Source organism: Phytohabitans rumicis (genome assembly GCF_011764445.1).
Lineage (GTDB): Bacteria > Actinomycetota > Actinomycetes > Mycobacteriales > Micromonosporaceae > Phytohabitans > Phytohabitans rumicis.
Genome location: NZ_BLPG01000001.1, coordinates 3838082 through 3953424, shown reverse-complemented (window position 1 = coordinate 3953424; position 115343 = coordinate 3838082). Strand labels below are relative to the sequence as shown.

Here is a 115343-nt window from a genome sequence, read left to right as displayed (position 1 = left end):
CTCACCGTCGAAAGCCGTCGAAAGGAAGTGGCGACGAGTGTCGACATCAACGGTCACCGGACCGCTACGCCGGGTTCCGGTCCAGGGACGCAGCGTGGCGCGCGTCCAACGGATGCTCGACGCCTGCGCCGAGCTCGTCGACGAGGTGGGCTACGAGGGTCTCACCACGACCCTGCTCGCCGAGCGCGCCGAGGTCGCCATCGGCTCGGTCTACCAGTTCTTCCCGGACAAGCGCGCCATCGTGCAGGCGCTCACCCTGCGCAACATGGAGGCGTACCTGGAGCGGCTCGCCACGAGCTGGTCCAGCGGCTCGTTCGCGTACTGGTGGGACGGCGTCGACGCGGCCATCGACGAGTACATCGCGATGCACCGCTCGGTCCCCGGCTTCCGCACCCTGCACTTCGGTGACGTCGTGGACCTGCACCTGCTGGACGAGCACAGCGACAACAACGCGGTGATCGCCGGGAAGGTCGCGCAGGTGCTGGTCGAGCAGTTCGGGGTGGCCGACACGCGCCAGTTCAAGTTCGCCCTGGAGATCGCCGTGGAGGCGGCCGACGCACTCATCAAGCTCGCGTTCCGGCGCGACCCGGACGGCGACGACACCGTGCTGAGCGAGGCCAAGGCCCTGATCCGCGAATACCTCCACCGTCACGTGGACGCCTAGCGGGCTCCGCCCGCTTTGCCGGTGCCGCGGATGCGGCGCCGGCCCGCGGCCCGAGGCCCGCGCGCCGCGTCGATCAAGGACTTCTGCGTCGATCAAGGGCAAACGGCCGTGGATTGGAGATCAAAGCGCGACCGTTTGCCCTTGATCGACGGGCAAGCCCTTGATCGACGCGGCGGACGCGCGAGGCGCGGCGGGCGCGGCCCGGGCGCGCGTGGAGCGCTAGAGGAAGGCGTGGCCCTCGCCGCGGTACGTCGGGACGGTGTCGACTACGCGGTCGCCGTCGACCAGGTGGAGTTCGTTGACGTGTTCGCACAGTTCGCCGGCCTTGGCGTGGCGGAACCAGACCCGGTCGCCGACCCGCAGGACAGCCGCCCCCGGCCCGCGTACGGGGGTTTGCACCTCGCCCGCGCCCTCGGCTCGCACGAGTCGCAGCCCTTCGGGGAGCCACGGGACCGGCTGGCGGTTGTTCACCGATTGGCCGGAGGCGATCCACCCGCCGCCCGAGACGGTGGCGAGACTCGCGGTCGGCCGGCGTACGACCGCGAGCGCGAAGAACGCCGCCGGCGCCGGGTGCCACGACCGGTACTCGTCGAAGAGGGCCGGGCCGTACAGGCCGGAGCCGGCAGTGACCTCGGTCACGGCGGGGTCCGCCACGGTGGCCGCCACGCTGCCCGTACCGCCGCTGTTGAAGAACTCCACGTCGGCGTGTTCGCGTACGGCGGCGAGCGCCTGGCCGCGGCGGCTCAGCAGGTCGAGGTACGACCGGCGTTGCATCGCGCGGATGGCCGCCCCCCGGAGCGCCTGGCGCGGCGGCGCGTCGCCCAGCCCGGCGATCTGCGCGTCGTACGCCATGAGCCCGACCAGGCGAAACCCGCGGCGGCCGGCGATGGTCGCGGCCAGGGCGCCCACGGCGGCCGGCGAGTGCAGCGGCGAGCGGCGCACTCCGATGTGCACGCCGAACGGCCGCCACGATCCGTCGAGTTCCAGGCAGAGGCGGAGCTCGGCGCGGTGGTCGGGCGGGGCCGCGGAGTCGATCAGGTCGAGCTGGGCCGGCGCGTCCACCATCAGGGTGATGGCCGCGGCGAGGTCGGCGTCGGCGGCCAGCTCGCGCAGCGCGCCCCGGTCCGCGGTCGGGTACGCGACCAGCGCGTCCGTGGTCACGCCGGACCGCATCAGCCAGATGGCCTCGGCCAGGGTGAACGACATGACGCCGTGCCAGCCGGGTGTGGCGAGCGCGCGGGTCACCAGCGCCCGGCAGCGCACCGACTTGCTGGCGACGCGTACGGGCTTGCCGGCGGCGCGCCGGACGATCGAGGCCGCGTTCGCGTCGAAGGCGGCGACGTCCACGACCGCGAATGGCGGGTCGAAGTCCGCGGTGGCCTTGTCGAGTCGCTCGCGGAGGGCGTCGCGTTCGGTCGTCACGTGAGCACGCTAACCGCTCCCGGGTTGAATGCGAAACTCCTTCGCGTCCGCGTACTCCCGTGGCGGGACCAGGGAGGTCATACCGCGCGTTTAGAGTGTGATCGGTAAGCCCGCAGGCGGAGGGACAACGGTCATCGACGCGAATCCCCGCGACGAAGGCGCCGACGGACGCAAAGGGACGTCGTCGGCGAGTTCGTCGTCCGCCCAGGTCGATCTGTCCGGCTTCAAGGCGCTCCGATCCGTTCTACGGATCCGGCCGTTTCGCCGGTTGTGGGTCGTCACGGGCGTCGCGTCCCTCGGTGACTGGCTCGGCCTGCTGGCCACCGCCACGTTCGCGTCCGCGCAGGTCAGTGGCGACGCGGCGAAGGGTCTCGCCTTCGGCTCGGTAATCGCCGTACGGCTGCTGCCCGCGCTCATTCTCGGCCCGTTCGCCGGCGTGATGGCCGATCGGTTCGACCGGCGCCTCACGATGGTCATCTGCGACCTGTTGCGTTTCGTGCTCTTCGCCTCGATCCCGATCGTCGCGCTCTTCTCGGAAAATGCGGGAATTACGGTCGGCTGGGCCGCCATCGCCACATTCTTCATCGAGACCGTCACGTTGATGTGGATACCGGCCAAAGAGGCCGCGGTCCCCAACCTCATTCCCAAGTCCCGGCTGGAGATCGCCAACCAGCTCACCCTGATCACCACGTACGGCCTCACGCCGGTCCTCGCCGGTCTCGGCATCGCCGCGCTGGACCGGATCCTGCGCACGGCCAACACGACGCCACCGGAGTGGGCCGAGGCGGCCAACCTGGCGCTCTACTTCAACGCGCTGTCGCGGCTCGCCATGGCCCTGGTCGTGTACTTCGGCATCAAGGAGATCAGCGGCCGGCAAGGCCAGCACAAGGACGTCCAGCAGAGCATGATGCGGCAGTTCCTCGACGGCTGGAAGTACGTCGGGAAGACCCCGCTCGTCCGCGGGCTGGTGCTGGGCATCCTGGGCGCGTTCGCGGGCGGCGGCATCGTCATCGGCACCGCGCAGTTCTTCGCCCGCTCGCTCAACGCCGGTGACGCCGCGTTCTACCTGCTCTTCGGCACGCTCTTCGTCGGGTTGGGCGTCGGTATCGGGCTGGGCCCGACGGTGGTGCGCGACCTGTCCCGGCGGCGCTGGTTCGGCATGAGCATCGTGCTCGCCGGCTCCTCGGTGCTCGTCCTGGCGGCCTCGATCCACCTGACCATGGCGGTCCTCGGTGCGCTGCTGGTCGGCGCCGGCGCCGGGATGGCGTTCCTGTCCGGGGTCACCCTGCTCGGCGGCGAGGTCGGTGACGACGTGCGCGGCCGGGTGTTCGCGTTCGTGCAGACCGCGGTGCGGGTCGTGCTGATGCTGGCCATCGCGCTCTCGTCCAGCCTGGTCGGCCTCGGTGGCTCGCGCGAGCTCAACATCGCCGACCTCGGCATCTCCATCTCCTCGACGCGGCTGCTGCTGCTCGCCGCCGGCCTGTTCGGCATCTTCACCGGGATCAGCGCGTTCCGGCAGATGGACGACAAGCCGGGCGTGCCGGTGCTGCCCGACCTGTGGGGGTCCATCCGCGGCCGGCCGCTGTCGGCGGGCGAGCGGTTCGTCGGGCGGGGCACGTTCGTGGTCTTCGAGGGCGGCGAGGGGGCCGGCAAGTCCACCCAGGTCACCGCGCTCGCCGACGCGTTGCGGGCGCAGGGGCGCGACGTGGTGGTCACCCGGGAGCCGGGCGCCACCGAGGTCGGCAAGCGCATCCGCAGTCTCGTGCTGGGCCACCAGGGCGGCCTCTCGGCGCGCGCCGAGGCGCTGCTCTACGCCGCCGACCGGGCCGACCACGTGGCCTCCGTCGTACGGCCGGCGCTGGCCCGGGGGCGGTGGTCATCAGCGACCGGTACGTCGACTCGTCCCTGGCGTACCAGGGTGCCGGCCGGACCCTCCCGGTCGAGGAGGTCTCCTGGCTGTCGTCGTGGGCGACCGGCGGGCTCAAGCCCGACCTGGTCGTGCTGCTCGACATCACGCCGGACGTCGGGCTGGGCCGGGTGGTCAGCCGCGGCGCGGGCACCGATCGGCTGGAGAGCGAGTCGGTGCCCTTCCACGAGCGGGTGCGGTGGGCCTTCCTCGACCTGGCCGGCGCCGACCCGAAGCGCTACCTGGTGCTCGACGCGACCCGTCCGGCCGACGAGATCACCACCGCCGTGGTGGAGCGGGTGTCCGGGCTGCTGCCGGACACCGACGAGCAGCCCATGGGCGAGTTATCCGAGGTGCGGGCATGACCGACGTCTTCGCCGACCTGGTCGGCCAGGAGGATGCCGTCCATACGCTGCGCCGGGCCGCGGCGGCCGGCGCGGCCGTCCTGGCGGGCGGGCCGGGCGGCGCCGGGATGACCCACGCGTGGATCTTCACGGGCCCGCCGGGCTCGGGCCGGTCGGTCGCCGCCCGCGCGTTCGCGGCGGCCCTCCAGTGCGTGCACGGCACCGGCTGCGGGGAGTGTCCCGGCTGCCACACCACGTCGACGGGCACGCACGCGGACGTGCGCTTCGTCGTGCCGGAAGGGCTGTCGATCGGCGTCGGCGAGATGCGCGCGCTGGTGCTGCGCGCCGCGAGCACCCCGTCCGGCGGGCGCTGGCAGGTGCTGGTGATCGAAGACGCCGACCGGCTCACCGAGGCCGCCGGCAACGCGCTGCTCAAGGCCATCGAAGAGCCGCCGCCGCGCACGGTCTTCCTGCTGTGTACGCCGTCGACGCACCCCGACGACATCTCCGTCACCATCCGGTCGCGCTGCCGCGTCGTACCCCTGGTGCAGCCCAAGGCAGCCGCGGTCGCCGAGGTGCTGGCCGCCCGCGACGGGGTGGCGGCCGACGTGGCCGCATGGGCCGCCGCGGCCGCCCAGGGCCACGTGGGCCGCGCCAAGCGGTTGGCCCGCGACCCGGAGGCGCGCAAGCGGCGCGAGGCCGTCCTCGCCGTTCCCCGCCGGCTGACCGGCGTCGGCGCGTGCTTCGACGCGGCGTCCGCGCTGATCGAGGCGGCCGAGGCGGAGGCGGAGGCCGCGGTGGCCGAGACCGACGCCGCCGAGCGGTCCGCGCTGGAGACCGCGCTGGGCGCCGGGGGCACCGGCCGGGGCGCGGCCGGCGCCATCCGGGGCGCGGCGGGCCAGCTCAAAGACCTCGAACGCCGGCAGAAGTCGCGCGCCACCCGGGCCCAGCGGGACGCGCTCGACCGCGCGCTGGTCGACCTCGCCGGGTTCTACCGCGACGTGCTGACCGTCAAGCTGGACGCCCCGGTCGCGCCGGTGCACACGGACACGGCGCCGCTGGCGAGCGCCGCGGCCGAGAAGTGGACCGCGGAGAGCACGCTGCGCCGGCTGGAATCCATCCTGGAGTGCCGCGACGCCATCGAGGCCAACGTCAAGCCGCGCATCGCGGTGGAAGCCATGATGCTCGCCCTCTGGCGCGGCTGAACGGGACAGCGCGGTGACCACCGCGTCGGTACCGTCGAACGGTGGCGCGGGAGATAGACGAAGCCTGGGTTGAAGAGGCCATCGAGCGGTACCGGCGGATTTCGGCGCTCCAGGACGAGTTCACCAAGGCGCTGAGCGGGCTGTCGGTGACGGTCCAGTCGCCGGATGGGCTCGTCGAGGTCGACGTCGCCGCGTCCGGGGCGATCACCTCCGTCCGGGTCGTCGGGTCGCTCACCGGACGGTCCAATGTAGAGCTTTCCGGCTCGATCCAGGCGGCCGTGACCGCCGCGGCCGACGCGGCCAGCTGGGCCCGCGACAAGCTGCACGCCGAGATGTTCGGCGACTACCGGCCGCTGCGGGAGGTGTGAGGTGGACTCGCTGCGGCAGCTCGCCGCCCGGTTCGACGGCGCGGCCACCACGCTCACCGGCGCCAGCCACCGGCTCGCCGGCCTGGAGCCGCCGAGTCCCGCGTTCGGGGACGGGGCGCCGGGCCGCCTCGGCGAGCTGGGCCGGGTGCTGCACGGGCAGTGGCTCGGCGCGTTCGGCGCGCGGGCCCGCGAGGCCGCCGCGACCGGCGCGCGGCTGTCCGACGCCGCGAGCGCGCTGCGCGCCGTCGCCGCCGAGTACTCCGATGTGGACGAAGCCGCCCGGCGCCGGCCCGAGGAGGCATGATGGACGCGTTGGACCAGCTCGCGGCCGCCTCCGCCGGGCTGCTCGACCGGGTCGACGGCATCCTGACCGAGGCCGGCGCCCCCGCCGACCACCGGATCTGGGCGCTGCTGCGCCGCCTCGGCGCAATGCCCGCGGACGCGGTCGGCACGGTCGTCGCGCTGCGTCCCGCGCCGCTGGCCGCTGCCGGGCCGCCGCTGCGCACGCTCATCCAGGAGTACGACGAAGCGCGCGCCGCCATCGCGGACGGCGGCTCGTGGGAGGGGGCGGGCGCGGAGGTGTTCGCCGTCCATCGCTCCGCTCTGTCCACCCATCTGGGCGGGCTCACCGCGCGGCTGGCGGCGACGCAGGCGTACACGGAGGCGGTCGCCGACTGGGCCACCCAGAGCCGCCGGTCGCTCGCCCGCGAGCTGGCGGCCGTGCTCGGGTCGACGGAGGCGGTCACGGTCACCACCGAGCCGGTCGGTCCGGCCGCGGCGGTGGCCGCCGCGGAGATCGGCGCGCGGCTGCTCGGGGCGGTCGACGCGGCGTACGAGCGGGTCGAGGCCCTGCTGAGCGGTTGGGCGACCGAGCTGGGCGAGCTGTCCTACCAGGCCCCGGACGCCGGCCCGACGCCGTTCGACCTCACCACCAGGATCGGCCACTGACCGGCCGTACACATGCCAACGGCGTCGCGCTCGTAGGAGCTGCGACGCCGTGGGCCCTTTCCTGCACCCCCGCAGGTCTGTGGACACTCCACTCAACGCTCACCGCGGAAGTTTGTCGTGGGGAACTTCCATGATTCATCCGTAAGGGCGATCGTGAATGGACCGAGTGGCCCACACGAATAGCCCGCCGAGAATGAGTAGCAGCCCGCCCACGCCCGCCGCGAGGAGCACGTTCGCGCCGGTCACGGGCAGTCCGCCGGGATCGCCGGCCGGCGGTTGGGGCGCGTTCGGCCGGTCGATGGGCCGGGGCGCCAACACCATGGCGTCGAGCATGCCGATGGCGAGGTCCACGACGGCCTGCTCACCGTCGCCGTCGGTCGGCCGGGTGACTACCTGTACGCGTAGCGTGGTCGCCTCGGCGCGTACCTCGTCGTCGCGGACCGTCGTATCGACCTCGCCCACGGTCAGCCGGACCAGCGACCCCGCCCCGCCGACCTTGGGCAGCGCCCCGGTGAGCGGTCCGGCCGGGAGTGGCAGGCCGGGCAGGGCCAGCGGGCCGGCCTCCGCCGTCGCGGTCGCGCCGCGCAGCCGTTCCGGCTCCAGGACACCGAGGAGGTCGGCGAGCCCGCCCAGCGGTACGTCGACCGTCTGGCCGGGCGTGTCCAGCCGGCGCTTGCCGATGCCCGGCCTCCAGACCTGCAGGATCGGCGCGGAGTAGGTGACCTTCCTGGCCACGGTCAGCGTCGCCGACCGCAGCACCTTCACGGTGATCTCGCCCGGCGTGCCGGCCAGGATCCGCACCTCGGTGAGCCCGGCCGACGCGGTGGCCTCCGGACCGTTGGTGGCGGTGTGCGTTCGCAGGTTCTCCGGCAGCCGTACCAGGGCGGTGCCGGCCGGGCCCGGCAACACCGAGGCGTCGGCGAGCGCCGCGCTTGTCCGGGTCGCGCCGCAGGTGGCGTGCGCGGACAGGTCACCGGTACCGACCGACGCCACCCCGAGATGCTTGTGCACGGCGCGGGCGGTGACCGGTTTCGTGTTGCGTGGTGGCGCGGCCTGGTAGACCGACGCCGATAACGGGCCCGCCGGCAGCGGCACGCCCAGCACCTTGGCGTCCAGGTAGCGGGCGGCCGCGGCGGCGTTGATCGGGCTCTGCTGGCCGGCGCTCGCTCCGCTCGCGCGGGCTCCTGGGCCTTGGAGGCGTCGCCTTCCCTCGTCGCTTCCCTCGTCGCTTCGCTCCTCAGTCCAGACGACGCCGGCCCAGGAGCCGGGCACCACGGCCGACCGGGTGGAGCCGATCCGTACGTCGGCGACCGGCCCCACCGGTACGCCCAGCGGGTGCAGGTCCAGCAGGGCGAGCCGGACGAGTTCGGCGCCGGCGCCGGCGGCGTACCCGATGGGGTTTGTGCAGGGCTCGACCGCGACGGCGGGTGCGGGTCCGGCGGTGAGCACGCCGGCGATCGCGGCGGCGGCGATCCTGAATAGCGGCATGGCGGGCCCAACGAGAGGCTTGGGGGCCGGTTGTGGCGTACGGATAAGTCCCATTCGTACGGACAAGGCGAATTGGGCCTTCAGGCTGACCGGCACTGCGCCGTAGGGTGGGTGCCATGGGGATGCTCTGCGCGGTGAGCTTCAACCGGTACGGCCGGCTCTACTACCTCGATCCCGGTGAGCTGCGGCCCGAGGTTGGCGACCGGGTGCTCGTGCCGACCGACGACGGCACCGAGGTCGCCGAGTGCGTGTGGGCACCGCAGTGGGTCAGCGAGGACACCGACGGCTTTCCCAAGCTGGCCGGCATCGCCACCGATCGCGACCTGCGCCGGGACGAGACGCAGCGCAAGCGCAAGGCCGAGGCGAAGGTGGCCGCCAAGAAGCTCATCCGCGAGCACGGCCTGCCGATGAAGGTGGTCGCGGTCGACCACGTACAAGAGGCCGGCGCGGGGACCAACGGCGCGCGCACGACGATCTACTTCACCGCGCCGCACCGGGTGGACTTCCGATCCCTGGTACGCGACCTCGGGGCCACCCTGCGCTGCCGGGTCGAGCTGCGCCAGCTGTCCGCCCGCGACTCCGCCCGGGTGCAGGGTGGCATCGGTTCGTGCGGGCGTGACCTGTGCTGCGCGACGTTCCTGACGGACTTCGAGCCGGTGACCATCCGGATGGCCAAGGACCAGGATCTCCCGCTCAACCCGCTGCGCATCTCGGGCGCGTGCGGGCGGCTAATGTGCTGTTTGAAGTATGAGCACCCTTTGTACCAAAAATTCCAGGCGTCCGCGCCCGCGGTCGGCACGCGGGTGTCCACGGCGGAGGGTGAGGGCCGCGTGGTCGGCCACAGCGTGCCCCGCGACTCCGTCGTCGTACGGATGGACGCCGACGGGTCGCGGTGCATGTGCAGCCGGGCCTCGGTGTGCGGGCCGCGCAAGGCCCACGACGAGGCGTACGGCGCTTAGCCGGCTTTAGCGGATCTCGATCGGATCCTCGGCGAGGTGGGGGCGTAGCGGCTGCATCGGCTCCACCCAGGGCGCGCCGGGGGCGCCATCCGGGTTGGCCCGCCAGTCGTGGCAGACCCGGTCCACCGCGACCGGGTACAGCGTGAGCGTGCCGTCCGCCGTGATGTGGATGCGCAGGAAGCTCTTCGCGTCCTCGATGCCCTGACCGGCGAAGAGCTCGTTGACGTTGACCCCCATCGAGCCGGCCACGAACAGGTACGCCGCGATGAGCTGGCAGGCGACGAAGCCCGACACCGGGCCGTACAGCACCGCGGCGGCCACCGCCGGCCACGGCCACTCCCAGTCCACGAACGGCAGCTGCAGCCACGCCCAAGTGCCGGCAACGCCCAGCCCGATGTGCGCCAAGCCGTGGGTCACGCCGAGGATCCAGTGCTTGGCGTGCCGCTTGGCACCCGCGCTCGGCGGCTTCGCGAAGAGCACCGCGCCGACCATGATGAACAGCAACATGATCACGAGCGGGATGCTGAAGAGGCGCTGCTCCGTCGCGTCGCTGGTGCGGTGCGCCACCCCGGTCATCGCGAGCATCAGCAGCGTGTGGACGATGCCGAGCATGGTCGCGAACCCGGGGTTGCGGCGCGGCAGGCGACCGAAGATGCCCCGCCCGAACCGGCGGGACTGCTCCGGCTCTGGGTAGCACCCCGCCAACTCGTACGGCTGGCTGCGGCTGGCCCGCCGGGCAAGCGTGTCCGGCGGCGGCACGTTGATCCCGGTGGGCAGCTTGTGCGTCGGGAAGAGGTACGCCCCGCCCCCGCCGCACGTGACGAGCTGCCGCTCGTCGCTCGCGTACCGGGCGTAGTGATGCAGGTCACCCGAGACCATCAGGGGCACCCGGGCACCCGTCGGGGCGATCACCGTGCGGACGAAGTAGTCGACCCCGTCGTACTCGTCGGGGTCCTCGACGGCCTTGACCCACGTCGGCGCCGGCACCACCAGGATCACCTTGTGCTCCGGGCCCAGCCGGCGGGCCGCTTCCTCGAAGTAGATCAGCTGCGGGTCGTCGAGATAGGACCCGGACTGCTGGTCGATGCCGAAGAGCCACCACTTGCCCGGCAGCTCGGTGGCGAAGTAGGACCGGTTCTGCTCGGTGCGCCAGCCGCCGATCGAGCCGTCCTTGCGCCGGGCGAACAGGCGCAGGAACGCGGTCAGCCCGTCGTACCAGTCGTGGTTGCCGGCGATCGCGAAGAGCGTCGGCTGCGGGCCCGCCGCCGGCGAGCTGGGCAGCGCCGCCTGGTAGGGACCCTTGCAGCGGTCTTCGTAGGCCATCCCACTCGCCGTCGGATAGACCTGGTCGCCACCCATGACCAGGACCTGGCCGCGGGGCAGTCGCCGCCCGTCGAGGTCCAGCTCCGGCTGCGCCAGCAGGTACGCCATCGAGTACGTCGCGTCGAAGCCGTCCCCGAGGTCGGCCACGTAGTCCAGCCACAGCTCCCCATCGACGCCCGGCTGCTTGTAGATCTTGCCGGGCAGGGCGCTCTGCAGCTCGCGCTTGTCCAGGTACGCGCCGAACAGCAGGGCGAGCAGCGTACGGAGCCCGGTGCTGAGCAGCAGCAGCGGCGCCAGCCACGGCACCGGCCCCCGCGGGGTGAAGCCGAGCTCAAGGGGATCGAGACTGCGTGGACGGGTGGGATGGCCGGGGGTGTCTTCGGTCACGAATCGGGACACTAGTCGCGCCTGGTGGCGATGCGCTGCCCCCGGCGGCGTGCCGTACACTTGACCACCGTTGCCGCCTTAGCTCAGTCGGCAGAGCGGTTCACTCGTAATGAACAGGTCAACGGTTCGATTCCGTTAGGCGGCTCGGCAACGAATGGGGGTCCAGGTCGTCAGCGCGACCTGGGCCCCCTTTCGTGCGTTACGTTTGGTGCAAAGCGCTCCGGGTACTTGGAGAGTCGCCATGCAGACTCGACTCAAGATCTCTGGCCATCCCGTCCACCCGCTGATGATGACGCTGCCTCTCGGACTCTTCGTGTGCGCGGTGCTCTTCGACCTGGGCGGCGTCGCCGGCAGCCTCGACTTTCTGGGGCAAGTCGGGTATTGGACACTCGTCGCCGGGCTCTTCGCGGCGATGCTCGCCGTGGGCGCCGGCATGATCGATCTGTGGGACGTGCCCGGGGGCGCGGGCAAGCGGCGCGCGGTGGCGTACCAGTTCGCCAACCTCGGGATGGTCGCGCTCTTCGCGATCGCCTGCCTAGGGCGGGTGGATGCGCAGACCCACCCGCCCACGACCGGCCTCTTCCTCGTGGAGCTGCTGGCGCTGGCGGCGGGCGGCTTCGGCGCCTGGCTCGGCGCCACGATGGTGCGCCAGTTCCGCATCGGCGCCGAACCCGACGTGGAGTCCACCACCAGGTTCTTCCCCGCAGACGCCCGCCGTCCCCGTCCGCGCCCTGCCCCGGATGCCTAGGGCACCCTAGATCCGGGCCTGCTGGCGGGCCCGCACAGCGCCGGCCGCAACCAGCGCCACCATGCCGGCCAGGTAGCTCCAGAAGCTGGCGTTGATGAGCTCGTCCGTGCGGACCCAGCTGGGCCAGAGGTAGAAGTTCAGCGGGACGAGGACTAGCGGCAGGACCAGGGCGGCGCCGGCGAGCGTGCCCCGGGCGTCGACCGCCACCCACACCAGGAATCCCGCCATCACCGCGAACGTCGCCCACGGTTGCAGCCCGGTCGTCACCGCGTACGCCGTGGGCAGGAGCACCACGGCCGCCGGGACGGCGAGCAACCACGCCAGGGGGCGCCCCGCGGCGGCCACCTTCCACCGCAGGAGCGGCACCGTCAGCAGCGCGGCGACCGGCAGCGACCACGCTTCGGGGAGGATCAGCGACATGGGCAGCCCGTCCACGATCCAGCTCGGTGACCACCGGTTCACCGTGTACGTGAACTCGCCGGCTACGAAGTCGACATCGGTGTTGTAGCTGAGGATCTCGACGCCCAGCACGACGAATGTGGCGCCCGCGGTGGCCAGCAGACCCCACGCGTACCGCCCGCGCGCGACAGCTAGCAGCGCCGCCACGGCGAGCAGCAGCGCCAGCGGTTTGCCCAGGTTGCCGATGAAGCCCAGTTCGCCGTCTGCGATGGTGTCCGTCACGACCGCGCCGGCCCGAGCCAGGGCTGCCGCGGTGGCGTACGTCAGCAGCAGCAGGACGGCCAGCCGCAGTGCGCCGAGCCACGTCTGGGCCTGCGACCGGCGGCGGTTGCCGCCGGCCCGGACCTGCAGGCCGCGCACGATCAGGGCCACCGCCTCGCGGGCGGTCGGGCGCCGCTGGTCGGGGCCGGCGGCCTCCATCAGCGTGCCGATCATCTCGGCGCCGCGCTCGCTCCGGTAGTCGGCCGGGTACGCCCGCAGCAGCCGCCGGTAGCGCGCCTCCAACGCGTGGCTCATGCCGGCCTCACCGCCCGCACGCGGCTCACCGGGCGCTCCGTCACGACGCGCGCGGCCTGCGCCATCCGGTCAGCCTCCGCGCGGAGCGCGGCGACGCCCTCGACGGTCAGCTCGTAGTAGCGCCGGGCCCGCCCGTTCACGATCTCCTCGTCAACGACCCGGATGAGCCCTTCGGCGGCCAGCCGGTCGAGCGCCGCGTACAGGGTGCCGGCGGCCATGCGTACGCGGCCGCCGGAGAGCCCTTCGGCGCGCTTGATGATGGCGTACCCATGCAGGGCACCGTCCATCAGCGCCGCGAGCGTGAAGTAGGTGGGTTCGCGGATAGTCATGCCGGAAGGATATTAAGTTGATCTAGCTATCGCAAGGCTCACTCGAGGCTCGGTGCCAAGACCTGCGCTCATCGCTCAGTGATGGGGCTTGATGCATCGGCCTGTGATGTGTACGGTGATGCACATGAAGAGGACCACGGTCACCCTCGACGGTGAGGCGGAGTGGTTGGTAGAGGCGAGCGGGGCCGAGACCGCGCTGCGGCAGGTCCTGGAGCAGTGGCTGGCCGAGCATGGCGAGTCGCCCGACGTGTTGCGCAGTGAAGGGGGCGGATCCGCGTGTTGATTCAGGTTGCCGGTGAGGTGCTGCAGGAGCGGGCGCTCGACATCGGCTATGCCCGGATGGCGGAGTGGTGGGTCGAGACCGACCACGAGCGCCGCGCGGCGCGCGACCGGTGGGCTCGCCGGGAGGCGCCACGCTGGACGGCTGAGGACACTTCCGCGGATGCCGGGGTGGGGTCGTGACGGAGACGCCGGCGCGGGGGCAGGTCTACTGGGCCGAGGTCGGCGGGATCGGGCGTAAGCCGTGGCTCGTCGTCTCCAACAACCAGCGCAATCGCCATCTGGAGAGCTTTCTGGCGGTGCGGATCACGACGACCGACCGGCATGCCGGCATGCCGACGGTGGTCCGGCTGTCCCAAGACGACCCGCTGGTGGGCTACGTCGTGTGCGACGACCTCGGCCCGGTCTATCGAGACGAGATCGTCAAATCCGCCGGCGCAGTCTCCGGCCGCACGATGCTCGCCGTCAACGACGCGCTCCGGGCGGCGCTGGCCATCTCTACTTGAGCGGGCTCTGCTACTTGAGGACCATCTGGCCGGTGCGCTCGAAGGAGGCGAGGTCGGCGAGCGTCTCAACCACGGTCCGGGAGAGCGGCGTGGGCATCTCGTCGTGGGCGAAGAAGCCCGCGTCGGTTGTCTCGTCGGTCACCCGGGCGAGCTCGCCCGCCCAACGGTCGATCCGAAACGCGACGACGAAGAGCTGGTACGTGTCGGCGTACATGTTGGTGAAGGTGTACCCCGGCCCGGTGTAGAACGCGAAGGGGGTGACCGCAGCAGCCTGCAGGCCGGTCTCCTCGTGGACCTCCCGCACGGCACAGTCGGCGATCGACTCGCCCAGTTCCATGGCGCCGGCCGGCATCGCCCACACCCCGTTGTCGGCCCGCTTGATGAGCAGCACACGACCGCTGTCATCCAGGACGAGGCCGCGGGCGCCCACAAACATCAGGGTGCGGTCGCCGGCAAGAGCGCGCAGCTGGCCAAGATACGAATCCGCCCACGAAATGCTCGCCACCCGCCGATCTTAGATCCTTCCGGAGGTGTGACCTGGGCCACTAGATTCGAGTCATGCGTAGCACGATGATGGACGCCCCGCTGTTGGTGTCGCGGATTCTCGACCATGGCAGCACGGTGCATGGCGCCGCCGACGTGGCCACCTGGACCGGTGAGGGAAGCCGCCGGACGACGTACGCCGAGGTCGGGGTGATGGCCGCGCAACTGGCGCACGCCCTGCGGGACGACCTGGGCGTCACCGGCGACCAGCGCGTGGCCACGTTCATGTGGAACAACGCGGAGCACCTTGCCGCCTACTTCGGGGTGCCGAGCATGGGCGCCGTCCTGCACACGCTGAACCTGCGGCTCTTCCCGGAGCAGCTCATCTACATCGCCAACCACGCCGAAGACAAAGTGGTGATCGTTGACAGCACGCTGATCCCGTTGCTGGCCAAGGTCCTGCCGCAGATGTCCACGGTGGAGCACGTGGTGGTGGTCGGTGGTGGGGACCCCACGCCGCTCGCGGGCGGGCGCGCCGCCGTACACGGGTGGGATGAACTTTTGCGGGACAAGCCGCAGCGCTTCGACTGGCCCGTGCTCGACGAGCGCGTCGCGGCGGCCCTCTGCTACACGTCCGGGACCACCGGCAACCCGAAGGGGTGGCCTACTCGCACCGCTCGATCTGGCTGCACTCCATGCAGGTCTGCGCGCCGGAAGGTTTCGGGCTCAGTCCGGCCGACCGCGAGCTGGCGATCGTGCCGATGTTCCACGCGATGTCGTGGGGGATCCCGTTCGCCGCCTTCATGTCCGGCGCGTCGCTGCTCATGCCGGACCGGTTCCTGCAGGGCGCCCCGATCGCTGCCATGATCGCGGCCGAACGTCCCACCAAGGCCGGCGCGGTGCCCACCATCTGGACCGACCTGCTGTCCCATCTGGACAGTCATGACGTCGATGTCTCCTCGCTCAAAGAGGTCATCGTGGGTGGCTCGGCGTGCCCGCCGGCGCTCATGCACGCCTTCGCCGACCGGTACGGCATCCAGATCATCCACGCGTGGGGCATGACCGAGATGTCGCCTCTTGGCTCTGTCTGCCGCTCGCCTGCGGGCGCGACCGGCGACGACGCCTGGGGATACCGCTACACCCAGGGCCGCGTGCCCGCCGGTGTGGCCGCGCGCATCGTCGGCCCGCTCGGCGAGGAGATGCCCGCCGACGGCAAGTCCGTCGGCGAGCTGGAGGTCCGTGGACCGTGGACCACCGCCCGATACATCGGCGAGGACGTCCCGGACCCGGACAAGTTCCGCGACGGCTGGCTGCGTACGGGCGACGTCGGCACGCTGTCGCCGGACGGCTTCATCACGCTCACCGACCGCGCCAAGGACGTGATCAAGTCGGGCGGGGAGTGGATCTCGTCGGTGGAGCTGGAGAACGCGTTGATGGCCCACCCGGCGGTGCTCGAGGCGTGCGTGGTCGGCGTGCCCGACGAGCGCTGGGACGAGCGCCCGCTGGCGACCGTGGTGCTGCGTGAGGGCGCGGAAGCTTCAGCCGACGAGCTACGCGAGTTCCTGGCCACGAAGGTCGCGAAGTGGCAGTTGCCCGAGCGGTGGGCGTTCATCGACGCGGTGCCGAAGACGAGCGTGGGCAAGTTCGACAAGAAGCGGGTGCGCTCCGAGTACGCCGAGGGCTCCCTCGACGTCACCGAGGTCGAGTAAGGGTCAGGCGGACTTGCGGGCGGTCTTCTTCGCCGGCGCCTTCTTGGCGGTGGTCTTCTTGGCTGCTGTCTTCTTCGCCGGCTCGGCCTTCTTCGCGGCTGCTGTCTTCGTGGCCGGTGCGGCCTTCTTCGCCGCCGGCGCCTTCTTCGCGGGGGCGGCCTTCTTCGCGGAGCGCGCCGACGAGATCGGGGTCGGCTCGCCGGGCTCCTCGCCGCGGGCGGCGCGGGCTCGTTCGACGGACGCCTTCAGGGCGGCCATCAGGTCGACCGCCGCGGCCGGTGCCTCCTCGGGCTCCTCGGGCTGGACGACCTCGCGGCCCTCGACCTTGGCGTCGATGACCTCCTGCAGCGCCTCGCGGTAGTTGTCGGTGTAGTCGGTCGGGTCGAACTCGCCGGCCATCGAGTCGATCAGTGAGCCGGCCATGGCCAGCTCCGGCGGGCGTACCTGGATGTCCTCGTCGAGGAAGCCGAAGTCGGGCTTACGGATCTCGTCGGGCCAGAGCATGGTGTTGAGCAGGAGCACGCCTTCGCGTACGCGCAGGGTGGCGAGCTGCTCGCGCTGGCGCAGGGCCACCTTGACGATCGCGACCCGGTCGGCGTCGGCCAGGGCGTTGCGCAGCAGCACGTACGGCTTGGTGGCCGCGCCCTCGGGCTCCATGAAGTACGCCTTGTTGTAGAGGATCGGGTCGACCTGCTCGGCGGGCACGAACTCCAGCACGTCGATCGCGTGCGAGGTGCTCAGGGGCAGGTCAGCGAAGTCTTCGTCGGTGAGGATGACCATCTCGCCGCCGCCGATGTCGTACCCCTTGGCGATGTCGTCGTAGCCCACCTCCTCGCCGCAGACCGAGCAGGTGCGCTTGTATCGGATGCGGCCGCCGTCTTCCCGGTGGACCTGGTGGAATCGGATGTCTTTCTCCTCGGTCGCCGAATAGAGTTTGACGGCGATCGACACCAGTCCGAACGAAACCGCGCCCTTCCAGATTGCCCGCATGCTCGCTCCCTACCCGTGCTGAGCTGCCCGGAACCCCCGCCGCGCGTCCTGTGCAACAGCCCGGTCACACCAGGATCGCATCGGAATGAACGGGACGCGAGGGCTTCATAGCCGATCTATCGTGGGTTTCGTGCCTGGCGCGCCGCTCAAGCCGATGCTGGCCGTCACCGGGGAGCGGCTTCCAAGCGGCCCCGGCTGGGTTTATGAGTTCAAATGGGACGGCGTACGCGCAATCACCCAAATCGCCCAGGGTAGGGCGCTCATGTGGGCCCGGTCCGGCGCCGAGATCACCGCGGCGTACCCGGAGCTGGCCGCGCTCGGCGGTGCGCTCGACGACGCGGTGCTCGACGGCGAGGTGGTCCTGCTCGACGAGGCCGGCCGGCCGAGTTTCACCGCCCTGGCCGAGCGGATGCACGTGCGCGAGCACGGCCGGGCGGCGCGGCTGGCGGCGAGCATTCCGGTGACGTACATGATCTTTGATCTGCTGCGGCTGCGTGGTGCGGATCTGACCGGTTGGTCCTATGGCGATCGGCGGGCGGCGCTGGAGGCGCTGGGCCTGGCCGGGCCGCGGTGGGCGGTGCCGCCGAGCTTCGCCGACGGGGTGGCGACGTACGCGGCCGCGCAGGAGAACCGGCTGGAGGGCGTGGTCGCGAAGCGGCTCGACTCGATCTACCGGCCCGGCCAGCGGTCGGCCGACTGGATCAAGGTGAAGGCGGACGTCACGGCCGAGTTCGTGGTGGGCGGGTGGCGGCCGGGGGTACGGAAGATCGGCGGGCTGCTGGTGGGGGTGCCGCAGCCGGGTGGGCGGCTGGCGTTTCGGGGACGGGTGGGTGGCGGGATCGGTGCGGCCGCCGAGCGGGCCCTGCTCGCCGAGTTGGAGCCGCGGCGGGACGCGCCGTCGCCGTTCGCCGACGATCTGCCGCGCGAGGATGCCCGTGGCGCGATCTGGGTAAGACCGGAGATCGTGGTGGAGGTGAAGTACGGCCAGCGCACACCGGACGGGCGGCTGCGCTTCCCGAGGTTCTTGCGGCTGCGTCCGGACCTGCGACCGGAGGATGTGACCGATGCCGCGTGAACAGCGTATCCGGGTCGATGTCGACGGCCGTTCCCTCGAACTGTCCAACCTCGACAAGGTGCTCTATCCGGCCGTGGGTTTCACCAAGGCCGAAGTGATCAACTACTACACGCGGGTCGCGCCGGTGTTGTTACCCCATCTGCGCGGCCGTGCCCTGACCCGCAAACGCTATCCCAACGGCGTCGACGGTCAGTCTTTCTTCGAGAAGAACAAACCGCAAGGCACCCCGTCTGGGTGCACGTGGAGACGCTGCCCGTCCCCGGATCCACCATGGACCGGGAGACGATCGACTTCGTCGTCGCCGACGACCTGCCCACGCTGGTGTGGCTGGCCAACCTCGCCGCGCTCGAACTGCACACACCACAGTGGAGGGTAGGTCAGGAACCGGATCTGATGGTGGTCGACCTGGATCCGGGCGCCCCCGCCGGCCTGCGCGAGTGCTGCGCGGTGGCGGTGCAGATGCGCGACCGGCTGGCGCGGGACGGGCTCGCCGCCTATCCGAAGACCTCGGGTAAGAAGGGCATGCAGCTCAGCTGCCCGATCGCGGGGACGCAGCCGGCCGATGACGTGTCGGCGTACGCCAAGCGGATCGCCGAGGAGCTGGAGCGGGCCAGTCCACGGTCGATCACGTCGAAGATGGCCAAGCGCCTGCGGCCGGGAAAAGTGTTCATCGACTGGAGTCAGAACAACGCCGCGAAGACGACGGTTTCGCCGTACTCCCTGCGCGCCCAGCCGCAGCCGACCGTGTCGACGCCGTTGACCTGGGCGGAGGTCGAAGCCGGCGGTGCGCGCGCCTTCACCTCCGACGAGGTGCTCGAACGGATCGACGAGCACGGTGACCTGCTCGAAGACCTGCTGCGGCAAGGCCCCGCGCTCCCGATGAGCACATGACGATTTCGTGGGCGCGGATGGTTGCGCCGCAACAGCATGATGATCATCACCATTGACTGTGGTCCGTTGGCGGGTTTGCCTAGTCCGGCTTGTGAGCAAGTCTCACATTGCGTGTGTGTCCACATCGAACGGATAGGTAAACAATGCGAAAAGCGCGCTCTGGTCGCGTGGGCAGATCGCCCCGCGGCCTAGCGAGGGCCGTGCGGCTGATCGCCCTCGGCACAGCGATTTCCCTGTCAGCCACCTTCCTCGAACCGTCCGCGGCCTCGGCCGCCGTACCAACGAGCCTGCAGGTGGAGCCGCCCAGCACCGAGCGGGCCCGCTTCACCTTCGGGGACGATGAAGGCACCGTCGCGAAGAACACGGCGCCGGACGGTGGTGACGGCACCCTCCAGAATGGAGCGACATTCACCACCGGCTCGCCCTGGCCGAAGCTGAACGTGACCCAGAATGCGTTGCGCCTCGACGGCGTCGACGACGTCATGACGACTCCGGTCGTACTGGCCACGAACCAGTCGTTCACGGTCGCGACGTGGGTCAAGGTGGACAATCCCAAGCGCGCGCAGAGCGTGCTTTCGCAGAGCGGGCCCGGGTCTCCGCGTACGCGTTGAAGACCAACGCCAGCGGGCAGTGGGTCTTCGCGATGCCACGGTCGGACGTGGACGCGCCGACCTGGGACACCGTCACCGGCCCGGCGGCGGTGGCCGGGCTGTGGACCCACGTGGCTGGTGTCTACGACGCGACCGCGGGGCAGATCCGCCTGTACGTCAACGGCGTGAAGGTGGCGACCGCCGCGCACACCACCACCTGGGCCGCCGCCGGTGGCCTGCAGGCCGGACGCGGCTTCGCGGCCGGCAAGGCGGCGGAGTACCTGGCCGGCAACTACGACGAGGTCCACGCCTGGTCCGCGGTGGTCTCCGACGAGGCGCTCGCCGAGTTCGTGGTGCAGCCGAGCATCGCCCGCGCCGACCGGTGCGAGATCGGGCACTGGCTGCACGCGGGCGGGCCGGAGGTGAAGGCGATCGCGAGTACCGCGCTCGCCGGCATCGACCAGGACCGCCGCGTCGCGTACCAGACCCAGGGCGTCGTCCCGCACCAGCTCGACGAGGCGGCCGATCGGGACTTCTCCGCGTACGTCACGCTGCACCAGAACCAGCAGACGCGCTACCAGTCGTGGGAGGCGGTGCTCGACCCGTACACGATCTTCGGGCCGGATCTGGCCGACTTCGATCTGGCGCCCGCATACGGCGACGAGGTCCACAAGTTCCTGATCCAGCGCGGCGACCAGACCTGGAACGACTACCTCGTGCCGCCCGCGCCGCCCAAGCCGAGCCAGGCCGCCCTGGACCGCGCGCTGGCCGTCGCCGCGCAGATGCGGGCCGACGGCGTTCCCGGCGCGCCGGCGGACTGGCAGGTCAAGACCTGGACGGCGAACCGGATCGAGCGGCTCCTGCGCTTCGGTGGTTTCCCGACGGAGACGCCGACGCCGGACTCGCTGGAGTTCCGTACCGAGGTCGAGGCGCTCAAGATCAACTGGTCCGACTGCGACCCGGCCGACCCGGACGGCGCGACCGGTGCGCTGGCCGACGTCACGCTGACCGCCAAGCGCGAGTGGAACGCCGAGCTCGCCGCGCACGCCGCCCCGCGCAACACGATCGTCGCCGCCGAGGTACAGGCGATGAAGGACGTCCGCGCGGCGTCCGAGGCCATGATCGAGGCGCAGGGCCAGGCGTGGGTGGCCGGGCAGCTGCTCAAGTGGCAGAAGTACTGGCTGGCGCAGCCCAAGACCGCCTCGGGCTACCCCACGGCGGCCCAGTTCACCAAGGCCAACACCGACCTGACCACGGCACGCAACCGGATCAACGCCCAGCTCACCATCGCCAAGAACGCGTCGACCTCGGCCGCCGCTCAGGTCACCAAGGTCAACACGGCGCTGCAGCAGGCCAGCACGATCGCGACCACGAACGGCACGCCGCTGTACCGCGGTCTGGCGTACGCGCGGCAGTCGGCGCAGGTGACCAAGGCGTCCGCGGCGGCCGCGCAGGCGGCGGCCAAGGCCATCGAGACCACCCTGAACGCGGCGAAGGCCGCAGGCGCGGACGGCAAGGCGCTCCAGGCGCTGGCCGCCACCCAGCAGGCCGCGCAGCAGGCGGAGTTCCGCCGGGCCGCGGCCGAGGAGGCCGCCGCGCAGGCGAAGGCCGCCGCGCAGGCCGCCGCCGCCCGTGCCGCGCACGCAGCGGAGATGGCCACCAAGGCCAAGAACGACCGGATCAAGGCCGAGCAGGCCGAGGCGGCCGCCAAGGTGGCCGCCGACGGGGCCGCGCAGAAGCGGACCGTCGCCGAGAACGAACGCGACGTCGCCTCGGCCGCCCGGGACCGCGCGGATGCCGAGCGGGCCAAGGCGAACGCGGCCGAGACGCGTGCCCAGCAGGACCAGTCCCGGGCGTCGACAGCCCTGTCCGGGGCCCGGCAGAACGAGGAGACCGCCGCCGACCGGGCGGACGACGCCGAGCAGGCCGAGGAGCGGGCCCGCCAGGCGCGGGACGCAGCGGTGAAGGCGGAGGAGCGCCGGGACGCGTTGACGTCGCGGGCGCGGGCCATGGAGGCGGCTGCGGCTGCCGCCGAGGGCACCGCGGACGCGGGCGAGGCGCGGGCGGCCGCCAACGCCGCCCGGGCCGACGCGAACGCGGCCACCAGCGCGGCGACGTCCGCGCGGAACAACGCCAACCAGGCCACCTCAGCGGCTGTCGCGGCGCGTACCGCCGCCATCGAGGCGGACGGCGCGGCCACCCGGTCGCGGTCCGCGGCGAACGGCGCCCAGTCGGACGCGAACACCGCGCGATCGCAGGCCGCGACCGCACGCTATGCCGCGGCCGACGCCATCGACGCGGCGCTGGCCGCGGCCGAGGACGTGAAGGCCGCCGAGGTGGAGGCCAAGAACGCCCAGGCCGCGGCGCTCACGGCGGCGGTCAACGCGGTCGAGGCCCGCAAGCAGGCCGACATCGCCCAGGCGAGCAGCGCGCGCACCGCCGCCGAGGCGTGGGCGGCTGCGCAGGCGGCCACCGCGGCGACCGCCGCTGCTGTGGAGGCGGTCAAGGCGGGCAAGGAGGCGATCTCCCTCGGTACGCCGTACCGCGACACCGACGCGTCGGCCGGCATGGCCGTACTCGTGGGCAGAACGCCATGACGCTGGCGCAGCAGCAGGCGGAGGCCGCGAAGGTCCGGGCGGCGGAGGCGGCGAAGGCCGCGGCCGCGGCCAAGGAACTGGCCGCCAAGGCCAACGCGGACGCCAAGGCCGCGGCCACGGCTGCCGCCGCGGCGGCGGAAGACGCCGCGAAGGCGATGGAGTCGGTCAAGCAGGCCCGCGCGTCCGCGGCGGCTGCGGCGACCGACGCGGCTGCGGCACAACGGGCCTCAGCCAGTGCCGACGGGTACGCCCAGCGGGCCGTATCCGACGCGTCACGGGCCAACGTGGCGGCGAACACGGCGGCTAGCGAGGCGGCTGCTGCCGACGCGGCGGCCACCGAGGCCGAGAAGGACGCCGCGGCGGCTCGCGCGGCTGCCGACGCGGCGGAGAAGGACGCGTCCACCGCACGTGGCCTCGCGGACCGTGCGGACCAGGAGGCCACCGCGGCCGAGAAGGACGCCGCCAGCGCCCGCGGGCATGCGGACCAGGCGGACCAGGCGGCCACCCGTGCCGAGGAGGAGGCCCGCCGGCTGGAGCAACAGCGGCGTGCCAACGCCCTGCAGGCCGGCTCCGACGCGCCGGGCGGTGGCGGCACCGCCCTGACGGCCGAGGAGGAGGAACTGCTCCGGAAGCACTGTGGGCAGTCCTGTGTGGACGAGTACCGCAAGGCACTCGCCGACGCCAGCAAGACGATCATGCAGTGGATCCAGGAGAACGGCGTCGAGGTCCTGCTCGAGGTCGCCGGGTACACCGACCTGAAGAACTGCTTCACCAAGGGCGACATCGAGGCATGCCTGTGGACCCTGGTGAACGTCGCGTCGCTGCTCGTGGTGATCGGCAAGCTGCCGGCCGTCAGCAAGGCCATCGTCCGGGTCGGCAACGGCATCACCAACTTCCTGGAGGCGTCGGCCGCCGGCAAGAAGACCCTGGACCGGCTCCGCAAGGTCATCGACAAGCTCAAGAAGAACCCGGCCTGCAAGGTCGGCGTCGCGCGGACACTGGCCGCCAGCGCCGAGAACCCCTGCGGCTCGGTCAACCGGAACGCGCTGGCCGACCACGAGTTCGACCAGGCCAACGAGATCGTCGACGAACTCGGCGGGCACTTCGAGGGCCAGACGGTCGGCAACTCGCCGGGCATCGACGGGCACTGGAACGGAAAGCCGACCAGCCTGAAGACCGTCCAGCCCGGCTCGGTGAACAACATCCGGGCGCTCGCGAACGCGATGACCAACGCCAACAAGTCCGCCAGGAAGGCGGAGATCACCGGCGTTATCCTCTTCATCAAGGCGCCCGGGATGGGCAAGGCCGAGGTGGAGACGTGCCTGCGGGCCGCGCAGATCCTGGAGGAGGGCATCATCGCGAAGATCTCGGTGCGTGCCGCCGACGGCTGGGTGCACTTCTAGCGCATGGCCATTGAATGGACGATCGAGTCTGGCTCGGCGGTCTCGCCGGGCCAGCTCGTTCACGCGACGACAAAGCTGCTCGGCGCGGTGCTCGGCACCGCGCCGGACGGCGTACGGGTCGAGGGTGACGCCGACGACCTCACCCTGAGGGCGGCCTTCGGCGAGGCGGAAGGCGTCGCCGAGATCTCCTCGGACTACGAGGTGGACGACCTCTACGTGACCGTGACGGCGTACCGAACCCAACTCTCGGCCGCCGTGGCGCTGGTGACGGCGGTGGCCGTGGCCGAGCTGTCCGGTGGCGAGCTCAGCGGCCCCGGCTTGGCCCGCCGCTACCCCGCGGCCGACCTCAGCCCTTTCATCGAGGACCTACCCGGCGGCCTGGCCGCCCTGGCGACCCGCTTCGGCTGGACCCTTCTCCCGTCGTCGTAGTCCCTCCCTTCCCCCTTCCATTTGCGTCGATCAAGGGCAAACGGTCGTGCTTTGATCTCCAATCCACGGCCGTTTGCCCTTGATCGACGTAGAAGTCCTTGATCGGCGAACGGAATGGTCATCCCCAGTACGAGGGGCGGGTCAGCTTGATGCCGGATGGCGTTATGACCTCGGGCGGGAGTTGGGATTGTCGCAATTTGTCGCGGCCCAGCCAATAGACGGCATCGGCGGTGCGTTTGAGCTCGTCCGAATGGCGCTTCGGTGGGAATATCGCAATTATCTTGCTGCCAGGGCGAATGCGGCGTACCGCGCGGATTGCCGGGCAGAGGTCGCTGTCCGCGGAGACGATCAGCGCGATGTCGAAGCGGTCGAGGGCGGCGTCCTCGACGAGCGCGACGGCGAGGTTGACGTCGGTCTCCTTCTCCTCGTACGTCGTCCAGGTCGCCTGGCACGCGAAGCACCTGCAGGTCTTCTGCTGGAACCGCCCCTCCTGCGTCTCTACCAGAGCGCAGAAGGCGTGGAGCGCCTCGAGGTAGGTGACCTGCCTGCGTCGACCGGCGTCGTGCTCGCGTACCCGCGCCGTGAAGTAGCGCACGAGGTCCAAGCGCTGGCCCGGGCGCAATAGCGTCCTGCCGAGCGCTTCAAGATCGAGCCAGTGAAAGGCGCGACCGAATTGCGCCTTCATGCCGTGGTACAGGTTGAAGCCGTCTACGTACACGCGGACCCGCCGCACCGGTTCTCCTTGCCCCCTGCAGCCGAGCGCTGTAGAGTTACTAGGAACCCCGCCGGAGATAGCATCTCCGGCCCGACGGCCCCCGTATTTGGGGGCCGTCTCTTTATGCACAGAAAATCGTCGGCGCACAACCAGATGCGGCGCTATTGCCCTATTGGGATAACGTGTTGGACAAGTTTGGTTAGTGAGTGATAACTTACTTACGTGCGGATGAGTGCGGACGAGCGGCGCGTTGCGGTGCTCCGGGCGGCCCGGGTGGAGTTCGGCCTGGGCGGCTTCAGCGGCACGTCGACGGATGCGATCGCGCGCCGCGTCGGCGTCTCCCAGCCGTACCTCTTCCGGCTCTTCCCCACCAAGAAGGCGATCTTCCTGGCGACCATCAACGACTGCTTCGACCGGGTCGAGCTGCTCTTCGATGAGGCCGCCGAGGGCCTGACCGGTGAGGAGGCGCTCAAGGCGATGGGTCGCGCGTACAAGTCGCTGCTGGACGACAAGGCCACCCTCCAGGTGCAGCTGCACATGTGGGCGACGGCGTGCCACGACGACGAGGTGCGCGAGCTGGCTCGGCGCCGGGTGGCCGCGCTGTGGGCCCAGGCCACCCGGCTGTCCGGCGAGGATGACCAGCGGATCATGCAGTTTCTGGCGGCCGGCATGCTGCTCAACGTCATGGCGGCGATGGACCTGCCGCGCGTGCGGGAGCAGCTCGGCGAGGCGCTCACGGGGCTCTTCGAGAGGCAGCCATAGGGTGCCTTCTTCGTGCGTGCGGAAGTTAGTGACTGATCACTAAGAGGGGAGAGCCAATGCGGCGGAGTGTATGGACGTTTCTGGTCACGGGTGTAGCCGTGTTCATGGTCGCGATGGACAACCTGATCGTCACCAACGCCCTGCCGGTGATCCGGGTCGACCTCGGCACCGGGCTGGAGGGGCTGGAGTGGACGGTCAACGGCTACACCCTCACGTACGCCGTACTCCTGCTCACGGGTGCGGCGCTCGGAGACCGCTTCGGTCGGCGCAAGGTCTTCGCGATCGGCATCGTGATCTTCACGGTGGCCTCGGCGGCGGCGGCGCTCGCGCCGCACGTCGGCGCCCTGATCGCGGCGCGGGCGGTGCAGGGCGTCGGCGGTGCCATCGTCACGCCGCTGAGCCTGACCCTGCTCGCCGAGGCGGTGCCGGCGGACCGGCGTGGTACGGCGTTCGGCATCTGGGGCGCGATGAGCGGGCTCGGCATCGCTCTCGGGCCGGTGATCGGCGGCGCGGTCGTCGAGCACGCGTCCTGGCAGTGGATCTTCTGGATCAACGTGCCGATCGGGGTGGTGCTGTTGCCGCTCATCCTCGTGCTGCGGGAGAGCCGGGGCGGGGCCGGACGGCTCGATCCGCTCGGTGTCCTGCTGGCCACGGTGGGGCTCTTCGGCATCGTCTTCGGGCTCATCCGCGGCGGCAGTCACGGCTGGACCAGCGCCCCGGTGCTCGCCGGGCTGGTCGGTGGCGGGCTGCTGCTGGTCGCGTTCGTGCGCTGGCAGGCCCGCGCCACCCATCCGATGCTGCCGCTGTCGCTCTTCCGCGGCCGGGGCTTCTCGGTGGCGAACGCGGTCGGCTTCGTCATGGCGTTCGGGATGTTTGGCGCGGTCTTCCTGGGCGCCCAGTTCCTGCAGACCGTGCAGGGCTACTCGCCGCTCGAATCCGGCCTGCGCACCCTGCCGTGGACGGCGGCACCCGCGCTCGTCGCCCCGTTCTCCGGCCTGATCGCGGACCGCATCGGCGCCCGCCGGGTGCTGGCCCTGGCGCTCGCGCTCCAGGGCGTGGGCGTCGGGTGGCTCGCGCTCGTCAGCCGGCCCGACGTGCCGTACCCGGATCTGGTGCCGTCCTTCGTCGTGGCCGGCCTGGGGATGGGGTTGTTCTTCGCGCCGATCGCGCGGACGACGCTGGGCTTCGCCCCGCGCCACCTGGAGGGCGTCGCGTCGGGCACGGCCAACGCCCTGCGCCAGCTCGGGACGGTGCTGGGCATCGCGGTGCTGGGCGCGGTCTTCTCGGCCTTCGGCGGGTACGACAGCCCGCAGCACTTCGTCGACGGCATGCGCGCCGGCCAGGCGGTCGGCGCGGTGGTCCTGCTGGGCGCGGCCGTGCTGGCGATGGCGATCCCGGACGGCGGCGACCAGGAGTCAGGCCAGGACGTCGTCGGCGTCGACGATGGTGTAGGCGTACCCCTGCTCGGCTAGGAAGCGCTGGCGGTGGGCGGCGTACTCGGTGTCGATCGTGTCCCGGGACACCACCGTGTAGAAGTGCGCCTGCCGGCCGTCCGCCTTGGGGCGCAGCACCCGGCCCAGCCGCTGCGCCTCCTCCTGGCGGGAGCCGAACGTGCCGGACACCTGGATCGCCACCGCCGCCTCCGGCAGGTCGATGGAGAAGTTGCCGACCCGCGAGATCACCAGGGTCTTGAGCGCCCCGGACCGGAACTCGTCGAAGAGCCGCTCCCGCTCCTTGTTCGTGGTGGCGCCCTGCACGATGGGCGCGTTCAGCGCCTCGCCGAGCTGGTGCAGCTGGTCGATGTACGCGCCGATCACCAGCACCTGGTCACCCCGGTGCCGCTCGACGAGGGCCTGGACCACCGGCATCTTCGAGCGGGCGGTCGCGGCGAACCGGTAGCGCTCCTCGGACTCGGCCGTGGCGTACGCCATCCGCTCGTCGTCGGTGAGCGTCACCCGGACCTCGGTGCAGTCGGCGGGCGCGATCCAGCCCTGGGACTCGATGTCCTTCCACGGCGCGTCGTACCGCTTCGGGCCGATCAGGGAGAAGACGTCGCCTTCGCGGCCGTCCTCGCGTACCAGGGTCGCGGTCAGGCCGAGCCGGCGGCGGGCCTGCAGGTCGGCCGTGAAGCGGAAGATCGGCGCCGGCAGCAGGTGCACCTCGTCGTAGATGACCAGGCCCCAGTCGCGGGCGTTGAAGAGGTCGAGGTGGGTGAAGACGCCGCCGCGCCGCGTCGTCAGCACCTGGTACGTCGCGATGGTGACCGGGCGGATCTCCTTGCGCTCGCCGGAGTACTCGCCGATCTCCTCCTCGGTCAGCGACGTGCGCGCCATCAGCTCGCGCTTCCACTGCCGGCCGGCGACCGTATTGGTGACCAGGATCAGCGTGGTGGCCGACGCCTGGGCCATCGCCGCCGCGCCGACCAGGGTCTTGCCCGCACCGCAGGGGAGCACGACCACGCCGGAGCCGCCGGCCCAGAAGTGGTCGACCGCCTCCTGCTGGTACGACCGGAGCTGCCAGCCATCCTCGGCCAGCGCGATCTCGTGCGCCTCGCCGTCGACGTACCCGGCGAGGTCTTCGGCGGGCCAGCCGAGCTTGAGGAGGGCCTGCTTGAGCCGCCCGCGCTCGGACGCGTGTACCACGATCGTGTCGTCGTCGAGCTTGGCGCCCAGCATGCCGACGAGCTTCTTGGACTTGGCGACCTCGACCAGCACGGCCCGGTCCAGCCCGCGCAGGAGCAGCCCGTGGGTCGGATGGTTGACGAGCTGCAGCCGGCCGTACCGGTCCATCGTGTCGGCGACGTCGACCAGCAGCGCGTGCGGCACCGGATAGCGGGAGAAGCGCAGCAGCGCGTCGACCACGCCCTCGGCGTCGTGGCCGGCGGCTCGCGCGTTCCACAGCCCGAGCGGGGTCAGCCGGTACGTGTGCACATGCTCCGGCGAGCGCTCCAGCTCGGCGAACGGCGCGATCGCCATCCGGCAGGCCAGCGCGTCGGGATGGTCGACTTCGAGCAGCAGGGTCTTGTCCGACTGCACGATCAGAGGTCCACTACTCAAGGTCACCCTCCCTATGGCCGACCCTCCAGTCTTGCATGCCTCTGGCAGACTGCCGCGAAGAAAGTCTTCAGTTGACGCAACCAGAGTGGTACCTCCGTGCGTCTAGGAGACGACAGCTGCTCTGGGGAGGGCGCCTTGGTTCACAGAGGTCTGCGCTTGGTCGCCGTTGCAGTAGTCGCGCTGATCGGCGTCGGTGCGTGCGCGCTCGAGTCGCAATCTGGCCAGGCCGGAGACGAAATCCGGCCGGTGAGTGCGGCGCAGGGCGCTACGGGGGCGAGCGCGTCGCCCGACCCGGTCGAGGCGTCTCCGACGCCGCCCACCGCGTCCCCGACCCCGTCGGCGACGCCGAAGACCACACCCACCACCAAGACCACGACCACCAAGGCCGACCCCGGCTGCCCGCAGGGCGAAAAGCAGCGCGAGGTCGAGGCCGCGCTCGCCAAGCTGGGCGGCTTCGGCCCGGTCACCGTCGACGGCAAGCAGTCCCCGGCGGACTGCAAGGCCATCAAGAAGTTCCAGGTGCGCTACGGCATCCGGCCCGCCGCCGGCCGCGCCGGTCCGACCACGGCCGACGTCGCGAAGCGGCTCGCCGCCACCAACACGAGCAAGTGCAAGACCGGATCGGGTACGACGTTCTGCGTGGACCTGACGCACCAGACGGTCTGGGCGATGCGGGGCGGCAAGGTGGTCCTGAAGCCGACCGTCACCCGCACCGGGATGCCCGGCTACGCCACCCCGACCGGCGCCTACAAGGTGCAGAACAGGGCGCTCAAGGAGTGGTCGAACCCGTACGAGGTGTGGTTGCCGTACTGGCAGCGCTTCAACGGCGGCATCGGCTTCCACGAGACCACCACGTACATCCACACGAAGTCGATCGGCTCGCACGGCTGCGTCAACCTGCTGACGGTCGACGCCAAGGCGTTCTGGAAGCTAGGCAAGATCGGCACCCGCGTGTACGTCTTCGGCCACCGGCCGGGCACCTAGGCGGCACCCGGCCGGCGAATCCGGATCAGGCCAGGCTCAGGTTGGTGTAGGTGGAGAACACCTCGTTGAGGGGCTGGAAGAACGTCGTACCGCCGACGGTGCAGTTGCCGCTGCCGCCGGACGTCATGCCGAGCGCTGACGAGCCGGCGAAGAGCGAGCCGCCGCTGTCACCGGGCTGCGCGCACACGTTCGTGCGGATCAGGCCGCTGACGGTGCCCTGCGCGTAGGTCACCGACGCGTTGGTCGCGGTCACCGATCCGCTGCGTACGCCGGTGGTGCTGCCGCTGCGGCGGACGGCCTGGCCGACGACCGCGTTGCCGACCGAGGTGATCGACTGGGTGCTGCTGCCGGAGTACAGCCACACCGCGCTCGGGTGCGCGATGCTGGTGTTGGTGTAGCGCACGATGCCGTAGTCGTTGCCGGGGAAGCTGGACACCGCGCGGGTGCCGATCGTCGTCGACCCGTTGCTCCAGGTCGCGCCGATGTTGGTGCAGTGCCCGGCGGTGACGAAGTAGAAGGCCGTCGGCGTACGCACGTTGAAGCCGAGTGAGCAGCGCGAGCCGCCGGTGTAGATGGCCTGGCCACCGGCGATCATCAGGCTGAACGTGCCGGCGGTCTGCTCCAGTCGGGCCGCGTCGCCCGCGGCGGCCACCGCGGCCTTGACCGCGGCGAGACTTGCCCCGGTCACCGTGCTGTCGACGGTGACGACGACCTGGTTGGTGGTCGGGTCGGTGGCACGGGAACTGCCGACGACCGCGGCTGACTTCTCGATCCGTGCGAAGACCGCGTCCAGTTCGGTCGCGCTGTACTTGACCGTCTTGGCCACGGCACCCGCGGCGCGGACCCGCTGGGCGGCGGTGGCGTCGGTGACCGTGACGACCATGCGACCGGTCGCCGCGTCGAGGTACGCGCCGCCGGAGCGGGCGCCGAGCGAGGTGCTGAGCGCGGTGGCGTCGGACGCGTCCGCGGCGAGGAGGGGGCGGGCGCGGCTTGGGCGGCCGACGGCCACAGCACCGCTCCGAGGAGCAGGACCGGAGTCGCGAGGGTGACCGCGGCGGCCCGGATCGAGGATCTTGTGGGTCTCACGTGAGCCTCCTGGGGATTGGCGGACATCACACCCTAGATCGACAAGGCTAGATGTCCAGTTTGGGAGAAGGCTCTCACTGCGCCCCAAGATTCACAAGTACTAATACTTGCGTTAGGTACAGAGGGTTATGACCCATCCACGACGGCCGCGGTGATGCGGTGCAGGGCGAACGTGTGCAGCATCTCGGTGCGCTCGTCCTCCGCCCGCAGGTAGCCACCGCCGATCGACACCGGCCGGACCAGCCGGGACGCGGTGGCGCCGTGCGCGTCGACGTACCCGACCCAGACCAGCGCCTTGTCGCGTACCGCCTGCTGGAGCACCGCCAGCGCCTGGCTGTGGGCCTGGACGGCGGTGAGGCCCTCCATGCTGTGCCCGTTGGCGGCGCGGACCGTGACCGGCGCGCGGCGGGCGGCCCGGGCGGCGGCGTCGCCCCGCCGGATCTGCTCCACGATGCCGGCGAGCCGGGGCGCGGTGAGCGGCGGCGGGCCGACCGGCTCGGTGCGCTGCGCCACCGACGTACGCAGCGGCGCCCGCCGGCTCTTCGACCGGGCCAGTACGGCGGCGCCGGTCGCGTCCTCGTGCACCGGCGGGTAGCCGGCCTCGCGCAGGGCCGTCAGCAACCGGCCCACCTGGTACGGCGTGACCAGCACCGTCGGCGCCAGCCGGCGCAGCGCCAACGTGGACAGTCGCCGGTCGGAAAGCAGCTGCACCAGGAGCGTCTCGTCGTCGCTGCGTACGTACGCGCCCGCGCCGCCGATGCGCAGCCCGCCGTGCTTGCGGGCCACGTCGTCGATCATGTACCGCAGCCCCTGCGGCACCGGCGTGCGGGACCGCCGCCGGAAGAGCCCCTGCAGCTCCTCGGCCGTGTAGCCGGCGTCCAGGGCCCGCCGTACGCTCGCCTCGGTCACCCGGTGCACGCTCGCCCCGCCGGCCGACTCGTGCTCGGCCACCAGCTCCAGCTCGGCGGCGAGCGCCGGCTCGGGCGGGCCGGGCACGACCACGGTCAGGTCGGCCTGCACCAGCACGTGGTCGACCGGCGCGGGCAGCAGCGCGTCCAGGGCCAGGGCGGCGGCGGACGACTCCGGGTCGGTGGTGACGCGTACGCCCAGCGGATCGTCGTCGGCGCCCTCGTCACGGTCCTGCGCGACGAGCACCCGGCCGTACGAGGTGAGCGCGCCGAGCCCGGTCACGCCGAGCACCGACGCGTCGGCGAGCACCTCCCGGTGCGCCGCCTCGCGCCCCGGGCCCGCCGCGGGGCCCGCCACGTGAGCAGCGCGAGCACCTCGTCGGCGGTCGGAGCCGAGCCCGGCTCCAGCTCGGCGAGGATCCCCAGCACGGCGCGCCGGCCAGCCGGGGCACCGGCCCGCTCGGCCTCGCCGGCGAGCACGTTGATCGGCCTGTCCCGCTCGTCGCGCTGCCCCACCAGGCCGACCTGGCGCGTCATCGCCAGCCACGCCGAGGCCAGCCGCTCCCAGCGCTGGGCCAGGGGCTGGCCGCGCCACGTCTCGTATCCGACGGTCGGCAGGAACACCAGCTCCGCGCCCATCCGCGCGGCCGGCGCCTCGGCCTCGCCGGCCAGCCCGGCCGCGTACGCCACCTCCAGCAGCAGCGCGGTCGCGGGCTCCGCCACGCCGGTCACCTTGGCCAGCCGGCGTACGTCGCGCACGCCCAGCCCGCCCGAGCGCAGCAGCGTGACCGGCTCCGCGTCCAGGGCCGTGAGCAGGGACTCGGTGTGCCGTACCGCCTCCATCGCCTGCCCGGCGCCGGCCGAGTCGACCGACTTGGCGTCCCGCCCCGCGCCGCCCACCGCCGGCGGCCGGGCCTGCAGCGGTCCGAGCGGGCCGGTGTCGCGGCGCAGCACCAGCCCCACCTCGCGGGGCATCTCCACGGCCTCGTCGGAGATCCGTACCAGCAGCGCGTTGTCGACGAGCCATTGGACCGGCGAGTCGGCCGCTGCCGCCGTACCGTTGCTCAGGGTGCCCACGGGCGGCCCGGCCGCCAGGCGGTCGAGCACCGCGCGCGCCGCCGGCGGCGCGGACAGCAGCGTCCGGCGCAGCCGCGCCGGATCCGCGCACAGGGCCGCCGCGCTCGCGTCCAGCTCCGCGGCCGGCCGGCCCAATCCAGCCGGGTACGGCGAGGACACCTCGTCGACCCCGCCCACCACGTGCAGGGACTCCTCCGGACCGGGTACGAGCAGCAGCGCGCGCAGCCGGTCCAACGCCTCGCGGGCGGCGGGCGCGTCGCCCCTGGCCATCGCGAGCACAGCGTCGACCGAGGTGGTGCCGTCGTCCGGGTCCCGGGTCAGCCGGGCCGCGTCGAGCACCTGGAGCGTGAACTGGTCCAGCCCGTCGAGCGCCCGAGCCACCGACACCCGCGACTGGGCGCGGACCGCCAGCGCGGACAGGTCGGCGGGCACGGGCATGACGAGATCCGGGCGGAGCCGGAGCAGCGTCCCCAGCGCCCGGTCGGGCAGCGCCCTCAGGTAGTCGGCGAGTGTGGTGGCCATCGTCGTTCAACGCTAACCGTGCGACGATGATCGAGGAAACGGTCTTGGGGAGGAGCGTCTGCGTGGCTGACCGGCTGGTCGTCGGATTCGACCTGGACATGACCCTCGTCGACTCGCGGCCGGGGATCGCCGCCGCGTTTCGGGCGCTGTCCGCGCAGACCGGCGTGTACGTGGACGCCGACGCCGCGGTGACCCGGCTCGGCCCGCCGCTGCGCCACGAGCTGCGCATCTGGTTCCCACCCGAACGTGTCGAGGAAGCCGTCGACGCGTACCGGGCGCTCTACCCGGCGTACGCGATCACGCCCTCGGTCCTGCTGCCCGGCGCGGCCGAAGCGGTCGGCGCGGTGCGCGACCTCGGCGGCGAAGTGGTGGTTGTCACCTCGAAGCTGGGCCGGCTCGCCCGGCTGCACCTGGACCACCTGGGCCTCCCATCGAGGCGGTCGCCGGCGACCTCTTCGCGGAGGGCAAGGCCACGGCCCTTGCCGAGTACGGCGTGCGCCTCTACGTCGGCGACCACGTCGCGGACATGGTAGCGGCGCGCACGGCCGGCGTACCCGGGATTGGCGTGGCCACCGGTCCGTGCTCGCCGGAAGAATTGCGCGCCGCGGGCGCGGACCTCGTGCTGGATGACCTGAATGGATTCCGAGCGGCGCTGCCGGGGTCACTCAAGTTAGCCTTGTGACAAATCAGCAGTCTCTACGGAGCCTCTACGGAGTCGAGGTCAGCGGTGCCAACGGGTCGAGTGAAGTGGTACGACGCGCAGAAGGGCTACGGGTTCGTCACCAGCGATGAGGGTGGCGACGTGTTCCTGCCCAAGGGTGCGCTGCCCGGCGGCGTCACCGACCTCAAGAGCGGCCAGCGGGTCGAGTTCGGTGTCGTCGACAGCCGCAAGGGCGCCCAGGCGATGGGCGTGACGCTGCTGGAGGCGCCGCCGTCCGTGGCGGAGCTGCGTCGGCGGCCGGCCGAGGAGCTGCACGGCCTGATCGAAGACATGATCAAGGTGCTGGAGGCCAAGGTCATGCCGGACCTGCGGCGCGGCCGCTTCCCGGACAAGAAGACCGCCCAGATGGTGGGGCAGGTCGTGCACGCCGTCGCTAAAGAGCTGGAGACCTGAGTAACGCATCCACCGCCTTGTGCCCCTCGCTGCCCAGCTCCTCGGTGAACTCGTTGACGTACAGCGCGATGTGCTGGTCGACGACGTCCGGCTCCATCTCCTGGGCGTGCGCCAGCACATAGTCGCGGCTCGCGTCCGGGTGCGCCCACGCGTGCCGTACCGACGCCCGGATCCACTCCGCCGCCGCGGCCGGATCGACCGCGCCGCGGCGGGCCAGGATCGCGCCCAGCGGGATCGGCAACCCGGTCTCGGCCTCCCACCACTCACCGAGGTCGGCGAGCGCGGTCAGGCCGTACCGCTGGTAGGTGAAGCGCGCCTCGTGGATCACCAGCCCGGCGTCGTACCGCCCGGCCGCGACGCCCGGCATGATCTCGTGGAACGGCACCACCTCGACTCTTCTGGGTGGTTGGGCTTCGGCCCACTGCCGCATCAGCAGGTACGCCGTGGTGCGCTCCCCGGGGATCGCGACGGTCGCGCCGCTCAGGTCGGTACGCGCGTCCCGGGTCAGCACGAGCGGCCCGCAGCCCCGGCCCAGCGCACCCCCGCAGGGCAGCAACTCGTACTGGTCGAGCAGCCACGGGAGCGCCGCGTAGCTGACCTTGACCAGGTCGTACGCCCCCTTCTCGGCGGCCGTGTTGGTCACGTCCACGTCCGCGTACGTCACGTCGACAGGCGGCGCACCCGGCACCAGCCCGTGCACCAAAGCGTGAAACACGAACGTGTCATTAGGACACGGCGAAATCGCAAGAGACAGCCCCACCCACCCAACGTTAGCCCCGCGCCCCCGCCCTGCGGCCGGCTACGTCCTGCGGCCCGCCCCGCCCAGCGGCCCCGCCCCGTCGATCAAGGACTTCCCCGTCGATCAAGGGCATATGGTCGTGCTTGGATCTCTTTTCCACGGCCGTATGCCCTTGATCGACGGAGAAGTCCTTGATCGACGCGGCGAGCGGGTGGGCGCGAGCGGGGTGGGGCGAGCCGGGGTGGGTGGCGGGGCGAGCCGGGGCGGGCCCAAGAGGGGAGCCTGTTGGGGGCTCCGGCATGAGCAGGGCGCCCCTATACAGCTCAGCGCGGGTATAGGGGCGCCCTACTCACGTCCGATCGCCCAAGAAGGGACCCCTACTGGCGGGTCACCTGCCGACCCAAGGCGCCGCCGGCGAGCGGGGGCGCTGTTCGCGTACGGCCCCGACCCAGGCGCGTCGATCAAGGGAAAGCCCGTCGATCAAGGGCAAACGGTCGTGGTTTAGAGATCAAAGCACGACCATATGCCCTTGATCGACGGGGAGGACGGGGAGGGGCGGTGGCGGCGGCTGCCTTGGTGAGGGCGGACAGGGCTTCGGGGATCCGCCAGGACGCGCGGTCTCGCGGTCCGATCGGGTTGGAGATGGTGCGCAATTCCACGAACGGCAGCCGCCCGGCCACGGCGGCGACTGCCACGCCGTACCCCTCCATAGCTTCGGCGAGTGCGGCCGGATGGCGGCCGGCGAGCGCCTCCGCCCCGGCGCCGTGCCGGTCACGGTGTTGACGGTGAGGATGTCGCCGACGATCGCGTGGGGAGGGCCGCGCGCAGCGCGGCCAGGAGGTCGGCGTCCGCGGCGGCCGTCGCGGAGCCAAATCCGAGTACGTCGAGCGGGATGAAACCGTCCGGGGAGTCGGCGCCGAGGTCGGCCGCGATGCTGCGCGCGCCCAGCACGGTGGCGCCGACCGGTGCGCGGCCGGCGAAGCCGCCGCCGATGCCGGCGCTGATCACCCCGCGGTACGGGTGTCCGCGCGCCTCGGCGAGGGCGAGTAGCCGCGCGGTGCCGGCGGCGGCCGCGGCGGAGCCGACCCCGACGGCCGCGACGGTGACGGCGCCGGTGGGCAGGCCGGCACGGATCGCGTCCGCCTCCGCCTCGACGGCCGTGGCGACGAGCAGGGTCATGTGGGCGGCCCCGACGAGGGCTTGTAGACATGGAAGCCGGGCGGCGCGACGGATTCCTTGACGGGCTCGGCCTCCTTGACCGGCTCCGGCGATGGTGACGGCGACGGTGAGGGCGATGGCGACGGCGTTGGATCCGGCTCGGCCCGGCCGTTGAGCTTTTCCTTGCGCAGCGAGCCGGCGACGATGACGGCTCGGGCGGCGGCCAGTACGGCGATGGCGGCGGCCACCGCGATGCCCGTCCGCCCGCCGAACGGGATGAGCCCGAGCGCCGCGCCGGCCACCCAGGCGGTCATCAGGACCGTCTCGGAGTGCGCGAACGCGCTGGCCCGCAGCCGGTCACCGATGCGCTCCTGGATGGACGCGTCGACGGCCAGCTTGGCGATCCCGCTCAGGAACGAGGTCACCAGGCACAGCAGGGCCACCATGGCGAGCGAGAACTTGAGCGTGGTCAGCACCGCCACGCCGGCCACGATGATCATGCCGCTGGACTGGATGGCGGCGGGCCGGTGGATGCGCATCCGGGTGCCGATGACGGTGGCCAGGAAGCCGCCCACGCCCAGCGCACCGCCGACGATGCCGAGCGCGAGCTCGTCGCTGACGTCCCACCGGAAGAAGTCCGTCGTCAGGCTGCCGCCCTTGACCGCGAACGCGAGGAAGAGCAGGAGGAAGCCGTACAGGCCGCGGAGGGCGGCGCTGCCGACTAGGGCGGCGATCACCAGCCGCCCGGTGAGCGCGCGCTCGCCCCGGCGCAGCCCGAGGACGCGGAACGGCTGGGGCAGCGTCTCCGGCGGGTCGGAGTCGGCCCGCGGCGGGAGGCGCAGCGCGACCACCATGCCGACCAGGAAGATGATCGAGGCGACCCGCAGCGGCCACTGCGGACCGAACTTGAACGCGGCCAGCCCGATCGGGGTGACCGCGGCGCCGGCGAGCATGCCGTACACGCCGGCGCGGGCGTTGGCCTGGGACAGGCCCATGCCCTCTGGCAGCAGGCGGGGCACGGCCGCCGAGCGGGCCACGCCGTACGCCCGGGAGAGGGCGAGCACGCCGAACGCGGCCGGGTACAGCGCGAAGCCGTGGATGTAGTCGGACATCAGCCAGGCCAGGAACGCGCGGCCGAGCATGGTGGCGGCGAGGGCGTACCGGCGGCCGTGGCGGAACTGGTCGAGCAGCGGCCCCACCACCGGCGCGAGGACGGCGAACGGGACCATCGTCACCAGCAGGTAGAGGGCCACGCCGCCGCGGGCATCGCCGATCGAGGCGTTGAAGAAGATGGTGCCGGCCAGGCCGATGGCGATGAGGATGTCGCCCGCGTACGACGCGGCGTGCAGGTCGAGCAGCCGGGTCATGCCGACCTCGCCGCCGGCGCCCTTGTCGCGCACGCTGCCGACCCGGCGCCCCACCCAGCGGCCGCCGCGGACCGAACCGCGGGCAAAGAGACGAGTCCCCTTGATCGTTGAGCCGACGATTCGGCCGAGCGATGGGAACAGCGGCATGCCCCTATTTTGCCCTGTGGAACAATAGGCGCGTGACCAGGACCGCCACCGTTCGCGCTGCCCGACTAGACCAGGTTTGCGCCGATGCGGTCGACCTGGCCCGCGAAGCCATCACCGAGGTCGACCCCTCTGACGTGGGCGAACACCTCGATGTCGTCGCCGAGGCCGACCGCTTGGTCACCCATTTCTTCGAGTGCCACCTCGCCGGCTACCGCGGCTGGCGGTGGGCGGTCACCGTCACCCGGGTGCCGAGGAGCAAGCACGTCACGGTGTGCGAGACGGTGCTGCTGCCCGGGCCGGACGCGATGCTCGCGCCCGGTTGGGTGCCGTGGCACGAGCGGCTCCAGCCCGGCGACCTCGGCGTGGGCGACCTGCTCCAGACGCCGGCCGACGACGACCGGCTGGTGCCCGGGTACCTGCTCTCCGACGACCCGGCGGTGGAGGAGGTCTCCTGGGAGCTCGGCCTCGGCCGGGCCCGGGTGATGTCCCGACTCGGCCGCGGCGAGACCGCCCAGCGGTGGTACGACGGCGACCAAGGCCCGGACGCGCCCATCTCGGTGGCCGCGCCCCGGACCGCCCGGTGCGTGTCGTGCGGGTTCTATCTGCCGCTCGCGGGTGAGCTGCGGCAGGCGTTCGGCGTCTGCGGCAATCTGTACGCGCCCGACGACGGGCGGGCGGTCAGCGCCGACCACGGCTGCGGGGCGCACTCCGAGGCGATCCGCGAGACCGAGGCGCCGGTCGACGAGCTGTCCACTGTGTACGACGACAGCGAGGTCGAGTCGGTCGCGGTGAGCCGCGCGCCCGGCTCGGTCGAGTCCACGGAGCCGGGCGAGCCGTACGGCCACGGCTAGGAGCGTCGCTTACGACGGTTCTTGTCGTGGCGGAGCATCACCGCCAAGCCGAGAAACCCCAGCAGGAATCCGGCCAGGCAGGTCCAGAGCCAATCGGTGTGCCCGTGCTCTTCTAGCCAGTCCCGGAAGAAGACCAGCAGCACCAGGCCGGCCACCGCCCAGCCCACGATCCCGGCGACGGCGAACGGCACCATCGGCGGATCGAGTGGCTCCACCCGGGGCGGCGCCTCGTGATGATCAGACACCTGGCAAGGGTACGGCCTTGTAACCTGCCAGTGCTTTCTCGGTACCCCTGTGATCTGGGACGATGCGCGGAACCATATCCATGATCATAGGTGAGGTTCCGTGGACCGATTCGACCGGTTCTTCGAGATATCCGCCCGCGGGTCAACGGTGACCCGGGAAATTCGCGGTGGTTTGGCCACCTTCTTCACGATGGCTTACATCGTCGTGCTCAACCCGCTCATCCTTGCCGGCGCCACGGACGGGGACGGTGCGAAGCTGGCGATCCCGGCGATCGCGGCGGCGACGGCGCTGGTGGCGGGCGTCATGACGATCCTGATGGGCGTGGTCGCCCGGTTCCCGCTGGCGCTGGCCGCGGGGCTCGGCGTCAACGCGCTCGTCGCGTACGAGATAGCACCGCAGATGACCTGGGCCGACGCGATGGGGCTCGTGGTCATCGAGGGCGTGATCATCGCGATCCTGGTGCTCACCGGACTGCGTACCGCGGTGTTCCGCTCGGTGCCCACCCAGCTCAAGACCGCCATCGGCGTCGGTATCGGGCTCTTCCTGGCGCTGATCGGGTTCGTGGACGCGGGCTTCGTGCACGGTGCGGCCGGCGCTCCGCCGGTGAGCCTCGGCCTCGGCGGCGTGCTGTTGACCTGGCCGTCGCTGGTCTTCGTGGTCGGCATGCTCGGCACGCTGTTGCTGGTGGTACGCAAGGTGAAGGGCGCGATCCTGATCGGCATCCTGGGCACGACGGTGCTCGCCTTCATCGTGGAGGCGATCGCGAACGTCGGCCCGGCCGGCGGCCCGAACGGCAACTCGCACGGGTGGTCGCTCAACGTGCCGGAGTGGCCCTCGAGCTGGGACGCGTCGCCGGATCTGTCGCTGCTGGGCAACTTCGACGTGCTGGGCTCCTGGGACCGGGCCGGCGTGCTGGTCGCGCTGATGTTCGTGTTCACGCTCCTGCTGACCGACTTCTTCGACACGATGGGCACCATGGTGGCGGTCGGCCAGGAGGGCAACATGCTGGACGACAAGGGCCAGCCGCCGCGTACCAAGGAGATCCTGTTCGTCGACTCGGTGGCCGCGGCGGCCGGCGGTGCGGCGAGCGTGTCCAGCAACACGTCGTACATCGAAAGCGCCGCCGGTGTCGCGGAGGGTGCGCGGACCGGCGTGGCCAACCTGGTCACGGGCGCCCTGTTCCTGGTGGCGATCTTCGCGGCGCCGCTGGTGGAGGTCGTGCCGTTCGAGGCGGCGTCCGCGGCGCTGGTGATCGTCGGGTTCCTGATGATGACCGCGGTACGGACGATCGACTGGACCGACTACGAGATCGCCATCCCGGCGTTCCTGACGATCGTGCTGATGCCGTTCACGTACTCGATCTCCAACGGGATCGGCGCGGGCGTCATCTCGTACGTTCTGGTCAAGCTGGTCAAGGGGAAGGCGCGCGAGGTCCACCCCCTGCTCTATGCCGTCGCTGGTCTCTTCGTGCTGTACTTCATGCGCGGCCCGATCGAGACGTTGCTCTTCTGATCGTGATCGCAGTCATATTCGGTGGTCGTTAGCCTAGCTACTTAGTTAGGCTAACGATCGTGACGGAGCGGACGGTGATGGCGGTGCCAGTTACCGCTGTGCAGCTCGCACCCCTGCTGCGCGATGCGATCACCAGGCTCAACCGGCGGGTCCGGCAGACCCGGCCCGTCGGTGACCTCACGGCGACCCAGCTCAACGCGCTGACCAGCCTGGAGCTGGCCGGGGCGCTGACTCCTCGGGAACTCGCCGACGTCGAACGGGTCCAGCCACCGACGATGACCAAGATCGTCGCGAAGCTGGAGGAGCGCGGCCTCGTGGGCCGCTCGCCGCACCCCACCGACGGTCGGCAGGTCATCCTGGCGGCCACGGAAGCCGGTCGCGCGGTGCTCGCGCAGTTCGAGCGGGCCCGCGACGAGTGGCTGGCCAGCCGCCTGGCCGAACTATCCCGGGAGGAGCGCGACACGCTCCGCCGGGCCGCCGACATACTGCGACAGCTCGCCCGCGCCTGACGGCGCCACCACGGGTCGCTTCGTCCACTGTGGATGACGCATATGTGACCCGAGGAGGCGCACTCCCAAGTGCGGGCGAAGCTGAGCACGACGTTCCAGTCCCTAACGGTCCGCAACTACCGGCTCTTCGCGATCGGTCAGCTCACCAAGCTGATCGGCGTGTGGATGATGTTCATCGCCCAGGACTGGCTGGTCCTTGAGCTGTCCGACGACTCAGCCACCGCGCTGGGTGTCGTCACCGCGCTCCAGTTCACCCCCGTGCTCCTGCTCACCCTGCTGTCCGGGCGGCTGGCCGACCGGTACGACAAGCGCCTGCTGCTCTTCATCGGCAACGCCGGGTGGAGCGTGCTGTCGCTCGCGATGAGCGTGCTGGTGGTCACCGGCGCGGTCCGGCTCTGGCACGTCTTCGTCTTCGCCGCGCTGCTCGGCGTCGCCAACGCGATCGAGACCCCGGTGCGGCAGGCGTTCGTCTCCGAACTGGTCGGCATGCCGCTGCTGCCCAACGCGCTGTCGCTGTCGGCGGCGACGTTCAACACCGCCCGCATCATCGGCCCGGCTGCCGCCGGCATCGAGATCGCCGCCTTCGACGTCGGGCCGGTCTTTCTGATCAGCGCGATCAGCTCGGTGGCACCGCTGCTGTGCGTCGTCCGCATGCGCCCCGCCGAGTTGTACCGGGCCGAGCTGCCGCCGATCGACGAGCGCGACTCGGCACGGGTCGTAGACGGGCTGCGCTACGTCGCGCGCCGGCCCGACCTGCTGCTGCCCATGGCGCTCATGTCGGTGATCGGCATGGTGCTCTTCAACTTCCAGCTCACCCTCGCCGCGCTGGCCAAGACCGTCTTCAACACCGGCGCCGCCTCGTTCGGCCTCTTCACCACGGCGCTCGCGGTGGGCGCGCTCGCCGGGGCCCTGGCCAGCAGCGGGCGGCGCGAGCGCCCTTCCGTGTACGTCGTGATCGGGGCGGCCCTGGCCTTCTCGGTGCTCGGCACGCTGGTCGGCTTCGCGCCGGCGTACTGGCTGGTGGTGGTGCTGCTCGTGCCGACCGGGTTCTTCATGGTCTACTTCGCGCAGGCGTCCAACCAGCGGGTCCAGCTCGGCGTCGACGCCGCGTTCCGGGGCCGGGTCATGGCGCTGTGGGTGCTGGTCTTCCTCGGCACCAACCCGGTCGGCGCGCCGCTGATCGGGTGGGTGGCCGAGCGGTTCGGCGCGGGCGCGAGCATCTGGCTGGGCGGCCTCATCTCGATCACCGCCGCCACGGCAGCGCTCGCCTGGCAGCTCCGCCACACGGGCAGCAGGCTCCGGCTTCGCCGTTCTGGCGTCAAATGGGTGGCGGTCGTTGAAAGGACCGCCTAGCGTGGAGGGACGTGGCCACCGTGCACGTCCTCGTGCTGGCGCTGGCGCTCGCAGCGCTGGTGCTCCTGCCGTGCGCCGTGGCTCTGATCATCTGCGCCGAAGGCCCGATCAAGCGGATCCGGCGCCGCCTGCACCGCCGCCGCGAGCGCAGGACACTTCAGCGCCTCGACCGGACGCTGGGCACGCACGCCGTCCAGATCGAGACGCTTGACGTGCAACAGCAGCCGACGATCCAGCAGATCGCCGCCGACCTGCGCCGCCTCGACCGGCAGCGGCTCGGCGTCGCCACCCAGTCCCGGGTCTGGTACGCGGCCGTCCAATTGGCGTACGACGACCGGCTCCGGCTGGCCAGCCGCTGCCTGGGCGTGGACGAGCACCTGGCGCAGCTCGACGGCGTCGACCTGGAGATCGAGCGGGTACGCGTCGAGGGTGAGCTGGAGGCCGCCGGCCTGACCCTACGCCGCCAGGACCACTAACCTTGCGGCTCTTCGTGGCGGTTTATCCGCCGGAGGCGGTGGCGGACCACTTTGCATCGTGCGTGGCCCGGTTGCGGGTGAGCGCGGCCGCGCGGGACGGGGTCAACACCCGGGTGGCCCCTCGCCCGAATTGGCACGTGACGCTGGCGTTCCTCGGCGAGGTGCCTGATGAGCGGCTGGTCTCTGCTTCGGAAGCCGTCGAGCGGGCCGCTGCCGTTACGACGCCGTTCGAGGTGCGCCTTGGCGGGGGCGGCCGGTTCGGGCGCGGCCGGTTCACCGTGCTGTGGGCGGGGGTGCGCGGTGACGTGCCGGCGCTGGCCGGGCTGAGCCGGTCCGTACGGCGGGAGCTCAAACGAGAGCGCCTGCCATACGACCCCAAGCCGCTCCGGCCGCACCTGACCGTCGCCCGGCCGGGCGACCGGATCGACCGGGCACTCGTCGACGCCGACCGCGCGGCGCTCGACGCGTACGAGGGTCCACCGTGGAGGGTGGACGAGGTGGTGCTGATGCGCAGCCACCAGGGCCCGCACCCGACGTACGACCGGCTGGCGGCCTGGCCCCTCTGACCCTTACCAGGCCCACGCTTCGGGGCCCGCGCCACCCTTGCCGACGGGCGGGAAGAGCTCGTCCAGCCGGGCGAGGACGTCGTCGGTCAGCCGGACGTCGAGCGCGCCGAGCGAGGCGTCGAGCTGCTCCGTCGTACGCGGGCCGATGATCGGGGCGGTGACGCCGGGGCGGGAGAGCAGCCAGCCGAGCCCCAGGTTCGCCGGGTCGTGCCCGAGGTCGGCGGCCAGCTTCTCGTACGCCTCGATCGCGGTGCGGTGATCGGCCAGCGTGTCGGCCGCCCGCCCGCTCTTGGTCCGCTCCGCGCCGCCCTCGGCGAGCTTGCGCAGCGCACCGCCGAGGAGGCCACCGTGCAGCGGCGACCACGGGATGATGCCGATGCCGTACTGCTGGGCCGCCGGCACGACCTCCAACTCGACGTGGCGGGTCAGCAGGTTGTAGATGCACTGCTCGGAGACCAGCCCCAGGAAGTTCCGGCTCGCGGCCGTCTCCTGCGCCTGGGCCAGGTGCCAGCCGGCGAAGTTGGACGAGCCGACGTACAGGACCTTGCCCTGGTCGACCAAGGTCTGCATGGCCTGCCAGATCTCCTCCCACGGCGTCGTACGGGAGACGTGGTGCATCTGGTACAGGTCGATCCAGTCGGTCTGGAGGCGACGCAGCGAGTCCTCGGCGGCGCGGATGATGTGCCGGGCGGACAGTCCCTGCTCGTTGGGCCAGTCGCCCATCTTGCCGTACACCTTGGTGGCCAGGACGACCTTCTCGCGCCGGCCGCCGCCCTGCGCGAACCAGCGGCCGATGATCTGCTCGGTGACGCCTTCGCCGGTCTTCCATCCGTAGACGTTGGCGGTGTCGAAGAAGTTGATGCCGTGCTCCAGCGCCCGATCCATGATGGTGAAGCTGTCCGGCTCGGTGGTCTGCGGACCGAAGTTCATCGTGCCGAGGCAGAGGCGGCTGACGGACAGGCCGGTCCGTCCGAGGTTGGTGTACTCCATGCGACTCAGCCTGCCACGCACCAACTTCGAGTGCCGATCAAGGACTTTCCCGTCGATCAAGGGCAAACGGTCGTGGAAAAGAGATCAAAGCACGGCCGTATGCCCTTGATCGACGGGAAAGTCCTTGATCGGCGTGGGGCGGCGCGGCGTGGCGCTGGAGGAGCGCTAGGAGGTTTCGCGGGCGGCGGGGCCGGTGCCGAAGAGGACGTCGTCCCAGCTGGGGAGGCGCTTGCGCGGCTTGCCGGTCTCGGCCGACTCGCCAGCGGCGGCCGCGGCACCCGTGCCGGTGCGGCGGGGGCGCAGCACCGCGAGCGACGGCACGGCCGGCACCTCCTTGGGCAGGTCGGAGTCGTCGTCGAAGGCGGAGCCCTGGCCGCCGCCGAGCAGTGCCGCGGCACCGCCGGAGACGGGCCGCTGCCGGCTCTGGTCGGTGCCGCCCAGCGCGGCCGGGCTGCCCTGGTCGCGGCCCGAGGTGCCGACCTGGCGGTCGAGGGAGGCGAGCAGCGCGTCGCGGCCGGCGCGGATGGGGTCGCGGCCCGGGCGGGACTTGTCCGCGGCGGCGGGGAGGCCGTGCCCGCCGCGGCTCGGCTCGCCGCGCGACGGGCCGGGCAGCCCGTGGCCGGTCCGCTCGGCGGGCGGGTCCTGCCCGAGGATCTGCGTGGGCCGCTCGGCGCACAGGTACTGCGCCATGTCGTCGTGCGGGGACACCATCTGCCGGGTCTTGTCCAGCTCCCAGATCGCCTGCGCGGTCGCCTTGCCCGACGGCCAGGTGGCGACGATCCGCCAGGTGCCGTCGTCGCGCCGGTACGCGTCCCAGGAGATCTTTTCCGAGTCGATGCCGTGCTGCGCCAGTCGGCCGTCGACCACCTCGGCGAGCGGTGCGCCCTTTTCGGAGGTCTTCAGCCTGGTACGGCGGGCGTGCTGGGCCAGCATCGCCCGCTCCTGCAGGACCGGGCCGGCGTAGCGCAGCACCCGGTCGACCGGCACACCCGCGATGCGTGCCACGTCGTCGGCGGACTCGCCGGAGCGGATGCGTGCCTGGATGTCGCGTGGGGACAGTGACGGCTGGTCGCCGCCGGAGCCGGCGACGGCGAGCCCGACGGTGCCCACGCCAGGCTCGGAGTGCAGCGCGCCGGACACCCGCTCGTCGAGCGGGAGCGCGAGCAAGCGGCCCACCTCGTCGGCGAGCACCAAAGCCTGGCCGTCCTCGGAGAGGGCGACGAAGCGTACTGGCCGCATCGCGTTGCCTCCGTCCCGCTAAGCTGGCCTGCGCCCCAGCCAGCAACGCTAGGGGCGTCCTCGCCACACGGTACGCCGATCAAGCTGCACGTGGGGGAAGCCACGCCAACGTGTCGGTCTTTTAGAGCCGTTCGACCACGTAGTCGATGCACGCCGTCAGGGCGTCCACATCGGCCGGGTCGATGGCCGGGAAGAGCGCGACGCGGAGCTGGTTGCGGCCCAGCTTCCGGTACGGCTCGGTGTCGACGATCCCGTTGGCCCGCAGCGCCTTGGCGATGGCGGTCGCGTCGACGCCCTCGGCGAAGTCCACAGTGGCGACGACGTTGGAGCGCAGCGCCGGGTCGGTAACGAACGGCATCGCGTAGGAGGAGCGCTCGGCCCAGCCGTACACGATGCCGGCGCTCTCGGCCGTGCGCTTGCTCGCCCACGCCAGCCCGCCCTGGGCCAGCATCCAGTCGGTCTGCTCCGCGGCCAGGAAGATGGTCGCGAGCGCCGGGGTGTTGTAGGTCTGCTCCAGCCGCGAGTTGTCGATCGCGGTGACCAGGTCGAGGAACGCCGGGATGTACCGGCCGGACTCCTTGATCTCGGTCGCGCGGGCGAGCGCGGCGGGGGACATCAGGGCGATCCAGATGCCGCCGTCGGAGCCGAAGCATTTCTGCGGCGCGAAGTAGTAGACGTCGCTCTCCTGGACGTCGACGTCCAGGCCGCCCGCGCCGGAGGTGGCGTCGACCAGGAGCAGCGCGCCCTCGTCGGCGCCGGCCACCCGCTTGATCGGCACGGCCACGCCGGTGGAGGTCTCGTTCTGCGGGGTGGCGTACGCGTCGACACCTGCCTCGGCGACGAACGCGGGGGCCGAGCCCGGGTCTGCCTTGCGCACGGTCGGGTCGCCGAGGAACGGCGCCGCCTTGACCGAGGAGGCGAACTTCGCACCGAACTCGCCGAAGCTCGCGAACTGCGCCCGGTCGCGGATCAGCCCGAACGTGGCCACCTCCCAGAAGGCGGTGCTGCCGCCGTTGCCCAGGATGACCTCGTAGCCCTCGGGGAGGGAGAAGAACTCCGCGATCCCGCGGCGGAAGCGCGCGACCTGGTCCCGGACCGTCTTCTGCCGGTGCGAGGTGCCAAGGAGCGTGGTCGCCACGCCGGTCAGCGCGGACACGGCCTCCGGGCGGACCTTGGAAGGTCCGCAGCCGAACCGGCCGTCAGCGGGCTTCAGATCGTCTGGAATCCGGATGTTCGGTGCGTCAGCCACGCCGCACATCCTCGCACCTGCCCCCGCCGCGCTGGGATAGGACCCGCCCCGAGTGTTAGCAAGGGCACCTTGCTATGCAAAAAGCGATAACAAGGTGCCCTTCCTTGCATCTATCAGAGGCCGTGGGGGACGGTGTCCCAGCCCTCCACGTCGGTGGGCTTGCGGGGGCGGGACCGACGTAGTTCGCCGATGGGCGGACCAGCCGGCCGAGGCCCTTCTGCTCCAGGATGTGGGCGCTCCAGCCGCCCATCCGGGCGCAGGTGAACATCGACGTGAACATGTGCGACGGCACCTCGGCGAAGTCGAGCACGACCGCCGACCAGAACTCCACGTTCGTGGCCAGCACCCGGTCGGGCTTGCGGGTGTGCAGCTCCTCCAAGGCGGCCTTCTCCAGCGCCTCGGCCACCTCGAAGCGGGGCGCGCCCAGCTCCTTGGCCGTACGGCGGAGCACGCGGGCGCGCGGGTCCTCGGCCCGGTAGACCCGGTGGCCGAAGCCCATCAGCCGCTCGCCGCGGTCGAGTACGCCCTTGACGTACCCCTCGGCGTCGCCGCTGCGCTCGACCGCCTCGATCATGTGCAGCACCCGGGAGGGCGCACCGCCGTGCAGAGGGCCGGACAGTGCTCCTATTCCGGACGAGATGCAGGCCGCCGCGTCAGCCCCGGTGGAGGCGACGACGCGGGCGGTGAAGGTGGAGGCGTTCATGCCGTGCTCGGCGGCGGAGATGAAGTACGCGTCGACGGCCTTGACGTGCCGCGGGTCCGGCTCGCCCCGCCACCGCTTCATGAAGCGCTCGACGATGGTCGTCGCCTTGTCGATCTCCTTCTGCGGCACGGCCGGCAGGCCCAGCCCGCGGGCCGACTGCGCGACGAAGGACAGCGCGGTGACCGACACCCGGGCCAGGTCTTCGCGCGCCTGCACGTCGGAGATGTCCAGGAGCTGCTCCAGCCCCCAGTACGGCGCCAGCATCGCCACCGCGGACTGCACGTCGACGCGGATGTCGCCGGAGTGCACCGGCACGGGGAAGGGCTCGGCGGGCGGGAGCCCGGGCCCGAAGCGGCCGTCCACGAGTAGGGCCCAAACGTTGCCGAAGGAGACCTGTCCGATCAGGTCTTCGATGTCGACACCGCGATAGCGCAGGGCGCCGCCCTCTTTGTCGGGTTCGGCGATCTCGGTCTCAAAGGCGATCACGCCTTCCAGTCCCGGCTTGAAGTCGGACATTTCGCTCTCCTGGATCTGTTGTCCGCACTGACAGCGCCAGGCCACGTTGTGTGCCGCGGCAGGGTTGCGTGCCATCTTGCCTGGTGGGTAACTAACTATGCGACCCATCCTTCTTGTGGTACATGCGACATCATCCCTTTTCCGTCGGGTTAACGGCGTGCTACCGGGCAGGCGAAGATGGTCGCGTGACGGCAGACACACCCGGACCAGCGGGGATGCGGCGGGACTACGGCCAAGAGAAGGGCCTGTCCCGGATCGACCTCGCGGCGGACTGGGTCACCCAGTTCGACCGCTGGTTTGGCGACGCGGTGGACTCCGGGCTGCCCGAGCCGAACGCGATGGTCGTCGCCACCGCCGACATGGGCTCCCGGCCGAGCGCCCGCACCGTGCTGCTCAAGGCGTACGACGCGCGCGGGCTGGTCTTCTACACCAACTACGAGTCGCGCAAGGGCGTCGAGGCGCGCGCCAACCCGTACGCCAGCCTGGTCTTTCCCTGGTTTCCCATGCGCCGGCAGGTGGTGGTCTGCGGGCCGGTCGCCCCCGTGTCCCGGCTGGAGACCGAGGCGTACTTCGCCAGCCGGCCGCGCGAGTCGCAGCTCGGCGCCTGGGCCAGCCCGCAGTCCCGGGTGGTGGAGGATCGCGCCGCGCTCGACCAGGCGTTCGAGGAGGCGCAGGCGCGCTACCCCCAGAACGTGCCGGTGCCGGCGCACTGGGGCGGACTGCGTGTGACGCCCGACACGGTGGAATTCTGGCAGGGGCGCACCGGTCGGTTGCATGATCGATTGCGTTACCGGCGCACCGACAAGGGAGTGTGGATCATCGAGCGGCTTGCTCCTTGACCGATGTCAAGGCCCGTAGGTGGGCAATTGACCTTCGGCCGCTGCGCGTCACCGCCTATCGCCGCATGTGGCTCGGCAACGCGATCTCGTTCTTCGGTTTTCAGCTCACTGCTGTCGCCGTACCCGTCGAGATGTTCGACATCACCGATGACTCGTTCTGGGTGGGTCTGCTGGGCGTCGCCGGCCTCGTACCGCTGTTGATCTTCGGCCTGTGGGGCGGCGCGGTCGCGGACGCCGTCGACCGCCGGCTGCTGCTGATCGCCAGCTCGACCCTCATGTGGGCGTCGACCCTGGGCCTGCTGGTGCAGGCGCTGCTCGGCGCCGGCAGCCCGCACCTGCTGCTCGGCCTGGTCGCGGTGCAGAGCGCGGCGTTCGCGATCAGCTCACCCACCCGCCAGGCGATCATCCCGCGGCTGGTCGGTCCGGACCTCGTGCCGGCGGCCAACACGCTGGGTTTCACCACGACCAGCGGCAGCGCCGTCGTCGGCCCACTGGCCGCGGGCCTGATCTTCGCGACCTTTGGTACGGAGACCGGCCTCCCCATCGCGTACGGCGTGGACGCGCTGCTCTTCACGGTGTCGTTCTGGGCGACGGTACGGCTGCCGCCGGTCCCGCCCACCGGTGAGCACCGCTCGATGGGGCTGCGCAGCGTGGTCGACGGCATCCGGTACCTGACCACCACGCCGGTGCTCCTGCTGTCGTTCGCCATCGACCTGATCGCGATGGTGCTGGCCATGCCGCGGGCGCTGTTCCCCGAGGTGGCGCAGGAGCGGTTCGGCGGCGGTTCGGCGGTCGGCTGGCTGTACAGCGCGATCGCCCTCGGCTCGCTGCTGGGCGGGCTCACCTCCGGCTGGATCGGCCGGGTACGCCGGCAGGGCGTGGCCCTGGTCGCGGCGGTGGTCGGCTGGGGCGTTGCGGTCGGCATCGCCGGGCTCGTGCACCACCTGTGGCTGGTGGTGGCGCTACTCGCCGCCGGTGGCGCCGCCGACCTGGTCAGCGGCGTGTACCGGCAGTCGATCCTTCAGACGTACGCGCCGGACCGGCTCCAGGGCCGCTTGCAGGGCGTATTCATCACCGTCGTGGCCGGCGGCCCGCGCCTCGGCGACCTGCGCGTCGGCGCGATGGCCGGGGCCTGGGGCATCCCGATCGCCTGGGCCGGCGGCGGGTTCGCGGCGGCCGCGCTCGCGCTCGTGCTGGTACTCGCCTTCCCGGCCTTGCTCAGGTACCAAGTATCGTCCCACCATGAGTAAAGCGCTCTCCGGGACACAGTGGACGATCGCGGCCGCGGGCCACGAGGCAGTCGTGGTCGAGGTCGGCGGTGGGCTGCGGGCCTACCGCGCGGGCGGGGTCGACTACGTCGACGGGTACGGCGAAGACGAGTTGAGCGTGGGCTGCGCCGGCCAGATCCTGGCGCCCTGGCCCAACCGGATCCGCGACGGGCGCTACACCTTCGCCGGCGAGCAGCAACAGCTCTCGCTCACCGAGCCGATCCGGCACAACGCGCTCCACGGCCTGGTCAACTGGGTGCCGTGGCGCCTGGCCGAGCAGGCGCCGGACGCGGTGACGCTGGAGTGCGCGATGCCGGCCCAGCCGGGCTACCCCTGGCCGCTGCGGCTGCGCTCGCAGTGGCGCGTCGGCCCGGAGGGTCTGCGGGTCACCCACGAGGCCACCAACGTGGGCGGGCGGTCGTGCCCGTTCGGCTTCTCGGTCCACCCGTACCTGCGGCTGCCCGGGATCAAGGCGGACGACGTGGTGCTGCGCGTGCCGGCCCGCAACCGCCTCCTCGTCGACAGCCGGCTGCTGCCGATCGGGGCCGCCAAGGTGGCCGGCGGCGAGTACGACTTCACCGAGCCCCGCCGCATCGGCGCCACGGTGCTGGACACCGCGTTCGGCGACCTGGAGCGCGGCGCGGACGGCGGGTCGTCCGTTGATCTGTCCACATCGGATGGCGCGCACCGGGTGTCGGTCTGGGCGGACGACAAGTTCGGCTGGTGGCAGGTCTTCAGCAGCGACACGATGTCGGGAGACCGCTGGCGCCGTTCGCTGGCCGTGGAGCCGATGACCTGCCCGCCGGACGCGTTCCGCTCGGGCCGCGACCTGATCGTGCTGGAGCCGGACCAGACCTGGAGCGCCACCTGGGGCATCAAACCCGGTCAGGGCTAGTCATGGAGTTCAGGGACGTCGTACGGCGGCGGCGGATGGTGCGGAACTACGACCCGGACCGGCCGGTGCCGGTCGAGGTCGTGGAGCGGCTGCTCGGGCACGCCGTGCGCGCGCCGTCGGCCGGGTTCTCCCAGGGGTGGGGGTTCCTGGTGCTGGACGCCGGCGCCGACCGCGAGCTCTTCTGGAGGGCCACCACGCCCGAGGGGCAGGGCATGACCGGGTGGCTGGCGGGCATGCGCCGGGCCCCGCTGATCGTCGTGCCGCACTCGAACCGCTCGGCGTACCTGGACCGGTACGCCGAGCCGGACAAGGGCTGGACCGACCGTGACCCGGCTCGCTGGCCGGCGCCGTACTGGGACATCGACGCCGGCTTCGCCGCCCTGCTCATGCTGCTGACGGCGGTCGACGAGGGGCTCGGCGCCTGCTTCTTCGGCATCCCGCCGCAGCGCGTCCAGCCGTTCCGGGACGCGTTCGGGGTGCCGGCCGAGTTCGCGCCGATCGGGGCGGTGACCGTCGGCTACCCGGCCCCGGACCGCCGTTCACCGTCGCTCGAACGGGGGCACCGGCCGCTCGAATCGGTCGTGCACCGGGGAAGATGGACGACAAGCGTGTAGCGGATATAAATCTGTAGAGAGAGTGACATCGGGGAACAAACCGTGGTGTCGGCGCCGGTCGCTAGGCTGGCATGCGGCCGGCAACGGTGTAGCGGTGCGGCGACATGGGAGGGGAGCGTGCCGTCGTGATCTTCAAAGCGGTTCGGGACGGTCGTCCGTACCCCGAGCACGGTCTCACGCTGAAACAGTGGGCTGAGATCCCGCCACGGCCGATCCGCATCGACCAGCTCATCACCACCAAGCGTGAGCTGGCCCTCGACAAGCTCCTGGCCGAGGACTCCACCTTCTACGGCGACCTGTTCCCGCACGTCGTGCAGTGGAACGGCGGCCTCTACCTCGAAGACGGGCTGCACCGGGCGCTCCGCGCGGCCCTGCAGCAGCGCAACCAGATCCACGCACGCGTGCTGGTGCTGACCTGATGCGCGCCCTCCCGCTCGACCTGATCGACGTCGACTCGCTGCACACCGACGAGGAGCGGCAGATCCGCGCCGTCGTGCGCAAGGTGGTCGACGATCTGGTACGGCCGCACGTCGCGACCTGGTACGAGGAGGGGCGGGTGCCGGCGCGCGACCTCGCGCTGGAGTTCGGCAAGCTCGGCCTCCTCGGCATGCACCTGACCGGGTACGGCTGTGCCGGCGCCTCCGCGGTGGCGTACGGGCTGGCGTGCCTGGAGCTGGAGGCCGGCGACTCGGGCGTGCGCTCGCTGGTGTCCGTGCAGGGCTCCCTGGCCATGTACGCGATCTGGAAATTCGGCAGCCCCGAGCAGAAGTCGCGCTGGCTGCCGCCGATGGCCACCGGAGAGGCGGTGGGCTGCTTCGGGCTGACCGAGCCGGATCACGGCTCCGACCCGGCGTCGATGAAGACCCGCGCCCGCAAGGCCGGGACCGACTGGGTGCTCAGCGGCACCAAGATGTGGATCACCAACGCGCCGATCGCCGACGTGGCCGTCATCTGGGCACGCACGGATGAGAAGGTCCGCGGTTTCGTCGTACCCATGGAGTCTCCTGGTGTGACGGCGCGCGAGATCCGGCACAAGATGTCGCTGCGCGCGTCGTCGACCGGCGAGGTCGTCCTCGACGACGTGCGGCTGCCGGCGGACGCCGCGCTGCCGGCGGCCGAGGGGCTGAAGGGGCCGCTGTCGTGCCTGACCGAGGCGCGGCACGGCATCGCGTGGGGTGCGCTCGGCGCGGCCCGGGAGTGCCTGCACGCGGCGCTGGACTACGCGGTGTCGCGGGAGCAGTTCGGGCGGCCGATCGCGGGCTTCCAGCTCACTCAGGCCAAGCTCGCCGACATGGCGGTGGAGCTGCAGAAGGGCTATCTCCTGGCGCTGCACCTGGGCCGGCTGGCGGACGCCGGCAGCCTGCGGCCCGAGCAGGTGAGCGTGGGCAAGCTCAACAACGTGCGGGAGGCGCTGGCGATCGCCCGGGAGTGCCGCACGATCCTGGGCGCCAACGGGATCAGCGCCGAATACCCGATCCTGCGGCACGCCAACAACCTGGAGAGCGTCCTCACCTACGAGGGCACCTCGGAGATCCACCAGCTGGTGATCGGCCAGAAGCTGACCGGCCTGGCGGCCTTCTCCTGAAGCGCCGGTAGCATCGGGCAGTTACCTGGGAGGGGAGACCCGGCGTGCCCGAAACGACGGTTGACGCTGCGCCGAAGCCGGTGCGGAGCGTCGTGGCGGCGCCGCACCGCCGTACCCTGCCGCGCCCGCCGCTCGTGCTCGCCGCGCTCCTGGCCGGCTACCTCACCGCGCGCGTGATGATCTGGTTCAACGGCCGGGTGGCGACGTACAACGACACCCAGACGTACGCGTACCGGGGCGATCCGGCGTTCGACCACGGGCCGCTCGTCTCCTTCACCGGGCACTCGCCCCGGCTGTGGGGCACGCCGCTGCTGTACTGGTTTTTCCCGACCGACGGCGCCCGCGCGTTCGCACAGTGGACGCTCGGCACGGTGGCCTGGGCGCTGCTCGCCTGGGCGCTGTGGACCGCGCTGCGTACGCCGGTGGCGCGGGTGCTGGCCGCCGGGACGGTGCTCGTGATCGGCCTGCTGACCCCGGTGGCCAACTGGGACTTCGCCATCCTGAGCGAGTCTCCGTCGATCAACTTCGGGGTGCTCACGCTCGCGCTCCTCATCCGGTGGACCGTGTCGCGTTCCCGGCTGGCCCTCGGCGCGCTGACGTTCACGGCGTTCTGGTGGACGTTCACCCGGCCGGAGATCATGCTGTGGACCGCGGTCCTCGCCGTCGTGCTCGCGGGGTTCGCCTGGAGCCGCCGCCGGGACCGGCGGGGCTGGGTGCCGGTGCTGGCCGCCGCCGCGGTCGTCGCGGGCGGCGTCGGCTGGGCCTTCGCGATCACTCCGGTGGTGAGTACGACGTTCCAGGGCTGGAGCGCGACCGGCCTGTCCCTGGAGGAGGAGACCCTCAACTACCGGCTGCGCATCCAGGTGTTGCCGGACCCGCGCATCAAGGAGGTCTACCGCGACGACCTCGGCATGCCGCAGTGCCCCGGGGCGGAACAGGCGGCGACCGGCAAGAGCTGGGCGATCCGCCAGTTCGCGGCGGAGTACAAGGCGTGCCCGGAGCTGAAGGCGTGGGGTGAGCGCAACGCGTCCTCGTCCGGGATCCGGTTCGCGCTGGCGGCACCGGGCCTGTTCGCGAGCTATGTGGACCAGGTCGCGCCGGCGTCGCTCGGCGGCGCGCAGTACGGCAAGATGGACCGGTTTGTCCCTACCAAGGTCGACCGGTTCGCGTTCCCGGCCAAGGTCCGGCTGATCAAGCGCCTCGTCGCCGGCATCGTGCTGGCCCTCGTGGCGGCGGTCGCGGCGGTGGCCCTGCGCCGCCAGCGCCTGCTGGCGCTGGTCGGCGTGGCGGTGCTCGTGGTCAGCCTCGGCGGCCTGGTCAGCGGGCTGCTCTACTCGGCCGGCGAGTACGTCCGGTTCGGCATCCAGGAGGCCGTGTTCTTACGGGTCGGCCTGGTGATCGCGGTGATCGCCGGGATCGACGCAATGCTCAGCCGCCGATCACGACCCGGCGAACCCCCGGCCAGCGCGCCGGATCGGTGACCCGCCGGCCGTCGACCACCACCTGAACGCCCGGCAGGTCGGCGGCGCCCAGCGAGCGGTACTCGGCGTGGTCGGCCTGGACCACCACGGCGCGGACCGGCTCGCCCCGGTGCGGGGGCAGGTCGAGCGCGGCCAGCTCGTCGGCGGTGTACATCGGGTCCGAGACGTACGGGTTGGCGCCGCGCCGGCGCAGCTCGGCCACGGTCGGGAAGACGCCGGAGAACGCGGTCTCCTTCACCCCGCCCCGGTACGCGGCGCCGAGCACCAGCACGTCCACCCCGTCCAGCTCACCGATCGCGGCGGCGAGCAGGTCGACCGCGTACGTGGGCATCGCCGCGTTCGCCTCCCGGGCGGCCCGTACGACGGTGGCGGCCGGGTCGTTCCACAGGTACATGCGCGGGTACACCGGGATGCAGTGCCCGCCGACCGCGATGCCCGGCTGGTGGATATGGCTGTACGGCTGGGTGTTGCACGCCTCGATGACCTTGGTGATGTCGACGCCGACGGTGTCGGCGAACCGGGCGAACTGGTTGGCCAGCCCGATGTTGGTGTCCCGGTACGTGGTCTCGGCGAGCTTGGCCAGCTCGGACGCCTCCGCCGAGCCGAGGTCCCACACGCCGTTGCGCCGGGGCAGGTCGGGCCGCTCGTCGAAGTCCAGCACGGCCTCGTAGAACGCGACGCCGCGCCGGGCGGACGCCTCGTCGACGCCGCCGACCAGCTTCGGGTAGCGGCGCAGGTCGGCGAAGACGCGGCCGGTCAGCACCCGCTCGGGGCTGAACACGAGGAAGAAGTCGGTGCCGGCGGTCAGCCCGGAGCCCTGCTCCAGCATCGGCGCCCAGCGGGTGCGGGTGGTGCCGACCGGCAGCGTGGTCTCGTAGCTGACCAGCGTGCCGGGGCGCAGGCCGGCGGCGATGGCCCGGGTCGCGTCGTCCATCCAGCCGAAGTCCGGCACGCCCTCGCCGTCGACGAACAGCGGCACCACGACGACCACCGTGTCGGACTCGGCGACCGCGGCCGTGGTGTCGGTGGTCGCGGTCAGCAGGCCCGCGGCGACGGCCTCCTTGAGCTTGACGTCCAGGTCCGCCTCGCCGGGAAACGGGACCGTGCCGTCGTTGACCAGCTGGACGACCCGTTCCGACACGTCGGCACCCACCACGTGGTGGCCCTTGCCGGCGAACTGGACGGCCAGCGGCAGCCCGATCTTTCCGAGCGCGACGACACAGACCTTCATGCTTGCTTCCCTCTTCTGGCGAACTTGCGATACACGAAGCCGGCCACCTTGCGCGCGGTGATCGGCTGTATCGCGATCACGAGCCGGCCCTTGTGGTCTTTCACAGGACTGAAAAGGTACAGGTGGGTCCCGAACCGGCGGACCAGCCGCCCGGCCGCGGGGCCTTGGGCGCCTGCAACGGGGCGCGGTAGGCCCCGCCGAACGCCTCCACCTCCACCATGATCGGCACGATCGTCTTGGCGGTCGGGCTCTCCGCCACCAGGTGGCCGAGGGGGAGCCGGGCCTCGATCCGGATGCCGTCGTCGGACCGGCCGGGCACCACCGCGACGCCCGCTGAGTCGCCGGCGGCGAGGCGGACCTGTGGGGCGGCGAGCGGGACCGGCGCCGAGTCGGTGCCGCGGGCCTGGACGGCCAGCGCGGGCGCGCCGTCGCCGTCCGGGGCCCAGACGACGGAGACGGCGTCGAACGCCGCCTGCTGCTTCGCCACCGACTCGCTGACGTCGAACCAGCTGTTGGGCAGGTCGAGCCGAGCGTCCTGGAACCCGGGGTAGCGCGCGTAGCAGCGGTCGGCCGTCACGACCACCGGCACGTCGCCGTCTTCGACGTCGCAGCGGATGGCCGCCAGCAGGTCGTCCAGCTCGCCGCGCTGGGCCAGGGACAGCCGCACCCGCTTCTTGATGTCCAGCCGGTGCCGGATGTCGTCGGTCAGGTACTGGTCGGCGAGCGCGCGGATGCCGGCGTGCAGCCGCTCCTGCACATCCCGGTCGAGGGTGAGGAAGTCGTCCATGACGAGCTTGCCCACCTCCCACGTGAAGTGCCGGACCAGCACGGCGTCCCGGTCCTTGCCCGGGGCGATCCGGCCGGCGACGAAGTGCATGATGACTTCGGCCGCGGCCAGGTGCCGCTCGTGCGAGTTGCCGAACGTGATGTTGCTGGCGTCGGTGCGACGTACGGCGTAGTAGAAGGTGTAGTCGGCCAGCACCGAGATCCGGGCCGCCTGCAGGCACGCCTCGAACGTGAACGGCTGGTCGCTGGCGACCGGTAGCTCCTCGTCGAAGCGCAGCCCGTGCTGCTCGATCAGCTCCCGCCGGAAGAGCTTGGTGTTGGACAGCGCCCACGGCAGCGGCGAGTCGAAGAGCCCGATGTCGGTCGCGCTCCGGGCGTAGACGGCCGGGTTGACGTACCGGCCGTTGACGCCGACCAGCTTGCCGAGCACGATGTCCGAGCCGTGCCGGTCGGCCGCCCGCACGAGCCGCTCCAGGGCCTCCCGGCCCAGGTAGTCGTCGGCGCCGACGAAGAAGACGTAGCGGCCGGTGGCGCGCTCCAGCGCGCGGTTGCTGGGCGCCGCCGGGCCGCCGGAGTTGGCCTGGTGGACGACCGTGAACGTCTTCGGGTATCGCCGGGCGAAGCGGTCGAGCTCTTCGGCGCTGCCGTCGGTGGAGCCGTCGTCGACCGCGATGACTTCGATCCGGTCGCGGCCAATGGTCTGTTTGGCCAGCGAATCCAGGCACCGGGTCAGATACGGCATCGTGTTGTAGACCGCCAAAATCACGGTGACGTCCGGTGTGGCGGTACGCCGCGGGCTGCGCTGGCGTACCGGGCTGAGCTGCCCTGTGCCAACGTCTCCGATCTCCATGACTCAGCTCGCAGTCTGCCGGGGGTGGCTCTTTTAGAGCCTTGTGAGTGTACGGCAGAGCGGGTCATGTGTGACGCCCACGTTTCCGTCCGTTCACTCCGGTGGCCCGCTGTCCTCCGCGATGAAGTATGCCGGCCGGCCCTGTAGCGCCGTGTATATGCGCGCCACGTATTCGCCGAGTAGGCCGAGGCAGAGCAGTTGAATTGCGCCGAGGAAGAGCACGGCGACGTAGAGCGAGGCCCATCCGGGCGTTGTCGAGCTGACGAGGTACGCGCCGAATGCGACGACGACGAGGACCGCGCTGGTCACCACGCCCAGCAGGCCCAGCCAGGTCGCGATCCGCAGCGGCGCGGCGGAGAAGCTGGTGATGCTGTCGGCCGCGAGCCGGACCATCCTGGACAGCGGGTACTTCGTCTCGCCCGCCGCGCGTTCCGCGCGCAGGTAGGTCACCTCGCCGCTGGGAAAACCGAGCCAGGGTACGACGATGCGCAGCACCGGCGCCCGCTCGGGCAGCTCGCGCAACGCCTCGACGGTGGCCCTGCTGAGCAGCCGGAAGTCGCCCGCCTGCGCGGGCACCTGCCGCCCGGCCAGCCGGCGCATCAGCCGGTAGTACATGCCGGCGGTCACCCGCTTGAACGCCGTGTCGGTGGTGCGGTCGACCCGTACGCCGTAGACCACGTCGAGCGCGTCCGCGCGGGCCTTTTGCAGCATCTCCGGGATCAGCTCCGGCGGATCCTGCAGGTCGGCGTCGATGCTGACGACGTAGTCGCCGGAGGCGCGCATCAGGCCGGCGAGCAGGGCGGCCTGGTGGCCGCTGTTGCGCTGCAGCCGGATTATGCGCAATTGGTCCCAACTTGTACGCATCTTGGCCAGCGTGTCGGCGGTCCCGTCCGCGCTGCCGTCGTCGACGGCGACCACCTCGTACGGCTCGTTGAGGCCGTCGAGCACGTCCCGGAGCCGCTCCGCCAGGATCGGCAGGACCGATTCCTCGTTGTACATCGGGATCACCACGGACAGGGGCGGGCGTCCGTCACGCATGCTGCGCGTACCTCCGTAACCAGGCCGTTGCCTCACGAATCCACGATCGTAACCGCCGTGCAACCCTAGTGCAGCGCCACACATGGCGTATCCGTAGGATGAACGCCCGTGTCCGCCCCGGCCGCAGCCCAAGACAGTCAGACGGAGCAGCCGGTCGTTGCCGCCAAAACCCATTGGCGAGAACGACTGCCCGCCGCCACCCCGGCCCTGCTCGCGTACGCGTTGGTGCGGATTGTCGGACTTCTTGTGTTGTGGGCATTCGCGCACGGAGCCGGTGTCGATTTCTGGGGTCTGCTGAACTCCCGCTTCGACTCGGTCTGGTATCAGCAGATCGCCGAGCATGGCTACGACGCCGCGATCCCGCTCAAGCCGAACGGCGCGTTCCGGCCGACCAACCTGGCCTTCTTCCCGCTCTACCCGGGGCTGCTCGCCGCGCTGACCGCCGTGACGCCGCTCTCGGCGCCGGTCGCCGGCCTGGTCGTGTCGTGGATCGCCGGGATCGCCGCGGCGTGGGGCATCTACGCGGTCGGCAAGGAGGTCCGGTCGCACTCGGTCGGCGTCATGCTGGCCGTGCTGTGGGGCCTGTTTCCGCACGCCGTCGTGGAGAACATGGCCTACAGCGAGACGACCTTCATCGCGCTCGTGGCCTGGTCGCTGTACGCCCTGCTGCGCCGGCGCTGGCTGACCGCGGGCCTGTTGTGTGCCTTCGCGGGGCTGGCCCGCCCCACCGCGAACGCCATCATCGCCGCCGTGGGGCTGGCCGCGCTGGTGGCCATTTTCCGGCGCCAGGACGGTTGGCGGCCGTGGGTGGCGATCGCGCTCGCGCCGCTGGGCTATCTCGGCTACCTCGGCTATGTCGCGCACCGGCTCGGCCGCCTGGACGGCTACTTCTATCTCCAGCGCGAGGCGTGGAACATCCGCTTCGACGGTGGGGTGCACACCGCGACGTCCTTCGGCCGCGTGCTCACCGAAGAGTCGCCATTCCAGTTCTACACATCGACATTTCTCATCGTGCTCGCGATCGCCCTGATCGCCCTGTCGATCTGGGACCGCTACCCGCTGCCCGTCCTCGTCTATTCCGTCGTCGCGGTGCTCTTCGTGCTCGGCGCCGCCGGGGCGTACTACGGGAAGGGGCGCTACTTCATCCCGGTGTTCACGATGCTGCTCCCGATAGCGATCGGACTCGCCGGCGCGCGTACGCGTACCCGGATTGTGGTATTGATCTTTTTGACTCTGGCGTCCGCCTGGTTCGGCGCCTACGTGACCTTGGACTGGCCGGTATCGCCGTAGCGCGTGGGTATGCTGGCTGCGCGCTCATCAGCAATGGAGGACTCCCTAGTGAAGGTCGTCAGCATCGTCGGGGCCCGCCCTCAGTTGGTCAAGCTTGCCCCGATCGCGGCGGCATTCGCCGCCAGCGACGTCCGGCACATGATCATCCACACCGGGCAGCACTACGACGCCGACCTGTCCGATGTGTTCTTCGACGGGCTGGGGATCCCGGACCCGGACGTCCACCTGGGCATCGGGTCGGGCAGCCACGGCGTGCAGACCGGCCGGACGCTCGCCGCGCTGGACCCGGTGCTGGAGGCCGAGCACCCCGACTGGGTGCTCGTCTACGGTGACACGAACTCGACACTCGCCGGCACGCTCTCCGCGGTGAAGCAGCACATCCGGGTGGCGCACCTGGAGGCCGGCCTGCGCTCGTTCAACCGGCGCATGCCCGAAGAGCACAACCGGGTGCTGACGGACCACGCCGCGGACTTGCTGCTCGCGCCGACCGAGGAGGCGATGCGCCACCTCGCGGCCGAAGGGCTCGCCGCCCGTGCCGAGCTGGTCGGCGACGTCATGGTGGACATCTGCCTGCGCATCCGGGACGCGGTGCTCGCCGGCGCCCACCCGCGGCCGGCGCTGCCACCCGGGATCGACGCCGACGCGCCGTACCTCGTGGCCACGCTCCACCGCGCCGAGAACACCGACGACCCGAAGCACCTGCACAGCCTCGTCGACGCGCTGACCGACCTGCCCGTGCCGGTCGCGCTGCTGGCCCACCCCCGCCTGCTGGCCCGCGCCGAGGAGCACGGCGTCAAGCTGGCCCGCGGCGCCGTCAGCGTGGGCCGCCCGCTGCCGTACGCCCAGATGGTCGGCGCGGTGCTCGGCTCGGTCGGGGTGGTGACCGACTCGGGCGGGCTGCAGAAGGAGGCGTACCTCCTGGCCCGACCCTGCACGACGCTGCGCACGGAGACCGAGTGGCCGGAGACGCTCGTCGATGGCTGGAACCACCTCGTGCCCCGCCCCGGCGACCTCGGCGCGACGGAGTGGACCGGCCTCGCGACCCGCCCGGCGCCCACCGCCGAACGCGCCACCCCGTACGGCGACGGCCGCGCCGCCGAGCGGGTCGTGCGCACCCTGGAGGGGAAGTGACCGTGCCGGCCTCGAACGACTCCTCGCGCCCTCACCTGGTTTACCTCGCGATCGGCTTTCCGCCGGCGGCTAAGAGCTGCGCCTACCGGCTCCGGGAAACGGCTAACCAGTTTGCCCGGATCGGCTGGGACGTCACCGTAGTAACGATTGCCCCGTCATCCTGGGAACGCGATTCCGGGCTGGATTACAGCCTTCTCGAGCAGGTCGACGATGGCGTGAAGATCGTCGAACTTCCGCTCGCCCGAGCGGATCTTGAAACCGATATCCGGCTGTTCGACCGGGACCGTGCGCTGGACCCCGCGAAATGGCTCAGAAAGCTGCGCAAGCACGAGCAGGACGTGTTTCCGGAGCCCGCTTTCGGCGCCTGGAAGGGCGCGCTGGAAAAGGCGGTCCTCGAGGTGCACCGGCAGCGCCCGGCCGACCTCCTGGTGGCCACGTGCGTGCCGTACGTGACGCTCGCCGCCGCGTGGAAGCTGTGGCAGGAGCACAAGGTGCCCTACGCGGTCGACTTCCGCGACGGCTGGTCGGTCGACGTCGTGCACGGCGGTGAGGCGTTCGCCGCCGACTCCGAGTCCGGCGTGTGGGAGCGCCGGGTGCTCGAAGACGCGATCTCGCTGTGGGTGGTCAACGACCCGATCGCCGGCTTCTACCGCAACCGCTACCCGCACCTCGCCGACCGCATCCACGTCGTCCGCAACGGGTACGACAAGGACAGCGTGTCCAGCGAGCCGCGCCGGGCCGACCCGGACGCCGGGCTGACCTTCGGCTACATCGGCACGGTCAACTTCCCGGCCCAGCAGCTGGAGACCGTGCTGGACGCGTGGCGGGCCGCCCGGGAAAGCGACCCGCTCATCGCCAAGTCCCGCTTCGAGGTGTACGGCCACATCGGAGCCGGTCCCGGCCGGGAAGCCAACCGCCTCATGGAGCTGATCCGGGGCGCGGCCGGCGACGGGGTGTCCTTCGGCGGGCCGCTGAAAAAGGCCGAAGTGGCCAAGGCGTACGCGCACTGGGACGCCCTGGTGCTGATCCTGGTCGGCGGGCAGTACGTGACCTCCGGCAAGGTCTACGAGTACATGGCCACCGGCCTGCCGATCGTCTCGGTACACGAGATCGACCATGACGCCACGCACGTGTTGACCGGCCACCCGCTGTGGACCGGCGCGCGCGGTCTGGACGAGGCGCAGCTCGCCGACGCGTTCCAGAGCGCCGGCCGGATGGCCGTCCAGGCGTCGGACGAGGAGCGCGCGGCGGTGCGTGCCCATGCCGCCCCGTTCACTCGCGAAGACCTCATGACCAAGGCCGTGCACCGCCTCGCGGAGCAGGCCCTGGCCAGTCGCCTCATCTCGGTGAATGGACCCGCCGCATGACCGCCGTGCTGTTGATCGCCGCCACCCCTCCCCAGCCGGCCGTGCTCTCCGCCTCGGTGCGGCAGCTCCGGGCGACCGGGGCCCGGGTTCACCTGGTCGCCGCGCTGGACGCGGACGACCTGCCCGACGGGCTCGACCTCGACGGCTTCCACGCGATGCCCGCCGACGTCAGCGAGGCCACCCCCCGCCGCCGCGCGGTCAAGGCGACGCCGGGCGAGCGGGTCTGGATGCACCTGCGCCGGCAGGCGTGGCTGCGCGAGCGGGCGCGCGATGCCGACGTACTGGTCGCGCTCGACGCGCACTCGGTGTACACGGTCTGGCGCCTGGCCCAGCGCAACCAGGGCGCCGACGCCCGGTTCGGCGTCACCGCCGCCTTGCAGGCCATCGCCGAACGGGGAGACAAGCGGGCCGCGGGCCACGTGTTGCCGCCGGCGCACCTGGTCGCCGGCGACGTCAAGAAACTGATCCGCTCGACGCCGCGCCGGGTCATCAACACCGTCACGGCGAAGCCTGTCATGCGCAGCGGGGCGGGTGCCCGGCTCTGGCTCTCCGCCCTCAAGGCGCCCAAGGTGCCGGACCCGGTGCGGGTGAAGGTGGCGTACCAGATCGCGGACGGCATGGCGTGGGCCGGCCGCCCGGCCGACGAGGCGAAGGCCCTGTACGCCGCCGCCAGCAAGATCAAGAGCCTGGCGCCGCGGGCCCGCCTGCGCGGCGAGGCGGCAAAGCGCGAACTGGCCGCGGGCCTCGCCCCCGCCGAGCTCACCCCGGCGGTCGTCGACCTGCTCGGCCTCGCCGACAGGTACTACCGGGCCCGCGACCACTGGAACGCGGCCGAGTACGTGCACCGGGCGATGAACGTCGCCTTTAACCGCGTACTGCACATCGACCAGCTGACCTCGCCGCTGGCGGCCGACCCGGACGGCTTCGTCGCCCCGTTCCGGCGGTCCGAAGCCGCGCGCAAGGTCGCCGCGCCGCTCGGCCGGAAGACCCCGGCCGCCCCCAGGCCCACCGGGCGGCCGCTGCGACTGCTGATCGCGACCAGCGCCAACGACAACTTCCTGCCGCTGATCAGGGAGCACTACGAGCAGCACCCGGACGTCGAGGTCCGGTACCTCGACCTCGCCGTCAACCCGTCGCTGAAGAGCCTGACCTGGGCGAGCAAGCCGATGCTCGAGTACCGGTTGGCCGACGACACCACGCACGGGCGCAAGACCGAGCAGCGGCTGCGGCCGCACCTGGACTGGGCCGACACGGTGTTCGTGGACTGGTGCGTCGCGCCGGCCGGGCTCTTCACGCTGGTCGACCCGGGCGACGCGCGGATCATCGTGCGGCTGCACAGCTACGAGGCCCTGACCCGGTGGCCGCACATGGTCGACTTTTCCCGGATCGACGACCTGGTCTTCGTCGCCAACCACATCCGCGACCTCACCACGTCGCTCGTGCCGTACCTGCGCGACGGCAACGGGCCGCGCATGCACGTGCTCGACAACGCGATGGACCTGAAGGGCTTCCTGGTCGAGAAGGAGCCGGAGGCCCGGTTCCAGCTCGGCATGGTCGGCATCAACCAGGTCGCGAAGGACCCGCGCTGGGCCGTCGAGGTGCTGCGCCGGCTGCGCGCGCAGGACGAGCGCTACCGGCTGCTCCTCGTCGGCGGGGAGATGGACCCGGACGTCAGCGTCGCTACCAAGGACTACCTGACGGCGTTCCGCGGCGACCTCGCCGAGCTGGAGCCCTCCGGGGCCGTACGCCGGTTCGGCTCGACCAACGACGTGCCCAAGGCGCTGGCCCAGATCGGCGTCATCCTCAGCACGTCGGTGCGCGAGGGCTGCCACTGCGGCCTCATGGAGGGGGCGGCCAGCGCGGCGGTCCCGGTCGTGCGGGACTGGCCGTTCTTCGCGGGCCGGCCGAACAGCGCCCGCACCCTCTACCCGCAGGACTGGGTGGTGGGCTCGCCGGAAGAGGCGGCCCAGCGGGTCCTGGACACCACCGGCACGGAAGAGGCATGGCACGAGACCGGGCGGCGCGCGTCGGCGCACGCGCTGTCCGCGTGGGACTGGTCAGCCGTACGCCACGACTTCGACCGGCTGATCCTCGGCGACGCCTAGCACGGAGTCGCGCATCGCGGCCCACCGCAGCGAATGCCGGATGCCGTCTTCGACGCTGAGGGCCGGCCGCCAGCCGAGCAGCTCCCAGGATCGGGCGCTCGTGGTGAACGTGCCGGCCGAGTCACCCGGCCGGCGCGGCACCTCGCGTACGGCGACCGGCCGGCCGAGGACGGCTTCGAACGCCGCGACGAACTCTCGCACGGTCGTGCCGTTGCCGGTGCCCAGGTTGATCGTCGTGCTCGCCGGCTCGGCCTCGGCGGGCAGGATCGCGTCGAAGCGCCGCAGCGCCCGCACGTGCGCCTGCGCCAGGTCCCAGACGTGTACGTAGTCCCGGATGCCCGACCCGTCGCGGGTCGGCCAGTCGGTGCCGGTGAGCTGGAACGGCTCCCCGGTGTTGGCCGCCTCGATCATCCGGCCCAGCACGTGGGTCGGCTGGGGGAGCTGCAGGCCGGTACGCATCGCCGGGTCCGCGCCGATCGGGTTGAAGTACCGCAGCGACATCGTCCGCACCGGGTACGCCCGCGCGCAGTCCGCGAGGATCTGCTCCACCATGGCCTTGCTCTGGGCGTACGGGCTGGTGGGGGCGATCGGGGACGACTCGTCCACGGTGAAGTCGGCGCCGGGCTGGTAGATCGCGGCCGAGGAGCTGAACAGGACGCGCCCGCAGCCGTTTTCGACGAGGCCGGCGAGCAGCTCCACCGTCTTGCCGACGTTTTCGCCGTAGTAGCGCAGCGGGTCCGCGACCGACTCGGGCACCACGATCGCCGCGGCACAGTGGACGGCCGCCGCGATGTCCGGGTGCTCCGCGAAGATCTTTTCGAGGAGCTGCCGGTCCGCGATGTCACCGCGGTAGAAGATCCGATCCCGGGCGAACTCGGCCCGGCCGGTGCTGAGGTTGTCGAGGACGACCGGGGTGATGCCGTCGTCGAGGCAGGCCGAGGCGATCGTGCTGCCGATGAAGCCGGCGCCCCCGGCGACGAGGACCTTCATCGCGCTCCGACCCGGTCGGCGATGGTGAGCGTCACCTCGTCCCGGGCCGATCGCAGCAGCGCGTCGGCGACCTGGACCGTCCGCAGCCCCTGGCGCAGCGAGACGATGTCGCTCTCCTTGCCCTCGACCGCGTCCCGGAAGCGCTCGTGCTCGACCAGGAGCGGCTCCCGCTTGCGGATCGCGTACCGGATCATGTCGCCCTCGGCGACCCCGCGGAACGCGCGGAGGACGTCCCACTCGTTGTCGAACGCGGCGTTGGCGTAGAACGTGAGGTCGGCGGTGAGCGTGTCGGCGACGAAGCAGCCGCGCTCGCCGGTGACCACCGTGGACCGCTCCTTGAGCGGGCTGAGCCAGTTGACCAGGTGGTTGACCATCGTGCCGTCGGTGAGCTGACCGACCACGGCCACCATGTCCTCGTGCGGCCGGCCGCTGCGCGAGACGGTACGCGCCGACACGGACTTGTACTGCTGGCCGGTGACCCAGCCGGTGAGGTCGATGTCGTGCGTCGCGAGGTCCATCACCACGCCGACGTCGGCGATCCGGTGCGGGAACGGGCCCTGGCGCCGCGTGACGACCTGGAATACCTCGCCCAGCTCGCCCGCCTCCAGCCGGGCCCGCAGGCTTTGCAACGACGGGTTGTAGCGCTCGATGTGCCCGACGCCGGCCGGCAGTCCGCGCGACTCGAACGCCTCCACCAGGCGCTCGGCGGCCTCGACGGAGGGCGCCAGCGGCTTTTCGATCAGCGCGGCCACGCCGTTCGCCGCCAGCTCCAGGCCGATCTCCTCGTGGAACGCGGTGGGGCAGGCCACCACGGCGTAGTCCAACCCGATGGCGAGCAGGTCGCGCAGCGTCGGCACCACCGGCGCGAGGATCGCCCCGGTCGGGTCGCCGGCCGGGTCCATGACCCCGACGAGCCGTACGCCGTCCATGTTGGACAGTACGCGTGCGTGGTTGCGGCCCATGGCGCCCAGCCCGATCAGGCCGGCGCGCAGCTGCGGCTCACGGCCGTTCATGATGCTCACATCGCCTCCGTGTTCGTGTCCGCCAGCCCGTTGACGGCATCGGCGATCCGGTCGAGCTGAGCCGTCGTCAGCGCGGGGAAGATCGGCAGGGAGAGCACCTCGGCCGCGGCGCGGTCGGTCTCCGGCAGGTCCCACGGTCCGGGGGTGCCCTCCGCGGTGAGGTACGGCCGCAGCCGGTGGATCGGCGTCGGGTAGTACACCGCGCTGGCCACGCCCTGCTCCTTCAGGTGCTGCTGCGCAGCGTCCCGATCGCCGGTCACCCGCACGGTGTACTGGTGGTAGACGTGCCTGGCCCCGTCGGCGACCGGCGGCACGATGGCGCCGGTGATCCGGGAGTCGAGGTACTTGGCGTTCGCCCGCCGCCGCTCGGTCCACTCGGGGAGCTGGGTGAGCTGCACCCGCCCGATCGCGGCCGCCACGTCGGTCATGCGCATGTTCGCCCCGACGATCTCGTTGGCGTACCGCTGCTCCATGCCCTGGTTGCGCAGCAGCCGCAGGGTGCGCGCGAGCGCCGGGTCGGCGGTCGTGATCATGCCGCCCTCCAGGGCGTGCATGTTCTTGGTTGGGTAGAAGCTGAAGCAGCCGGCGGCGCCGAACGCCCCGACCGGCCGCGCGTCCAGCGCGGCGCCGTGCGCCTGGCAGGCGTCCTCGACGACGGCGAGGCCGCGCTGCTCGGCGATCTGCATGATCCGGGTCATGTCGGACGGGTGTCCATAGAGGTGCACCGGCATGATGGCGGCGGTCCGCGGGCCGACGGCGGCGGCGACCGCGTCGGGGTCGAGGCAGAAGCTGCCCGGCTCGATGTCGACGAAGACCGGCTCGGCGCCGACGAGGCGGACGGCGTTGGCCGAGGCCGCGAACGAGAACGACGGCGCGATGACCTCGTCGCCGGGGCCGATGCCGAGGCCGAGCAGGGTCAGTTGCAGCGCGGACGTGCCGGAGTTGACCGCGACGCAGTGCCGACCGTCCACCAGGTCGGCGAACTCCTGCTCGAACGCGGCGACCTCCGGACCCTGCACAACCATGCCACTGCGCAGCACTCTTACGGCGGCCTCGACCTCGGCATCACCGATGACTGGCTGTGCTGCGGGAATGAACTGATCGTGCACCGCAGGCATTGACGACCCCCTGATGTCGCTTATGTTTCCGGCAGGTGATCGTAGCGTGTCTGGATGACCTGGGCCTGACGCAGCGACGCGGGCCGTGGGTACATATCGGACTAGCCGGAAATGCCCCTACTGGCGACCGGCTCGCCGCTCGTCGCGCCGAGCGCGGTGGCGACGGTCGCGGCCATGGACGACACGTATCCCTTCGGCAGCGGGGTACGGGCGACCGCGAGCCGCCAGTAGATCGGGCCGATGATCAGGTCGACGGCGGTTTCCGGATCGGTGTCCGCGGCCAGCTCGCCGCGGTCGATCGCCCGCTTGACCAGGTGCGCCGAGACTTCACGCTGGTTGGTGTGCAGCGCCTCTTGAAGCGTCTGCGCGATCTTCGGGTTGCGGGCCGCCTCGGCGAGCAGGTCCGGGATGATCTGCGAGGCCAGCCGGTGCTGGAGGGCCCGCGCCACGATCCGCAGCAACATCTCCAGGTCGCCGCGCAGGCTGCCGGTGTCGAGCTGCGGAAGGGTCTGGCCCGCGACGCCGGAGACGATCTCGAGCACCATCTCCAACTTGGAGCTCCACCGCCGGTAGACCGCGGTCTTACCCACGCCGGCCCGGCGGGCCACTGCCTCGATCGACAGGCGGCCGTATCCTACGGCTGCGAGCTCGTACATCACGGCTTGCCGGATCGCGCTGGTGACGTCCTCCCGGAGCACCGCGGCGCCGGCCGGGGCTCGCTTGCTTTCGGTCGTCACCAGGGCAATATAGCGCAGGACGCTACGGTTGCGTTCCGACGTGCGAGGGGACTATCCTCAACCGTGCGTCGATACGGTATCGTTTCATCGCTCGCCGGTTACGAGTCGGCGACGTGCTCATGACAAGGATCGGAACATGACCGATACGGCGGTAGTCGATCCCGACGCGGACATGCCCCTGGCGGAATTAGCCGCCAAGCATGGTCTGAGCGTTGCGGGCGCGCGCCCCGGCCTCGCCGAATACACCCGGCGACTGTGGGCCTACCGGCACTTCATCTCGGCGTACGCCAACGCGCGAGTGGTCTCGTCCTTCAGTACGACGCGGCTGGGGCGGCTCTGGCAGGTGCTGACGCCGCTCACCAACGCCGCGGTCTACTACCTGATCTTCGGCGTGGTGCTCAACACCAAGCACAACGTGCCGAACTTCATCGCGTACCTGTGCACGGGGCTGTTCGTCTTCGTCTTCAGCCAGACCGTCATCCAGGGCGGTGTGCAGGCCATCTCCGGCAACCTGGGGCTGATCCGGGCGCTCCAGTTTCCGCGGGCCAGCCTGCCGATCGCGCTGACGCTCACCCAGTTCAGCAACATGGTGGCGTCGATGATCGTGCTGATCGGGATCATCCTGGTCACCGGCGAGCCGATCACGCTCGAGTGGCTGATCCTGGTGCCGGCGCTGATCCTGCAGTCGGTGTTCAACGCCGGCGTGGCGATGATCGTGGCCCGCATAGGTGCGAAGCTCATCGACCTGAAGCAGCTGATCCCGTTCATCATGCGCACGTGGATGTACGCCTCGGGCGTGCTTTACAGCGTCACCCTCTTCGAGCAGCACCTCCCGCTGTGGGCTGCCCGGTTGCTGGAGGCCAACCCGCTGCTGGTCTACATCGAGCTGGCGCGGCACGCGCTGCTCGAAGGATCGCCGCTGGCCTCATCGGTGCCCCATCTGTGGATCCTCGCCGTCGGCTGGGCCGTAGTGGTCGGCGTCGGCGGATACGTGTATTTCTGGCTGGGCGAACAGGAGTACGGCCGTGGCTGAGCGCATCCCCACGATCGTCGCGGACGATGTGCACGTGGTGTACCGGGTGATCGGCGCCGGCACCCCCGGCACCGGATCCCCGGTGGCCAGCCTGCGGCGCATCGTCACCCGCAGCCGCCCGGCGACGGTCCGCGAGGTCCACGCGGTCAAGGGCGTGAGCTTCACGGCGTACCGGGGGAGGCGGTCGGGCTCATCGGCAGCAACGGCTCCGGCAAGTCGACGCTGCTGCGGGCGGTCGCCGGGCTGCTGCCGACCGACCGGGGCAGGCTCTACACGATGGGGCAGCCGTCCCTGCTGGGCGTGAACGCCGCCCTGATGAGCGACCTGTCCGGCGAGCGCAACGTGGCGCTGGGCTGCCTGGCCATGGGGATGACCCGGGCGCAGGTGCGCGAGGAGACGCCGAAGATCATCGAGTTCTCCGGCATCAACGACCGGGGCGACTTCAGCTCCCTGCCGATGCGGACGTACTCCTCCGGCATGGCGGCCCGGCTGCGGTTCTCCATCGCCGCGGCGAAGCGGCACGACGTGCTGCTGATCGACGAGGCGCTGGCCACCGGCGACGCGCAGTTCCGCCGGCGCAGCGAGGAGCGGGTCCGGGAGCTGCGCGCCGACGCCGGCACGGTCTTCCTGGTCAGCCACTCGTTGGGTTCGATCCTGGACACCTGCGAGCGGTCGATCTGGCTGGAGTCGGGCGTGATCCGGGCCGACGGCCCCACCCAAGACGTCGTCAAGGAGTACGAGGACTTCGCCAAGCGCAAGTGAGGTCCTCCCCCGTCGATCAAGGCCCGCCGCGTCGATCAAGGGCTTGTCCGTCGATCAAGGGCATATGGTCGTGCTTTGATCTCTGATCCACGACCGTTTGCCCTTGATCGACGTGGAAAGCCTTGATCGGCGAGCGGGGGTACGCCGGGGGCGGGAGCGCTCGACGTGCGGGTGTCGCACGGTGCCTTTACCGTTCTCTTAGAGCTTCCTTAAGAGGACGGACGGTGACCCTGAGATGGACGACCCGACCAGTGAGCTTCCCGAAGAGCCCCGGGCCCGCCGGGGCCGAGTCCTCTTCTGGCTGGCCGGAGCGGTCGCGCTAGTCGTGGTACTGGCCCTGAGCGTCCAGGCGGTCGGGCTCTGGCCGAGCTGGCGCAACCCGTTCGCCGAGGAGACGACCGACCGCAGCCAGCCGCCGCTGCTGGAGTCGATCCAGGACCTCAGCCGGTACGTGGCGGCCGAGGGTAACTTCCAGGTGGTCATCGACCTGGAGAAGGACCGGAAGTACGTGCCGGACTTCCTGCTCAACCAGCGCACGCTCTTCGTCGGCGCCGGCAGCGTCGAGGCGTACGTCGACTTCGGCAAGATCGGCGACGGAGCCGTGGTCGAGTCGGCCGACGGCACGTCTGTGGAGATCACGCTGCCGGCGCCGCAGGTGGGCGAGGCCGCGCTCGACCTGGAAAAGAGTTACGTCTTCGCCGAGGAGCGCGGGCTGATCAACCGCCTCGGCGAGGTCTTCGGCGGCGACCCCAACCGGCAGCAGCAGGTCTACCAGTTGGCCCAGGAACGGATCACCGCGGCCGCCAACGAGAGCGGGCTGCGCCAGCGCGCCGAGGAAAACACCCGCAAGATGCTGGAGGGACTCCTGCGCTCCCTCGGCTACACCAAGATCACCGTCTCCTTCACCGGCGCGACGTAAGCGCCGTCCGCCTCCCCGCGCGGTCCGGCGCCGCGCGCCGGTCCCGTTCTGCGGGCCGTCGCCGTCCGGCGGCGGCCGCGTCGATCAAGGACCGCCGCGTCGATCAAGGCTTTCTGCGTCGATCAAGGGCGAATGGTCGTGGATCGGAGATCGAAGCGCGGCCCTTTGCCCTTGATCGGCGGGGCGGACTGGCGCCGCGTGCGGTTCGGCGCCGGGCCTCCGTCGTCCGGCGGCGGCCGCTGTCGATCAGGGACCGCTGCGTCGATCTAGGCTTTCTGCGTCGATCAAGGGCGAATGGTCGTGGATCGGAGATCGAAGCGCGGCCCTTTGCCCTTGATCGGCGGGGAAGTCCTTGATCGGCGAGCCCGCCGCAGCACTGGCGGGGGCAGGGGGCGGGGGCGGGACCGTGGCGGGGGTGGGACGGCGGGCTATTGTCGTCGCGGTGGGGCGGGCCCGGCGCACTTTGGCAGGTCTGATCCATCTGTAACCCGCCGCGCGTAGAGTGCGCCGCGTAGGGACCGTTCAAGGATCGCAACCGGGAGTATGCCTGTGGTCGGCGCCGTGGCCAAGGACGAGATCGAGGTCACCGTCCTGCTGCCCTGCCTCAATGAGGCGGAGACGCTCGAGGTGTGTGTCACCAAGGCCCGCCGGGCGCTGGACGAGCTAGGTGTCGTCGGCGAGGTGCTGGTCAGCGACAACGGCTCGACCGATGGTTCCCAGGCGATCGCCACCAAGGCCGGCGCGCGCGTGACGTACGCGCCGATCCGCGGGTACGGCGGCGCCCTGCTGAACGGCATCGCCCAGGCGCGCGGCAAGTACATCGTCATGGCCGACGCGGACGATTCGTACGACTTGTCCAACCTTGAGCCGTTCATTCGGGAGCTGCGGGCCGGGCGCGACGTCGTCATGGGCAACCGGTTCCGGGGCGGCATCGCCAAGGGCGCCATGCCGCCGCTGCACCGCTACCTCGGCAACCCGGTCCTCTCCTGGCTGGGGCGAAGGCTGTTCGGCCTCAAGAAGGTCGGCGACTTCCACTGCGGCATCCGTGGCTTCAACCGCGACCGGATCCGCGAGCTGGGCCTGTGTATGCCCGGCATGGAGTTCGCCTCCGAGCTGGTCGTGCGCGCGGCGCTGAGCGGGTACGACATCGTCGAGGTCCCGACCACCCTGAAGCCCGACGGCCGCAGTCGCCCGCCGCACCTGCGTACGTGGCGGGACGGCTGGCGGCACCTGCGCTTCCTGCTCGTCTTCGCGCCGCGCAAGACGCTCATCTGGCCCGGTGCGATCATGCTCGTGCTCGGGCTGATCGGCACCGCGATCCTGTCGCTGGGCCCGGTGCGCGTCGCCGGCGTCGGGTTCGACATCAACACGCTCGTCTACACCTGCCTGGCCATGCTGGTGGGCACGCAGTTGCTGATGTTCGGCGCGTTCGCCCTGATCTATGGCCATAACGAGGGCATCACCAGCGAACGGCAGTCCGACCGATGGATCAGACTCGTCCGGCTGGAGACCTGTACGGCGGCGGGCGTCCTGCTCGTGCTGATCGGGCTGGCCGGCACCATCCTGTCGTTCTCCGCCTGGGGCGCGCGCGGCTTCGGCGCGCAAAACCTCGCCGAGGCGCTCCGGGTCGTCCTGCCCTCGTCCACCTGCATCGGGGTGGGCGTGACGGTGATCTTCGCCGGTCTCTTCTCCAGCCTGCTGAGCCTGCGCCGGGTCAACACCCCGCCACCGGACGCCGCCGAGCAGTCCGATAGTGAGTACGCCGCCACCACCAGCGCCTGATCGGGGAGCAGCAGAGATGGCGCTGGACACGGACGTTCCGGTCGAGGCCGAGCAGAAGTCCGCCGCCGCACCGGCGGCCGAGAAGAAGCGGTGGTTGCTGCATCCGGGCACGATCGCCGTGCTCACCTGGTTGGTGGCCACCCCGGTCGCGGCCATCATGCCGAGGCTCTTCAAGCACAACCCGTTCTCCGTCATCGGGTACGCGTTGCCGCTGACCGCCGCGGTCCTGCTGTGCGCCGGCGTGTTCCTGGTGACCCGGCGCTGGTCCGGTGAGCTGGTCGCGGGCGCTGCCGCGGGGCTCGCGGCGGCCTGGGTCGTGCTGATGCTGCGTACGGCGCTCTACGGCTCGCCGTACGGCTTCGGTGGGGTCGTCGGCGACATGATGCGCATGTCGGCGTCGGCGACCCACTACACCACCACGATCAAGCCGTCCGACTCCATTCCCGGCCTGGTCTCCGAGTACCCCCGCTGTACGCGATGCTGATCGGCCGGGCCGCGGTGGTCCTCGACATCCCGGCGTGGCAGTTGCTGGGCGACGCCGAGGTGATCACCACGTCGCTGGCGGTGCTGGTCGGCTTCCTGCTGTGGCGGCGGCACGTGGGGTCGTGGGTGGCCCTGGCGATCTCCTCCCTGGCGCTGGTGACCTGGGCCGACCCGCGCAAGGCGTTCGAGGTCGTCACGCTGGCGGTCTTCGTGCCGTGGGCGCTGGAGACGTTCGGCAAGCCGCCCCGGGCGCGGATGCACTGGCTGCTCTCGGGCCTGCTGGCCGGCCTCATGGTGCTCGTCTACCAGGCGTGGATCATCTACGCGGTCTTCGGGATCGTGGCGCTGATGGTGGTCACCTTCCGGGCCGAGACCGACCGCAAGGCGTACGTCCGGCGGCTGGCCCTGGTCGTGGCCGTCGCGTTCGTCGTGTCCTGCTGGTACGTGGTCCCGTACGTCTGGGCCATGCTCACCCAGAACGGCGAGCTGGTCTCCGACCTGTACGTCTCGCCCGGGATCAACAGCGGCCTGTTCCCGTTCCTGGAGTTCACCCCGATCGGGATGCTCCAGTTGGTGGGCCTGGTCGGCCTCGTGTGGTTCTACCGCTCGGTGTGGTGGGCCCGGCCGCTGCTCTTCCTGCTCGTCGGCGTGTACGCCTACCGCCTCATCGCGCAGGTGCGCTTCATCCTCAGCGAGCACACCTTCTTCCTGCACTACACGGCCCGGCTCTACACGGTGCTGCTCACCACCGCCGGGGTGCTGGTGCTCACCCACGTGGCCCCGATCGTGCTGCGTCGGGTCCGCCTGGTGCCGCCGCGGGTGGGCGCGGCGGCGGTCCTCGCGGTCGCGCTGGCCTGGGCCGGCGCCGAGTACACCCAGGCGTGGATGCCCAAGGCCAACGCCGCGGTGTTCACCGGCCCCAACTACGCGGCCCTCGCGCACCTGGAGCCGCTGCCAGGCGGCGGCTACCCGAGGTTCGCGCCGAAGGGCGACGAGCGCCGGGCCTGGTTCCCGGTCACCCAGATCGAGAAGGCGGTCGACGCGGTCAAGGGGCCCGACGCCCGGCCGGTCACGCTGACCGCCGACGAGCGGCTCTTCTCGTTCCTGCCGTGGCGGATGTACGTGGCCATTCCGGTCGAGGGGGCCGGCTCGCTGTCCCGGTGGACCGAGCGGCGCGCCGAGGTGACCCGGCTGGCCCAGACCGCCGATCCGGACGCGTTCGCCGCCGCGTCGGCGGACACGAAGTTCGGCCCGATCGACGTCTTCGTGCTGCGTAAGCAGCCGGACGGCTGGCAGTGGGACGACGTGCGCTTCCAGCCCGCCCAGTTCAGCGCGGCGCACTGGACGGTGGTCGACGTCCCGCAGGACTACGTGGTGGTGATCAGAAAGTAGCCGCGTACCGGTCCTCGTTCGGCATCATGATCCACAGCGCCAGGTAGATCACGAACTGCGGGCCCGGCAGCAGGCAGGACACCAGGAAGATCAGGCGCATGGCGTTCGCGGAAATGCCGAAACGCCGGCCCAGGCCGGCGCACACGCCGGCGATCATGCGGTTGTCACGGGGTCGAACGAGTCGCTGCGTCATGCCTTCAACGGTATGAATGGGACAGCCCTCTGCCGTCGGGGCTTTCCCGGAAGGGGTGCCCATGGCTGCTAACCTGTCCGGCGTCAATCTGGGTTGGGCGGGCGTTCACTGATGTTGGGTGTGATATTCACGGCCGGGTCGTCACTGGCCGGCCCTCTCGCCGACCAGCTCGAAGCGGCCGGCGCGCACGACGTGGTCACGGTCGGCCACCTGGGCGAGCTGGCCGACGTCGCCGACGCGGCGGATGAGCCGCTGCTGCTGTGCACCGACGAACTGGTCGCGCACACGGCCGTACTCCGGCATCTGGCCACGAGCCCGGCGGGGCCGACGGTGGCCCTCGTGCTGGCGCGGTCCGAGTCTCTCGCTGACCTGGTGCGCGAGGAGCGCGGCCGTCTCGTCCAGGGAGAGGCCAATGCCGCCTTTGGCGGCGCGCTGCGGGTCGGCGTGCGCGATCTGCCCGCGCTGGCGTCCGCCGCGCGCGCGGCCGTCGGCGCCGGCATCGACGCGCTGCCGGCGCCCCTGCAGCGTTCCGGCGTGACGATCTTTAGCCATCGGGTACGACTGCTCGTGGCCGCCCGGGTCCGCGATAGGGAGAGTCGAGCGGCTGCCGAGGCGGCGATCGCCGCGGTCGACTCCGACGAGGCCGAGCTGCGGTTGGCGGTCAAGGAGAAGGACGACTTCTTCGCGACGTACTTCGTCAGCACCTGGTCGCCGTGGCTGACCCGGTGGGCGGCCCGGCTGGGGCTCACCCCGAGCGGGGTCACCGCCATTTCGGTCGCGATCACGGGCGGGGCGGCGCTGCTCTTCTGGCTCGGCGGGCGCCCCGCGCTCGTGCTCGGCGCCGTCCTGCTCTACCTCGGCTTCGTGCTGGACTGCGTCGACGGGCAGCTGGCCCGGTACACGCGCCACTTCAGCGCGTTCGGCGGCTGGCTGGACACGATGGCCGACCGCACCAAGGAGTACGTCGTCTACGCCGGCCTCGCGGCTGGCGCGGCCCGCGCCGACCTGGCCGACGGGTGGGCGCTCGGCATCGCCGCGCTGACCCTGCAGACGGTCCGGCACATGACCGACACCTGGTACGGCGCGCTGCACGACGAGGCGGCGACCCGGTCCACCGCGGCGAGCGGCCGGCTCGGCGCGATGTCCAACCGGGTGCAGGCGGACCAGGGCTCGGTGGCGTACTGGCTCAAGCGGACGGTCGTCTTTCCGATCGGTGAGCGGTGGGCACTCATAGCCCTGACCGTGGCGCTCTTCAACCAGCGGATCGCGCTGGTGGCGGTGCTGGTATGGGCGGTGCTCGCGGCCGCGTACACGCTGCTCCTGCGCACTTTGCGGGCGCGCGGCATGCGCGTACCCGTGCTGGCGACCGTCGACGCCACGCTGTACCGCGACGACGGCCTGCCGGCCCACCTCCTCGGGCGCTGGGCGGTGCCGCCGCTGCTGGCGGCGATCGTGGGCCTGGCCGGCGCTGCCGCGGCGCTCTGGATGGCCGTGGCCGGCGTGACCGGGTACGCCGTGCTGGCCTGCGTGGTCGTGGTGCTCGTCGCCGCGCTTGGCGCGGGGGCGGCGCACGATGGCGCGCTGGACTGGCTGGTGCCGGCGGCGTTGCGCGCCGTCGAGTTCCTCTTCGTGATCGCCGTGGGCGTCGCCTACGACGTGCCGCCGCCCGTCATCTTCGCGCTGCTGCTCGCGCTTGCGCTGCGTCACTACGATGTCACTGCCCGGCTGGAGAAGCGGGTCGGCGGGCCACCCCTGCACCGGCTCGGTCTCGGCTGGGACGGGCGGGCGCTGGTGCTCGCCGCGGGCGCGCTCGCCGGGGCCGCGACGGTCGCCTTCGCGATGCTCGCCGGCTACCTGCTCGCCGTGCTGATCGCGGATTCGCTGGCGACCTGGACGGTTCGTGGGTGGGGCCGTGAGCAGCCCGATAGGCTGGTGTTCAACTCTTCGTCACGTGGTGGGAGGACGTAGTTCATGACCTTGCTAAGCCTTGTCGTGCCTGCGTATCGGGTGCAGGGCTATCTGCGCGAGTGCATGGACTCGATCCTGAACCAGTCGTTCACCGACATCGAGGTCATCGCCGTCGACGACGCCTCGCCGGACAGCTGCGGGGAGATCTTCGCCGAGTACGCCGCCCGCGACTCGCGCGTCCAGGTCATCGCGCTGGAGCAGAACGTCGGCCTGGGTGAGGCCCGCAACGTCGGGCTCGACCGGGCGACCGGCGAGTACGTCTGGTTTATCGACAGCGACGACTGGATCGAGCCGGACTGCCTGGCCAAGGTGGCCGCCCGGCTGCGCCAGACCAGTCCCGACATGCTGATCGTCGACCACGTCCGGTCGTACTGGAATCTCGGCGTGACGACCAGCTCGATGGCCGAGGTCTTCCCGACGCCGCCGGGCGAAGAGGTCTTCACCGTCCGCGAGCGGCCCGAGGTGTTGCGCCTGCTGCACACCGCGTGGAACAGGATCGTCCGCCGGGAGTTCATGGTCGAGCTGGGACTGCGGTTCGGCCTCGGCTGGTACGAGGACGTGTCCTTCACGTACCCGGCGCTGCTCAAGGCGCAGCGGATCACCGTGCTGGACCGGGTGTGCGTCCACTACCGGCAGCGCCGCACCGGTGCGATCACCCGTACGCCCGGCGAGCGGCACTTCGACGTCTTCCCGCACTGGCACCGGGTCTTCGAGCTGATCGACGCGTGGGGCGCGGAGGTCGACGACCTGCGGCCGCTGCTCTTCGAGCGGATGATCTGGCACTACCTCACCGTGCTGGGCAACGGCGACCGCATCTCGAAGGAGCTGCGGCACCGGTTCTTCGACCAGATGGTCGAGGACTACGCCAAGTGGTGCCCGCCCGGCGGCTACGCGGTGCCCGACGGGCCCGAAGGGGTCAAGCAGCGACTGGTCGGCCAGGGCAAGTGGGGCACGTTCTCGCTGCTCCGCGCGGTGGCCAAGACCCGCAGCCGGACCAACGCGTGGGTGCGCAGGAGCAAGCAGTCGGCCAAGCGCGCCGCGCGTAAGGGGCTCCGGCTGGCCCGCGAGGCGGTGCTCCGGGCGTACTACCGGGTGCAGCTGCGGCTGCCCATGGACCGGTCGCTGGCGCTGTACGCGGCGTACTGGTACCGCGGGTACTCGTGCAACCCGGCCGCCATCTACGAGAAGGCGCGCGAGCTGGCCCCCGGCGTGCGCGGCGTGTGGGTCGTACGCCGTGACAAGGTCGCCTCGATGCCGCGCGGTGTGGACTACGTGATCGCGGGGACCCGGCGCTACTACCGGGCGCTGGCCCGCGCCCGCTGGCTCATCAACAACGTGAACTACCCCGACCACGCGATCAAGCGACCCGGGTCGGTGCACGTGCAGACCCACCACGGCACGCCGGTCAAGGTGATGGGGCTGGACCAGCAGCGGCACCCGATCGGGGCGGCCCAGATGGACTTCGCGCAGCTGCTGCGCCGGGTCGACCGGTGGGACTACAGCATCACGTCCAACACCTTCTCCACCCAGATGTGGGAGCGGGCGTACCCGTCCTCGTACGAGGCCCTGGAGACCGGCTACCCGCGCAACGACCGCCTGGCGAACGCCACGCCGGAGGACGTCGCCGCCGCCCGGAACCGGGTCGGCGTGGCCCCGGGCGAGCGGGTGGTGCTCTACCTGCCGACCCACCGCGAGCACCTGCCCGGATACCGCCCACCGTTCGACTACGACGAGTTCGCCGGCCAGCTGGGCGAGGGCTCCCGGTTGCTGGTGCGCAGCCACTACTTCCACGACCGGGACAAGGCCGGCTTCGTGGACGGCGCCGCCGACACGGTGGTCGACGTGTCCGGGTACCCCTCGGTCGAGGACCTCTACCTGGCCGCGGACGTCATGGTCACGGACTACTCGTCGGCGATGTTCGACTTTGCCGTGCTGGACCGGCCGATCGTCATCTACGCGCCCGACTGGACGACGTACCAGGTGACCCGCGGCGTCTACTTCGACGTCACCGCCGAGCCGCCGGGCGCGGTCGCGCTGACGTTCCCGGATCTGCTGGACGTCTTCCGGTCCGGCGCGGCCGACGACGACGCCGCGGCGAAGGCGCGGGCCAACTTCCGCCGCCGTTTCTGCCAGTTGGACGACGGCCGGGCGGCCGAGCGCGTCGTCCGGCGGGTTTTCACCGCCTAGGGCGCCCTAGCGTAAGTTCGGCCTGAACTGGGCAGTAATCACTCTGTCACACCCTGAACATGGCACGTTTACCCGATGGGCTGAAGCCGTAACGATCGTCACAGTTACCTATTCGGGGCCGGCAACGATGCGGGGAGGTGACGGTGACTACCGTCGCGCTCAAAGACGTCACAAAGGTGTTCCCGGATGGCACAGTAGCGGTCGACAACGTCAGCCTTGACGTCAACGACGGCGAGTTCATGGTGCTCCTCGGCCCGTCGGGATGCGGCAAGTCGACCGTTTTGCGTATGGTTGCGGGGCTTGAAGACCCGACGACCGGTGCAATATTACTCGACGGTGAACTTGCAAACGATCTTCCGCCACGCGACCGGCGAATCGCGATGGTATTTCAGGATTTTGCGCTTTATCCGCATATGACGGTAGGCGACAATATTGGCTTTCCGCTCCGCCTCTCCGGCGTTGAGCAGGGCCCGCGCGGCGAGCGGGTAGCGGACGTCGCGAGCGCCCTGGGCATCGGCGACGTCCTGGCCCGCAAGCCCAGCCAGCTCTCCGGCGGTCAGCGCCAGCGGGTGGCGATGGGCCGCGCCATCGTGCGCCGCCCCGGCCTGTTCCTCATGGACGAGCCACTGTCCAACCTCGACAGCGGGCTGCGCGCGGAGCTCCGGGCGGAGATCTCCGGGCTGGTCCGCGAGCTGGGCGTCAGTACCATCTACGTGACGCACGACCAGGCCGAGGCGCTGACCATGGCCGACCGGGTCGCCATCATGCGCAAGGGTGTCCTGCAGGACGTCGGCACCCCCACCCAGGTGTACGGCCGGCCCGCGACCCTCTACGTGGCCGCGTTCCTCGGCAGCCCGCGGATGAACCTGCTGGAGGCGTCCGTCTACGTCCACCTCGACCGGTACGTCGCGCTCAACCTCGGCGAGCAGGCGCTCTACCTGCCCTGGGACGACATCCGCGCGCGGGCCGTCGCGCACTACCACGGCGAGCGCATCGTCATCGGCATGCGCGCCGAGGCGCTGACCCCCGTCGCGCCGGGGACGCCGGGCGACGTACTGCAAGGGCGGATCCGCTACCTCGAACACCACGGGCACGAGTCGCTCGCCTTCCTCGACATCGGCGCCACCGCGATCATGGTCGACGACCTGGGCGGCCCGGTAACCGAGACGGCCAACGGCTCCGGCCGGTTCCGCCGCTTCGGGCACGTGATGCAGCGCCTCACCGGGCGCGGCTCCACCGACGCGCCACGACCCGTCGAGAGCGGCGGTGCGCGTACGAGCGTGCTCAGCGACCCCGGCCGCCACCACCGCCGGCCGGCCGAACTCGCGGTGCGGCTGGCGCCGTACCCCGCGGTCTCCGCCGGTCACCCGTTGGCCATTTCGGTCCGTATGGACGCGTTGCACTTCTTTGATGAACGTGGCGACCGCATCGATGTGGGGTGGCGGTGAGCGAGCCGCTGTCCTACCGTGCTCCTGTGTCAGCCAACGGATCGGGACTTCTCGTTATCGAGCGCATCCTGCGCGATCGGCAGAGCATCTGGCAGCAGATCGTCGCCGAGCGCGACCTGGGCCAGCTCACCGGCAACATGCTTGCCAGCTCCGCCCTCGCGCTTGCCGTGTACGGAGCCGTGCTCGGCTCGTTCCACAGTGTACTGATGGCGCTGACGTCGGCGGTCAAGCTGCCGCTGCTCTTCCTCGTCACGCTCGCCATCTGCCTCCCGACGCTGTACCTCTTCAACCTGGTCTTCGGCGCCCGGCTGTCGGTCCGGCAGGCGCTGGCCATGGTCATGGTCGCCGTCACGGTCACCGCCATGCTCGCGCTGGCCTTCGCGCCGATCAGCCTCTTCTTCCTGATCACCGCGAACGACTACGGCTTCTTCAAGCTGCTCAACGTCGCGATCCTGTCGCTGTCCGCCCTGGTCGGGCTGCGCTTCCTGACCGGCGGCATGCAGGTGCTCAACCAGCACGGCCTGCTCGCGCCGGCCCCTCCCGCTGCCGTCCCCGCCGTTTCGCCCGCCACTGTTCCGGTCGCCGTCCCGGACCAGGCCGTGGAGGCCGCCGAGCCGGTCGCGGTGCCCGCGGCGAGCAGCGTCAACGGCGGTCCCGTGTCCACAGTGGTCGCCGCGCCGGCCGTCGCCCTGCCCGCGGCACCCCCGGCGGTGTGGGACCCGTCGTCGCCCGGCCCCACCTGGGCGCGTACGGCCCCGACGCGGCCCGGTCAGCACCCGGCCGGCCAGCGCCCCGCGAGCATGACCCTGCTGTACATCTGGATCCTGCTGTTCGGCTTCGTCGGCACCCAGTTGGCCTGGACGCTGCGACCGTTCTTCGGCAGCCCAGGCCAGGAGTTCGCCCTGTTCCGCAGCATCGAGGGCAACTTCTACGCCGAAATCCTCCGCACCATAGCCCACCTAGGCAGCTAGCCCTCCCTCCCCGCGGCGCCACCCCTCCACCCCACCCCCTCCTCTCGTCCCTGCTCGCGCTCTGCTCGTCGATCAAGGGCATATGGCCGTGGTTTGATCTCTTTTCCACGACCGTTTGCCCTTGATCCGCGTAGAAGTCCTTGATCGGCGGGGCGGTGGGTGAGCGGGGTTGAGCGGTGAGTGGGGCTGAGCGGTGGGCGGGGTTGGAGCCCCAGAAGGGGGCCCCCTGTTGGGCGTCTCGCCGTGAGTAGGGCGCCCCTATGCGCGCCCTGGCAGGTATAGGGGTGCCCTACTCAGGTCCGGGCGCCAGGAGGGGTCCCCTGTTGGGGCCTCGGTGCCCCTCGGCGGTGGCGCGGATCGACTCCGCTATGACCGTGGCGAGGAGTTGCCCCTGGCGGGGCAGCTTCTCACCACGATCGCCAGATTTTGACCTACCTCGCTCCCCGCGCCGGGCGCTCCCCGCGCCGCGCTCGTGCCGCGCCGTTCGGGGCGCCGATCAAGGACTTTCGCGTCGATCAAGGGCAAACGGTCGTGGAAAAGAGATCGAACCACGACCATATGCCCTTGATCGACGGCGAGGGCCTTGATCGACGCGGGGGCGCGGGGCGGGCGGGGAGGGCGGGAAGAGGGCGGAGGGGAGAGCGGGGGTTAGGGGTGAGGTGGGATAGGAGGGATTGGCGGATTTGGGGGCGGGAGCCGAAGACCAGCAGGAACGTCGCTTCGCGCAGGAGGCGTTGGGCGTGGTGGTCGCGGAGGACTGAGCGCGCTCCGCTGCTCACCACCAGCGTGGTAGCGGCTCGCATGGCCAACTCCGACGCGGCCGCGCGTGCCGCTGGTAGGTCGGGGGTGGGGCGGTGTCCAAGGCGGCTCGGCAGGCGTCCAGTTCGGTGTCCAGGGGGGTCGGGCCGAGTAGGCGCAGGCATCGGGCGGCCACGCCGAGGGCGAAGGAGCCGTTCATCCGCAGCCCGGCCGCGTCCCGGGCGGGCCACTCGGCGTACGGCAGGGTGGCGGTGACCCGTTCGGCGGGGACGAACAGGCCGTCGAAATGCACCTCGACGGTGGCACTGGCGTTCACCGCGACCAGGTCGAGCGGGCTTACCCGTAGGGCCGGTCCGGGCACGGCGTCCACCAGGGCCCACAGTGCCGTCTCGGCCCCGTCGACCGTGCGCGCGGCGGTGTGCAGGACGTCGATCATGCCCCAGCCGGTGACCCAGGGGGACTCGCCGTCGAGCCGGTAGCCGCCCGGCACCGGGGTCGCCCGTACCGACGGCGGGCCGGGCCGTAGGGCACCGAGCGCCACCCCGGCTCTGCGCTCGCCCCGGCACAGCGGGTCGAGCCAATCGGTCCGGCCGGCCTCCGCCACCGCCCGCACGGCGCCGTGGTGCTGCATCCACACGAACGTCGTGGCGAGGCAGCCGCCGGCCAGTGCCTCCACGACCAGCGGCGACACGCCGGCCACGGCCAGGCCGTAGAAGCCTTCGCGGGCGAGCAGGTCGAGGTGGCTGGCCGGGAGCACACCGTCGCGGTCGACCTCGAGCGCCGCCGGAAACAGCACCTCGTCGGCGATCTGCCGGGCCTTGTCGATCACGTCGGTCACGCCCGCCACCGTACTGGGGACCCTGATCTGACCCTGAGAAAGTGGACGGCCGTGCTAATAGGTAGAGATGCTACATGTATGCGGAGAACTTATTGGGCGCTACCGGTGTTGCTCCTCGCGGGCTGCGGCCTGGCGCAGACGAACACCGTGGGCGAGGTCGAATTCGCCCATCGGCTGCGCGTACCACCGCTCGCCGGGTCGCATCTCGACGATCAAGGGCGGCGGGTCTTCGACCTGCGCGCGCAGGCCGGCAGCACGGACTTCGGTACGGGTGGCAAGACGAGTACCTGGGGGTTCAACGGGAGCTACCTGGGCCCGACGCTGCGGGCCAAGCGCGGCGAGCGCGTCATGGTGAACGTCGTCAACGGGCTGGCTGAGACGACGAGCGTGCACTGGCACGGCATGCACCTGCCCGCTCGGATGGACGGCGGCCCGCACCAGCCGATCCGGCCGAACGCGACCTGGTCGCCGACCTGGACCGTGGATCAGCCGGCCGCGACGCTCTGGTACCACCCGCACCCGCACGGCGAGACGGAGAAGCACGTCTCCCGCGGGCTCGCCGGCATGTTCATCGTCGACGACGACACGAGGGTGAACCTGCCCCGCGAGTACGGCGTGGACGACGTACCCATGATCGTCCAGGACCGGGACGACACCGTGCTCGTCAACGGGACCGCGGGGCCGTACCTGGACGTGCGCACCGAGCGGGTACGGCTGCGGCTGCTCAACGCGTCCAGCGCCCGGGTGTACAACTTCGGGCTGGCCGACGACCGCCCGTTCGCGCTGGTGGGGACCGATGGCGGCCTGCTGCCGACCGCGCACGGCACGAGCCGGATCCGGCTGTCGCCGGGCGAGCGCGCCGAGATCGTTGTTGAAGTGCAACCGGGGAGCGGGTGACCCTGCGGAGCTACCCCGTCGAGCTGGACAACTTCCTGAGCGACCTCTTCAACGGCGGCAACGACACTCTCGACGTACTCGAATTGCGGGCTGCCGCGGACCTCGCGCCGTCGCCCGCCGTGCCGGCGCGGCTCGCGCCGATCGCCCGCCTTGACCCGGCCTCGGCCGCGACCACCAGGGAGTTCACGCTGGCCGGCCGCAAGATCAACGGCCGCGGAATGGACATGGGCCGGATCGACGCGGTGGTCACCCGGGACACCACCGAGATCTGGGAGATCACCAAGCGTGGTGACGGCACGGCGCACTCGTTTCACGTCCACGACGTGCAGTTTCAGGTGCTGTCGGTCGACGGTGAGCGGCCCCCGGCCGAGCTCGGCGGCTGGAAGGACACGATCCTCCTGGAGCCCGACCGCACGGTGCGGATCGTCGCCAGGTTCGCCGACTACGCCGACCCGGACGTCCCCTACATGTTCCACTGCCACCTGAACAAGCACGAGGACCAGGGGATGATGGGCCAGTTCGTGGTGGTCGAGCCAGGTCAGGAGCCCGGCCGTCCGGATACGCACAGTCACCGAAATGGCCACGGGTGAGCCGGCGGTTTTAACCTGCCGGAAACGGTTACTCTGTCCAAGTGCTGGGCCTTCCCGACGGCGTGACCGCCTTTCTTTTCGACCTCGACGGCGTGTTGACGCAGACCGCCAAGGTGCATAACGCAGCGTGGAAGGAGACTTTCGACGCGTTTCTGCGCGATCACGCTGCGCGCACCGGTGAGCCCTTCCGGCCGTTCGACCCGGGAGCGGACTACAACCAGTTCGTCGACGGTCGTCCGCGCGCCGACGGAGTGCGAACCTTTCTCGCCTCCCGGGGGATAACGCTGCCCGAGGGCTCGCCCGACGACCCGCCGGAGGCGGAGACCGTCAACGGCGTCGGCAACCGGAAAAACGTCCTGCTGCTGCGCCACATCCGGGAAGTGGGCGTTGACGTGTACCCGGGCTCGGTGGCCTATCTGCGCGCGGTCCGGGAGGCCGGATTCCCTCGCGCTGTGGTCTCCGCAAGCGCCAATTGCCGCGATATCCTGACCGTTACGGGCCTCATTGAGGAGGTCGAAGTGGTCGTCGACGGCATCGTGGCCCGACGCGACGGTCTGCGCGGCAAGCCGCACCCCGATACCTTCCTTGACGCCGCTAAGCTGCTCGGCGTCGCGCCGTCGGCAGCGGCCGTTTTCGAAGACGCCCTCGCCGGTGTGGAGGCCGGGCGCGCTGGCGATTTCGGCTTTGTCGTCGGGGTCGACCGGGTCGGGCAGACCGACGACCTTTATAAGCACGGCGCCGATGTCGTCGTGCGCGACCTCAGTGAGTTGCTGGAGAATCCATGATCCGTGAGCGGGCTTACCCGGTCGAGCCGTGGCACGTCCGGGAGACTCGGCTCGACCTCGATGTGCTGGCTCAGTCTGAGTCGGTGTTCGCGCTGTCCAATGGCCACATTGGACTGCGTGGAAACCTTGACGAGGGCGAACCACACGGGTTGCCGGGCACCTATTTGAACTCGTTTTACGAGTTGCGGCCGCTGCCGTACGCCGAGGCCGGTTACGGCTTTCCGGAGTCCGGGCAGACGGTGGTCAACGTCACCAACGGCAAGCTCATGCGGCTGCTGGTCGACGACGAGCCATTCGACGTCCGGTACGGCGAGGTGCGCACTCACCAGCGCGTCCTCGACCTGCAGGCGGGCACGCTCGACCGCACGGTGGAGTGGGTGTCGCCGGCCGGCCGGGCGGTGCGCGTACGCAGCACCCGGCTGGTCTCCTTCACCCAGCGCGCGATCGCCGCGATCTGCTACGAGGTGGAGGTGGCCGACGACCGGCCGCTGCGCCTGATCGTGCAGTCCGAGCTGGTCGCCAACGAGGAGTTGCCGGCCACCCGCAAGGATCCGCGCGTCGCCGCCGTACTCAAGGCTCCGCTGAAGCCGGAGGAGCACCTGGCCACCGCGGCCGGCGGGATGCTCATCCACCGCACCAAGAAGAGCAACCTGCGGATGGCCGCCGCGATGGAGCACGAGATCAGCGGGCCCGAGCGCACGTCGGTCAACACCGAGGCATACCCGGACTTCGCGCGTACCACGGTGGCGTGCGTGTTGAAGCCCGGCGAGAAGCTGCGGGTCGTCAAGCTGCTGGCGTACGGCTGGTCCAGCCGGCGCTCGTTCCCGGCGCTGCGGGACCAGGTGGGCGCGGCGATCGCGTCGGCCCGGTTCTCCGGCTGGGACGGCCTGCTGTCCGAGCAGCGCAAGTACCTCGACGCCTTCTGGGACGCCGCCGACGTGCGGCTGGATGGCGACCCCGAGGTGCAGCAGGCCGCGCGCTTCGCGCTCTTCCACCTCCTGCAGGCCGGCGCCCGCGCGGAGATGCGGCCCATCGCAGCCAAGGGCCTCACCGGACCCGGGTACGACGGCCACGTGTTCTGGGACACCGAGACGTTCGTGCTGCCGGTGTTGACGTACACCCAGCCGGAGGCGGTCACGCACGGCCTGCGGTGGCGGCACGCCACGCTCGACCTGGCCCGGGAGCGGGCGCAGACGCTGGGCCTCAAGGGCGCGGCGTTCCCCTGGCGTACGGTCCGCGGGCAGGAGTGTTCGGGGTACTGGCCGGCGGGCACGGCGGCGTTCCACATCGGCGCGGACATCGCGGACGCGGTGATGCGGTACGTGGTGGCCACCGGCGACTACGACTTCGAGCGCGAGGTCGGCCTGGAACTGCTGGTGGACACCGCCCGGCTGTGGCGCTCGCTGGGCCACCACGACCGGCACGGGGTGTTCCACATCGACGGGGTCACCGGGCCGGACGAGTACACCGCGGTTGTTAACGACAACATCTACACCAACCTGATGGCGCAGAAGAACATGATCGGCGCCGCCGAGGCGTCGCTGCGCCACCCCGAGCAGGCCCGCCGGCTCGGCGTCGACGAGGAAGAGGCCGCGTCGTGGCGTGACGCCGCCGCGGCCATGCACGTCCCGTACGACGAGGAGTTGGGCGTCCACCAGCAGTGTGAGGAGTTCACCCGGCTCCAGGAGTGGGACTTCGCGGCCACCCCGCCGGGCAAGTACCCGCTGCTGCTGAACTACCCGTACTTCGACCTGTACCGCAAGCAGGTCCTCAAGCAGGCCGACCTGGTGCTGGCGATGCATTGGCGGGGTGACGCGTTCACGCCCGAGCAGAAGGCGCGCAACTTCGCCTACTACGAGCAGCGCACCGTGCGCGACTCGTCGCTGTCGACGTGCACCCAGGCGGTCATGGCGGCCGAGGTGGGCCACCTCGAGTTGGCCCACGACTATCTGGGCGAGGCCGCCCTGATGGACCTGCACGACATCCACAACAACACCCGCGAGGGCCTGCACATCGCCGCGCTCGCCGGCGCCTGGCTCGCCATCGTGGCCGGTCTCGGCGGCATGCGCGACCACGGCGGCGAGCTGTCGTTCGCGCCGCGGCTGCCGAGCCGGATCAACCGCATGGAGTTCTCCATGCTGTGGCGCGGGCTGCGGCTGCGGGTCGACGTGACCCAGCACGAGGTGACCTACTCGCTGCGCAACGGTCACGACGGGGCCAAGCTCGACCTCGTACACCATGGGGAGCATGTGACCGTGACCAGCGACGCGCCGCTCAGCCGGCCGATCCCGGCGCTGCCGCCGGTCGGTCCGCCGCCGCGGCAGCCCTTCGGGCGGGCCCCGGCCCGCCGGATGCCCGACGCCTGACGGCACGCAAGGCCACGGGGCCTGCCAGCGCACCGCGCTGGCAGGCCCTTACAGCATCGAGATGTGTACGTGGTTGGTGTGGTCGCTGGACGGGTCGCCGTTCGCGCCGCCGTACGACTTCCACCCCGTCGCCGGTGACCAGAACTGCCGGTACCAGATCACGTACATGACGCCCAGCCGGTCGGCGTTGCGCACGAAGAACGCGGCCAGGTTGTTGCCGTAGAACTTGTCGTCCCCGGTCGCGTCGCCGCCGAAGTTGCTCTTCTGGGCCGACCAGTCGCAGGCCCGGCCCTTCGGGTGCTCAAACGGCCCGCCCGACCGGAAGCAGCTCACGAACCGCTTGGCGCCCTTGTCGTTCGGATGGATCTGGGCGATGAGGCGCTGCGTCTCCTTGAGCATGTGCAGCGTCCGGGGCGTGATGCAGCGCCCGGTGGTCGGGTCGTCCTCCGAGCAACTCTGCGCGGAGAACCCGCCGTCGTTGTTGCGCGGCGCCTGCTTCGCCAGCGGCGAGTTCGCGTTGACGAAGCCGCCGGTCGCCTTGCCGCCGACCAGCTTCAGCGCCTTCTCCGCCTCGGACTTCTGCTTGGCCATGATGGTGAGCTGCTTCTGCTCGTCCTTGACCTCGGCGTCGATCGCCGCCTTGGCCCGCGATGCCTGGTCGAGGGCCGCCTTGAGCTTGGCCAGCCGCGCGTTGTCGCGGGCGGCCAGCATGTCCAGCGCCGCGGCCCGCTGCAGGAACTCGTCGGGCGAGGCGCTGTTGAGCAGCAGGGTCATCGGCCCGATCCGGCCATTCCGGTACGCCGAGCCGGCCAGCAGCGCGACCTCGGGCTCCATCGCCTTGATCTGCTCTTCCGCCTTGCGGAGCTCAAGGGAGAGCTGCAACTGCCGGTTGCGCGACTTGGTGACGGCATTGCGGGCTTCGACGTACCCGCGGCTGGTGGACTCCAGCACGTCCCGCAGGAGCGGTGTGCCCCCTCGTCGCCCGGGTTCGGCGTGGGCGCTAACGCCACCGGCGACGCTGCCGCCGCTCCACCACTTGGCCCGATCGCCACTCCGGACAACGCGGCCGCCGCGGCGACCAGGGCAACAGCCAGCGACAAGCGCCGGCGACGTACGGATGCCGTCATACACGTTCCTCCCGTCGGCCGCCTACCGAGTTAGCTGACGGGTTCGGGACGGGAACGATCCCTACCGCGGTTGCGGATTCACCCCACTTACGGTGGTTCCCCGGCTCGCTCAGCGTGAGCAATTAGGCGGCGGTCACCGCCGGCACCGTGGGGCGCCGCCGGGCGGAGACCGCCGGAAAGCTTACCGGATCGAGAGTGGACTTCGATATTGCTCTGACCAGGCAAAAGGTGTTACTGGGCAACGACGTTCGGTAATTGTTCAGTCAACGACCCGCGGTTCGCTCGGGCTTGTTTCGTTCCACAACCGGTCCAGGGCGGTCACGCAATAGGTGTACGACCGGTCCTCGGTTGCGCCGGTGTCCGCCCAGCTCGTGTCGCGTGTCGTGGCCACGAGATTGGCCGCGTCGCCGTCGACCCGGTACACCGCATAGCTGGTCCCCGTCTTTGACCAGCGGAGCTTCACCCCGCCGTCGTCGTACTCCGCCTCCTGGATCTTCGGTGTGTCGGGCAGATCACCGCGGAGGTGTGACATGGGCGGCACCAGGGCGGGCGCGGCGTAGTGCGCCTTCGCGTACCGGGTGACCGCGCCCAGCCGGTCGGCGCGTACCTGCTTGGCGCTGAAATGAACGGTGCCGCTGACCGGATGCTTGCTGTTGAGCGTGAGCTGCTGGTCCAGCTGGGCCGGGTTGCGCCAGGCCCCCGACTGGCCGATGCGGTAGTCCGCCATGCCGATGTAGAGCTGCACCCCGCTGCCCTTGATCACCTCGGACCACCAGGGCAGCAGCTTCGCGTAGTCGGCGATGGCGAAGCCGATGTGCCAGTAGAGCTGCGGCACGATGTAGTCGACCCAGCGTTCCTTCACCCAGAGCCGGGTGTCCGCGTAGATCGCGTCATAGCTCTGCAGCCCGCGGGTCTGCGAGCCGAGCGGGTCGTTGGCGGCGTTCCGCCAGATGCCGAACGGGCTGATGCCGAACTTCATCCACGGCTTGGCTTCCTTGACCCGCTGGTTGGTCTCCTGGACGAACAGGTTGACGTTCTGCCGGCGCCAGTCCGCCTTGGACAGGCCGTTGCCGTACTGCTGGAAAGCCTTCGCGTCGGAGAAATCTTCCTTTTTGACCGGGTACGGGTAGAAAAAGTCGTCGAAGTGCACGCCGTCGATGTCGTACCGGGTGACCGCGTCGAGGATCGAGTCCTCGACGAACCGCCGCGCCTCGGGGATGCCCGGGTTGTAGTACAGGCGGCTGCCCTTGCCCTTCGCCGGGTACGCCACCGCCCAGTCCGGGTGCGCGCGCAGCGGATGGTCGACCGGCAGCTCGTTGATGACCCCGGTCTGGCCCGCTTTGTACGGGTTGAACCAGGCGTGGAACTCGATGTTGCGGGCGTGCGCCTCGGCGACCATGAACTCCATCGGGTCCCACCCGGGGCTCTGCCCGTCCTTGCGGCCGGTCAGCCAGTACGACCACGGCGCGTACGTCGACTCCCAGAACGCGTCGCCGCTGGGGCGTACGTGGACGAAAACCGCGTTGTGCCCGCGTTGCTGCGCCAGGTCGAGCCAGCCGCGATACTCCTTCTTGACCGTCTCGGCGTCCAGGCCGGGGCGGCTCGGCCAGTCGATGTTGCTGACCGTAGTGAGCCACATGCCGCGCAGCTGGTGGGTCGCCTCCATGGGCCGCCCGGCGCAACTGCCCCGGGCCACCGCCGAGGTGGCCACCTCGTCCGCCGGGTCCGGGCGCGCCTGCCAGCGCGCCACCCCGACCGTGGCGAGGACGACGAAAGCGAGGACCGCCGCGATCGGGCCGCGGGGTGGGGCTGGCGACATCGCCCCAGTGTGCCCATGAGATGCGGTCGATCGGCAACCCTCTACCGGGTGGGAGACGTCTTGGGTGGCGTGCCACTTCTTGTGACGGTGCCTACCGGGGCGGAAAGCGTGGACTTCGACGCGTTCGTCCGGTCCCGCACGCCGGCGTTGCTGCGCTCGGCGTACCTGCTGACCGGAGACCAGCACCTCGCGGAGGACCTGGTGCAGTCGGCGCTCGCCCGTACGCACCGGGCCTGGCGGCGGCTGCGGGACACCGGCAATGCCGAGGCGTACACCCGGCGGACCATGTACCACCTGCAGGTCAACTGGTGGCGCCGGCGGCGCGTACCGGAATCGCTTGCCGACGCGGTGCCCGAGCCGCGGCCGTCCGCGCAGGCATCGTCGGCCGACGGCGTCGCCCTCCGCCTCACCCTGCAGGCCGCGCTGATGCGGCTGACCGCGAAGCAGCGGGCGGTCCTCGTGCTGCGGTTCTTCGAGGACCGCACCGAGGTCGAGACCGCCGAGATGCTGGGCGTCACCCTCGGCACCGTCAAGTCGACGTGCGCCCGCGCGCTGGCCCGCCTGCGGACCCACCTTGGGGAAGGAGCGCTGTGAAGAACTCCCTTTCGACGGCCCTGACCGAGCTCGCCGAGGACGTCCAGCCGGTCGACCTGCACGACCGGGTGCTCGCCACCTCCCGGCGGCTGCGCGCCCGTCGTGCCGTCGCAGGGTCGCTCGCCGTCGTCGCCCTGGCCGCCGGCGCCACGTACGGCGCGGTGCGGGCACTCCCGTCGGAGCGGGCCCTCCCGCCGGCCGAGCCCGTGGTCACCATTCCCGGGACCGTGTACTTCGCCTCGTCGGAGCTGCCGGCGTACACGGTCTACCGGCTCGCACCCGGCGGCGAGCTGGAGGAGTTCGCGAAGTTCCCCTCGGGCGCGCTCGGCGAGACCGTGGCCCTGTCCCCGGACGGGCACCGCGCCGCCTGGGTCACGGTCGACGGCGCCGTCATGGTCGGTCGCACCGACGGCTCGGAGGCGACCAAGGTCGGCACGCAGGAGCTGCAGAGCGACTGCGGCCGGCCGTCCTGGTCACCGGACGGCGGCCGGGTCGCGTTCGTCTCGGGTGGCTGGGAAGACAGCGCGCTGATGGTCGCCGACGCGGACGGCTCTCCGGTCGCGGAAGTGGACCAGACGGGCGGCTGCTTCCCGGTGTGGTCACCGGACGGCCGCCGGCTGGCGTACGTCCAGTTTCCGAACGGGTCGCTCAACTCCCAGCTGCTGACGGTGCAGGCCGACGGGACCGCCCGGCGGGTCGTACCGGTCCAGCTCCGTGACCCCGCGTACGTCCGCTACCCGGTGAGCATCTCGAACGACGGGGCGAAGGTGGTCGCGGCGGTCGGCGAACCGGACGGCTGCAACTGCCCGGAGGGCATCACCCTGTCGTTCGCCGACCGCCTGATCGACGGGTTGAGCGGGGAGGTCAGCCAGCTGACGTGCGAGAACGCGCTGCTCACCCCGGACGGTGGGCTGCTGCTACGGGTGGCGGCAGGTGACGCGTACACCCTGGAGCTCCGCTCCCCGGATGGCGCACTCCTCGCCTCCTGGCAGGAGCCGAAGTGGCCCCATGAGACCCGACTCCTGCGCTACGTGCCCTGAGCCCGCCTTATCCGTCAGCTGAACGACACCTGGAACGTGGTCTCCTGGCCGGTGCCCGGCAGCACGGTGCCATCGCTGTCGGCCCCCGCGTCCACGCGCAACGTCGCCGGGCCGGGTGGGCCGTCTTCATGGGTGATGAAGGCAAGCGCGATGCTGCGCTGCTCGCCGGGGCCGAGCGGGTCGGCGACGCACACGATCCGATCCGGCCGGCCTTGCATGGTCGGGCAACCGGACCAGATCGCGTGCTCGGCCTCGTCGCGGCTGTTCCGCGGGAATGTCACCAGTGGATAGTCCACCGTGGCGGCACTGGCGTTGACGATCGTGACCGTGGTGGTGGCGCGCCGCCAACTATCGGCCTCCACCGGTCCGTACACCATGTCGGTCGCGGTGATCGTGAGCCGGAAGGCCGGCGCCGGCGGAGCGGTGGTCTGCGACGGCGACGCGAACGCTGTCGGCCCGCCGGTCTGGCGGAACCGGTCGCCGGCCCAGGAGTAGGTCCGCCACTGCCGCACCCGGTCGGGACCGACGACCAGGACCCGCACCTTGCCGCTGGCGATCTCGAACTCCGTGAGGTCCGACACTCCGGAGCCGTTGCGGACGACCTGGCCGAGGGCGGTGATCTGGCCGGCGCCGTCCCGATCGAACGCGACGACCTGCCGCGCCGTCTCGTCCCCGCCCCCGCACTCGAGCCGGACGACCGTCTCGGCCGCCGGGTCGCCGTCCACGTCGCCGTGTCGCAGGTCGAGCAGTGCCGGTGCGGAGGTGCCGTCGGGGCTTGGCCGCAGTCGCACGTCCTCGGTCGTGCACTCGTCTATCGCGCCGGGCCACCAGTCGGGCAGGTCGACGGCGGCGGCGAGGAGCTGCTCGCGGGTGATCCTTCCGTCCACCATGGACGGTGAGGGGGTCGGCGAGGGAGTCGGCGACGCGGAGCCGGTCGTCGACGGCGATGGCGAGTCGGTGGGCCCCGGTGGCCGGTCGCCGTCGGTCAGGCCGGCGTACGCGACGATCGGGAGAGCGACCGCCACCACGGTGACCGCCGCCACCACGACCGCGGCCCGCCGCCGGCGGCGCCGGACTGTCCGCTGCACCGCGTCGATCCCGGTCGGGCGCACCTCGGGCAGCACCTGCTCCCGGAAGGCGGCGAACGCGTCACCGAGCTGGTCCGGCTGCTCCCCGATCATGCGTCACCTCCTCGCGCTTCGGACAGCTGGGCCGCCAGCGCGGCACGGGCCCGATGCAGCCACGATTTGACCGTCCCCTCGGGTACGCCCTCCTGGCGTGCCACCTCGGGCACCGGCAGGTCCGCCAGGTAGTGCAGGACCACCGCGCGGCGCTGATTCGGCGGCAGCACGGCCAGCGCGGCGGTGAGGGCCACGCGGTCCGGGCTCGGCCCTTCCGTGTACTCCTCGCGCTGGCGGCGCAGGAACGCCTGCGCGGTGCGTACCCGGCGCCACCGGCTGGTGGCGAGGTTCCAGGCGACGCGGCGGATCCAGGCGAGCGGATCGTCGTACCGGCGGACCCGGGACCAGCGCGCGTACGCCCGGCAGAACGCCTCCTGCACCAGGTCCTGCGCCTGCGAGATATCACCACAGTGGGCGGTGAGCTGCACGGTCAGCATGCGAAAGTGGGCATGGTAGATCTCATGAAACTCGGGCCCGGTGACGTCGGTCGCCGGCGGTGGCTCGTCCACCCTGGTTACACGCCCGTCCCCGCCGGATCGTTGCGCTCTTTTGCGAGTGCGGCGCGCAGGGTCCGCATCGCGGCGTACAGGCGGGATTTGATCGTCTCCACCGGGACGCCGCGCTCGGCCGCGGCGGCCTCGAGGGAGACCCCGCGGTACACCAGCTCGACGACCAGCTCGCGGTCCGCGGGCGCGAGGTCCTTCATGAGTACGGCGACCGTGGCGGCGGGTGTCGGGGGCGCCGGGCCCGGCTTGCGTACGTCCTGGACCACCGAATAGGGGCGGTCGTCGAGACCGGCCGGGGCGTGGCGCTCGCCGTCGCGCAGCACGTTGTGGACGGTCAGCACCAGCCAAGGTCGCACGGCCGGCGGGTGCTGAGGGTAGCGCCATGGCTGCTGTGCCAGCCGGTAGAGCGTCTCCTTGAGGACCGAGTCGGCAATGGCTTCGTCACCCTCCGTGAGTCGCAGGACGTACGCTCGCAGGGCCGCGCGATGCGGTTCGACCAGTCGATCGAAGATTTGCGCGGCGCGCTCCGCACTGACCTGGGCTTTCCCTCGGTCGTACGGGCCTGGTGAGCCGGGCGCCGTCCAGTCGGCGGCGTGGCGGCCCATGCCGTACCCCTTTCGATTCGATCGCTCTGAGTTAGGACCCCAATCCTTCGTCGCCGCACACGTAGCGAACACGGGGAAAGTACCTGGATTCCTACCCGTGTTGTTACTTGCGGGTACGTATCTTGCGTGGGCGCATTCCGGAAGCCGACCAACTACCGTGCCTCTATGAGCACGGCCACGACCACGCGCGGCTCCCTCGGCAACCTTCCCGCCGAGGTGACCAGCTTCGTAGGCCGCCGGCACGAGGTGACCGGAATCCGGCGGATGCTCTCCGCCAGCCGGCTGGTCACGCTCACCGGCGCGGGCGGGGTCGGCAAGACCCGGCTCGCCCAGCGGGTCGGCGCCGAGCTGCGCCGCAGCTTTCCCGACGGGGTCTGGTTCGTCGGGCTCGCCGAGCTGCGCGACCCCGACCTGGTCGCGGTCACCGTCGGCGAGACACTCGGCATCCGCGAGGACGTGGTCAGCCCCGACGCGCACGGGTTGGCCGCGTTCCTGGCCGACCAGCAGGCGCTCCTCATCCTGGACAACTGCGAGCACCTCGTCGGTGCCTGCGCAGACCTCGCAGAGACCCTGCTGCGGGCCTGCCCCGAGCTGCGCATCCTGGTCACCAGCCGGCAGGCGCTCCGGCTCGACAGCGAGGCCAACCTGACCGTGCAGCCGCTGTCGGTGCCCGGTCAGGGCGCCGCCTGCACCCCCGCCGATCTGCACAACTACGAGTCGGCCAGCCTGCTCGTCGAGCGGGCCACGGCGGTGTGCCCTGGCTTTCAGGTCACCGACGCGAACTGCGCGACGATCGTACGGCTGTGCCAGGCGCTCGAAGGCATGCCGTTGGCGATCGAACTCGCCATGGCCCGGCTCCGGGTGCTCTCCCTCGAACAGATCCTGGACCGGCTCACCGACCGATACCGGCTGCTCACCGCCGGCGCCCGCAACGCACCCGCCCGGCAGCAGACGCTGCGCGCGCTGATCGACTGGAGCTGGGACCTCTGCTCCGACGCCGAACGCACCCTGTGGGCGCGGATGTCGGTCTTCGCCGGCGGCGTCGAGCTGGACGCCGCCGAGGCGGTCTGCGCCGACGACAAGCTGCCCGCCGACACCATCCTCGACCTGATCGCCTCCCTAGTGGACAAGTCGGTGCTGACCCGGACCGGGAACGGCAACGCGCGCTACCACATGCTCGAGGTCACCCGCGAGTACGGCGCGCTCAAGCTGCTCGCGGCCGGCGAGCAAGAGGCCGTGGCCAGCCGGCACTGCCGCTGGTTCGCCGAACTGGCCGCGCACGCCGACCGGAACTGGGTCAGCCCCTACCAGGCGGCCGTCATGCAGCGGCTGCGCCACGAACGCGCCAACCTGCGCGTGGCCCTGGAGTACGCGATCACCGCGGGCCCGCCCGAGATCGCGTTGCAGTTCGCGGCCGACCTGCAAAACCATTGGTTCATCCGGGGCTACCTCTCCGAAGGGCGGCACTGGCTCGACCGCGCCCTCGCGATCCCCGCGCCCCGGCACTGGAGCCGGGTCAAGGCCCTGCGCGTCGCCGCGTGGATCGCCGGCGTCCAGGGCGACGGCGACCAGGCCGCCCAACTGCTCGCCGACGCGGTGGCGCTGGCCGAGACGCTGCCACCGTCGCCCGAGCGGGCGTACCTGCCGCTGATCCAGGGCGTCTTCCTGATGTGGCCGGGCCACCACGCCGAAGCGCTGCCGATGCTCGAGCAGGCGCTCGCCGGATTCCGCGCGCTGGACAACCGCAACGGCGAAATGTGGACGCTGATCGTGCTTGGATTGTGCCGCGGACTCGCCGGGCAGCCGTCCAACGGCTACCAGGATCTAACCACCGCCAAAGACCTCGGTGCGGCCAGCGGCGAAGCCTGGTGGCAGGCGTTCGCGCTGTGGGCGCTCAGCGTGCTGCGCTGGCGGGACGGCGACCACGCCGGCGCCACCGCGGCCGCCAAGGAGAGCCTGGTCATCCGCAAAGTCGTCGAGGACGAGCAGTTCACCGTCGGGCTCGCCGTAGAGTCGCTCGCCTGGATCGCCGCCAGTGAACTCCGCGACCAGCGATCCGCCGCGCTGCTCGGCGCGTCCAAACGGATGTGGCAGGCGATGCACACGTCGCTGGCACCGTTTCGCACCCTGCAAGACTGGCACGACGAAGTCGTGGACCAGGTACGCTCACGCCTCGGCGCCGCCACGTTCTCGGCCGCCATCCGGCGCGGCTCCGACCTGTCCGCCGCCGACGCGGTCGCGATGGCGCTCGAACGGCAGCCACGCGTACAGGTCCCCAAACCCCGCATGGACGCGGCCGCCGGCCTCGGGCTGACGAAGCGGGAGCGCGAGGTGGCGGCGCTGATCGCCCAGGGCCTGACCAACCGGGAGATCGCCGCCCGGCTGGTGGTCGCCCAACGCACGGCCGAAGGGCACGTGGAGAACATCCTGAGCAAACTCGGCTTCACGTCCCGGACCCAGGTGGCCGGCTGGCTGGCCAGCCAGAAACAGCCCTCCCAAGACTGACCGGGGGCGACTTCTGTGTGTGGCTGCGCCGCGGAACTGGCCGATCTCCGTGCGGAGGTTGCGGAACTTCGTGCTGTCGTCGAGGGTCTGGTCGCGGCGGCTGCAGGTGTGGTCGGTTTCGTGCTCCGGCGGTCGGCGTTCGGACGGTCGGCGGCAGTCGTCAACGGCCAACGTTCAACGTCCAACGTTGGCCAGGTACCCTGGGGAGCCGCGCCCTCGTAGCTCAGGGGATAGAGCAACGGTTTCCTAAACCGCTGACATGATCTTGACCGCAGGCCGTTGGCCTGCGGCTTCTCCCTTTGTTCGCCCGTTGACGGGGCCTTGTGTGCTCGATGTGTGCTCGGCGGTCGGCGACCGCGTCGGCTTCCCCGGATGTGGCCGCGGCACCCCGGTGCCGGTGCGACGATCAGGCCAACCGGGCCCCGGTACGTGGCCGCCGCCATCGTGCCGGGCTGGCGTCCATGCTGGGGGTGGGCGATGCGCACCAGGGCAGGATCGCGGCACGTGTTCAAGCGGTGCGGCTGCCGCACCGGCGGCGGGCCGTGCCCGCGGCTGCGCCGGCCGAACGGCACGTGGAGCGCCAGCCACGGCGCGTGGCACTACCGGCTCGAACTGCCACCCGACGCCGGCGGCAGCTGCGCCGCGGCGGCTACCGCACCCACCACGACGCGCTCGCCGCCCGGGACCATGCCCAGGCCCTGCTGCGCCTGGCCGGCGACGACCCCGTCGCGGCCGCCGAGGTGGCCGGGCTGCTCCAGGCCGTCAGGCATCGCCGTCCGCTGCCGGCGGTCGACGCGGTCCGCCACCGCCTCGACGCCCGGAGCGCACTGGGCGGGTCGACCACGCTCGCGGTGTACCTGGAGAGGTGGCTGGCCGTCCGACCGGTGGACGAGAACACCCGCCGCACCTACGCCAGCCACCTTCGCGCCCACCTGGTCCCGCACCTCGGCCACCTCACCCTGGACCGGCTGCGCCCGGAGCACATCCGGACCATGTTCGCCGCCATCGAGGCATCCAACGACTCCATCCGCGCCGGCCGCCGGTCGACCAGCCCGGCTGCGCGGGCGTCTGTGCGCGGCCGGCGGGTCACCGGCCGGGCCACCTGCCACCGGATCGGGGCGGTGCTGCGGGTGGCGCTCAACGACGCGGTCGCCGACGGCCTGATCGGCGTCAACCCCGCCGCGCTGGTGAAGCTGTGGCCGGCGCGGCCGGCCCGGCCGCTGGTGTGGACCGAGCCGCGGGTGGACCGCTGGCGGGACACCGGCGAGATCCCCGGCCCGGTGATGGTCTGGACACCCGAGCAGACCGGCGCCTTCCTGGACCACGCCGCCGCCCACGACCCGGACCTGTATCCGCTGCTGCACCTGATCGCCTACCGCGGCCTGCGCCGCGGCGAGGCCGTCGGCCTCTGCGACGCCGACACCCAACTCGACCACGCCGAGATCGCCATCACCCACCAGATCACCGCCGCCGGCAGCACTCTTCAGCGCAAGCCGCCGAAGAGCGAGGCCGGCAACCGCCTCGTCGCACTCGACACCGCCACCGTCGCCGTGCTGCGCGCCCACCGGGCCCGCCGACCGTCCACCAGCGAGGGTGGTCTGTTCTTCGTCCGGCCGGACGGGCAGGCCTGGCACCCGGAGACCGTCAGCCGCCGCTTCCGCCGCCTCGTCGCCGACGCCGGGTTGCCGCCGGTCCGGCTGCACGACCTCCGCCACGGCGCCGCCACCCTCGCCCTGGCCGCCGGCGTCGACCTCAAGGTCATCCAGGCCACCCTCGGCCACTCCACCCTCACCCTGACCGCGAACAGTTACACCAGCGTGCTTCCACAACTCGCACACGCCGCAGCCGAGGCCGTCACCGCGGTCATCCCTCGAGGGTCCAGTCGCATGCAATCGACCCTTGAGGCAAGGTCGTAGACGTGCAGTTCGCCGATCGTGGCGTATAGCATCAAGTCGTTATGGTGCAGGGGCAGCGGGTGAACCCGACTCAGGCCTTACGGAGTAGCTTCGCCATGCGGTCTGTGACGGTCCGCGCCTTCAGCGCCCGCTTGACGGCCAGCAGGTAGCCGGTGGGCGAGGCGCGCAGCTGTTGCTCACGATTTTTGACGAGCTGCCACCACGCCGTACCGACCAACAGACCTACGGCTCCGACGGTCGCCACGGCGGGCGGCGCATCGGCAAGATTGGCACCCGCAACCGCAAGCACTGGCGGAGTGACGGTTTGTGTCGTGAGTAGCGATCTAGCGGTGTCGTAGCCCAGGCTCCGCAGTCCGCGGTCCAGCCGCTCGACGCGCCGTTTGATCTCCTTGTCGAGGTGCGTAGCGAGTGCCTCGGTGCGGACGCTGTCAGCGCGTATGCTTGCGAGGCGCTCCAACTCTTGCTGCTGCGATGCGACGAACTCCCGAAAAGTCCCCAACTCCTCAGTGAGCTTGTCGCGGATCGCGAGAATACGTTCCACACTGATGGCACCTAGGTCGCGCGGCACTACCGACTCGATCGCGAGCATCGCAAATCCGGCGGTGGTGTCAACACCGTATTCGCGATAGCTCGCGAGCTCAGCGTCGTCGCTGAGTAGCCGCATCGCCGATTCGACACCCGACGCCGGTGACAGGTGTGACACGGGCTCGTCGGTGACCGGCTCAAGCTGATCGTGCGCAGCGCAGGCGCTGGTGAGTGCCAGCATGTAGGCGGCAGCCAGAGTCGGATGTACACCGACCCATTGCGCGTCATGTCCGCGGCCTATGTGCGCTAGCCCGGAGTCGGCCAAGGCGCCCGCGAAGGAGTAGCTCATCTTGCTCCCATGGATCCACCCGAGGTGCGAGTCACCCCAGCCGGGCCCTTCGAACCCCCAGCGACGGCCGATGGCCGGGGATGGTTCCAAGTTGTGGACGCTGAAGCGACGCTGCAGCGCCTGCCGGTTGGCGCGCATGAAGCCCAGCAGCTCGAGCGCCACGTCGCGGGCATACGGAGAGGGATCGAGCTGGCGTAGGAATCCTGCCTCAGCGAAGGCCCGGCCATCTGCCGTGTCCCTGAGGTCGTAGCCGTGCGGCTGGAACCGGTGCATCGAATCCCAGTACAGGGCAGCGACCTTGAGCCAGTCCGTGTCCCGAACCCGCATATAGGGGTAGTAAAGGGCGCTAGCCCACATAGAACTCCACCCATTCCTTAGGGGATCTCTCTAGCGATACGTGACACGCCCGCGGCGATCTTGTTCGAGGGCACTTCTGGCCAAGACGATATCGAGGTCAATTCAAAGATGCACGAGTCGCGTGTGGTCAAAGGCGGTCCGGCGCACTCCGTGTAAGTCCGCCGTGCTTGGGCGTGGTAAGGGCGTACGCGTGGCCCGACCAACGTGAGTTCTGGCCGCTTCGGTCATGTTGCCTGGCCTGACGGCGGGGTGCTGGCGTACTGACGTTGCGTGGTGCAGACTGCCGGCGTGAAGGCCTATGTCGGGGTCACGGACGGCGACTGGTACCGGTTCCTGGCCGCTCGTCCGTCGCTCGCTGAAGTCAACTTCTGGCGGCCGGGAGGCGGACGCGAGTTCCGGGTCTTGACTCCCGGCGAGCCGTTCTTCTTCAAGACCCACTACCCGGACAACCGGGTCGTTGGCGGCGGCTTCTACAGCGGCTTCGCGCAGTTGCCGATCTCGACCGCGTGGGAACTGTTCGCCGAAGCAAACGGTGTGGACAGCCTTGAACGGATGCGAACCCGGGTCGGCCAGTACCGGCGGGTGCCGATCCACCCGAACGAGGACCCGGTGATCGGATGCGTCTTCGTGCGCGACGTCGTCTTCTTCTCCCAGGACGCGCTGGCTGACCCTCCGCCCGAGTTCGCACCGAACATCGTTCAGGGCAAGGGCTACGATCTGGCGGTGCGTTCGTACGAGGGCTACTTCGTCGAGTTGCTGGCCCGCCTGGTCGGCGGCCCGATCGAAGTTGATCTCAGTACGCCATGGCATCGCCCCGGGCCGGTCTACGGGGATCCGCGCCTGACGCCACAACGGCTGGGACAACAATCGTTCCAAGCCGTCGTCCTTAGCGCCTACCACCAACGTTGTGCGGTCACCGGCGGCAGGATCAGGCCGGTCCTCCAGGCCGCACATATCCGACCGCTACCGGAGGGTGGCGAGCACCGGCTGGACAACGGTCTGCTGCTGCGCTCGGATGTGCACACGCTCTACGACCGCGGGTACCTGGGCGTGGATCCGAAGCATCGGCTGCTGGTCAGCCCGCGGCTGCGTGCGGAGTTTGGCAACGGCGAACAGTTCTACTCCCGTGCCGGTCAGCTCATAGCCGTGCCCGAGCGGCGTGCCGACAGGCCGAACCGGGAGTTCCTCGAGTGGCACTTGGACACGGTCTTCAAAGCCGCCTGACCGTTCGTCGGTGAGCCTGGAGTGCTGCCACGTGTCGGGTGCCTAAGGCCTGGTCAGCCGAAGAGGATTTCCTCCGGTCGGCGATGAGTCACGGCCGTCTCGTACTCGCCCGCGGCCGCGAGCAGCAGTGCGCCAAGATCGTTGTCGTGATCGGCGGCTGCCATCCGGACCACCTGCTCAACGAGTGTGCGGCCGTTGATCAGCACCAGGGGTACTGGTCGTCGATGATCTCGATTTGTGCCTGCCTTGAGAAGACTCCGGTTGTGACGAAGACCCCGATCCATCCGCGACGGAGTCGGGCTACCACCCGTGCCACCTGATCGGGGCCGATGGACGACCTTGGAGTGACGCACTTGGCCTGTCCCAGGACGATCAGTGGTGTGTTGCTCGTGGGTGAACCAAGGTCCAAGCGCCCGACAAAATCCACGCCACCGTCTCCGCCTGCACGGGTCAGCCAGCCGTCCCGATATACCGCGCCCGAGCCTCCCAGCACTTGCGCCGCTACGCGGGACGCGAGCATCTCGAAGGCGTGCTTACGGCCGTCGAAGAACGCGTAGAGCTCCTCGAGCAGCCTCTCCTCGGCTGAACCAGCGACGGGCAGTTGTTCCTCGGTCGTTTTCACGCGTGACGAAACCACGCGGCGCCGGACTCGCGGGATCGAGGCTCTGCCCTGTGCGACCCAAACGTTCCATGACGCGGGTGCGTGTCGGGCAGTTTGGGTGACGGTGAGTGTCTCGTTGCGACGGTCGTCGATCCAGCGGAGATCGATGGTGTCCCCGGCCTCGGCCAGATCCAGCACGGCGAGGTCCAGGACGATGTTCGGGAAGCTTCGCCCGCTTGCCGGATCGCGTTGCACCACGTGCTCGAGGCGCTCGATGATGGCGACGCCGCAGAACTCGACGTGTCCTTTGACGATGCTCCGGCCGCCTTGGTTGACCGTGCTCGACCTGAATAGCAGCAGTGGCGGTGCCAGCGATCGCTCCCGCTTACTCGTGCCCGCATGCAGGCTCCACGCCTCCAGCAGTGCCCGGTTGCCGGCCGTGGCGCCGGGCAGACCCACGGTCGTCGGTTTGTGATCGCCGTAGTAGCGCACGTGGCCGTGGTCGAGGTCGAACTCGTCGTGCCAGGGATTGGAGGCGTGCCCGGCCTTCCAGGGGCTGGACCTTATCGCGATCACCGGTCGGCGCGGCCCGTCCGGCGCGGACACCGCGGCTGCGGCGTTGATGCCACGCTCCAGCATGAGCTTCGGTCGGCGAAGATCCGGCGAGGATGTCAGGAAGTGGTAGTTCAAGTAGCCGTCGAGCACCATCTCGACCGGACTCGCGCCACGCGCGTAGCGAAGCACGTCGTAGATCTTGACCGGTCGAGGCTCCACCGTCGCATTATGCCGGTGGAGTGGCACATGACCCACTGCCGGTTGCTGTGGGAGGGCGGGCGTTGGCGGCTTCACACCGATCGGATGGCGGCCGGTGCCGAGTGCGACGTACACCCGCAAGGCCGCCGGTTCAAGCCCGCTTGTTCCCGTGACCTGCTGCGCGCAGTGCTTCTCGGCGCGCCACGGGCACGGACTTGTTCCGAGGAACCTTCCGCACGAGGCCCTTGGTGGCCTTCACATGATCGACGATCGCCGCGCCGACCGCGGTAGCAAGCCGTGGCGGTACCGCGTTTCCGATGAGCCGGCCGAGTGTCACGAAATGCACCGGCTCCCCTGGCGCCACAAACTCGTAGTACGACGAGAAGCTCTGAAGGATCGCGGCCTCCCTGAGGGTGATGGCTCGGTCCTGCTCAGGGTGCCCGAACCGTCCCGTACCGAAGTTGTACGCCAGGGTGGTGATCGTGGGGGACGGCTCGTCCCAGACCATCCGGGCGTAGACGTTGCGGAAAGTCGCACCCGACGCCTTGCGGTGGCAGGGGGCTCGCAGGTCCTCGGGCCACTCCTCCCAAGTACCGCCGGGTTTAGACGCCCTGATGCGTTCGAGGTTGGGTTTCGTCAGAGTCCGGCTCTTGTGGAGTGGATCGCTGGGATGGACCTCTCCATGGCTGACCGCGGGCAGGTTGCCGATGGCCTGGCGGACGGTGAGGTAGTCGGTGGGTTCAGTCGTCCCCTTGGGCACGGTGATGCCGCCGAGCAACGAGGCGACGAGGACCATTCGTCGACGGTGCTGTGGCACACCGTAGGCCGGGCAGTAGCACGACTCGAAGTCCACGAAGTACCCGAGCTTCCGCAGGCGCGCGACGAAGTCCGTAAATATCGGAGTGCTGCCGATGCGAGGGACGTTCTCCATCGTGACGACCTCGGGCAACGTGCCTTCGACCAAGCGGCGCACCTCGTCGACCAGAGGCCACTGAGCCTCTTGGGAGGTATCGACACCGCGGCGGTACGAGGAGAACGGTTGGCATGGCGCGCACCCCGCCAGGACGCGGACGGCTCCAGCGGGCCACATGGCTGCCAGCTCGTTGACGGCAAGGTCGCGGACATCGCGCTCGTGGAACGGCGCACGGACGTTGGTGCGGTAGGGATAGTCGCAGGCTGGGTCGAGATCGATCCCGGCGGCGATGTGAATGCCTGCGTCCTGTAACCCGTGGGATAGCCCGCCGACACCGCAGAAGAGATCAACAGCGGAGATCTTGACTGGGTGGGCGGCCATGTGGAGGACTGTAGTAGATCAACCGCCCTTGAGAACGTCCGACGCCCGACCGACGTAAGTTCGATCGCGTCAGCGCCGATCGGTCAGTCACACTGTCCTGATCCTGACATCGCATGAACCCGCACCAGTAGAGATCTTGCGGTGGTTCAATTGGGCAGCGGCCACAGAGTCAGTTGCCTGAACTGCGGATTTGCCGCAATGGTCGAGCGGGAGATCAACGACAGGCATACATCGCGGCTTCCTCGAGACGTTATCGAACACTTGTTCCCTTCGTATACTTCTGTCGGACTCGATCCTTACGATTGGCCTCCCGGAAGTTAGGAGGCGACAATGGCGACGTTGGCCCGATCGCCGGCGCAGCGCTCGGCAGGGGCGAGGCACAACATGATCCGCGCCCTAGCGGACGAGCTTCGCCTCCTCCTCGACCGCTGTGGCGCCCAGCAGGCCCACGCTCTCGTAGCTGACTTTGCCGTCCGGCACCGACTTACCCACCGCGACGTCGACGCACTGCTGGTCGCGCTGACACGGAACGATCTCGGGGACACGTCTCCATCTGTCGTAAAGGTGTCGCCCCCAGATTCGCCCTTTCTCGATGAAAACTTGGTCACCGTACCCCGCGTACTGAAGCGATTGGGACATCTGAGTCTTCCGGCCAAGCCACGGAGGACGAGACCGAGATGCCGGACGACTACCTCGGGTGGATGTTCGGGCAGGAGCCGGATTCTCCGGCAATGCGTCCCGCCGCCGACGTTGTCGGCAGGGCGCTCGACGACCTCCTCGGCGATTGGTCCCGTACGGGTGGACTGCTCACCCATGCCGAAGTGTCACTGCTGGCCACCAAACGGAAGCTCACCTCCGACCAATACCGCGAGCTGCTGAACCTTCTGGAGCAGGCGGGGGTCGACCTACCCGACCTCACGAACCCGCGAGCATTGAAAGCCACCATGAAGGGCTACGAGTTTCAAGGGGACTCCATCGGCCACTATCTACGCGAGATCAACCGGTATCCGTTGATCGATGCTGCGCGCGAGGTCGAGCTGTGGTCGTTGATCACGCGGGGTGCAGCTGCCGAGCAGGAACTCGACGCGATGGGTCTGGACGAGTCCACCGCCGGCGTCAGGCGAAGCCTGCTGACCAGCGTCGAGGCAGGGCGTAAGGCCCACGCTGAGTTGGTCTGCGCCAACCTACGACTGGTCGTCTCGATCGCAAAGGCCAGGCACTACGAGTCCAGTGGTGTGGAGTTTGCCGACAGAATCCAAGACGGCAACCTTGGCCTGATGCATGCAGCCGGCAAGTTTGACGGGTCGAAGGGCTTCAAGTTCTCCACCTACGCGACCTGGTGGGTCAAGCAGGCGATCGAGCGCGGCATCGGGAACCGAGGCAGGTTGATCCGGATTCCCGTCCACGTCCACGAGCAGGTACAAAAGGTCAGAAGGGCGATCTCGACGCTCACCGCGCGGCTCGACAGGGAGCCAACCCTGAACGAAATTTCTCAGTTGACGGACATGGATCCAGGGAAGGTGCAGTCCATGGTGGACCTGATGCAGCCGGCCCGTAGCCTCGACGCGCTTCTCGGAGACGAAGGAGACCTTCATCTGTCGGACCTCCTGGTGAGCGAGGAAGAACGTGACGGACGCACCGATCCGGCGGAGATCGTCATACACGCCACGTTCCGCAGTGATGTCGCACGCGTGCTTAGGGCACACCTGCCGGAACGGGCGGCGCGGGTTATCGAACGCAGGTTTGGCCTGGGTACAGGCGACGAAGAGACGTTGGACGACATCGGCGTCGACTACGGCATCACACGGGAGCGCATACGACAGATCCAAGGCAGCTCAATGAAGAAGCTCCAGATGAGCGATCAAGTGGCCGCGCTGCGGTCGTACCTAATGGACGATTCGAAGGCCGGCGGGTCCGGTGACTCCGTTGAGAGGAAGGCGTCATGAGCAGCGTGGCGGTCCAGTCGGAGGAGCAGGCGTGCGAGGCGTTCGTCGCTTGGTTGGACCGTCGGGTGGTGGCGGCGGGTCGGGGCGATGGGCTGGACCGGTTGGAGGTGGCGCCGTCCGGGACGTTCTGGCTGGGCCGGATCGCCTGCGAGGATGAGGTTCGCAAAGGTGCTGCTGACGAGCGCTCGGAACGCCTGGACCCATGTGCGATCGGCGTCCGGCTGCGGCCGGTCGACGCGCCGTCGTGGTCGATCACGGTGACGGTACGGGCAAGGGCCTGGGTGCAGGATCCCAAGGACGGGCCAGACCCGGAACGGCGTTGGTGGCGTAGTGGCCTCGTCGAAGAGGTCGTGTCCGTGATGACCGGCGCGGAGGGCGGGTCCTTCGGCCGCAAGCAGCTCGAAGATGCGTTCGCGGCGGTGGGCGCACCGGGTCTGTCAGCCGAAGTGCGGGTCGACGTCGAGGACTGGCACAAGGAGACCGAGCTGGTGGTGCAGTTGGTCAACACCAGTCCGGAGAAGGCACCGGGACTGACCGACTCGCATCTGTACGAGACCCAGATCCAGGTCTCGGGCCTTCCGACGAGGCCGTTCCAGTTGGAGACACTGCCGGACAGCTTCCGCTACGACCGCAACGTGCCGGCCTACGGGGTGAATGTCGGCATCGAGGCGCTGACGCCGGGGGTGTTCCGTACATCCGACACGGTGGGCGTGCAGACCTACCGCCCTACCTACTGGCACGGCACGAACGCGCCGCCAGACCTGTCGTTCGCGACACTCGCGGACGACCCGCTCCCTCAGCTCGCCGCCCTGGTGGACGCGCTCGCCGTGTACGACGACGCGCATTGGTCGCCATCGGTGCTGGGCGCACGGCAGGCGGCTGAGGGATGGACCGACAAGATGCGCGGCGAGGCGGACCGGTCGGCAGGTGAGGTGTTCGCGGAGCTGGAGCGCTTGCGCGTAGGACTCGAGCTGCTGCGGACCCGGCCGGAGATCCTTCGTGCGTTCAAGCTGATGAACAAGGCGATCGCCCGCAGCGCTGAGGGACGTGGATACACAGTCTGGCGGCCGTTCCAGGTCGGCTTTCTGTTGTCGGCTGTCCGGTTCCTCGTTGAGCCTGACGACGAGGCCCGCTACGTCGACACGGTGTGGTTCGCGACCGGTGGCGGCAAGACGGAAACCTACCTGGGGCTGCTCCTGACGGCGGCGTTCTTCGATCGGCTTACGGGCAAGACCATGGGCGTGACGGCGTGGTCGCGGTTTCCGCTACGGCTGCTGAGCCTGCAGCAGACCCAGCGGTTCGCCGACGCGCTTGCTGGCGCAGAGATGGTGCGCAAGGAAGAGGGCATCGGGGGCACCCAGTTCGGCCTCGGCTTCCTTGTTGGCCGGGCCGGCACCCCGAACCGGATCGTGCCCAAGACGGAGGGCGACGAGATCACGCCGGACAGCCCGGGGATGCCGGACAAGTACCAGGTGCTGCTGCACTGCCCCTTCTGCCGCGACGAAAACCTCCAGATGCGGTTCGACCGCCAACGGTGGAAGCTCGAGCATCGCTGCACCAGCCCGACCTGTCCCATGAAGGGGCAGGCCCTGCCGGTGTACGTCGTCGACCAGGAGGTGTTCAGGTTTCTGCCGACAGTGGTGGTCGGCACCCTGGACAAGGCGGCGTCGATCGGTCTACAGCAGGCAATGCGGGGTCTGGTCGGTCCGCCGCAGAAGGTGTGCCCGGTGCCGTGGCACGGCTTCACCTATGCCGAACGGTCGGCGACACCCAACGGATGCCTGGTGCCGAACTGCCAGGGTGGGAACCTCCTCAAACCGCTGCCGATCGATCCGAAGCGGTTCGGGCCGTCGCTGCGGTTGCAGGACGAGCTGCACCTGCTGCGCGACAGCCTAGGCGCGGTCGATTCCCACTACGAAAGCCTGCTCGACCACCTGCAGCGCGAGCTGTGCGGCACGCGGGCGAAGATCGTGGCGAGCAGCGCGACGCTGACTGGGTACGACCGGCAGGTCGATGTGCTTTACCAGCGGCAGGGGCGTGTGTTCCCGCAGCCGGGTCCGAGGGCTGGCGAGTCGTTTTGGACCGCGCCGACGACCACACCACTGCGCCGCTTCGTGGCCGTCGCCCCCGCGGCGTGACGCTGGAGCATGTCAGTGACCGCACCCTCGACACGTTGCAGCGGTGCGTGCGGGAGCTGGTGGACGACCCGGCGACGGTTTGCGCCGAGGCGGGAATCGACCAAACGCACGCGGACCTGCTGATCAGTCTCTACGGCACCGATGTCGTCTACGGCACGACGCTTTACGACGTGGAAGCTGCAGGTCGCAGCCTCGGCAGCAACAACACCGTCGCGGGAATCAACGTCGAGCAGCTCACCGGCCAGACCGACTTCGACGAGGTCCGTGCAATCCTCGAACGGCTGGAGAACCCGGAAGACGACTTCGCCGAGCGCATCCACGTCATCGCCGCCAGCTCGATGCTCTCCCACGGCGTCGACGTCGACCGGCTCAACACGATGGTGATGTTGGGCCTACCGCTGACGACGGCGGAATTCATCCAGACCACTGCCCGTGTAGGACGCAGACATCCCGGGTTGGTGTACGTGCTGCACAAGATCGGTCGGGAGCGGGACGCTCAGACGTTCCGGCACTTCGAGCAGTACGTGCGTCAGGGCGACCGGTTCGTCGACGCGATTCCCATCACGCGCCGCAGCCGCCGCGTCCTGGAGCTCACGATCGCTGGCGTGGTTGGCGCGCGCACGTTGATGATCCGTGAACCAGCAAGCCGACAGCGGTTGAGCACACCAGCAAAGCTGCGTGACTACGCCCGCAACTCTGGCATGACACCCGCGGCGGAGTCGGCGGCCGTCGCCACAGTGCTCGGCCTAGACGGGGCCGAGGACACGGTGCACCGCGAACAAATCGCCGACTGGGTCCAGGTCTGGTTCGCCGAGCTTGAGGATCCCACGAACAAAGCAAAGTACGTCAGCGAGCTCGGCCCACGTTCCCCAATGATGAGCCTCCGCGACGTCGAGGCAAGCGCTCCCATTCACGACTGACAGGCGGACGACATGACGGTTCTCGGAAGCCGTAGCGGCAGTCAGATCCTGCGTACGTTCTTGCCCGACCAGACGGTCGACCTGCGGGGCGACATCTATCGGGTCGCCGAATGGTCGGCACCGAGTCCCATCGAGGTCGACACCGACCTCGTACGCCGACACCTGCTCCGCGAGGTGGGAGCATGGATCGCCCACGGCACCGACGGCGGTATGGGCGACGACTTGCTTCGCAGCACCCCCATCGAGGTCGTCGAACTCGACGAGCGGCGCGGGGTCACGGTCGAGCGCTACCCGCAGGTGTGGCTGTGCCGGGCCTGCAAACGCATCGGTAAGTCCCTGGAACGGCCGTGCAAATGTGGACAACGCAAATGGGGTCAGCTGCACTTCGTCGGCATCCACGACTGCGGCGCGATCACTGAGCCGTGGATCCGACGCTGCGCCGAACACGACGACGTCAAGCTCGTCATCCCCAAGAGCGCCAAGGCCGCGGACATCAGTTTCGTCTGCCCCTCCTGCAACAAACAGACGATGCCGGGCCTGGGCTTCAACCGACCCTGCGCGTGTGGCAACGGCTCGGTTCGGTGGAACGTGCACAAGGCTCGAGCTGTCTACACACCGCGTGGCATGGTTCTCATCAACCCGCCGAGACCCGAGCACCGCGAAGGCCTCAAGCTCGCGGGTGGAGCCCGCAAGGCGTTGGTCTGGTTGGTCGAAGGTCTGACCGCCGGACGCCCCGCAGACGTGACGGCGAAGCAGACGAAGGAGGAGTTCCTCGCTAAGTTGATCGCCGACGGCATGGACCCGACCTTCGCCAAGTCGATGGCGGACATGGCTGAGCAGGGCGGGCAGCTCGCCGGGCCCGGCGACCACCCGGTCGACCGGCTGTCGGCGGAGCGGCGTGCGGAGGCCGAGCGGGAGGCAGTCGACATCGCGATGGCGCTCGCCGAGAGCCGGATGCCGACGACGGAGCTGCGCGGCACTACACGAGGTGACGCCCTCGACGTGCGTTACAGGCACAGCTACCCGCCGGCGCTCGCCCGGGCTGGAATCGACGGCCTGGATCTCGTCGACCGGTTCCCACTGTTGAACGCGATGTACGGCTACACCCGCGGCGATGACGACCCGAGGAAAAGCCGCCTGGTGCCGTTCCGGCGAAAGCGCGGTGGGTACCGGCTCTACGGCAACCTCGCCGAGACGGAAGCCTTCCTGATCCGCCTCGACCCGGTGCGGGTCGCGACGTGGTTGCTGGGGCGGGGTCACCAGGTGCCCGGGTGGACGTCCGGGGACAGCGATCCGGTCGCCGCACGGGTCGCGGTCCTGCAATCCGCGGTGGTGCCCTCCAAACGTGACGACCCGTCGGTGGAATCGGTGGGCACCGACGTGCTGAAGCTCGTCCACACGTACGCGCACAGGTTCATTCGGCAGGCCGCGGTGTTCTCAGGCATCGAACGGGACGCGCTGAGCGAGTACCTCGTTCCTGCCCATCTGGGTTCTTCGTGTACGCCGCCGCACGCGGCGACTTCGTCCTCGGTGGCATGCAGGCGGTGTTCGAGTCCAATCTCGACGATCTGCTGGACGCATTCGTGGACGCGGAGCACCGCTGTCCGCTCGATCCAGGATGCAGCCGCGGCAGCGGGGCGTGTAGCGCCTGCGTACACCTGGGAGAGCCGTCGTGCCGGTTCTTCAACCGCTTCCTCAACCGGGACACGCTGTTCGGCGCGGGCGGCTACCTGCGAACGCCGGTCAGCTCGTGACGGCAGGCAGCCGGCGCCGCCACTCGGCCTCGACCCGGTCGGCGGCGGCTTCGGCTGCCTCGTGCTCCCACACGTGCAGCACGGTCCAACCCAGGCTGGCGAGGGCGGCGTCCTTGGCCCGGTCGCGGGTGACGTTGCGGTCCAGCTTCGCCTGCCACCATTCGCGGTTGTTGCGGGGCAGGGTGCCGTGCTCGGGGCAGGCGTGCCAGAAACAGCCGTCGACGAAGACCGCGATCCTCGCCCGGGTGAACGCCACGTCTGGGCGACCGGGAAGCCCTGGATGGTTGACTCGGAACCGCAGGCCGCGCCGGTGCAGCTCGCGACGCAGCCACACTTCGGGCTTGGTGGCGGACCTAGGCTGCCGCCGCAGTCTGGCCGAAGTCGCGGCGTCGAGCGGCACTGCGGTGGCCGACTTTCGGGCTATCTGTCCCACCCTATCTGGTGACATAACGGATCTTGGACCCAAGCTACTCTTCGCGAGGCAAGAATCTTACCTGTAGTGACGTTCCCAGGACGGAGAATGCGCTTGTGACGGCAACACCGCCCGAGGTCAGCGGTGCCCTCGCGCCAGGATCGGTTGTCGAGGTTCGCGATGAGGAGTGGCTCGTCCGTGCGACCGAGGTGACCGCCGACGGCACCCTGATCCACGTCCAGGGTCTCGGCGAAATCGTCCGCGACACCAGCGCCTCCTTCTACACCCATCTCGACGCCGTGCGGCCGCTGGAGCCGGCGCAGGCCACCGTCGTGGCCGACCACAGCCCTCGGTACCGTACAGCGCGGCTGTGGCTGGAGTCGACGATCCGCAAGACTGCCGTGCCGCTTGGGGAGCGCGCTCTGTCGGTGGCCACACACGGGCTCGCCGACGCGTTGAGCTACCAGCAGTCGGCAGTGCGAAAGGCGCTGGATCCGGAGAACCTGCGACCGCGGATCTTGCTCGCTGACGCGGTCGGCCTCGGGAAGAGCATCGAGATCGGCATGATCCTGTCCGAGTTGGTACGCCGCGGCCGCGGCGACCGCATCCTCCTGGTGACGCCACGCCAGGTGCTGGAGCAGATGCAACACGAGCTGTGGACGAGGTTCGCGCTCCCGTTCGTCCGCCTGGACTCTGCGGGCATCCAGCGGGTACGGCAGAAGCTACCTGCGACGCGGAATCCGTTCACGTACTACAAGCGGGCGATCATCTCCATCGACACGCTCAAGTCCGATAGATATGTCGCGAGCCTGCGCAAGCAGCGCTGGGACGCCGTCGTCATCGACGAGTCGCACAACCTCTCCAACGTTACGACCCTGAACAACAGGCTGGCGCGACTGCTCGCGCGCAACACCGAGGCGTTGATCCTCGCCTCCGCCACCCCGCACAACGGCCGCAAGGAATCGTTCGCGGAGCTGGTCCGGCTGCTGGACCCGTCGGCAGTCCCAGCCGACGACACGCTTCACCCCGATGAGGTACGGCGGCTCGTCGTACGGCGGCACCGGCACAGCCCGGAGGTCGCGCGCGTCGTCGGCGCCGACTGGGCGGAGCGCCAGGAGCCCAACAACCTGCTCGTGCCCGCCACCCCGGCCGAGGACGCCGTAGCTCGCGAGTTGGAGCAGACGTGGCTGCGGCCCGGCCGGGGCGGCAGCCCGTACTCCGGGCAGAACGCGTCGCTTTTTCCCTGGACGCTGGCCAAGGCTTTTCTGTCCTCGCCCGCGGCGCTGAAGGAAACCATCGACGGACGGCTGAGCCGGCTCGGTCACGACGAACGGGCCGAAACCGAGCGGGACGCACTGCAACGCCTGGCCGCACTGAACGAGAAGACCCTGCGGCAACCTTCGGCCAAGTACACCTGCCTCGTGCAGCACCTCAAGGACCTCGGCGTGGGTAAGGGCTCGCCCACGCGGGCGGTGGTCTTCGCCGAGCGCCTAGAGACCCTGCGCTGGCTGCACCGCAGCCTGCCGAAGGATCTCGGGCTCCCCGCTGACGCGGTGGAGTTGATGCACGGTGGCCTGACCGACGACGAACGGCAACGCATCGTGGACCAGTTCAAGCAGGAACAGGCTCCGGTACGGGTCCTCGTTACCGGGGACGTCGCCTCCGAAGGCGTCAACTTCCACCCGCAGTGCCACGAGCTCATCCACTACGACATTCCGTGGAGCCTGATCCGGATCGAGCAGCGCAACGGCCGCATCGACCGGTACGGGCAGAAACGCCCGCCACGGATGACCGCTCTGCTGCTCGACCCGTCGAGTGAACGGTTCGCCGGCGACGTGCGAATCCTGGCGAAGCTCATGGAGAAGGAGGACGAGGCCCACAGCACGCTCGGGGACGTCGCCTCGCTCATGGGCCGATTCGACATCAAGGGCGAGGAAGACGAGATCCGCGCGGTCCTCGCCGGGAGCAAGCAGTTCGACGATGTCGTACGCCCGGTCGCCGAGGTGGCCGCCGGCAACGACCTCGCCGCCCTGTTCACGCAGCTCTTCGACGCACCGACCGAGCCGGCCACCGACCACCAGGCACCGGCGGCGCAGGAGTTCGCCATCGACCACGGGGCGGGCCTCTATGACGACGATGTCTCGTACCTCGAAGACGCTCTGCGGGAGGCGTTCATCGACCCGACCGCGCCGCCTGCGCGCGGCGGCGTCGGATGGCGGCGCGACCCGGCCTTCGGCACCATCGAGTTGACCCCGCCGCGTGACCTGGCGCAGCGCCTGGAAGTGCTGCCGCAGGCGTACCTCGCGCAGCGCCGTGTCACCGAACGGCTGGTGCTCGCCACGACCCAGGCACGCGGCAAGGAACGGCTCGCTGCGGCGCTGCGCGACGAGGCCAAGCTGTCCTGGCCGGACGCCCACTACCTGGCGCCGCTGCATCCGGTCCTCGACTGGGCGGCGGATCGGGCGCTGGCCGCCCTGGGCCGCAACGAGGTGTTCGCGGTCCGCGGAGTCGTCGACGCCCCGACGGTTCTGCTGCTGGGCACGCTGACCAACCGGCGCGGCCAGGTCGTGTCGGCGGCCTGGCTGACGGCGGAGTTCCCGACACCGGGCGCCCCCTCGTTCGCGCTGATAGCCCCGCACGGCTCCGCCCGGGAGGCGCTGCACGCACTGGGCTGGGACAGCGCCCGCACGAACCCAGGACCGGTCGCGGACATCGACATGCTCCAACGACTCGTGGCGCCGGCAGTGCACGAGGCCGAGAAGCACCTGATGACCGTGTTCGAGGCCGCCGGGCAGGACGTGGCGCGCCGGGTCGATGAGTGGTCCCGGCGACTCGACCACTGGGACGACGAGGCGGAGGCGCTGATCCAGCGCAGCGAGGTCAAACAACGCAGAGCAAGCGTGGAGCAGGAACGGGTGCTGGTCCAGGCGATGGCGCCCGACCGGCAGCTCGTGCGGCCGCTGCTGGTGGTCGTGCCGGACACGGAGGGAAGCAAGCGGTGAGCGGCTCGGACGCGGTCCTCGTCGGTGAGGGCTGGATCTCGGAGCACTACTTCACGACCGAGGCCAAGGGCGAATCGTTCCGTTCGGAGGTCAAGAAACGCCGGGACGCGTGGGACGCCGAGGCCAAGGAGGGCCGACCGACGCCGCGGTCCCGGTTTACCGACGCGCGGCATAGCCTCGAAACCGACCTCGCGACGCTGACCGAGCTGCTCGACCCGGCGACCGCCACCGACCTGCGCGACGCGAAGAACCCCGACGAACTCGCCACGGCGGTCCACGAGCGCCTGCTCGACGTACTCGAACTGAACCAACATGGACTGCTCCTCGACCGTCAGGGTCCGCTGCTGCGTGTGTCGGCGCCCGGCGCCACCGACCGGGCGCCGCTGGTCGTCGTGTCCGCGCGGCCGGTCGCCGCCGTCGAGGATCTACTCGCCCGCGACACGGTGTCGCTGCGCGAACCGGTGCAACTCACCGAGGACGCCGACGAGGTGAAGTCCGCCGCCCGGCTGCTGTCGGCGCTGTTCGTTGCGGACGACGCCCCGGACCTGATTCTCGTGCTCGCCGGGCGCTGGGCACTGCTCGCCGAGCGGGAACGCTGGGCCGAGGGTCGCTACCTCGCCGTCGACGTACAGCTCGTCTGCGAGCGCAACGACACCAAGAAGGGCGGTGAGATCGACCGCGCCCTGACCTGCCTGTGCGCTCAGTCGATCGGCCCCGACGCGGACGGCAAGCTGTGGTGGCACGGCATCCTCGAAGCCTCCGTCAAGCACACCGTCGGCGTCTCCAAGGACCTGCGCGACGGCGTCCGCCTGTCCATCGAAATCATCGCGAACGAGGTGGTCCGGCGCCGCCGCGACAAGGGACTCGACCCGCTGCCGGCCAGTGAGGCCCAGCCGCTGGCCAAGCAGTCGCTGCGGTTCCTCTACCGCATCCTGTTCCTGCTGTATGCCGAAGCGTCACCCGAGCTCGGCGTGCTGCCGGTCGGTGCGCAGGAGTACGACCAGGGGTACAGCCTCGACCGGCTGCGAGAGCTGGTCCAGGTAGAGCTCGCCACGCCGCACGGCCGCAACGGCACGCACCTGTACGACTCGCTGATGGTCCTTTTCCGGCTCGTGGATCGCGGCCACGCGCCCGCCACCAGCGACGACGGCGACGTGTTCGGGGAAGGGCTGACCTTCAACGCCCTGCGTGC

The 115343-nt window shown here is 70.5% G+C and carries 90 protein-coding genes, 1 tRNA gene, 12 pseudogenes and 1 riboswitch (1 of these 104 cut by a window edge); of the genes and pseudogenes, 65 read left to right on the top strand and 38 right to left on the bottom strand.

Annotated features, from left to right (window positions below):
• Nucleotides 1-112: 112 nt before the first annotated feature.
• Nucleotides 113-664 carry a TetR/AcrR family transcriptional regulator gene (locus Prum_RS17440; protein ID WP_371871376.1) on the top strand — a complete coding sequence of 184 codons (552 nt, stop codon included), beginning with the start codon at nucleotides 113-115 and terminating at the stop codon, nucleotides 662-664.
• A gap of 219 nt (nucleotides 665-883) precedes the next feature.
• On the opposite strand, the gene Prum_RS17435 is transcribed toward Prum_RS17440, so the two are convergent.
• On the bottom strand, nucleotides 884-2086 hold the full coding sequence (locus Prum_RS17435; protein WP_173077506.1) for an amino acid deaminase/aldolase: 1203 nt from the start codon (nucleotides 2084-2086) through the stop codon (nucleotides 884-886).
• Between the two features lie 268 nt (nucleotides 2087-2354).
• On the opposite strand from Prum_RS17435, the pseudogene tmk reads away from it, so the two are divergent.
• The 5 genes and pseudogenes from tmk to Prum_RS17410 all read left to right on the top strand — a co-directional run.
• A pseudogene (gene tmk, locus Prum_RS17430) lies at nucleotides 2355-4306 on the top strand (dTMP kinase); the annotation flags it as partial.
• A 47-nt stretch (nucleotides 4307-4353) separates the two neighbouring features.
• Entirely contained in the window at nucleotides 4354-5541 is a 1188-nt protein-coding gene (locus Prum_RS17425) for a DNA polymerase III subunit delta' (RefSeq protein ID WP_173077505.1), read from the top strand.
• Between the two features lie 41 nt (nucleotides 5542-5582).
• Complete coding sequence (locus tag Prum_RS17420; protein ID WP_173077504.1) at nucleotides 5583-5909, top strand: YbaB/EbfC family nucleoid-associated protein; 327 nt, start codon at nucleotides 5583-5585, stop codon at nucleotides 5907-5909.
• Between the two features lies 1 nt (nucleotide 5910).
• A complete protein-coding gene (locus tag Prum_RS17415) occupies nucleotides 5911-6213 on the top strand; it encodes a hypothetical protein (protein ID WP_173077503.1) in 303 nt (100 codons plus the stop codon).
• A complete protein-coding gene (locus tag Prum_RS17410) occupies nucleotides 6213-6857 on the top strand; it encodes a hypothetical protein (RefSeq protein WP_173077502.1) in 645 nt (214 codons plus the stop codon). Before Prum_RS17415 ends, Prum_RS17410 begins: the two co-directional genes overlap by 1 nt.
• A gap of 135 nt (nucleotides 6858-6992) precedes the next feature.
• On the opposite strand, the gene Prum_RS17405 is transcribed toward Prum_RS17410, so the two are convergent.
• Nucleotides 6993-8345, bottom strand: a complete 1353-nt coding sequence (locus Prum_RS17405; RefSeq protein ID WP_173077501.1) for a hypothetical protein — start codon at nucleotides 8343-8345, stop codon at nucleotides 6993-6995.
• Between the two features lie 116 nt (nucleotides 8346-8461).
• On the opposite strand from Prum_RS17405, the gene Prum_RS17400 reads away from it, so the two are divergent.
• Nucleotides 8462-9304, top strand: a complete 843-nt coding sequence (locus tag Prum_RS17400) for a PSP1 domain-containing protein (RefSeq protein ID WP_173077500.1) — start codon at nucleotides 8462-8464, stop codon at nucleotides 9302-9304.
• Between the two features lie 6 nt (nucleotides 9305-9310).
• On the opposite strand, the gene Prum_RS17395 is transcribed toward Prum_RS17400, so the two are convergent.
• Complete coding sequence (locus Prum_RS17395) at nucleotides 9311-11074, bottom strand: metallophosphoesterase (protein WP_371871239.1); 1764 nt, start codon at nucleotides 11072-11074, stop codon at nucleotides 9311-9313.
• A 12-nt stretch (nucleotides 11075-11086) separates the two neighbouring features.
• Here Prum_RS17395 and Prum_RS17390 point away from each other — a divergent pair.
• Nucleotides 11087-11159, top strand: a tRNA-Thr gene (locus Prum_RS17390).
• A gap of 96 nt (nucleotides 11160-11255) precedes the next feature.
• A complete protein-coding gene (locus Prum_RS17385; protein WP_218577272.1) occupies nucleotides 11256-11762 on the top strand; it encodes a DUF2231 domain-containing protein in 507 nt (168 codons plus the stop codon).
• Between the two features lie 6 nt (nucleotides 11763-11768).
• On the opposite strand, the gene Prum_RS17380 is transcribed toward Prum_RS17385, so the two are convergent.
• Nucleotides 11769-12737 (bottom strand): hypothetical protein, encoded by a 969-nt coding sequence (locus Prum_RS17380; protein ID WP_173077497.1) that lies wholly within the window; start codon nucleotides 12735-12737, stop codon nucleotides 11769-11771.
• Complete coding sequence (locus tag Prum_RS17375) at nucleotides 12734-13066, bottom strand: PadR family transcriptional regulator (RefSeq protein ID WP_173077496.1); 333 nt, start codon at nucleotides 13064-13066, stop codon at nucleotides 12734-12736. Before Prum_RS17375 ends, Prum_RS17380 begins: the two co-directional genes overlap by 4 nt.
• A gap of 124 nt (nucleotides 13067-13190) precedes the next feature.
• Between Prum_RS17375 and Prum_RS49590 the strand changes: the two genes are divergently transcribed.
• Genes Prum_RS49590 through Prum_RS17365 form a run of 3 tightly spaced genes read left to right on the top strand, consistent with a single transcriptional unit; the run spans nucleotide 13191 to nucleotide 13851 of the window.
• The gene (locus Prum_RS49590; protein WP_218577271.1) at nucleotides 13191-13349 is read left to right on the top strand and encodes a hypothetical protein; all 159 of its coding nucleotides are present in this window, start codon (nucleotides 13191-13193) and stop codon (nucleotides 13347-13349) included.
• Nucleotides 13343-13528, top strand: coding sequence for a hypothetical protein (locus Prum_RS49585; protein ID WP_218577270.1), 186 nt, complete (start codon nucleotides 13343-13345; stop codon nucleotides 13526-13528). The genes Prum_RS49590 and Prum_RS49585 overlap by 7 nt, the downstream gene beginning before the upstream one ends.
• Nucleotides 13525-13851: a type II toxin-antitoxin system PemK/MazF family toxin gene (locus tag Prum_RS17365; RefSeq protein ID WP_173077495.1), complete on the top strand. Its 327-nt coding sequence runs from the start codon at nucleotides 13525-13527 to the stop codon at nucleotides 13849-13851. Before Prum_RS49585 ends, Prum_RS17365 begins: the two co-directional genes overlap by 4 nt.
• Nucleotides 13852-13861: 10 nt before the next feature.
• On the opposite strand, the gene Prum_RS17360 is transcribed toward Prum_RS17365, so the two are convergent.
• Nucleotides 13862-14287, bottom strand: a complete 426-nt coding sequence (locus Prum_RS17360; protein ID WP_173083829.1) for an NUDIX domain-containing protein — start codon at nucleotides 14285-14287, stop codon at nucleotides 13862-13864.
• Nucleotides 14288-14409: 122 nt separating this feature from the next.
• On the opposite strand from Prum_RS17360, the pseudogene Prum_RS17355 reads away from it, so the two are divergent.
• Nucleotides 14410-16043 (top strand): annotated as a pseudogene (locus Prum_RS17355) (long-chain fatty acid--CoA ligase).
• 3 nt (nucleotides 16044-16046) lie between these two features.
• Here the strand turns inward: Prum_RS17355 and ku are convergent.
• Entirely contained in the window at nucleotides 16047-17033 is a 987-nt protein-coding gene (ku, locus tag Prum_RS17350; protein WP_173077494.1) for a non-homologous end joining protein Ku, read from the bottom strand.
• 130 nt (nucleotides 17034-17163) lie between these two features.
• Between ku and ligD (Prum_RS17345) the strand changes: the two genes are divergently transcribed.
• From ligD (Prum_RS17345) to Prum_RS17320, 6 genes and pseudogenes are all read left to right on the top strand, one after another.
• On the top strand, nucleotides 17164-18108 hold the full coding sequence (gene ligD, locus Prum_RS17345) for a non-homologous end-joining DNA ligase (protein WP_173077493.1): 945 nt from the start codon (nucleotides 17164-17166) through the stop codon (nucleotides 18106-18108).
• Nucleotides 18098-18999 (top strand): annotated as a pseudogene (ligD, locus tag Prum_RS17340) (non-homologous end-joining DNA ligase). The gene ligD (Prum_RS17345) and the pseudogene ligD (Prum_RS17340) overlap by 11 nt, the downstream one beginning before the upstream one ends.
• A 200-nt stretch (nucleotides 19000-19199) precedes the next feature.
• Nucleotides 19200-19610, top strand: coding sequence for a LamG-like jellyroll fold domain-containing protein (locus Prum_RS17335; protein WP_173077492.1), 411 nt, complete (start codon nucleotides 19200-19202; stop codon nucleotides 19608-19610).
• Entirely contained in the window at nucleotides 19532-22186 is a 2655-nt protein-coding gene (locus tag Prum_RS17330; RefSeq protein ID WP_246277950.1) for a LamG-like jellyroll fold domain-containing protein, read from the top strand. Before Prum_RS17335 ends, Prum_RS17330 begins: the two co-directional genes overlap by 79 nt.
• A complete protein-coding gene (locus Prum_RS17325) occupies nucleotides 22183-23589 on the top strand; it encodes a hypothetical protein (RefSeq protein WP_173077490.1) in 1407 nt (468 codons plus the stop codon). The genes Prum_RS17330 and Prum_RS17325 overlap by 4 nt, the downstream gene beginning before the upstream one ends.
• Before the next feature lie 3 nt (nucleotides 23590-23592).
• On the top strand, nucleotides 23593-24018 hold the full coding sequence (locus tag Prum_RS17320) for a hypothetical protein (RefSeq protein ID WP_173077489.1): 426 nt from the start codon (nucleotides 23593-23595) through the stop codon (nucleotides 24016-24018).
• A gap of 118 nt (nucleotides 24019-24136) precedes the next feature.
• Here the strand turns inward: Prum_RS17320 and Prum_RS17315 are convergent, their stop codons facing one another.
• Nucleotides 24137-24751: an NYN domain-containing protein gene (locus Prum_RS17315; protein WP_173077488.1), complete on the bottom strand. Its 615-nt coding sequence runs from the start codon at nucleotides 24749-24751 to the stop codon at nucleotides 24137-24139.
• Between the two features lie 210 nt (nucleotides 24752-24961).
• Here Prum_RS17315 and Prum_RS17310 point away from each other — a divergent pair, with 210 nt between their 5' ends.
• The gene (locus Prum_RS17310; protein WP_173083827.1) at nucleotides 24962-25495 is read left to right on the top strand and encodes a TetR/AcrR family transcriptional regulator; all 534 of its coding nucleotides are present in this window, start codon (nucleotides 24962-24964) and stop codon (nucleotides 25493-25495) included.
• A 56-nt stretch (nucleotides 25496-25551) separates the two neighbouring features.
• A complete protein-coding gene (locus tag Prum_RS17305; RefSeq protein WP_173077487.1) occupies nucleotides 25552-26967 on the top strand; it encodes an MFS transporter in 1416 nt (471 codons plus the stop codon).
• Here the strand turns inward: Prum_RS17305 and Prum_RS17300 are convergent.
• Complete coding sequence (locus tag Prum_RS17300) at nucleotides 26911-28551, bottom strand: DNA repair helicase XPB (RefSeq protein ID WP_173077486.1); 1641 nt, start codon at nucleotides 28549-28551, stop codon at nucleotides 26911-26913. The genes Prum_RS17305 and Prum_RS17300 overlap by 57 nt on opposite strands.
• Nucleotides 28552-28686: 135 nt before the next feature.
• Here Prum_RS17300 and Prum_RS17295 point away from each other — a divergent pair, with 135 nt between their 5' ends.
• The gene (locus tag Prum_RS17295; RefSeq protein WP_173077485.1) at nucleotides 28687-29535 is read left to right on the top strand and encodes a L,D-transpeptidase family protein; all 849 of its coding nucleotides are present in this window, start codon (nucleotides 28687-28689) and stop codon (nucleotides 29533-29535) included.
• A 25-nt stretch (nucleotides 29536-29560) separates the two neighbouring features.
• Here Prum_RS17295 and Prum_RS17290 read toward each other — a convergent pair whose 3' ends face one another.
• Nucleotides 29561-30544 carry a S1 family peptidase gene (locus tag Prum_RS17290; RefSeq protein ID WP_371871238.1) on the bottom strand — a complete coding sequence of 328 codons (984 nt, stop codon included), beginning with the start codon at nucleotides 30542-30544 and terminating at the stop codon, nucleotides 29561-29563.
• Between the two features lie 203 nt (nucleotides 30545-30747).
• A pseudogene (locus tag Prum_RS17285) lies at nucleotides 30748-33128 on the bottom strand (helicase-associated domain-containing protein).
• 26 nt (nucleotides 33129-33154) lie between these two features.
• On the opposite strand from Prum_RS17285, the pseudogene Prum_RS17280 reads away from it, so the two are divergent.
• Nucleotides 33155-33810 (top strand): annotated as a pseudogene (locus Prum_RS17280) (HAD family hydrolase).
• 45 nt (nucleotides 33811-33855) lie between these two features.
• Entirely contained in the window at nucleotides 33856-34242 is a 387-nt protein-coding gene (locus Prum_RS17275; RefSeq protein ID WP_173077484.1) for a cold-shock protein, read from the top strand.
• Here the strand turns inward: Prum_RS17275 and Prum_RS17270 are convergent.
• From Prum_RS17270 to Prum_RS17260, 3 genes and pseudogenes are all read right to left on the bottom strand, one after another.
• A pseudogene (locus Prum_RS17270) lies at nucleotides 34241-35002 on the bottom strand (1,4-dihydroxy-6-naphtoate synthase); the annotation flags it as partial. The gene Prum_RS17275 and the pseudogene Prum_RS17270 overlap by 2 nt on opposite strands.
• A 539-nt stretch (nucleotides 35003-35541) precedes the next feature.
• Nucleotides 35542-36160: pseudogene (locus tag Prum_RS17265) on the bottom strand (futalosine hydrolase); the annotation flags it as partial.
• Nucleotides 36157-37653 carry an MFS transporter gene (locus Prum_RS17260; protein WP_173077482.1) on the bottom strand — a complete coding sequence of 499 codons (1497 nt, stop codon included), beginning with the start codon at nucleotides 37651-37653 and terminating at the stop codon, nucleotides 36157-36159. The pseudogene Prum_RS17265 and the gene Prum_RS17260, both read right to left, overlap by 4 nt.
• 14 nt (nucleotides 37654-37667) lie before the next feature.
• Between Prum_RS17260 and Prum_RS17255 the strand changes: the two genes are divergently transcribed.
• On the top strand, nucleotides 37668-38504 hold the full coding sequence (locus tag Prum_RS17255) for a DUF3027 domain-containing protein (protein ID WP_173083823.1): 837 nt from the start codon (nucleotides 37668-37670) through the stop codon (nucleotides 38502-38504).
• Here the strand turns inward: Prum_RS17255 and Prum_RS17250 are convergent.
• A complete protein-coding gene (locus Prum_RS17250) occupies nucleotides 38501-38698 on the bottom strand; it encodes a DUF2530 domain-containing protein (RefSeq protein ID WP_173083821.1) in 198 nt (65 codons plus the stop codon). The two genes, Prum_RS17255 and Prum_RS17250, sit on opposite strands and share 4 nt — an antisense overlap.
• A 151-nt stretch (nucleotides 38699-38849) precedes the next feature.
• Between Prum_RS17250 and Prum_RS17245 the strand changes: the two genes are divergently transcribed.
• From Prum_RS17245 to thpR, 5 genes are all read left to right on the top strand, one after another.
• A complete protein-coding gene (locus Prum_RS17245; RefSeq protein WP_173077481.1) occupies nucleotides 38850-40262 on the top strand; it encodes an NCS2 family permease in 1413 nt (470 codons plus the stop codon).
• 59 nt (nucleotides 40263-40321) lie between these two features.
• On the top strand, nucleotides 40322-40771 hold the full coding sequence (locus Prum_RS17240; protein ID WP_173077480.1) for a MarR family winged helix-turn-helix transcriptional regulator: 450 nt from the start codon (nucleotides 40322-40324) through the stop codon (nucleotides 40769-40771).
• A gap of 69 nt (nucleotides 40772-40840) precedes the next feature.
• Nucleotides 40841-42124 carry an MFS transporter gene (locus tag Prum_RS17235; RefSeq protein WP_173077479.1) on the top strand — a complete coding sequence of 428 codons (1284 nt, stop codon included), beginning with the start codon at nucleotides 40841-40843 and terminating at the stop codon, nucleotides 42122-42124.
• An 11-nt stretch (nucleotides 42125-42135) separates the two neighbouring features.
• Complete coding sequence (locus tag Prum_RS17230; protein WP_173077478.1) at nucleotides 42136-42600, top strand: hypothetical protein; 465 nt, start codon at nucleotides 42136-42138, stop codon at nucleotides 42598-42600.
• Between the two features lie 2 nt (nucleotides 42601-42602).
• Complete coding sequence (thpR, locus tag Prum_RS17225; protein ID WP_173077477.1) at nucleotides 42603-43166, top strand: RNA 2',3'-cyclic phosphodiesterase; 564 nt, start codon at nucleotides 42603-42605, stop codon at nucleotides 43164-43166.
• 3 nt (nucleotides 43167-43169) lie between these two features.
• Here the strand turns inward: thpR and Prum_RS17220 are convergent, their stop codons facing one another.
• From Prum_RS17220 to Prum_RS17205, 4 genes and pseudogenes are all read right to left on the bottom strand, one after another.
• A complete protein-coding gene (locus Prum_RS17220; RefSeq protein ID WP_173077476.1) occupies nucleotides 43170-44156 on the bottom strand; it encodes an aldo/keto reductase in 987 nt (328 codons plus the stop codon).
• 165 nt (nucleotides 44157-44321) lie between these two features.
• Nucleotides 44322-45395, bottom strand: coding sequence for a septation protein SepH (gene sepH / locus Prum_RS17215; RefSeq protein ID WP_173077475.1), 1074 nt, complete (start codon nucleotides 45393-45395; stop codon nucleotides 44322-44324).
• A gap of 121 nt (nucleotides 45396-45516) precedes the next feature.
• Entirely contained in the window at nucleotides 45517-46644 is a 1128-nt protein-coding gene (gene serC / locus Prum_RS17210; protein ID WP_173077474.1) for a phosphoserine transaminase, read from the bottom strand.
• A gap of 113 nt (nucleotides 46645-46757) precedes the next feature.
• Nucleotides 46758-47863: pseudogene (locus tag Prum_RS17205) on the bottom strand (citrate synthase 2).
• A gap of 215 nt (nucleotides 47864-48078) precedes the next feature.
• Between Prum_RS17205 and pdxH the strand changes: the two are divergent.
• The 7 genes from pdxH to Prum_RS17170 all read left to right on the top strand — a co-directional run bounded on the left by pdxH (nucleotide 48079) and on the right by Prum_RS17170 (nucleotide 54545).
• A complete protein-coding gene (pdxH, locus tag Prum_RS17200) occupies nucleotides 48079-48702 on the top strand; it encodes a pyridoxamine 5'-phosphate oxidase (protein WP_173083819.1) in 624 nt (207 codons plus the stop codon).
• Nucleotides 48699-49952, top strand: a complete 1254-nt coding sequence (locus Prum_RS17195; protein ID WP_281368932.1) for an MFS transporter — start codon at nucleotides 48699-48701, stop codon at nucleotides 49950-49952. Before pdxH ends, Prum_RS17195 begins: the two co-directional genes overlap by 4 nt.
• A complete protein-coding gene (locus Prum_RS17190; protein ID WP_173077471.1) occupies nucleotides 49945-50865 on the top strand; it encodes an aldose 1-epimerase family protein in 921 nt (306 codons plus the stop codon). The genes Prum_RS17195 and Prum_RS17190 overlap by 8 nt, the downstream gene beginning before the upstream one ends.
• 2 nt (nucleotides 50866-50867) lie before the next feature.
• Nucleotides 50868-51479, top strand: coding sequence for a nitroreductase family protein (locus tag Prum_RS17185; RefSeq protein WP_173077470.1), 612 nt, complete (start codon nucleotides 50868-50870; stop codon nucleotides 51477-51479).
• A gap of 125 nt (nucleotides 51480-51604) precedes the next feature.
• A complete protein-coding gene (locus tag Prum_RS17180) occupies nucleotides 51605-51898 on the top strand; it encodes a type II toxin-antitoxin system VapB family antitoxin (RefSeq protein ID WP_173077469.1) in 294 nt (97 codons plus the stop codon).
• Entirely contained in the window at nucleotides 51898-53064 is a 1167-nt protein-coding gene (locus Prum_RS17175; protein ID WP_173077468.1) for an acyl-CoA dehydrogenase family protein, read from the top strand. The genes Prum_RS17180 and Prum_RS17175 overlap by 1 nt, the downstream gene beginning before the upstream one ends.
• 44 nt (nucleotides 53065-53108) lie before the next feature.
• Nucleotides 53109-54545, top strand: a complete 1437-nt coding sequence (locus tag Prum_RS17170; RefSeq protein ID WP_173077467.1) for a hypothetical protein — start codon at nucleotides 53109-53111, stop codon at nucleotides 54543-54545.
• On the opposite strand, the gene Prum_RS17165 is transcribed toward Prum_RS17170, so the two are convergent.
• From Prum_RS17165 to Prum_RS17155, 3 genes and pseudogenes are all read right to left on the bottom strand, one after another.
• Nucleotides 54493-55776 carry a nucleotide sugar dehydrogenase gene (locus Prum_RS17165; RefSeq protein ID WP_173077466.1) on the bottom strand — a complete coding sequence of 428 codons (1284 nt, stop codon included), beginning with the start codon at nucleotides 55774-55776 and terminating at the stop codon, nucleotides 54493-54495. The genes Prum_RS17170 and Prum_RS17165 overlap by 53 nt on opposite strands.
• Nucleotides 55773-57304: pseudogene (locus Prum_RS17160) on the bottom strand (glycosyltransferase family 2 protein). Before Prum_RS17160 ends, Prum_RS17165 begins: the two are co-directional and overlap by 4 nt.
• 201 nt (nucleotides 57305-57505) lie before the next feature.
• Nucleotides 57506-58450, bottom strand: a complete 945-nt coding sequence (locus tag Prum_RS17155; protein WP_173077465.1) for a glycosyltransferase family 2 protein — start codon at nucleotides 58448-58450, stop codon at nucleotides 57506-57508.
• A 108-nt stretch (nucleotides 58451-58558) separates the two neighbouring features.
• Between Prum_RS17155 and Prum_RS17150 the strand changes: the two genes are divergently transcribed.
• The 4 genes from Prum_RS17150 (at nucleotide 58559) to Prum_RS17135 (ending at nucleotide 64343) form a co-directional block, all read left to right on the top strand.
• Entirely contained in the window at nucleotides 58559-59740 is a 1182-nt protein-coding gene (locus tag Prum_RS17150; RefSeq protein WP_246277949.1) for a putative hexosyltransferase, read from the top strand.
• Nucleotides 59741-59788: 48 nt separating this feature from the next.
• Nucleotides 59789-60871 (top strand): non-hydrolyzing UDP-N-acetylglucosamine 2-epimerase, encoded by a 1083-nt coding sequence (gene wecB / locus Prum_RS17145; protein ID WP_173077464.1) that lies wholly within the window; start codon nucleotides 59789-59791, stop codon nucleotides 60869-60871.
• Between the two features lie 215 nt (nucleotides 60872-61086).
• On the top strand, nucleotides 61087-62238 hold the full coding sequence (locus Prum_RS17140) for a glycosyltransferase (RefSeq protein WP_246277948.1): 1152 nt from the start codon (nucleotides 61087-61089) through the stop codon (nucleotides 62236-62238).
• Nucleotides 62235-64343, top strand: a complete 2109-nt coding sequence (locus Prum_RS17135; protein WP_173077463.1) for a glycosyltransferase family protein — start codon at nucleotides 62235-62237, stop codon at nucleotides 64341-64343. Before Prum_RS17140 ends, Prum_RS17135 begins: the two co-directional genes overlap by 4 nt.
• Here Prum_RS17135 and galE read toward each other — a convergent pair.
• The 4 genes from galE to Prum_RS17115 all read right to left on the bottom strand — a co-directional run bounded on the left by galE (nucleotide 64296) and on the right by Prum_RS17115 (nucleotide 68210).
• Nucleotides 64296-65333, bottom strand: a complete 1038-nt coding sequence (galE, locus tag Prum_RS17130) for a UDP-glucose 4-epimerase GalE (RefSeq protein WP_173077462.1) — start codon at nucleotides 65331-65333, stop codon at nucleotides 64296-64298. The genes Prum_RS17135 and galE overlap by 48 nt on opposite strands.
• Nucleotides 65330-66346 carry a Gfo/Idh/MocA family protein gene (locus Prum_RS17125; protein WP_173077461.1) on the bottom strand — a complete coding sequence of 339 codons (1017 nt, stop codon included), beginning with the start codon at nucleotides 66344-66346 and terminating at the stop codon, nucleotides 65330-65332. The genes galE and Prum_RS17125 overlap by 4 nt, the downstream gene beginning before the upstream one ends.
• A gap of 5 nt (nucleotides 66347-66351) precedes the next feature.
• Entirely contained in the window at nucleotides 66352-67473 is a 1122-nt protein-coding gene (locus tag Prum_RS17120) for a DegT/DnrJ/EryC1/StrS family aminotransferase (protein WP_173077460.1), read from the bottom strand.
• A 101-nt stretch (nucleotides 67474-67574) separates the two neighbouring features.
• Nucleotides 67575-68210, bottom strand: a complete 636-nt coding sequence (locus Prum_RS17115; protein WP_173077459.1) for a TetR/AcrR family transcriptional regulator — start codon at nucleotides 68208-68210, stop codon at nucleotides 67575-67577.
• A 136-nt stretch (nucleotides 68211-68346) separates the two neighbouring features.
• Here Prum_RS17115 and Prum_RS17110 point away from each other — a divergent pair, with 136 nt between their 5' ends.
• The 6 genes and pseudogenes from Prum_RS17110 to Prum_RS17085 all read left to right on the top strand — a co-directional run bounded on the left by Prum_RS17110 (nucleotide 68347) and on the right by Prum_RS17085 (nucleotide 74581).
• Nucleotides 68347-69243 (top strand): ABC transporter permease, encoded by an 897-nt coding sequence (locus Prum_RS17110; RefSeq protein ID WP_173077458.1) that lies wholly within the window; start codon nucleotides 68347-68349, stop codon nucleotides 69241-69243.
• A pseudogene (locus Prum_RS17105) lies at nucleotides 69206-70005 on the top strand (ABC transporter ATP-binding protein). The gene Prum_RS17110 and the pseudogene Prum_RS17105 overlap by 38 nt, the downstream one beginning before the upstream one ends.
• Before the next feature lie 235 nt (nucleotides 70006-70240).
• Entirely contained in the window at nucleotides 70241-70924 is a 684-nt protein-coding gene (locus Prum_RS17100; RefSeq protein WP_173077457.1) for a DUF4230 domain-containing protein, read from the top strand.
• A gap of 549 nt (nucleotides 70925-71473) precedes the next feature.
• Nucleotides 71474-72706 (top strand): glycosyltransferase family 2 protein, encoded by a 1233-nt coding sequence (locus Prum_RS17095; protein ID WP_246277947.1) that lies wholly within the window; start codon nucleotides 71474-71476, stop codon nucleotides 72704-72706.
• Nucleotides 72707-72722: 16 nt separating this feature from the next.
• Entirely contained in the window at nucleotides 72723-73190 is a 468-nt protein-coding gene (locus Prum_RS17090) for a hypothetical protein (protein WP_173077455.1), read from the top strand.
• Nucleotides 73184-74581: an arabinofuranosyltransferase gene (locus tag Prum_RS17085; RefSeq protein WP_173077454.1), complete on the top strand. Its 1398-nt coding sequence runs from the start codon at nucleotides 73184-73186 to the stop codon at nucleotides 74579-74581. Before Prum_RS17090 ends, Prum_RS17085 begins: the two co-directional genes overlap by 7 nt.
• Here the strand turns inward: Prum_RS17085 and Prum_RS17080 are convergent.
• On the bottom strand, nucleotides 74571-74774 hold the full coding sequence (locus tag Prum_RS17080; RefSeq protein WP_173077453.1) for a PspC domain-containing protein: 204 nt from the start codon (nucleotides 74772-74774) through the stop codon (nucleotides 74571-74573). The genes Prum_RS17085 and Prum_RS17080 overlap by 11 nt on opposite strands.
• 108 nt (nucleotides 74775-74882) lie before the next feature.
• Between Prum_RS17080 and Prum_RS17075 the strand changes: the two genes are divergently transcribed.
• The 4 genes from Prum_RS17075 (at nucleotide 74883) to Prum_RS17060 (ending at nucleotide 81348) form a co-directional block, all read left to right on the top strand.
• The gene (locus Prum_RS17075) at nucleotides 74883-76742 is read left to right on the top strand and encodes a CDP-alcohol phosphatidyltransferase family protein (protein ID WP_425571431.1); all 1860 of its coding nucleotides are present in this window, start codon (nucleotides 74883-74885) and stop codon (nucleotides 76740-76742) included.
• A gap of 3 nt (nucleotides 76743-76745) precedes the next feature.
• Nucleotides 76746-78929: a bifunctional glycosyltransferase/CDP-glycerol:glycerophosphate glycerophosphotransferase gene (locus Prum_RS17070; protein WP_173077451.1), complete on the top strand. Its 2184-nt coding sequence runs from the start codon at nucleotides 76746-76748 to the stop codon at nucleotides 78927-78929.
• 143 nt (nucleotides 78930-79072) lie between these two features.
• A complete protein-coding gene (locus tag Prum_RS17065; protein ID WP_173077450.1) occupies nucleotides 79073-80377 on the top strand; it encodes an ABC transporter ATP-binding protein in 1305 nt (434 codons plus the stop codon).
• Nucleotides 80378-80403: 26 nt separating this feature from the next.
• Nucleotides 80404-81348 (top strand): hypothetical protein, encoded by a 945-nt coding sequence (locus Prum_RS17060; RefSeq protein WP_173077449.1) that lies wholly within the window; start codon nucleotides 80404-80406, stop codon nucleotides 81346-81348.
• A 775-nt stretch (nucleotides 81349-82123) separates the two neighbouring features.
• Here Prum_RS17060 and Prum_RS17055 read toward each other — a convergent pair.
• A complete protein-coding gene (locus Prum_RS17055; RefSeq protein ID WP_246277946.1) occupies nucleotides 82124-82945 on the bottom strand; it encodes an acyl-CoA dehydrogenase family protein in 822 nt (273 codons plus the stop codon).
• A gap of 78 nt (nucleotides 82946-83023) precedes the next feature.
• Between Prum_RS17055 and Prum_RS49580 the strand changes: the two genes are divergently transcribed.
• The 4 genes from Prum_RS49580 to Prum_RS17040 are packed head-to-tail and all read left to right on the top strand — an operon-like array spanning nucleotide 83024 to nucleotide 87583.
• Nucleotides 83024-83842, top strand: coding sequence for a multicopper oxidase family protein (locus tag Prum_RS49580; protein ID WP_218577267.1), 819 nt, complete (start codon nucleotides 83024-83026; stop codon nucleotides 83840-83842).
• Nucleotides 83839-84432, top strand: coding sequence for a multicopper oxidase domain-containing protein (locus Prum_RS49575; RefSeq protein ID WP_218577266.1), 594 nt, complete (start codon nucleotides 83839-83841; stop codon nucleotides 84430-84432). The genes Prum_RS49580 and Prum_RS49575 overlap by 4 nt, the downstream gene beginning before the upstream one ends.
• A 41-nt stretch (nucleotides 84433-84473) precedes the next feature.
• A complete protein-coding gene (locus Prum_RS17045; protein WP_173077448.1) occupies nucleotides 84474-85217 on the top strand; it encodes an HAD family hydrolase in 744 nt (247 codons plus the stop codon).
• On the top strand, nucleotides 85214-87583 hold the full coding sequence (locus Prum_RS17040) for a glycoside hydrolase family 65 protein (protein ID WP_173077447.1): 2370 nt from the start codon (nucleotides 85214-85216) through the stop codon (nucleotides 87581-87583). Before Prum_RS17045 ends, Prum_RS17040 begins: the two co-directional genes overlap by 4 nt.
• A gap of 48 nt (nucleotides 87584-87631) precedes the next feature.
• Here Prum_RS17040 and Prum_RS17035 read toward each other — a convergent pair whose 3' ends face one another.
• Entirely contained in the window at nucleotides 87632-88534 is a 903-nt protein-coding gene (locus tag Prum_RS17035) for a coiled-coil domain-containing protein (RefSeq protein ID WP_246277945.1), read from the bottom strand.
• Between the two features lie 179 nt (nucleotides 88535-88713).
• Nucleotides 88714-88849: riboswitch (cyclic di-AMP (ydaO/yuaA leader) on the bottom strand.
• A gap of 120 nt (nucleotides 88850-88969) precedes the next feature.
• The gene (locus tag Prum_RS17030) at nucleotides 88970-90529 is read right to left on the bottom strand and encodes a glycoside hydrolase family 10-like protein (RefSeq protein ID WP_173077446.1); all 1560 of its coding nucleotides are present in this window, start codon (nucleotides 90527-90529) and stop codon (nucleotides 88970-88972) included.
• A 69-nt stretch (nucleotides 90530-90598) separates the two neighbouring features.
• Between Prum_RS17030 and Prum_RS17025 the strand changes: the two genes are divergently transcribed.
• Both Prum_RS17025 and Prum_RS17020 read left to right on the top strand, forming a co-directional pair.
• A complete protein-coding gene (locus Prum_RS17025; RefSeq protein WP_246277944.1) occupies nucleotides 90599-91123 on the top strand; it encodes a SigE family RNA polymerase sigma factor in 525 nt (174 codons plus the stop codon).
• Nucleotides 91120-92163: a TolB-like translocation protein gene (locus tag Prum_RS17020; protein ID WP_173077444.1), complete on the top strand. Its 1044-nt coding sequence runs from the start codon at nucleotides 91120-91122 to the stop codon at nucleotides 92161-92163. The genes Prum_RS17025 and Prum_RS17020 overlap by 4 nt, the downstream gene beginning before the upstream one ends.
• A 14-nt stretch (nucleotides 92164-92177) precedes the next feature.
• Here Prum_RS17020 and Prum_RS17015 read toward each other — a convergent pair whose 3' ends face one another.
• Genes Prum_RS17015 through Prum_RS17005 form a run of 3 tightly spaced genes read right to left on the bottom strand, consistent with a single transcriptional unit; the run spans nucleotide 92178 to nucleotide 94455 of the window.
• The gene (locus tag Prum_RS17015) at nucleotides 92178-93344 is read right to left on the bottom strand and encodes a hypothetical protein (RefSeq protein WP_173077443.1); all 1167 of its coding nucleotides are present in this window, start codon (nucleotides 93342-93344) and stop codon (nucleotides 92178-92180) included.
• Nucleotides 93341-93853 (bottom strand): SigE family RNA polymerase sigma factor, encoded by a 513-nt coding sequence (locus Prum_RS17010; protein WP_281368930.1) that lies wholly within the window; start codon nucleotides 93851-93853, stop codon nucleotides 93341-93343. Before Prum_RS17010 ends, Prum_RS17015 begins: the two co-directional genes overlap by 4 nt.
• Before the next feature lie 5 nt (nucleotides 93854-93858).
• Complete coding sequence (locus Prum_RS17005; protein ID WP_173077442.1) at nucleotides 93859-94455, bottom strand: sigma factor-like helix-turn-helix DNA-binding protein; 597 nt, start codon at nucleotides 94453-94455, stop codon at nucleotides 93859-93861.
• 165 nt (nucleotides 94456-94620) lie between these two features.
• Between Prum_RS17005 and Prum_RS17000 the strand changes: the two genes are divergently transcribed.
• Together Prum_RS17000 and Prum_RS16995 are read left to right on the top strand one after the other, a co-directional pair.
• Nucleotides 94621-96960, top strand: a complete 2340-nt coding sequence (locus Prum_RS17000) for an ATP-binding protein (RefSeq protein ID WP_173077441.1) — start codon at nucleotides 94621-94623, stop codon at nucleotides 96958-96960.
• A 515-nt stretch (nucleotides 96961-97475) separates the two neighbouring features.
• Entirely contained in the window at nucleotides 97476-98876 is a 1401-nt protein-coding gene (locus Prum_RS16995) for a site-specific integrase (protein WP_246277943.1), read from the top strand.
• 70 nt (nucleotides 98877-98946) lie between these two features.
• Here Prum_RS16995 and Prum_RS16990 read toward each other — a convergent pair whose 3' ends face one another.
• Nucleotides 98947-100077: a DUF6236 family protein gene (locus Prum_RS16990; RefSeq protein ID WP_173077440.1), complete on the bottom strand. Its 1131-nt coding sequence runs from the start codon at nucleotides 100075-100077 to the stop codon at nucleotides 98947-98949.
• Between the two features lie 300 nt (nucleotides 100078-100377).
• Here Prum_RS16990 and Prum_RS16985 point away from each other — a divergent pair, with 300 nt between their 5' ends.
• Complete coding sequence (locus tag Prum_RS16985; RefSeq protein ID WP_246277942.1) at nucleotides 100378-101331, top strand: HNH endonuclease; 954 nt, start codon at nucleotides 100378-100380, stop codon at nucleotides 101329-101331.
• Nucleotides 101332-101384: 53 nt separating this feature from the next.
• Here Prum_RS16985 and Prum_RS49570 read toward each other — a convergent pair whose 3' ends face one another.
• From Prum_RS49570 to Prum_RS16975, 3 genes are all read right to left on the bottom strand, one after another.
• Nucleotides 101385-101537, bottom strand: a complete 153-nt coding sequence (locus tag Prum_RS49570) for a PDDEXK family nuclease (RefSeq protein WP_218577265.1) — start codon at nucleotides 101535-101537, stop codon at nucleotides 101385-101387.
• Complete coding sequence (locus Prum_RS16980; RefSeq protein WP_218577264.1) at nucleotides 101531-102706, bottom strand: restriction endonuclease; 1176 nt, start codon at nucleotides 102704-102706, stop codon at nucleotides 101531-101533. The genes Prum_RS49570 and Prum_RS16980 overlap by 7 nt, the downstream gene beginning before the upstream one ends.
• Before the next feature lie 130 nt (nucleotides 102707-102836).
• Nucleotides 102837-103979, bottom strand: a complete 1143-nt coding sequence (locus Prum_RS16975) for a DNA cytosine methyltransferase (protein ID WP_173077438.1) — start codon at nucleotides 103977-103979, stop codon at nucleotides 102837-102839.
• Between the two features lie 677 nt (nucleotides 103980-104656).
• On the opposite strand from Prum_RS16975, the gene Prum_RS16970 reads away from it, so the two are divergent.
• The 3 genes and pseudogenes from Prum_RS16970 to Prum_RS54495 all read left to right on the top strand — a co-directional run bounded on the left by Prum_RS16970 (nucleotide 104657) and on the right by Prum_RS54495 (nucleotide 110737).
• Nucleotides 104657-105925: a sigma-70 family RNA polymerase sigma factor gene (locus tag Prum_RS16970; protein WP_308785357.1), complete on the top strand. Its 1269-nt coding sequence runs from the start codon at nucleotides 104657-104659 to the stop codon at nucleotides 105923-105925.
• Nucleotides 105922-108983: pseudogene (locus Prum_RS16965) on the top strand (helicase-related protein). The gene Prum_RS16970 and the pseudogene Prum_RS16965 overlap by 4 nt, the downstream one beginning before the upstream one ends.
• A 12-nt stretch (nucleotides 108984-108995) precedes the next feature.
• Nucleotides 108996-110737, top strand: a pseudogene (locus Prum_RS54495) (DUF8724 domain-containing protein).
• Here the strand turns inward: Prum_RS54495 and Prum_RS16955 are convergent.
• Nucleotides 110727-111185, bottom strand: coding sequence for a very short patch repair endonuclease (locus tag Prum_RS16955; protein WP_173077437.1), 459 nt, complete (start codon nucleotides 111183-111185; stop codon nucleotides 110727-110729). The pseudogene Prum_RS54495 and the gene Prum_RS16955 sit on opposite strands and share 11 nt — an antisense overlap.
• Before the next feature lie 80 nt (nucleotides 111186-111265).
• On the opposite strand from Prum_RS16955, the gene Prum_RS16950 reads away from it, so the two are divergent.
• Nucleotides 111266-114151 carry a helicase-related protein gene (locus Prum_RS16950; protein WP_173077436.1) on the top strand — a complete coding sequence of 962 codons (2886 nt, stop codon included), beginning with the start codon at nucleotides 111266-111268 and terminating at the stop codon, nucleotides 114149-114151.
• A protein-coding gene (locus Prum_RS16945) for a class I SAM-dependent DNA methyltransferase (protein WP_173077435.1) crosses the window boundary here: on the top strand, nucleotides 114148-115343 show its beginning. It continues 3511 nt past the right edge of the window; 1196 of the gene's 4707 nt are visible here — the first part of the coding sequence; the start codon lies at nucleotides 114148-114150; the stop codon falls past the right edge of the window. The genes Prum_RS16950 and Prum_RS16945 overlap by 4 nt, the downstream gene beginning before the upstream one ends.

Bases quoted from the DNA above. Each gene is read 5' to 3' on its own strand.
- Prum_RS17175 (WP_173077468.1), top strand. From the start codon at position 51,898: ATGCGCGCCCTCCCGCTCGACCTGATCGACGTCGACTCGCTGCACACC.
- galE (WP_173077462.1), bottom strand. From the start codon at position 65,333: ATGAAGGTCCTCGTCGCCGGGGGCGCCGGCTTCATCGGCAGCACGATC.
- ku (WP_173077494.1), bottom strand. From the start codon at position 17,033: ATGCGGGCAATCTGGAAGGGCGCGGTTTCGTTCGGACTGGTGTCGATC.
- Prum_RS17030 (WP_173077446.1), bottom strand. From the start codon at position 90,529: ATGTCGCCAGCCCCACCCCGCGGCCCGATCGCGGCGGTCCTCGCTTTC.
- pdxH (WP_173083819.1), top strand. From the start codon at position 48,079: ATGCGGCGGGACTACGGCCAAGAGAAGGGCCTGTCCCGGATCGACCTC.
- Prum_RS17325 (WP_173077490.1), top strand. From the start codon at position 22,183: ATGACGCTGGCGCAGCAGCAGGCGGAGGCCGCGAAGGTCCGGGCGGCG.
- Prum_RS17190 (WP_173077471.1), top strand. From the start codon at position 49,945: ATGAGTAAAGCGCTCTCCGGGACACAGTGGACGATCGCGGCCGCGGGC.
- Prum_RS17100 (WP_173077457.1), top strand. From the start codon at position 70,241: ATGGACGACCCGACCAGTGAGCTTCCCGAAGAGCCCCGGGCCCGCCGG.
- Prum_RS17380 (WP_173077497.1), bottom strand. From the start codon at position 12,737: ATGAGCCACGCGTTGGAGGCGCGCTACCGGCGGCTGCTGCGGGCGTAC.
- Prum_RS17320 (WP_173077489.1), top strand. From the start codon at position 23,593: ATGGCCATTGAATGGACGATCGAGTCTGGCTCGGCGGTCTCGCCGGGC.
- Prum_RS17120 (WP_173077460.1), bottom strand. From the start codon at position 67,473: ATGCCTGCGGTGCACGATCAGTTCATTCCCGCAGCACAGCCAGTCATC.
- Prum_RS17040 (WP_173077447.1), top strand. From the start codon at position 85,214: ATGATCCGTGAGCGGGCTTACCCGGTCGAGCCGTGGCACGTCCGGGAG.
- Prum_RS17070 (WP_173077451.1), top strand. From the start codon at position 76,746: ATGACCTTGCTAAGCCTTGTCGTGCCTGCGTATCGGGTGCAGGGCTAT.
- Prum_RS17405 (WP_173077501.1), bottom strand. From the start codon at position 8,345: ATGCCGCTATTCAGGATCGCCGCCGCCGCGATCGCCGGCGTGCTCACC.
- sepH (WP_173077475.1), bottom strand. From the start codon at position 45,395: ATGCGGCCAGTACGCTTCGTCGCCCTCTCCGAGGACGGCCAGGCTTTG.
- Prum_RS49580 (WP_218577267.1), top strand. From the start codon at position 83,024: ATGCGGAGAACTTATTGGGCGCTACCGGTGTTGCTCCTCGCGGGCTGC.
- Prum_RS17080 (WP_173077453.1), bottom strand. From the start codon at position 74,774: ATGACGCAGCGACTCGTTCGACCCCGTGACAACCGCATGATCGCCGGC.
- Prum_RS17260 (WP_173077482.1), bottom strand. From the start codon at position 37,653: ATGCCGCTGTTCCCATCGCTCGGCCGAATCGTCGGCTCAACGATCAAG.
- Prum_RS17085 (WP_173077454.1), top strand. From the start codon at position 73,184: ATGCTGATCGGCCGGGCCGCGGTGGTCCTCGACATCCCGGCGTGGCAG.
- Prum_RS17155 (WP_173077465.1), bottom strand. From the start codon at position 58,450: ATGCGTGACGGACGCCCGCCCCTGTCCGTGGTGATCCCGATGTACAAC.
- Prum_RS17000 (WP_173077441.1), top strand. From the start codon at position 94,621: ATGAGCACGGCCACGACCACGCGCGGCTCCCTCGGCAACCTTCCCGCC.
- Prum_RS17090 (WP_173077455.1), top strand. From the start codon at position 72,723: ATGGCGCTGGACACGGACGTTCCGGTCGAGGCCGAGCAGAAGTCCGCC.
- Prum_RS17125 (WP_173077461.1), bottom strand. From the start codon at position 66,346: ATGAACGGCCGTGAGCCGCAGCTGCGCGCCGGCCTGATCGGGCTGGGC.
- Prum_RS17440 (WP_371871376.1), top strand. From the start codon at position 113: ATGCTCGACGCCTGCGCCGAGCTCGTCGACGAGGTGGGCTACGAGGGT.
- Prum_RS17310 (WP_173083827.1), top strand. From the start codon at position 24,962: ATGAGTGCGGACGAGCGGCGCGTTGCGGTGCTCCGGGCGGCCCGGGTG.
- Prum_RS17165 (WP_173077466.1), bottom strand. From the start codon at position 55,776: ATGAAGGTCTGTGTCGTCGCGCTCGGAAAGATCGGGCTGCCGCTGGCC.
- Prum_RS17385 (WP_218577272.1), top strand. From the start codon at position 11,256: ATGCAGACTCGACTCAAGATCTCTGGCCATCCCGTCCACCCGCTGATG.
- Prum_RS17400 (WP_173077500.1), top strand. From the start codon at position 8,462: ATGGGGATGCTCTGCGCGGTGAGCTTCAACCGGTACGGCCGGCTCTAC.
- Prum_RS17185 (WP_173077470.1), top strand. From the start codon at position 50,868: ATGGAGTTCAGGGACGTCGTACGGCGGCGGCGGATGGTGCGGAACTAC.
- Prum_RS17015 (WP_173077443.1), bottom strand. From the start codon at position 93,344: ATGATCGGGGAGCAGCCGGACCAGCTCGGTGACGCGTTCGCCGCCTTC.
- Prum_RS16990 (WP_173077440.1), bottom strand. From the start codon at position 100,077: ATGCGGGTTCGGGACACGGACTGGCTCAAGGTCGCTGCCCTGTACTGG.
- Prum_RS16975 (WP_173077438.1), bottom strand. From the start codon at position 103,979: ATGGCCGCCCACCCAGTCAAGATCTCCGCTGTTGATCTCTTCTGCGGT.
- Prum_RS17110 (WP_173077458.1), top strand. From the start codon at position 68,347: ATGACCGATACGGCGGTAGTCGATCCCGACGCGGACATGCCCCTGGCG.
- Prum_RS16955 (WP_173077437.1), bottom strand. From the start codon at position 111,185: ATGTCACCAGATAGGGTGGGACAGATAGCCCGAAAGTCGGCCACCGCA.
- Prum_RS49590 (WP_218577271.1), top strand. From the start codon at position 13,191: ATGAAGAGGACCACGGTCACCCTCGACGGTGAGGCGGAGTGGTTGGTA.
- Prum_RS17250 (WP_173083821.1), bottom strand. From the start codon at position 38,698: ATGGTGCCGTTCGCCGTCGCCGGGATCGTGGGCTGGGCGGTGGCCGGC.
- Prum_RS17135 (WP_173077463.1), top strand. From the start codon at position 62,235: ATGACCGCCGTGCTGTTGATCGCCGCCACCCCTCCCCAGCCGGCCGTG.
- Prum_RS17220 (WP_173077476.1), bottom strand. From the start codon at position 44,156: ATGGAGTACACCAACCTCGGACGGACCGGCCTGTCCGTCAGCCGCCTC.
- Prum_RS17375 (WP_173077496.1), bottom strand. From the start codon at position 13,066: ATGACTATCCGCGAACCCACCTACTTCACGCTCGCGGCGCTGATGGAC.
- Prum_RS16970 (WP_308785357.1), top strand. From the start codon at position 104,657: ATGCCGGACGACTACCTCGGGTGGATGTTCGGGCAGGAGCCGGATTCT.
- Prum_RS17360 (WP_173083829.1), bottom strand. From the start codon at position 14,287: ATGTTTGTGGGCGCCCGCGGCCTCGTCCTGGATGACAGCGGTCGTGTG.
- Prum_RS17410 (WP_173077502.1), top strand. From the start codon at position 6,213: ATGGACGCGTTGGACCAGCTCGCGGCCGCCTCCGCCGGGCTGCTCGAC.
- Prum_RS17425 (WP_173077505.1), top strand. From the start codon at position 4,354: ATGACCGACGTCTTCGCCGACCTGGTCGGCCAGGAGGATGCCGTCCAT.
- Prum_RS17005 (WP_173077442.1), bottom strand. From the start codon at position 94,455: ATGGGCCGCCACGCCGCCGACTGGACGGCGCCCGGCTCACCAGGCCCG.
- Prum_RS17305 (WP_173077487.1), top strand. From the start codon at position 25,552: ATGCGGCGGAGTGTATGGACGTTTCTGGTCACGGGTGTAGCCGTGTTC.